This window comes from Kitasatospora sp. NPDC088264 (assembly GCF_040685715.1).
GTDB lineage: Bacteria > Actinomycetota > Actinomycetes > Streptomycetales > Streptomycetaceae > Kitasatospora.
Map to the genome: position 1 here is coordinate 1 of NZ_JBFBIR010000021.1, position 111,740 is coordinate 111,740.

Annotated in this window: 106 protein-coding genes and 1 riboswitch (1 of these 107 running past the window's edge); of the genes, 57 read left to right on the forward strand and 49 right to left on the reverse strand. The window is 73.2% G+C overall.

Features of this window, described 5'->3' with window-relative positions:
- Nucleotides 1–79: 79 nt before the first annotated feature.
- Nucleotides 80–1,027, reverse strand: a complete 948-nt coding sequence (locus tag AB0O82_RS18485; protein ID WP_363584870.1) for an ROK family protein — start codon at nt 1,025–1,027, stop codon at nt 80–82.
- 293 nt (nt 1,028–1,320) lie between these two features.
- On the opposite strand from AB0O82_RS18485, the gene AB0O82_RS18490 reads away from it, so the two are divergent.
- Nucleotides 1,321–2,601: an extracellular solute-binding protein gene (locus AB0O82_RS18490; RefSeq protein ID WP_363584872.1), complete on the forward strand. Its 1,281-nt coding sequence runs from the start codon at nt 1,321–1,323 to the stop codon at nt 2,599–2,601.
- A 49-nt stretch (nt 2,602–2,650) separates the two neighbouring features.
- Here AB0O82_RS18490 and AB0O82_RS18495 read toward each other — a convergent pair whose 3' ends face one another.
- A complete protein-coding gene (locus AB0O82_RS18495) occupies nt 2,651–3,001 on the reverse strand; it encodes a cupin domain-containing protein (protein WP_363584874.1) in 351 nt (116 codons plus the stop codon).
- Between the two features lie 67 nt (nt 3,002–3,068).
- On the opposite strand from AB0O82_RS18495, the gene AB0O82_RS18500 reads away from it, so the two are divergent.
- Nucleotides 3,069–3,329 carry a DUF3263 domain-containing protein gene (locus tag AB0O82_RS18500; protein ID WP_363584876.1) on the forward strand — a complete coding sequence of 87 codons (261 nt, stop codon included), beginning with the start codon at nt 3,069–3,071 and terminating at the stop codon, nt 3,327–3,329.
- A 30-nt stretch (nt 3,330–3,359) separates the two neighbouring features.
- Nucleotides 3,360–4,199, forward strand: a complete 840-nt coding sequence (gene otsB, locus AB0O82_RS18505) for a trehalose-phosphatase (protein WP_363584878.1) — start codon at nt 3,360–3,362, stop codon at nt 4,197–4,199.
- A gap of 86 nt (nt 4,200–4,285) precedes the next feature.
- On the opposite strand, the gene AB0O82_RS18510 is transcribed toward otsB, so the two are convergent.
- Both AB0O82_RS18510 and AB0O82_RS18515 read right to left on the reverse strand, forming a co-directional pair.
- On the reverse strand, nt 4,286–5,752 hold the full coding sequence (locus AB0O82_RS18510; RefSeq protein WP_363584880.1) for a trehalose-6-phosphate synthase: 1,467 nt from the start codon (nt 5,750–5,752) through the stop codon (nt 4,286–4,288).
- 50 nt (nt 5,753–5,802) lie between these two features.
- Complete coding sequence (locus tag AB0O82_RS18515) at nt 5,803–6,804, reverse strand: glucosyl-3-phosphoglycerate synthase (RefSeq protein WP_363584882.1); 1,002 nt, start codon at nt 6,802–6,804, stop codon at nt 5,803–5,805.
- A 147-nt stretch (nt 6,805–6,951) separates the two neighbouring features.
- Nucleotides 6,952–7,088: riboswitch (SAM riboswitch) on the forward strand.
- 17 nt (nt 7,089–7,105) lie between these two features.
- Between AB0O82_RS18515 and thrC the strand changes: the two genes are divergently transcribed.
- From thrC to AB0O82_RS18555, 8 genes are all read left to right on the forward strand, one after another.
- The gene (thrC, locus tag AB0O82_RS18520) at nt 7,106–8,386 is read left to right on the forward strand and encodes a threonine synthase (RefSeq protein WP_363584884.1); all 1,281 of its coding nucleotides are present in this window, start codon (nt 7,106–7,108) and stop codon (nt 8,384–8,386) included.
- 39 nt (nt 8,387–8,425) lie between these two features.
- Entirely contained in the window at nt 8,426–8,704 is a 279-nt protein-coding gene (locus AB0O82_RS18525) for a MoaD/ThiS family protein (RefSeq protein WP_363584886.1), read from the forward strand.
- Nucleotides 8,705–9,293: 589 nt separating this feature from the next.
- A complete protein-coding gene (locus AB0O82_RS18530) occupies nt 9,294–9,497 on the forward strand; it encodes a cold-shock protein (protein ID WP_030289665.1) in 204 nt (67 codons plus the stop codon).
- Between the two features lie 346 nt (nt 9,498–9,843).
- The gene (gene groL / locus AB0O82_RS18535) at nt 9,844–11,466 is read left to right on the forward strand and encodes a chaperonin GroEL (RefSeq protein ID WP_063348228.1); all 1,623 of its coding nucleotides are present in this window, start codon (nt 9,844–9,846) and stop codon (nt 11,464–11,466) included.
- Nucleotides 11,467–11,561: 95 nt separating this feature from the next.
- Nucleotides 11,562–11,918 (forward strand): hypothetical protein, encoded by a 357-nt coding sequence (locus tag AB0O82_RS18540; protein ID WP_363584888.1) that lies wholly within the window; start codon nt 11,562–11,564, stop codon nt 11,916–11,918.
- Nucleotides 11,919–12,039: 121 nt separating this feature from the next.
- A complete protein-coding gene (locus AB0O82_RS18545) occupies nt 12,040–12,423 on the forward strand; it encodes a PadR family transcriptional regulator (protein WP_363584890.1) in 384 nt (127 codons plus the stop codon).
- A complete protein-coding gene (locus tag AB0O82_RS18550; RefSeq protein ID WP_363584892.1) occupies nt 12,420–13,418 on the forward strand; it encodes a hypothetical protein in 999 nt (332 codons plus the stop codon). Before AB0O82_RS18545 ends, AB0O82_RS18550 begins: the two co-directional genes overlap by 4 nt.
- Nucleotides 13,419–13,476: 58 nt before the next feature.
- Complete coding sequence (locus AB0O82_RS18555; RefSeq protein WP_363584894.1) at nt 13,477–14,163, forward strand: copper homeostasis protein CutC; 687 nt, start codon at nt 13,477–13,479, stop codon at nt 14,161–14,163.
- Between the two features lie 57 nt (nt 14,164–14,220).
- On the opposite strand, the gene AB0O82_RS18560 is transcribed toward AB0O82_RS18555, so the two are convergent.
- Together AB0O82_RS18560 and AB0O82_RS18565 are read right to left on the reverse strand one after the other, a co-directional pair.
- Nucleotides 14,221–16,272: an AAA family ATPase gene (locus tag AB0O82_RS18560; protein WP_363584896.1), complete on the reverse strand. Its 2,052-nt coding sequence runs from the start codon at nt 16,270–16,272 to the stop codon at nt 14,221–14,223.
- Between the two features lie 343 nt (nt 16,273–16,615).
- Nucleotides 16,616–18,253 (reverse strand): DNA repair helicase XPB, encoded by a 1,638-nt coding sequence (locus tag AB0O82_RS18565; RefSeq protein ID WP_063348223.1) that lies wholly within the window; start codon nt 18,251–18,253, stop codon nt 16,616–16,618.
- 189 nt (nt 18,254–18,442) lie between these two features.
- Here AB0O82_RS18565 and AB0O82_RS18570 point away from each other — a divergent pair, with 189 nt between their 5' ends.
- The gene (locus tag AB0O82_RS18570) at nt 18,443–18,694 is read left to right on the forward strand and encodes a hypothetical protein (RefSeq protein WP_280678786.1); all 252 of its coding nucleotides are present in this window, start codon (nt 18,443–18,445) and stop codon (nt 18,692–18,694) included.
- Nucleotides 18,695–18,714: 20 nt separating this feature from the next.
- Here AB0O82_RS18570 and AB0O82_RS18575 read toward each other — a convergent pair whose 3' ends face one another.
- Entirely contained in the window at nt 18,715–21,216 is a 2,502-nt protein-coding gene (locus tag AB0O82_RS18575) for a helicase-associated domain-containing protein (RefSeq protein WP_363584898.1), read from the reverse strand.
- 343 nt (nt 21,217–21,559) lie between these two features.
- On the opposite strand from AB0O82_RS18575, the gene AB0O82_RS18580 reads away from it, so the two are divergent.
- On the forward strand, nt 21,560–22,399 hold the full coding sequence (locus AB0O82_RS18580) for a hypothetical protein (protein ID WP_363584900.1): 840 nt from the start codon (nt 21,560–21,562) through the stop codon (nt 22,397–22,399).
- On the opposite strand, the gene AB0O82_RS18585 is transcribed toward AB0O82_RS18580, so the two are convergent.
- Entirely contained in the window at nt 22,296–23,030 is a 735-nt protein-coding gene (locus tag AB0O82_RS18585; RefSeq protein WP_363584902.1) for a TetR/AcrR family transcriptional regulator, read from the reverse strand. The genes AB0O82_RS18580 and AB0O82_RS18585 overlap by 104 nt on opposite strands.
- Before the next feature lie 102 nt (nt 23,031–23,132).
- Between AB0O82_RS18585 and AB0O82_RS18590 the strand changes: the two genes are divergently transcribed.
- Together AB0O82_RS18590 and AB0O82_RS18595 are read left to right on the forward strand one after the other, a co-directional pair.
- A complete protein-coding gene (locus AB0O82_RS18590; protein WP_363584904.1) occupies nt 23,133–23,783 on the forward strand; it encodes a hypothetical protein in 651 nt (216 codons plus the stop codon).
- A 73-nt stretch (nt 23,784–23,856) separates the two neighbouring features.
- Entirely contained in the window at nt 23,857–24,333 is a 477-nt protein-coding gene (locus tag AB0O82_RS18595) for a hypothetical protein (RefSeq protein ID WP_363584906.1), read from the forward strand.
- Nucleotides 24,334–24,411: 78 nt separating this feature from the next.
- Here AB0O82_RS18595 and AB0O82_RS18600 read toward each other — a convergent pair whose 3' ends face one another.
- Together AB0O82_RS18600 and AB0O82_RS18605 are read right to left on the reverse strand one after the other, a co-directional pair.
- Nucleotides 24,412–24,774 (reverse strand): nuclear transport factor 2 family protein, encoded by a 363-nt coding sequence (locus tag AB0O82_RS18600; RefSeq protein WP_363584908.1) that lies wholly within the window; start codon nt 24,772–24,774, stop codon nt 24,412–24,414.
- Nucleotides 24,775–24,985: 211 nt separating this feature from the next.
- A complete protein-coding gene (locus tag AB0O82_RS18605) occupies nt 24,986–25,591 on the reverse strand; it encodes a TIGR03086 family metal-binding protein (RefSeq protein WP_363584910.1) in 606 nt (201 codons plus the stop codon).
- A 251-nt stretch (nt 25,592–25,842) separates the two neighbouring features.
- Between AB0O82_RS18605 and AB0O82_RS18610 the strand changes: the two genes are divergently transcribed.
- Together AB0O82_RS18610 and AB0O82_RS18615 are read left to right on the forward strand one after the other, a co-directional pair.
- A complete protein-coding gene (locus tag AB0O82_RS18610) occupies nt 25,843–27,258 on the forward strand; it encodes an MFS transporter (RefSeq protein ID WP_363584912.1) in 1,416 nt (471 codons plus the stop codon).
- A gap of 72 nt (nt 27,259–27,330) precedes the next feature.
- Nucleotides 27,331–27,951, forward strand: coding sequence for a cysteine hydrolase (locus AB0O82_RS18615; protein WP_363584914.1), 621 nt, complete (start codon nt 27,331–27,333; stop codon nt 27,949–27,951).
- A 32-nt stretch (nt 27,952–27,983) separates the two neighbouring features.
- Here AB0O82_RS18615 and AB0O82_RS18620 read toward each other — a convergent pair whose 3' ends face one another.
- Nucleotides 27,984–28,850 (reverse strand): LysR family transcriptional regulator, encoded by an 867-nt coding sequence (locus AB0O82_RS18620; RefSeq protein ID WP_363584916.1) that lies wholly within the window; start codon nt 28,848–28,850, stop codon nt 27,984–27,986.
- A 122-nt stretch (nt 28,851–28,972) separates the two neighbouring features.
- Between AB0O82_RS18620 and AB0O82_RS18625 the strand changes: the two genes are divergently transcribed.
- On the forward strand, nt 28,973–29,572 hold the full coding sequence (locus AB0O82_RS18625; RefSeq protein ID WP_363584918.1) for a short chain dehydrogenase: 600 nt from the start codon (nt 28,973–28,975) through the stop codon (nt 29,570–29,572).
- Between the two features lie 30 nt (nt 29,573–29,602).
- On the opposite strand, the gene AB0O82_RS18630 is transcribed toward AB0O82_RS18625, so the two are convergent.
- The 5 genes from AB0O82_RS18630 to AB0O82_RS18650 all read right to left on the reverse strand — a co-directional run bounded on the left by AB0O82_RS18630 (nt 29,603) and on the right by AB0O82_RS18650 (nt 34,135).
- On the reverse strand, nt 29,603–30,046 hold the full coding sequence (locus AB0O82_RS18630) for a MarR family transcriptional regulator (RefSeq protein ID WP_363584920.1): 444 nt from the start codon (nt 30,044–30,046) through the stop codon (nt 29,603–29,605).
- 140 nt (nt 30,047–30,186) lie between these two features.
- Nucleotides 30,187–31,158, reverse strand: coding sequence for an iron-siderophore ABC transporter substrate-binding protein (locus tag AB0O82_RS18635; RefSeq protein WP_363584922.1), 972 nt, complete (start codon nt 31,156–31,158; stop codon nt 30,187–30,189).
- A 66-nt stretch (nt 31,159–31,224) separates the two neighbouring features.
- Nucleotides 31,225–32,031 (reverse strand): ABC transporter ATP-binding protein, encoded by an 807-nt coding sequence (locus AB0O82_RS18640; protein ID WP_363584924.1) that lies wholly within the window; start codon nt 32,029–32,031, stop codon nt 31,225–31,227.
- Nucleotides 32,031–33,107 carry an iron ABC transporter permease gene (locus AB0O82_RS18645; protein ID WP_363584926.1) on the reverse strand — a complete coding sequence of 359 codons (1,077 nt, stop codon included), beginning with the start codon at nt 33,105–33,107 and terminating at the stop codon, nt 32,031–32,033. The genes AB0O82_RS18640 and AB0O82_RS18645 overlap by 1 nt, the downstream gene beginning before the upstream one ends.
- Nucleotides 33,104–34,135, reverse strand: coding sequence for an iron ABC transporter permease (locus tag AB0O82_RS18650; protein WP_363584928.1), 1,032 nt, complete (start codon nt 34,133–34,135; stop codon nt 33,104–33,106). Before AB0O82_RS18650 ends, AB0O82_RS18645 begins: the two co-directional genes overlap by 4 nt.
- Before the next feature lie 100 nt (nt 34,136–34,235).
- Between AB0O82_RS18650 and AB0O82_RS18655 the strand changes: the two genes are divergently transcribed.
- The gene (locus AB0O82_RS18655; protein WP_363584930.1) at nt 34,236–34,862 is read left to right on the forward strand and encodes an HAD family hydrolase; all 627 of its coding nucleotides are present in this window, start codon (nt 34,236–34,238) and stop codon (nt 34,860–34,862) included.
- A 46-nt stretch (nt 34,863–34,908) separates the two neighbouring features.
- On the opposite strand, the gene AB0O82_RS18660 is transcribed toward AB0O82_RS18655, so the two are convergent.
- Complete coding sequence (locus AB0O82_RS18660; protein WP_363584932.1) at nt 34,909–35,151, reverse strand: hypothetical protein; 243 nt, start codon at nt 35,149–35,151, stop codon at nt 34,909–34,911.
- A 472-nt stretch (nt 35,152–35,623) separates the two neighbouring features.
- Here AB0O82_RS18660 and AB0O82_RS18665 point away from each other — a divergent pair, with 472 nt between their 5' ends.
- Entirely contained in the window at nt 35,624–36,007 is a 384-nt protein-coding gene (locus tag AB0O82_RS18665) for a cold-shock protein (RefSeq protein WP_063348207.1), read from the forward strand.
- 9 nt (nt 36,008–36,016) lie between these two features.
- Here AB0O82_RS18665 and AB0O82_RS18670 read toward each other — a convergent pair whose 3' ends face one another.
- The 4 genes from AB0O82_RS18670 to AB0O82_RS18685 all read right to left on the reverse strand — a co-directional run bounded on the left by AB0O82_RS18670 (nt 36,017) and on the right by AB0O82_RS18685 (nt 39,576).
- Nucleotides 36,017–36,868, reverse strand: coding sequence for a 1,4-dihydroxy-6-naphthoate synthase (locus tag AB0O82_RS18670; protein ID WP_363584936.1), 852 nt, complete (start codon nt 36,866–36,868; stop codon nt 36,017–36,019).
- Nucleotides 36,861–37,625, reverse strand: coding sequence for a futalosine hydrolase (locus AB0O82_RS18675; protein WP_363584938.1), 765 nt, complete (start codon nt 37,623–37,625; stop codon nt 36,861–36,863). Before AB0O82_RS18675 ends, AB0O82_RS18670 begins: the two co-directional genes overlap by 8 nt.
- Before the next feature lie 10 nt (nt 37,626–37,635).
- Entirely contained in the window at nt 37,636–38,166 is a 531-nt protein-coding gene (locus tag AB0O82_RS18680) for a hypothetical protein (RefSeq protein WP_363584940.1), read from the reverse strand.
- Nucleotides 38,167–38,238: 72 nt separating this feature from the next.
- A complete protein-coding gene (locus tag AB0O82_RS18685; RefSeq protein WP_363585066.1) occupies nt 38,239–39,576 on the reverse strand; it encodes an MFS transporter in 1,338 nt (445 codons plus the stop codon).
- Between the two features lie 624 nt (nt 39,577–40,200).
- Here AB0O82_RS18685 and AB0O82_RS18690 point away from each other — a divergent pair.
- Nucleotides 40,201–41,082 carry a DUF3027 domain-containing protein gene (locus tag AB0O82_RS18690; RefSeq protein ID WP_363585068.1) on the forward strand — a complete coding sequence of 294 codons (882 nt, stop codon included), beginning with the start codon at nt 40,201–40,203 and terminating at the stop codon, nt 41,080–41,082.
- Nucleotides 41,083–41,251: 169 nt separating this feature from the next.
- Nucleotides 41,252–44,548, forward strand: coding sequence for a molecular chaperone Hsp90 (locus AB0O82_RS18695; RefSeq protein WP_363584942.1), 3,297 nt, complete (start codon nt 41,252–41,254; stop codon nt 44,546–44,548).
- A gap of 64 nt (nt 44,549–44,612) precedes the next feature.
- Here AB0O82_RS18695 and AB0O82_RS18700 read toward each other — a convergent pair whose 3' ends face one another.
- The 3 genes from AB0O82_RS18700 to AB0O82_RS18710 are packed head-to-tail and all read right to left on the reverse strand — an operon-like array spanning nt 44,613 to nt 47,757.
- Nucleotides 44,613–44,870 (reverse strand): hypothetical protein, encoded by a 258-nt coding sequence (locus tag AB0O82_RS18700; RefSeq protein ID WP_363584944.1) that lies wholly within the window; start codon nt 44,868–44,870, stop codon nt 44,613–44,615.
- A 57-nt stretch (nt 44,871–44,927) separates the two neighbouring features.
- Nucleotides 44,928–47,402, reverse strand: coding sequence for an HAD-IC family P-type ATPase (locus AB0O82_RS18705; protein WP_363584946.1), 2,475 nt, complete (start codon nt 47,400–47,402; stop codon nt 44,928–44,930).
- A gap of 52 nt (nt 47,403–47,454) precedes the next feature.
- Nucleotides 47,455–47,757, reverse strand: coding sequence for a DUF2530 domain-containing protein (locus AB0O82_RS18710; RefSeq protein ID WP_363584948.1), 303 nt, complete (start codon nt 47,755–47,757; stop codon nt 47,455–47,457).
- Nucleotides 47,758–47,919: 162 nt separating this feature from the next.
- Between AB0O82_RS18710 and AB0O82_RS18715 the strand changes: the two genes are divergently transcribed.
- The 3 genes from AB0O82_RS18715 to AB0O82_RS18725 all read left to right on the forward strand — a co-directional run bounded on the left by AB0O82_RS18715 (nt 47,920) and on the right by AB0O82_RS18725 (nt 52,491).
- Entirely contained in the window at nt 47,920–49,380 is a 1,461-nt protein-coding gene (locus tag AB0O82_RS18715; RefSeq protein WP_363584950.1) for an NCS2 family permease, read from the forward strand.
- A gap of 257 nt (nt 49,381–49,637) precedes the next feature.
- Nucleotides 49,638–50,561 carry a DUF4231 domain-containing protein gene (locus AB0O82_RS18720; protein ID WP_363584952.1) on the forward strand — a complete coding sequence of 308 codons (924 nt, stop codon included), beginning with the start codon at nt 49,638–49,640 and terminating at the stop codon, nt 50,559–50,561.
- A gap of 217 nt (nt 50,562–50,778) precedes the next feature.
- Nucleotides 50,779–52,491: a hydrogenase maturation protein gene (locus AB0O82_RS18725; RefSeq protein WP_363584954.1), complete on the forward strand. Its 1,713-nt coding sequence runs from the start codon at nt 50,779–50,781 to the stop codon at nt 52,489–52,491.
- Between the two features lie 120 nt (nt 52,492–52,611).
- On the opposite strand, the gene AB0O82_RS18730 is transcribed toward AB0O82_RS18725, so the two are convergent.
- Nucleotides 52,612–53,418 (reverse strand): MHYT domain-containing protein, encoded by an 807-nt coding sequence (locus AB0O82_RS18730; protein ID WP_363584956.1) that lies wholly within the window; start codon nt 53,416–53,418, stop codon nt 52,612–52,614.
- Nucleotides 53,419–53,727: 309 nt separating this feature from the next.
- Nucleotides 53,728–54,147, reverse strand: a complete 420-nt coding sequence (locus tag AB0O82_RS18735) for a VOC family protein (protein ID WP_363584958.1) — start codon at nt 54,145–54,147, stop codon at nt 53,728–53,730.
- Between the two features lie 151 nt (nt 54,148–54,298).
- On the opposite strand from AB0O82_RS18735, the gene AB0O82_RS18740 reads away from it, so the two are divergent.
- Nucleotides 54,299–54,733 carry a MarR family transcriptional regulator gene (locus AB0O82_RS18740; protein ID WP_063348195.1) on the forward strand — a complete coding sequence of 145 codons (435 nt, stop codon included), beginning with the start codon at nt 54,299–54,301 and terminating at the stop codon, nt 54,731–54,733.
- A 357-nt stretch (nt 54,734–55,090) separates the two neighbouring features.
- Entirely contained in the window at nt 55,091–56,380 is a 1,290-nt protein-coding gene (locus tag AB0O82_RS18745) for an MFS transporter (protein ID WP_350877760.1), read from the forward strand.
- Nucleotides 56,381–56,459: 79 nt separating this feature from the next.
- Here AB0O82_RS18745 and AB0O82_RS18750 read toward each other — a convergent pair whose 3' ends face one another.
- Entirely contained in the window at nt 56,460–56,978 is a 519-nt protein-coding gene (locus tag AB0O82_RS18750) for a GNAT family N-acetyltransferase (RefSeq protein WP_363584960.1), read from the reverse strand.
- A gap of 45 nt (nt 56,979–57,023) precedes the next feature.
- Between AB0O82_RS18750 and thpR the strand changes: the two genes are divergently transcribed.
- Nucleotides 57,024–57,611, forward strand: coding sequence for an RNA 2',3'-cyclic phosphodiesterase (gene thpR, locus AB0O82_RS18755; protein ID WP_363584962.1), 588 nt, complete (start codon nt 57,024–57,026; stop codon nt 57,609–57,611).
- A 311-nt stretch (nt 57,612–57,922) separates the two neighbouring features.
- Here the strand turns inward: thpR and serC are convergent, their stop codons facing one another.
- Complete coding sequence (gene serC, locus AB0O82_RS18760) at nt 57,923–59,041, reverse strand: phosphoserine transaminase (protein WP_363584964.1); 1,119 nt, start codon at nt 59,039–59,041, stop codon at nt 57,923–57,925.
- A gap of 194 nt (nt 59,042–59,235) precedes the next feature.
- The gene (locus tag AB0O82_RS18765; protein WP_350877533.1) at nt 59,236–60,336 is read right to left on the reverse strand and encodes a citrate synthase 2; all 1,101 of its coding nucleotides are present in this window, start codon (nt 60,334–60,336) and stop codon (nt 59,236–59,238) included.
- A 416-nt stretch (nt 60,337–60,752) separates the two neighbouring features.
- Between AB0O82_RS18765 and pdxH the strand changes: the two genes are divergently transcribed.
- The 6 genes from pdxH to AB0O82_RS18795 all read left to right on the forward strand — a co-directional run bounded on the left by pdxH (nt 60,753) and on the right by AB0O82_RS18795 (nt 67,585).
- Complete coding sequence (gene pdxH, locus AB0O82_RS18770) at nt 60,753–61,385, forward strand: pyridoxamine 5'-phosphate oxidase (RefSeq protein ID WP_363585069.1); 633 nt, start codon at nt 60,753–60,755, stop codon at nt 61,383–61,385.
- A gap of 504 nt (nt 61,386–61,889) precedes the next feature.
- A complete protein-coding gene (gene fxsA, locus AB0O82_RS18775; RefSeq protein WP_350877535.1) occupies nt 61,890–62,072 on the forward strand; it encodes an FxSxx-COOH cyclophane-containing RiPP peptide in 183 nt (60 codons plus the stop codon).
- 122 nt (nt 62,073–62,194) lie between these two features.
- Nucleotides 62,195–64,555: an FxsB family cyclophane-forming radical SAM/SPASM peptide maturase gene (locus tag AB0O82_RS18780; RefSeq protein WP_363584967.1), complete on the forward strand. Its 2,361-nt coding sequence runs from the start codon at nt 62,195–62,197 to the stop codon at nt 64,553–64,555.
- Between the two features lie 15 nt (nt 64,556–64,570).
- Complete coding sequence (locus AB0O82_RS18785; RefSeq protein WP_363584969.1) at nt 64,571–65,380, forward strand: AAC(3) family N-acetyltransferase; 810 nt, start codon at nt 64,571–64,573, stop codon at nt 65,378–65,380.
- A gap of 181 nt (nt 65,381–65,561) precedes the next feature.
- On the forward strand, nt 65,562–66,044 hold the full coding sequence (locus AB0O82_RS18790; protein ID WP_363584971.1) for a DUF6879 family protein: 483 nt from the start codon (nt 65,562–65,564) through the stop codon (nt 66,042–66,044).
- A 305-nt stretch (nt 66,045–66,349) separates the two neighbouring features.
- Complete coding sequence (locus AB0O82_RS18795; protein WP_363584973.1) at nt 66,350–67,585, forward strand: cytochrome P450; 1,236 nt, start codon at nt 66,350–66,352, stop codon at nt 67,583–67,585.
- Nucleotides 67,586–67,722: 137 nt separating this feature from the next.
- Here AB0O82_RS18795 and AB0O82_RS18800 read toward each other — a convergent pair whose 3' ends face one another.
- From AB0O82_RS18800 to AB0O82_RS18830, 7 genes are all read right to left on the reverse strand, one after another.
- Nucleotides 67,723–68,841 (reverse strand): hypothetical protein, encoded by a 1,119-nt coding sequence (locus AB0O82_RS18800; RefSeq protein WP_363584975.1) that lies wholly within the window; start codon nt 68,839–68,841, stop codon nt 67,723–67,725.
- Nucleotides 68,842–68,850: 9 nt separating this feature from the next.
- A complete protein-coding gene (locus tag AB0O82_RS18805) occupies nt 68,851–69,525 on the reverse strand; it encodes a histidine phosphatase family protein (RefSeq protein WP_363584977.1) in 675 nt (224 codons plus the stop codon).
- Between the two features lie 10 nt (nt 69,526–69,535).
- Nucleotides 69,536–70,531, reverse strand: a complete 996-nt coding sequence (locus AB0O82_RS18810) for a nucleotidyltransferase domain-containing protein (RefSeq protein ID WP_363584978.1) — start codon at nt 70,529–70,531, stop codon at nt 69,536–69,538.
- 34 nt (nt 70,532–70,565) lie between these two features.
- Nucleotides 70,566–71,468 (reverse strand): phosphotransferase, encoded by a 903-nt coding sequence (locus AB0O82_RS18815; protein ID WP_363584980.1) that lies wholly within the window; start codon nt 71,466–71,468, stop codon nt 70,566–70,568.
- Between the two features lie 100 nt (nt 71,469–71,568).
- Complete coding sequence (locus AB0O82_RS18820; protein WP_363584982.1) at nt 71,569–72,402, reverse strand: helix-turn-helix transcriptional regulator; 834 nt, start codon at nt 72,400–72,402, stop codon at nt 71,569–71,571.
- A complete protein-coding gene (locus AB0O82_RS18825; protein WP_363584984.1) occupies nt 72,399–72,914 on the reverse strand; it encodes a DUF6879 family protein in 516 nt (171 codons plus the stop codon). The genes AB0O82_RS18820 and AB0O82_RS18825 overlap by 4 nt, the downstream gene beginning before the upstream one ends.
- Nucleotides 72,898–73,110, reverse strand: coding sequence for a hypothetical protein (locus tag AB0O82_RS18830; RefSeq protein WP_363584986.1), 213 nt, complete (start codon nt 73,108–73,110; stop codon nt 72,898–72,900). The genes AB0O82_RS18825 and AB0O82_RS18830 overlap by 17 nt, the downstream gene beginning before the upstream one ends.
- A 352-nt stretch (nt 73,111–73,462) precedes the next feature.
- Between AB0O82_RS18830 and AB0O82_RS18835 the strand changes: the two genes are divergently transcribed.
- The gene (locus tag AB0O82_RS18835) at nt 73,463–73,882 is read left to right on the forward strand and encodes an NUDIX hydrolase (RefSeq protein ID WP_363584988.1); all 420 of its coding nucleotides are present in this window, start codon (nt 73,463–73,465) and stop codon (nt 73,880–73,882) included.
- Between the two features lie 49 nt (nt 73,883–73,931).
- Here the strand turns inward: AB0O82_RS18835 and AB0O82_RS18840 are convergent, their stop codons facing one another.
- Together AB0O82_RS18840 and AB0O82_RS18845 are read right to left on the reverse strand one after the other, a co-directional pair.
- On the reverse strand, nt 73,932–74,126 hold the full coding sequence (locus AB0O82_RS18840; protein WP_363584990.1) for a DUF397 domain-containing protein: 195 nt from the start codon (nt 74,124–74,126) through the stop codon (nt 73,932–73,934).
- A 2-nt stretch (nt 74,127–74,128) separates the two neighbouring features.
- Nucleotides 74,129–74,998: a helix-turn-helix transcriptional regulator gene (locus AB0O82_RS18845; RefSeq protein WP_363584992.1), complete on the reverse strand. Its 870-nt coding sequence runs from the start codon at nt 74,996–74,998 to the stop codon at nt 74,129–74,131.
- A gap of 146 nt (nt 74,999–75,144) precedes the next feature.
- On the opposite strand from AB0O82_RS18845, the gene AB0O82_RS18850 reads away from it, so the two are divergent.
- Nucleotides 75,145–75,513, forward strand: a complete 369-nt coding sequence (locus AB0O82_RS18850; protein ID WP_063348181.1) for an ATP-binding protein — start codon at nt 75,145–75,147, stop codon at nt 75,511–75,513.
- Entirely contained in the window at nt 75,510–75,761 is a 252-nt protein-coding gene (locus AB0O82_RS18855) for a hypothetical protein (RefSeq protein ID WP_363584994.1), read from the forward strand. Before AB0O82_RS18850 ends, AB0O82_RS18855 begins: the two co-directional genes overlap by 4 nt.
- 160 nt (nt 75,762–75,921) lie before the next feature.
- Here the strand turns inward: AB0O82_RS18855 and AB0O82_RS18860 are convergent, their stop codons facing one another.
- Nucleotides 75,922–76,116: a DUF397 domain-containing protein gene (locus AB0O82_RS18860; RefSeq protein WP_363584996.1), complete on the reverse strand. Its 195-nt coding sequence runs from the start codon at nt 76,114–76,116 to the stop codon at nt 75,922–75,924.
- Nucleotides 76,117–76,310: 194 nt separating this feature from the next.
- Between AB0O82_RS18860 and AB0O82_RS18865 the strand changes: the two genes are divergently transcribed.
- From AB0O82_RS18865 to AB0O82_RS18875, 3 genes are all read left to right on the forward strand, one after another.
- A complete protein-coding gene (locus tag AB0O82_RS18865) occupies nt 76,311–77,690 on the forward strand; it encodes a TIR-like protein FxsC (protein ID WP_363584998.1) in 1,380 nt (459 codons plus the stop codon).
- Between the two features lie 83 nt (nt 77,691–77,773).
- Nucleotides 77,774–81,694, forward strand: a complete 3,921-nt coding sequence (fxsT, locus tag AB0O82_RS18870) for an FxSxx-COOH system tetratricopeptide repeat protein (protein ID WP_363585070.1) — start codon at nt 77,774–77,776, stop codon at nt 81,692–81,694.
- A gap of 65 nt (nt 81,695–81,759) precedes the next feature.
- Nucleotides 81,760–82,728 (forward strand): D-glycerate dehydrogenase, encoded by a 969-nt coding sequence (locus AB0O82_RS18875; RefSeq protein ID WP_363585000.1) that lies wholly within the window; start codon nt 81,760–81,762, stop codon nt 82,726–82,728.
- A 4-nt stretch (nt 82,729–82,732) separates the two neighbouring features.
- On the opposite strand, the gene AB0O82_RS18880 is transcribed toward AB0O82_RS18875, so the two are convergent.
- The 3 genes from AB0O82_RS18880 to AB0O82_RS18890 all read right to left on the reverse strand — a co-directional run bounded on the left by AB0O82_RS18880 (nt 82,733) and on the right by AB0O82_RS18890 (nt 85,504).
- Nucleotides 82,733–83,587, reverse strand: coding sequence for an alpha/beta hydrolase (locus tag AB0O82_RS18880; protein ID WP_363585072.1), 855 nt, complete (start codon nt 83,585–83,587; stop codon nt 82,733–82,735).
- A 23-nt stretch (nt 83,588–83,610) separates the two neighbouring features.
- Nucleotides 83,611–84,519 carry a DUF4231 domain-containing protein gene (locus tag AB0O82_RS18885; RefSeq protein WP_363585002.1) on the reverse strand — a complete coding sequence of 303 codons (909 nt, stop codon included), beginning with the start codon at nt 84,517–84,519 and terminating at the stop codon, nt 83,611–83,613.
- A 220-nt stretch (nt 84,520–84,739) separates the two neighbouring features.
- A complete protein-coding gene (locus AB0O82_RS18890) occupies nt 84,740–85,504 on the reverse strand; it encodes a sugar isomerase domain-containing protein (RefSeq protein WP_363585004.1) in 765 nt (254 codons plus the stop codon).
- A 222-nt stretch (nt 85,505–85,726) separates the two neighbouring features.
- Between AB0O82_RS18890 and AB0O82_RS18895 the strand changes: the two genes are divergently transcribed.
- The gene (locus AB0O82_RS18895) at nt 85,727–86,419 is read left to right on the forward strand and encodes a metal-dependent transcriptional regulator (protein ID WP_350877579.1); all 693 of its coding nucleotides are present in this window, start codon (nt 85,727–85,729) and stop codon (nt 86,417–86,419) included.
- 546 nt (nt 86,420–86,965) lie between these two features.
- Here the strand turns inward: AB0O82_RS18895 and AB0O82_RS18900 are convergent.
- On the reverse strand, nt 86,966–87,679 hold the full coding sequence (locus tag AB0O82_RS18900) for a bifunctional DNA primase/polymerase (protein WP_363585006.1): 714 nt from the start codon (nt 87,677–87,679) through the stop codon (nt 86,966–86,968).
- A 306-nt stretch (nt 87,680–87,985) separates the two neighbouring features.
- Here AB0O82_RS18900 and AB0O82_RS18905 point away from each other — a divergent pair, with 306 nt between their 5' ends.
- Together AB0O82_RS18905 and AB0O82_RS18910 are read left to right on the forward strand one after the other, a co-directional pair.
- Nucleotides 87,986–89,362: a transcriptional regulator gene (locus tag AB0O82_RS18905; RefSeq protein WP_350877580.1), complete on the forward strand. Its 1,377-nt coding sequence runs from the start codon at nt 87,986–87,988 to the stop codon at nt 89,360–89,362.
- A gap of 209 nt (nt 89,363–89,571) precedes the next feature.
- Nucleotides 89,572–90,801 carry a hypothetical protein gene (locus tag AB0O82_RS18910; RefSeq protein ID WP_363585008.1) on the forward strand — a complete coding sequence of 410 codons (1,230 nt, stop codon included), beginning with the start codon at nt 89,572–89,574 and terminating at the stop codon, nt 90,799–90,801.
- A 106-nt stretch (nt 90,802–90,907) separates the two neighbouring features.
- Here the strand turns inward: AB0O82_RS18910 and AB0O82_RS18915 are convergent, their stop codons facing one another.
- Complete coding sequence (locus AB0O82_RS18915) at nt 90,908–92,206, reverse strand: ABC transporter substrate-binding protein (RefSeq protein ID WP_363585010.1); 1,299 nt, start codon at nt 92,204–92,206, stop codon at nt 90,908–90,910.
- Between the two features lie 255 nt (nt 92,207–92,461).
- On the opposite strand from AB0O82_RS18915, the gene AB0O82_RS18920 reads away from it, so the two are divergent.
- Nucleotides 92,462–92,896, forward strand: a complete 435-nt coding sequence (locus AB0O82_RS18920) for a hypothetical protein (RefSeq protein WP_107452888.1) — start codon at nt 92,462–92,464, stop codon at nt 92,894–92,896.
- Between the two features lie 166 nt (nt 92,897–93,062).
- Nucleotides 93,063–93,938, forward strand: coding sequence for a formyltetrahydrofolate deformylase (gene purU, locus AB0O82_RS18925; RefSeq protein ID WP_063348167.1), 876 nt, complete (start codon nt 93,063–93,065; stop codon nt 93,936–93,938).
- A gap of 67 nt (nt 93,939–94,005) precedes the next feature.
- Here purU and AB0O82_RS18930 read toward each other — a convergent pair whose 3' ends face one another.
- On the reverse strand, nt 94,006–95,253 hold the full coding sequence (locus tag AB0O82_RS18930) for a zf-HC2 domain-containing protein (protein ID WP_363585013.1): 1,248 nt from the start codon (nt 95,251–95,253) through the stop codon (nt 94,006–94,008).
- Nucleotides 95,250–95,909, reverse strand: a complete 660-nt coding sequence (locus AB0O82_RS18935) for a sigma-70 family RNA polymerase sigma factor (RefSeq protein WP_363585015.1) — start codon at nt 95,907–95,909, stop codon at nt 95,250–95,252. The genes AB0O82_RS18930 and AB0O82_RS18935 overlap by 4 nt, the downstream gene beginning before the upstream one ends.
- Nucleotides 95,910–96,526: 617 nt before the next feature.
- Between AB0O82_RS18935 and AB0O82_RS18940 the strand changes: the two genes are divergently transcribed.
- Nucleotides 96,527–97,000 (forward strand): ATP-binding protein, encoded by a 474-nt coding sequence (locus tag AB0O82_RS18940; RefSeq protein WP_350877591.1) that lies wholly within the window; start codon nt 96,527–96,529, stop codon nt 96,998–97,000.
- 438 nt (nt 97,001–97,438) lie between these two features.
- Here AB0O82_RS18940 and AB0O82_RS18945 read toward each other — a convergent pair whose 3' ends face one another.
- Complete coding sequence (locus tag AB0O82_RS18945) at nt 97,439–98,410, reverse strand: helix-turn-helix domain-containing protein (protein ID WP_363585017.1); 972 nt, start codon at nt 98,408–98,410, stop codon at nt 97,439–97,441.
- A gap of 282 nt (nt 98,411–98,692) precedes the next feature.
- Here AB0O82_RS18945 and AB0O82_RS18950 point away from each other — a divergent pair, with 282 nt between their 5' ends.
- From AB0O82_RS18950 to AB0O82_RS18965, 4 genes are all read left to right on the forward strand, one after another.
- Complete coding sequence (locus tag AB0O82_RS18950; protein ID WP_363585074.1) at nt 98,693–99,943, forward strand: MFS transporter; 1,251 nt, start codon at nt 98,693–98,695, stop codon at nt 99,941–99,943.
- A gap of 71 nt (nt 99,944–100,014) precedes the next feature.
- Entirely contained in the window at nt 100,015–100,542 is a 528-nt protein-coding gene (locus AB0O82_RS18955; protein ID WP_363585019.1) for a GNAT family N-acetyltransferase, read from the forward strand.
- Nucleotides 100,543–100,663: 121 nt separating this feature from the next.
- Nucleotides 100,664–101,008, forward strand: a complete 345-nt coding sequence (locus tag AB0O82_RS18960) for a DUF4229 domain-containing protein (protein WP_063348160.1) — start codon at nt 100,664–100,666, stop codon at nt 101,006–101,008.
- Between the two features lie 29 nt (nt 101,009–101,037).
- Nucleotides 101,038–102,237, forward strand: coding sequence for a LacI family DNA-binding transcriptional regulator (locus AB0O82_RS18965; RefSeq protein WP_363585021.1), 1,200 nt, complete (start codon nt 101,038–101,040; stop codon nt 102,235–102,237).
- A 73-nt stretch (nt 102,238–102,310) separates the two neighbouring features.
- On the opposite strand, the gene AB0O82_RS18970 is transcribed toward AB0O82_RS18965, so the two are convergent.
- Nucleotides 102,311–103,519, reverse strand: coding sequence for an MFS transporter (locus AB0O82_RS18970; protein ID WP_363585023.1), 1,209 nt, complete (start codon nt 103,517–103,519; stop codon nt 102,311–102,313).
- Nucleotides 103,520–103,943: 424 nt separating this feature from the next.
- On the opposite strand from AB0O82_RS18970, the gene AB0O82_RS18975 reads away from it, so the two are divergent.
- The gene (locus tag AB0O82_RS18975) at nt 103,944–105,290 is read left to right on the forward strand and encodes a dicarboxylate/amino acid:cation symporter (protein ID WP_363585025.1); all 1,347 of its coding nucleotides are present in this window, start codon (nt 103,944–103,946) and stop codon (nt 105,288–105,290) included.
- A gap of 271 nt (nt 105,291–105,561) precedes the next feature.
- Here the strand turns inward: AB0O82_RS18975 and AB0O82_RS18980 are convergent, their stop codons facing one another.
- Nucleotides 105,562–105,765 carry a cold-shock protein gene (locus AB0O82_RS18980; protein WP_052580872.1) on the reverse strand — a complete coding sequence of 68 codons (204 nt, stop codon included), beginning with the start codon at nt 105,763–105,765 and terminating at the stop codon, nt 105,562–105,564.
- A gap of 368 nt (nt 105,766–106,133) precedes the next feature.
- On the opposite strand from AB0O82_RS18980, the gene AB0O82_RS18985 reads away from it, so the two are divergent.
- The 6 genes from AB0O82_RS18985 to AB0O82_RS19010 all read left to right on the forward strand — a co-directional run.
- The gene (locus AB0O82_RS18985; protein WP_063348157.1) at nt 106,134–107,036 is read left to right on the forward strand and encodes a menaquinone biosynthesis protein; all 903 of its coding nucleotides are present in this window, start codon (nt 106,134–106,136) and stop codon (nt 107,034–107,036) included.
- A gap of 259 nt (nt 107,037–107,295) precedes the next feature.
- Nucleotides 107,296–108,516 carry a cyclic dehypoxanthinyl futalosine synthase gene (gene mqnC / locus AB0O82_RS18990; protein WP_363585027.1) on the forward strand — a complete coding sequence of 407 codons (1,221 nt, stop codon included), beginning with the start codon at nt 107,296–107,298 and terminating at the stop codon, nt 108,514–108,516.
- A gap of 16 nt (nt 108,517–108,532) precedes the next feature.
- Nucleotides 108,533–109,174: a hypothetical protein gene (locus tag AB0O82_RS18995; protein WP_363585029.1), complete on the forward strand. Its 642-nt coding sequence runs from the start codon at nt 108,533–108,535 to the stop codon at nt 109,172–109,174.
- 247 nt (nt 109,175–109,421) lie between these two features.
- Entirely contained in the window at nt 109,422–110,009 is a 588-nt protein-coding gene (locus tag AB0O82_RS19000) for a hypothetical protein (RefSeq protein WP_363585031.1), read from the forward strand.
- A 138-nt stretch (nt 110,010–110,147) separates the two neighbouring features.
- Nucleotides 110,148–110,843 carry a demethylmenaquinone methyltransferase gene (locus AB0O82_RS19005; RefSeq protein ID WP_363585033.1) on the forward strand — a complete coding sequence of 232 codons (696 nt, stop codon included), beginning with the start codon at nt 110,148–110,150 and terminating at the stop codon, nt 110,841–110,843.
- A 134-nt stretch (nt 110,844–110,977) separates the two neighbouring features.
- Nucleotides 110,978–111,740 carry the 5' portion of a geranylgeranyl reductase family protein gene (locus AB0O82_RS19010; RefSeq protein ID WP_350877772.1) on the forward strand. The gene runs 527 nt beyond the window's last position, so 763 of the gene's 1,290 nt are visible here — the first part of the coding sequence; the start codon lies at nt 110,978–110,980; the stop codon falls past the right edge of the window.

Sequence of the window (111,740 nt, forward strand, 5' to 3'; positions counted from 1 at the left end):
AGGCGGCCGCCCTCGACGACGCCGCCGGGCAGGACCAGCCGGGCGCCGGCCAGTGCGGTACGGTCACGGTCCGCGGTGGTCACGCGGTCACCTCCATGGAGAGCAGATCCCAGGCGAGCAGGCCCGCGCCCAGGGACGCGGCGGTGTCTTTGAGCATGGCGGGTACGACCTTCGGGGGCATCTGGAAGGTCAGTCGCTCGGTGACCGCCGTGCGCAGCGGGTCGAAGAGCGTGTCACCGGCCTCGGCCAGCCCGCCGCCGACGATCACCGTGGACGGGTCGAGCAGGCTCTGGGCGAGCACGATCCCGTCGGCGAGGGCGTCGACGGCGCCCTGCCAGACCGCGAGCGCGCGGTCGTCCCCGGCGTCCACCGCGGCGGCGCAGGATGCCGCGTCGGCGTCGGGGTCGCCGCTGGCCGCGGCCCAGGCACGGGACACGGCGGAGGCGGAGGCGAGCGTCTCCAGGCAGCCGCGGGCGCCGCAGCCGCACTGCGGTCCGCCCGGGCGGACCACGACGTGGCCGATCTCGCCGCCGTAGCCGTGCGCGCCGGCCTCGATCCGGCCGCCGATGCCGATGGCACCGGCGATGCCGGTGCCCAGCGCGATGAACAGGAAGCGGTCGACGCCCCGGCCGGCGCCGAGCCGGCCCTCGGCCAGGCCGCCCGAGCGCACGTCGTGGCCGAGCGCGACGGGGATGACGGCGCGGTCGGGCCCGGCCAGGCGCTCGCCCAGGAGCTTGCGCAGCGGGAGGTCCCGCCAGCCGAGGTTGGCCGAGTAGACCGCGATGCCGTTCCTCTCGTCGATCGTGCCGGGGACGGCGACGCCGGCCGCGAGCGGGGCGACGCCGAAGCGGCCCCGGCCCTCGTCCGCCAGGTCGGCGGCGAAGTCGAGGATGGCGGTGACCACGGCGTCCGTGCCGTGCTCCCGCCCGGTCGGTCGGCGTGCTTCGAACAGCACGGAGCCGTCCTGGGCGAGCAGCGCGGCCTTCATGCCGGTGCCGCCTACATCGAGTGCGATGACGTGCTTCACGGAGGACAGTTTCCCTTGGTCGGGTAGAAGAGGTCTAGTCCAGTTGTCGGATTGGTCTGGTCCAAAGTAGGTGAGCTTTGTCGCAGATGGGGGCAGTGTGAGCGGCTTTGCGCCGGGCGCCTTCCGTTCACCTTCTGTTGCGCATCGTGCAATGACGTCCGCACTTCGATAACTACTCGGCGGGCTCGGCACAGTGGTGTGGACCACTGCCCGGTGGGTTTGGCAGTGTTGCGCCTCCCCCCTCCCGGATTCCCCCGTCCGGTCGCAGTTCTCCCCTGAAGGCGGTACCCGCGTTGAACAGGCGCGCCCACGTTCCCACCCGCGTCCTCGGCACCGCGCTGGCCGGAGCACTGGTACTCACCGCCGTCAGCGCCTGCGGCGGGCAGGAGGACGGGCCGGTCACCCTCAAGCTGGTCGCCGCCGACTACGGGGAGAGCGCCGACACCAGCTCCAAGCTGTACTGGGACGAGATCGCGCGCGGCTTCGAGGCCGCCAACCCCGGCATCAAGGTCGACGTCGAGGTGGACAGCTGGACCGACATCGGCAAGAAGGTCGACGACATGATCGCGGCCGGCAAGTCCCCCGACCTGCTGCAGACCGGCGGCTTCGCCGACCAGGTCGCGGCGGACCGGCTGTACCCGGCCGCCGACGTGCTCTCGATGGACACCCAGGCCAATTTCCTGGACACCTTCGCGCACGCCGGGCAGGTGCTCGGCACCCAGTACGGCATCCCGTTCGTCTCCTCCTCCCGGGTGCTCTTCTACAACAAGGCGGTCTTCCGCCAGGCCGGCATCACCCAGCCGCCGGCCACCTGGAACGAACTGCGCCAGGACGCCGAGAAGATCAAGGCCAAGGTGCCGGGCGTGACCCCGTACGGGCTGCCGCTCGGGCCGGAGGAGGCACCGGCCGAGTCCATGCTGTGGACGCTGAGCGGCGGCGGCAGCCTCTCCGACGACGTCGGCAACTACACCATCGACAGCACCCAGAACCAGGCCACCTTCAGCTGGCTGAAGAACAACCTGGTGGCCACCGGGCTGACCTATCCGGACCCGGGCAAGATGAACCGCACCCCGGTCTTCCAGGACTTCGCGGCCGGGAAGGTCGCGATGCTGAACGGGCACCCGACGCTGCTGCGGATGGCCACCGCCGGGAAGATCGACTTCGGGACGGCGCCGATCCCCAAGAAGGACGGCGTGGGCAAGACCGGCAGCCTCGGCGTCGCGGACTGGATGATGGCGTTCAAGGCCAACGGGCACAAGAACGAGATCAAGAAGTTCCTGTCCTTCGCCTACTCCCGCGAGTTCCAGCTGAAGTTCGACGAGCAGTACAACCTGCTGCCGGTCACCCAGGACGCGTTCAACCAGATGACGTCCGACCCGAAGCACGAGGACCTCAAGCAGTTCGCGGTCGGGCTGACCAACGCCAGCTTCTACCCGTTCGGGGACCCGGCCTGGGGCGACGTCAGCAACCGGATCAAGGCCGGGATCGGGCAGGCCGTCACCGGCGACCCGAAGCAGGCGCTCGCCGGGCTGCAGGACGCGGCGGTCAAGGAGGCGGCCCGGGTCCGCAAGTGAACCCGGGCCGGGGTGCCCTCCAGGGGTGGGGGCGTCAGGGGCGGGCTCGTCAGGGGAGCGTGATGGCGTAGGCCTTGCGGAGCGTCTCGTGGACCGTCCAGGTGGTCCGGTCGCCCTCGCGCAGCACGGCGCAGTCGCCCGGGCCGACCTCCAGGGTCGGGCCGCCCTCGACCTCGATGGTGGCCCGGCCGCTGAGCACCACGAACAACTCGTCGGCCTCCACGTCGGTGACCACGCCGGGGGTGATCTGCCAGATGCCGCGCAGCTGGCGGCCGTCGGGGGACTCGGCGAGGACCAGGCCGGAGACCTCCGGGGTGCCGGAGACGATCTGGGCCGGGTCGAGCGGATCGGGTTCGAGGTCGGCGGTGGGGATGTGCACGGCGAAGCTGGGCGTGGTCATACCGCCGACGCTAGCCGGGGCGGCCGGGTGCCGGAGGGCGCACAGTGTGTCCGGCTCACGCGGGAGAATGACACTCCGTAGTGATGGCGGAGGTGTCCTGGTGGGCGAGCTGAGTGAGCGGGACGTGGCGGTGCTGGCCCTGGAGGGGCGGCAGTGGCGGACGGCCGGGGCCAAGGAACGGGCGATCCGGGAGGAACTGGGGCTCTCCTCCACCCGGTACTACCAGCTGCTGAACGCGCTGCTGGACCGGCCGGAGGCCCTGGCGCACGCCCCTGTCCTGGTGAACCGGCTGCGCCGGATCCGGGAGGCCCGGCGGGCGGCACGGTAGCGGGACGGGGCCGCGGGGTAGGGCTCGGGCATGGGCTTTGACGAGAAGTGGGCGCCGGTCACGGCTGCCGGGCGGGACGGGCTGCGGGCGATCCTGGCGGCGCCGGGCGAGGCGGTGATCGCGCTGGACTTCGACGGGACGCTGGCGCCGATCGTGGCGGATCCCGATCGGGCGCGGGCACATCCGGGGGCGGCGGCCGCGCTGCGGGCGCTGGTGCCGGCGGTGCGGGCCGTGGTGGTGGTGACGGGTCGGCCGGCCGCGCTGGCGGCGGAGTACGGCGGCCTGGACGGGCTGCCCGGGGTCGTGGTGCTGGGGCACTACGGCGCCGAGCGCTGGGAGGGCGGCGAGGTGACCGCGCCGCCGGTGCACCCCGGGGTGGCCGGGGCGCGGGCGGCGCTGCCTGGCCTGCTGGCGGCGGCGGGGGCGCCCGAGGGGACGTGGCTGGAGGACAAGGGGCGCTCGCTGGCGGTGCACACCCGGCGCACGGCGGCGCCCGAGGAGACGCTGGAGCTGCTGCGGGCGCCGGTCGGCGAGCTGGCGGCCGGGCACGGGCTGGTGGTGGAGCCCGGGCGGCTGGTGCTGGAGCTGCGGCCGCCGGGGGTGGACAAGGGCGCGGCGCTGACCGGCTTCCTGCGTGAGCGCGGGGCAGGTTCGGTGCTGTACGCGGGGGACGACCTGGGGGACGTGGCGGCCTTCGCGGCGGTGGAGAAGCTGCGCGGCGAGGGGGTGGCGGGGCTGCTGGTGTGCAGCGGCGCGGTGGGGGACGCGCCGGTGCGCGAACTCGCCGACCGGGCCGACCTGGTGGTCCCGGGCCCGGCCGGCGTGGTGGAGCTGCTCGCGGCGCTGGGCGCGGCCGTCGGCGCGGTCTGAGCCGGGCGGCGGCGCGTTGAGCGAGTTCAGAGCGCGTTGAGCCGGTTCACAGCGCGTTGAGCCGGTTCACAGCGCGTTGAGCTGGTTCACAGCGCGTTGAGCTGGTCGAGGAACCACTGCTGCGGGGGCAGCGCGGTGGCCGCCGCCGCGAGGCGCTTGGTGCGGTCGGCGCGCTCCCCCTCGGGCATGGTGAGGCCGGCGTGCAGGGCGTCGGCGGTGGCGATGATGTCGTACGGGTTGACGGTGAGCGCGTCCTCGGCGAGTTCGGCGTGCGCGCCGGCCTCGCGGGAGAGCACCAGGGCGCAGCCGTGGTCGGACACCACCGGAACCTCCTTGGCGACCAGGTTCATGCCGTCCCGGATCGGGTTGACCAGGGCCACGTCGGCGAGCCGGTAGGCGGCCAGGGAACGCGGGAAGTCGTCGTCGACGTGCAGGATCAGCGGCTGCCAGGCGGGGGTGGCGAACTCGGCGTTGATGTCCTCGGCGAGCCGTTGGACCTGCGCGGTGTAGGCGCGGTACTCGGCGAGGTCGGTGCGCGAGGGGTAGGCGAAGGCGATGTGCACCACCCGGTCGTGCCATTCGGGGCGGGTGCGCAGCAGGTGCCGGTAGGCCTGGAGGCCGCGGACGATGTTCTTGCTCAGCTCGGTGCGGTCGACCCGGACGATGGTGCGCCGCCCGCCGACGGCCTCGCGGAGGGCGGCGAGGCGTTCGTCGACGTCCGGGCGGTGGGAGCGCTCGCGCAGGAAGTCGGCGTCGGCGCCGAGCGCGTGCACGCCGAGCCGGGTGGTGCGGCCGGCGTGGGTGACGGTCATGGCGTCCCGGTCGACCTCGGCACCGAGCAGGTCGGCGCAGCAGTCGGCGAAGGCCAGCGCCCAGCGGCGGGTCAGGAAGCCGGCCCGGTCGGCGCCCAGGATGCCGGTGAGGACGGCCTCGGCGACGTCGTCGGGCAGCAGCCGGAAGTACTCGGGCGGGGCCCACGGGGTGTGCGAGAAGTGGCCGATCCGCAGGTCGGGGCGGGCGGCGCGGAGCAGGGCAGGGGTCAGCGAGAGGTGGTAGTCCTGGACCAGCACGGCGGCCCCGGGGGCGGCCTCGGCGGCCAGCGCCTCGGCGAAGGCGGCGTTGTAGGCGCGGTAGGCGGCCCACTCGGTGCGGAACCCGGCGTCGAAGGCGGGGGCGGTGGGGGTGGCGTAGAGCAGGTGGTGGACGAACCAGAGGGTGGAGTTGGCGACGCCGTTGTAGGCGCGGGCGAAGGTGTCGGGATCGATGTCCAGCATGCGGACGGCCTGGCCGCCCACGTCGTGCCCGGCGAGGTCGAGGCGGCCGTCCGGGGCCCCTCTGGCGGCCTGCCGGTCGGCCGCGCCGAGGGCGGCGCAGACCCAGACGGCGTCGGGGTCGTCGATGGCGGAGAGGCCGGAGACCAGGCCTCCGCCGCCGCGGCGGAGGGTCAGCGTGCCGTCGTCCGCGGTGCCGAACGACACCGGTCCCCGATTGGAGGCCACCAGGACGGGGGCGGTGCCGGTCGCACTCGAACGTTCGGTCGTGAGATCGCCCATGGTTGGTACGTTGCCGGGGCTCCGGAGCGGCAAACCCTTTCGGTGGGTGTTCAGTGTCGGGTCGCGTACTCGGGCACGGTGTGCATGGGCGGGCGTTCCAGGGCGGTCACCGGGTGGGTGTGGGCGGTGAACTCCCGGCTCTGCGGGTCGCGGGTGAACTGGGTCAGCAGCGGGTGGACCAGGTCGGCCGAGGCCTTCAGCCGGTGGGTGCGGTCGAGGCGTTCGAGGGCGGTGCGGTAGATGGTGGCGGCCATCCGGCCGAGGGCCTGGCCGTCCTGGTGCCGGTGGTGCCGGACGCCGACGTCCACCTGGGCCAGGGCGTCCAGCCCGACCGTCTCCAGCGCGTCGACCAGCAGGCCGAGTTCGACGCCGTAGCCGGTGGGGAAGGGGAGCCGTTCGAGCAGCGCGCGGCGGGCCGCGTACTCGCCGCCGAGCGGCTGGACGAAACCGGCGAGTTCCGGCCAGTGCAGGTTGAGCAGCGGGCGGGCGACCAGTTCGGTGACCCGGCCGCCGCCGGCCGGGACCACCGCGCCCTCGGTCTCCAGCGGCCGGTCGTACATGGCCTTGACCAGCTGGATGTCCGGTTCGGTGAGCAGCGGGCCGAGGATGCCGGAGACGAAGGCCGGGTCGAACTCGCGCAGGTCGGCGTCGACGAAGCAGACGATGTCGCCGCGGGTGACCAGCAGCGAGCGCCAGAGCACCTCGCCCTTGCCGGGGACGGCGGGCAGCCGGGGCAGGATCGCGTCGCGGTACTCCACCCGGGCGCCGGCCCGGGCGGCGGCGGCGGCGGTGGCGTCGGCCGAGCCGGAGTCGACCACGACGAGTTCGTCGACCAGCGGGAGGCGCTCCATCAGCTCGCGGCGGATGGTGCGGACGATGTCGCCGACGGTGGCCTCCTCGTCCAGCGCGGGCAGCACCACGCTGACCGTGTGGCCGGTCCGGCGCTTGGCCTCCAGCAGGGCGTGCACCGGCCGGTCGACCGCGCTCCACGAGCGGCGGCGCAGCCAGGACGCCGCCTGCGGGAGCAGCGCGGGGGTCGGTTCGGCGGGCACGGGACTCTCCTCGGCGGGGTCGGTGGGACGCGCCATCTCGCGTGGCGGACGATCCCGTTCGGGGTTGACGCCTTCGGATACAGTCTTCGTACAGCGGCCGGACCTTTGCACGCCGGGGTCGCCGTTGAGCACCACCACAATTTCACAAGCTCATCCAGAGGGACTGAGGGAACGGCCCGTTGACGTCCCGGCAACCTTCTCGCGCGGCTGTCTGTCGACAGGCCCCGGCGGGACAGGTGCCAATTCCGGCCTGTGGCGCGACCGTGCCACGGGGAAGATGAGGAGAGAGGCCTCCGCCATCATGGCTATCGACACTGTCGCACCCGCATCCGTGGACCTCGGCCCCGCCACCGCGCTGTCCTGTCGGGAGTGCGGCACCCGCTTCCCGCTCGGTCCGAGCTTCGCCTGCCTGGAGTGCTTCGGCCCGTTGGAGATCGCGTACGACTTCGGCAGCGAGGACGCCGAGGCGCTGCGCCGCCGGATCGAGGCCGGCCCGAGCTCGATCTGGCGCTACGCGCCGCTGCTGCCCGTCCCGGCCGACGTCGCCACCAAGCCCAACCTGAACCCCGGCTGGACCCCGCTGGTCAAGGCGGACAACCTGGGCCGCGAGCTGGGCTTCACCGCGCAGCTGCACATCAAGGACGACTCGGGCAACCCGACCCACTCGTTCAAGGACCGCGTGGTGGCCTGCGCCATCGAGGCCGCGCGGGCCTTCGACTTCACGACGCTCTCCTGCTCCTCCACCGGCAACCTGGCCGGCGCGGTGGGCGCGGCGGCCGCCCGGGCCGGCTTCAAGTCCTGCGTGTTCATCCCGCACGACCTGGAGCAGGGCAAGGTCGTCATGGCCGGGGTGTACGGCGGCGAGCTGGTCGGCATCGAGGGCAACTACGACGACGTGAACCGCTTCTGCTCGGAGCTGATCGGCGACCCGGCCGGCGAGGGCTGGGGCTTCGTCAACGTCAACCTGCGCCCCTACTACGGCGAGGGCTCCAAGACGCTGGCGTACGAGATCTGCGAGCAGCTCGGCTGGCGGCTGCCGGAGCAGATCGTCATCCCGATCGCCTCCGGCTCCCAGCTGACCAAGATCGACAAGGGGCTGCAGGAGCTGATCAGGCTCGGCCTGGTCGAGGACCGGCCGTACAAGGTCTTCGGCGCCCAGGCGGCGGGCTGCTCCCCGGTGTCGGCGGCGTTCAAGGCCGGCCAGGACGTGATCCGCCCGGTCAAGCCGGACACCATCGCCAAGTCGCTGGCGATCGGCAACCCGGCGGACGGCCCGTACGTGCTGGACATCGCCCGGCGCACCGGCGGCGCGGTCGAGGACGTCACCGACGCCGAGGTGGTGGACGCGATCCGGCTGCTGGCCCGGACCGAGGGCGTCTTCGCCGAGACCGCGGGCGGGGTGACCGTCGGCGTGCTGAAGAAGCTGGTGGAGACCGGCCAGCTGGACCCGGCCAAGGAGACCGTCGCGATCAACACCGGCGACGGCCTGAAGACCCTGGACGCCGTCGCCGGGGCCGGGATGACCGCCGTCATCCGCCCGACCCTGGCGTCCTTCCACGACGCCGGCCTCGCGTCCGCCTGAATCCCCCCACCCCGCTGGGCCCTGTCCGCTAGGAGAACCATGAGCGCCAACGTCCGTATCCCCACCATCCTGCGCACCTACACCGGCGGCGCCGCCGAGGTGGCCGCCGAGGGCGCCACCCTGGGCGAGGTCATCGCCGACCTGGAGAAGAACCACGCGGGGATCGCCGCCCGCATCCTGGACGACGCCGGCAAGCTGCGCCGCTTCGTCAACGTCTACGTGAACGACGACGACGTGCGCTTCGCCGAGGGCCTGGCGACCGGGATCGCGGACGGCGCCAGCGTCTCGATCATCCCGGCGGTGGCCGGCGGCTGCTGAGCCGCGCCCCGATCCGGGCACCCCGCCCGAGCCGCTCGTCCGACCGGCCGTCCGCGCGTACGGAATTCCGTTCTCCGTACGCACGGGCGGCCGGCCGCATTTCGGCGGGAATATGGCGGGGTCAAGTCGGAGTAGAGTGTGGCTCGGTTGGGAACAGGGCTTCCCCTCATCCTCACCCGCGAATCACCCGCGAATCGCCGGACGGTCGTCCGGCCGCTGAGACCGGTCGGGTGCCTGGGCCGTGAAACATGTCAGGCAGATGTCAGAATTCCCGCGGGGATTTGCAGTAATCCGTCCGCTATGTCCGGCGTGAAATGCCGAATTCCTCCCGCTTTGGCCCGTCCTGCCCCTTGGCGTGGTGCCGGAATTCCCCGCAGCTGACCCTGTTGCAGAGGGCGTCGATCCGGATACATTCAGCCGCGGTCGACGTAATCACCCGCTCACAGGGCGCCGTCAGGCACCCCCGGCGGAGGGTTGCGGCGTGCACGGCTGCGCCCAGGGGGGGTTCCCCGGGCCGGCCTTCAAACCAGACCCGGGCCCGCGACCTGCGGGCGCGTGAAGGGCCAGCACAGCACTAGGGGAGTTCGGAATGGCTCAGGGCACCGTCAAGTGGTTCAACGCGGAGAAGGGCTACGGCTTCATCGCGGTCGACGGTGGTGCGGACGTCTTCGTCCACTACAGCGCGATCCAGATGGACGGCTACCGCACCCTCGAGGAGGGCCAGCGGGTCGAGTTCGAGATCTCCCAGGGACAGAAGGGCCCGCAGGCGGACATGGTCCGCGCCGCGGTGTGACCCCCTTCCGACCCCAGGAGCTCGGCGCGGCCCACGGCTGGTGACCACTCGCTTCTCGACGGGCCCGTGCGACACGCGTCGTACGGGCCCGTCGGCGTTCCCCGGCGGGGAGTTGCGCGGGTCGGCGGGAGCGCCCCGGGCGGCTCGCGGGATCGCGATTGGGCTTGCACTCGACCACCCCGAGTGCTAATTATTGGCGTTAGCACTCACAGCGTGAGAGTGACAGCGGACCGGGTCGGTGAGGCCCCCGGGAGCGGTAGGGGAAAGGACCCCCGCACACCAGGGCCGTCCGTCGCGGGCACCCCTTGGTCCGAGCAGTCGACCGTGTCCCGGAGGACCACTTCTGATGGCCAAGATCATCGCCTTTGATGAGGAAGCTCGCCGCGGCCTTGAGCGTGGCATGAACCAGCTCGCCGACGCAGTGAAGGTCACGCTCGGCCCCAAGGGTCGCAACGTCGTGCTGGAGAAGAAGTGGGGCGCCCCCACGATCACCAACGACGGTGTCTCCATCGCCAAGGAGATCGAGCTCGAGGACCCCTACGAGAAGATCGGCGCGGAGCTCGTCAAGGAGGTCGCCAAGAAGACCGACGACGTCGCGGGTGACGGCACCACCACCGCCACCGTGCTCGCCCAGGCCCTGGTTCGCGAGGGTCTGCGCAACGTCGCCGCCGGCGCCAACCCGATGGCCCTGAAGCGCGGCATCGAGAAGGCCGTCGCCGCCGTCTCCGACCAGCTGCTGGCCCAGGCCAAGGACGTGGAGACCAAGGAGCAGATCGCCTCCACCGCCTCCATCTCGGCCGCCGACACCCAGATCGGCGAGCTCATCGCCGAGGCCATGGACAAGGTCGGCAAGGAAGGCGTCATCACCGTCGAGGAGAGCAACACCTTCGGTCTGGAGCTCGAGCTCACCGAGGGCATGCGCTTCGACAAGGGCTACATCTCCGCCTACTTCGCGACCGACCTGGAGCGCATGGAGGCGACCTTCGAGGACCCCTACATCCTCATCGCCAACTCCAAGATCGGCTCGGTCAAGGACCTGCTGCCGCTGCTGGAGAAGGTCATGCAGAGCGGCAAGCCGCTCGTCATCATCGCCGAGGACGTCGAGGGCGAGGCCCTGTCGACCCTGGTCGTGAACAAGATCCGCGGCACCTTCAAGTCCGTCGCCGTCAAGGCCCCGGGCTTCGGCGACCGCCGCAAGGCCATGCTCGGCGACATCGCCATCCTCACCGGTGGCACCGTGATCTCCGAGGAGGTCGGCCTCAAGCTGGAGAACGCCGGCATCGACCTGCTGGGCACCGCCCGCAAGGTGGTCATCACCAAGGACGAGACCACCATCGTCGACGGTGGCGGTGACAGCGAGCAGGTCGCCGGCCGCGTGAACCAGATCCGCGCCGAGATCGAGAACAGCGACTCGGACTACGACCGCGAGAAGCTCCAGGAGCGCCTCGCCAAGCTGGCCGGCGGCGTGGCCGTCATCAAGGCCGGCGCGGCCACCGAGGTGGAGCTCAAGGAGCGCAAGCACCGCATCGAGGACGCCGTCCGCAACGCGAAGGCCGCCGTCGAGGAGGGCATCGTCGCCGGTGGTGGCGTCGCGCTGCTCCAGGCCTCGGTCGCCTTCGACAAGCTGGAGCTGGAGGGCGACGAGGCCACCGGTGCCAACATCGTCAAGGTCGCGCTGGAGGCCCCGATCAAGCAGATCGCGACCAACGCCGGCCTGGAGGGTGGCGTCGTGGTGGAGAAGGTGCGCAACCTCCCCGCCGGTCACGGCCTGAACGCGGCCACCAACACCTACGTCGACCTGATCGCCGAGGGCATCATCGACCCGGCCAAGGTGACCCGCTCCGCGCTGCAGAACGCCGCCTCCATCGCGGCGCTGTTCCTCACCACCGAGGCCGTCATCGCCGACAAGCCGGAGAAGGCCGCTGCGGCCGCCGGCGGCGGCATGCCGGGCGGTGACATGGACTTCTGATCCTGATCGCACCGATCGGATCGGCTGGTTCCTGATCGTGTGGGCGGTCCCCTTCGGGGGGCCGCCCACACGGCGTTCTACCGGAGAATGGACAGATGGCTTCCGACGACATCGAGACCGCGCTGCACAACGCGCGGGCGCTGATCCTGGCCGACCTCACCTCGCGGGACGTGGCGGACGCCGCCGTCGTCTCCCTGGTGGAGCAGGCCGTGACGCACCGCCGCTGGTGGTTGGAGCAGTGGCCGGACGGCACCGGGTACGTGCTCGGGCTGGTCGCCCAGGACATCCAGGACGCGCTGCTGGAGGCGTACGGGCGCTGGCCGCTGTGCACCGCCTGCGCCGCCGACGGGGACCCGCACGCGCTCGGCGTGGAGCCGGAGCTGGGGCCGGAGCCGCACTGGGTGTGCGGCAAGCAGGGCGCGGTGGTCGCGCCGGTGGGGGAACTCTCCTAGCCCGCTCGTGGTCCGCTCCCAGCCCGCTCCTGGTCCGTTCCCAGTCCGCTCGTGGTCCGCGTCGTGGACCGGGCGGCGGGAGTACTGGACCTATAGGTAGGTTGACGATATATGTAGTCGTATGACTGAACGCTCGATGCAGGAGCCGACGCTGCTGCTGCTCACCGCTCTGGCGGACGCCCCGAGACACGGCTACGCCCTCATCCAGGAGATCGCCGCCATCTCCGAGGGCCGGGTCAAGATGCGCACCGGCACCCTGTACGGCGCCCTCGACCGCCTGCTCCAGCAGGGGCTGATCGAGGTCGCCGCGGAGGAGGTCGTGGACGGGCGGGCGCGGCGCAGCTACGCGCTGACCAGCGTCGGCCGGGAGGCGCTGGCCTCCGAGGCGGAGCGGCTGCGGGCCGTCGCCACCGAGGCGGAGCGCCGTCTCGCGAACGTCTGGTCGGCGCTCCAGGGCAAGCCGGAGCCGGAGGGGAAGTCGATGATGAGGGGGTTCTTCGCATGACCATGACCACACCGACGATGGGGGCGCCTTCGACCGCGCTGCGGGCGGCGCTGCAGTTCTACCCGCCCCGCTACCGCCGGGAGCGCGGCGAGGAACTGGCCGCGGTGTTCGCCGACACCACGGCGGAGGCGGGCCGCTCGGCCGTCGCCCGTGAGGCGTTCGACCTGGCCGCGTACGGGCTGCGGGTGCGGCTCGGGCTGACCGGCTCCTCGCTGGCCGGGCGGGTGCTCGCGCTGGCCGCGCCGATGGTCGCCGGGGCGCTGGCCGGCGCGGCGCTGGTGCCGTGGGTGAGCGATGCGGAGCGGGCCGCCCGCCGGCTGACCTGGGACCCCTCGTACACCACGTACGCGCTGACCATCGCGCCGCCGGTGATCGCGCTGCTGCTCGCGGTGGCCGTCGTGACGGGGCGCTGGACGGCGGTGCGGGTCATCTCGCTGCTCCAGGCCGTCTCCGCGCTGTTCGTGCTGGCGCAGGCCGTCGTGCTGCCGCCGGAATTCGACCTCTGGGGGGTGGGGGACAGCAGCGTGGCCACCATGCCGTTCGTGCTGGGGGCGCTGCTGCTGGCCGCGGCGCCGACGGAGTTGCTGCCCAGGGCCTCCTGGCGTTCCGGCGGGCTGGCGCTGGCCTCGGTCCTCGGGGGCGGGCTGCTGGTGGCGCTCCAGCACTGGGGCGACTCCACCTTCCCGCTGGACATGCAGTGGTTCGCGGCGCTGCTGATCGGGCCGCTGCTGCTGACCTTCACCGCGCTGCGCGGCCGGGTGCTGCCGGCGGCCGTCGGGGTCGCGGTGCTGTCGCTGACGATGTTCGCGGGCCTGTTCAACATCTGGCGCGAGGGCCGCGGGTTCTGGCACGTGCTGCCGATGGCGGCGCCGGTGCTGCTGCTCCTGGTGGCGGCCGCGGTGGCGATGCGCCGGATCGGGGCCGGCGGCGGGCCCGGCGGACGGTTCGGCGGATGGTTCGGCGGGGACTCCGGGAAGGGGCGCAGCCTGGCGTGACCCGGGGGGGCAGGGCGAAGTGCTCGCCGGGCCCGGCCGGATGTGGCAACCTACTGATATGTCTAGACCAATTTTCGAAGTCATCGCGCTGACGCCCCAGGACGCCCAGGCTGCCGAGTCGGGCGGCGCCGACCGGCTCGAACTGGTCACCGACATGGCCGCGGACGGGCTCACCCCGTCCGTCGAGGACTTCGCCCGGATCCGGGCCGCCGTCGACATCCCGCTGCGCGTCATGCTCCGGATCCGGGACGGCTTCGCGCCCGGCGACCTGGACGAACTGGCCGCCCGGGCCGCCGCGTTGCGGGCCGAGGGCGCCGAGGAGTTCGTCTTCGGCTTCCTCCACGCCGTCGGCGCCGTCGACCTGGCCGCCACCGCCGCCGTCGCCGAGGCGGTGGCCGGCTGCCGCTGGACCTTCCACCGGGCGATCGACCACAGCACCGACCGGGCCGCCCTGCGGTCCGCCGTCGGCGCGCTGCCCGGGCTGGACACCTTCCTCACCTCGGGCGCGCCTGCCGGCGTCGACGCCGGGTACGAGGTGCTGCTGGCGGAGCTGGCCCGCGCGGGCGAGCCCGGGTACGGGCAGCGGATCCTGATCGGCGGCGGCCTGCGGGCCGAACACCTGAAGGGGCTGCGGGCCGAGGGCTTCGACGGCTTCCACGTCGGCGGTGCGGTGCGGGTCGACGGCTGGCGGACGCCGGTGGACGCGGCCAAGGTCGCCGAGTGGCGGGCCCAGATCGACGCCTGAGCGCGCGAGGAGGGCGGGGGCCGGTCCCGGTGGGGCCGGCCCCCGCCGCTCGGTTCCTCAGCGCAGCTGCGCGGGCAGCGGTTCGCCGTGCAGCACCGTCAGGCCGGAGACGGCACGGGTGAGCGCCACGTACAGCCGCCGCAGGCCGGTCCGCTCGTCCGGCTCGCCCGCGATCACCGCGGCCGGCTCGTCCAGCACCACGTAGTCGTACTCCAGACCCTTGGCCAGCGAGGCCGGCACGAGCGTCAGCCGGGCCTCGGCGCTGGTCTCGGCGCCGGGGGACAGGTACGGCAGGCCGGCCGCGGTCAGCGCCTCGGCGAGCAGCGGGATCCGGGCGTCGGCGGCGATCAGTCCGGTCGAGCCCTCGTGCTCCAGCGCCTCGCGGCAGGCCGCCACGACGGCGGGCACGGCCTCCGCGTCCGGGAGGCGGCGGATCGTCAGCGAGCCGGGGGCGTCGCGGACGGAGGTCGCCGGGGCCAGGCCCGGGGCGATCGCCGGGAGCAGCCGGGAGGCGTACGCGATGACCTCCTCCGGCACCCGGAAGCCCTTGGTCAGCTCCTCGACGTGGGCGTCCGGCTTGCCCAGGTGGCGCAGCGCGTCCGGCCAGCTCGCCGTTGCCCACGGGGTGGTGCCCTGGGCGAGGTCGCCGAGGACGGTCGCCGAGCCGGTCGTGCAGCGGCGGCCGACCGCGCGGTACTGCATCGGGGAGAGGTCCTGCGCCTCGTCCAGCACCACGTGCCCGAGCGAGGGGGTGCGCTGCACCAGGTCCGTCGCCTCGTCGACCAGGACGGCGTCGGCCTGCGTCCAGCGGGCCGTCTTCACCGAGCGGCCCGGCTTGGGCCACAGCACCGCCTGCTGCTCCTCCGGGGTCAGCACGCCCTCCGCGCAGGCGGCCAGGAACTCCGGGTCGGAGAGCAGTCGCAGCACCAGCTTCGCCGGGTCGACCGCCGGCCAGCACTCCTTGGCCACCGCCTTGACCGCGGGGTTGCGGGCCACCGCGTCCTGCACCCGGTCGTCGGGGGCCTCGCCGGACTGTTCCATCTTCAGCAGCACGGTGTGCGCGATCCGCTGTGGCAGGGCGTCCCTGGCGGCGCCGTAGCGCACCTCGCGGCTCTTCAACTCCTCGATGATCGCGGTGAGTTCGTTCACCTGGACGCGCCAGCGGCGGGAGCCGCGGACCACCACGCAGGGCTCGGTGGGCAGCGTGATGCCCGCGCGCACCGCCCGGCGCAGCACCTCGGCCATCCGGGCGTCGCCCTTCAGCCGGGCCGCCCGCGGGTCGTCCTCGCCGCGCACCTCGACGTGCCCGACCAGCTGCTGCACGGTCGCCTGGTTGACGTCCAGCTCGCCCAGGGCCGGGAGCACCTGCTCGATGTAGGAGAGGAAGGCGTTGTTCGGCCCGATCACCAGCGTGCCCGTCCGGGCGAGGCGCTCGCGGTGCGCGTACAGCAGGTACGCGACGCGGTGCAGGCCCACGGCCGTCTTCCCGGTGCCGGGGGCGCCCTGGACGCAGATGGTGCCCGTCACGTCGGAGCGGACGATCTCGTCCTGCTCGGGCTGGATGGTGGCGACGATGTCGCGCATCGGGCCGACGCGGGGCTTCTCGATCTCGGCGGCGAGCAGGGCGGAGGCGGTGTCCGCCTCCGCCGGGTCGCTCAGGTGCTCGTCCTCGTAGGCGGTGAGCTCGCCGCCGGTGTAGCCGAAGCGGCGGCGGCGTTCGACGTCCAGCGGCTCGGTGCGGCTGGCCCGGTAGAACGGCTGGGAGACCGGCGCGCGCCAGTCGATCACCATCGGGTCGCCGTCGGCGTCGTGGACGTGCCGGCGCCCGATGTAGAAGCTCTCCCCGCCGCCTCCTTCGCTCAGCTCCTCGCTGATCGTGTGCAGGTAGTCCAGGCGGCCGAAGAACAGCGGGGTGTGCGAGAGGTCGGCGAGGGCGGCGATCCGGGCCTCGATCTGGTTCTGGAGGACGGCGGCGGACACCCAGGTGCCGGTCACGTCGCGCAGGTCCAGCGACTGGACGTCCTCGCGCATCGCTCGCAGCGCGGACCGGGACGCGGCCAGGTGGTCGCGTTCGCGCTGGAGGGGGTCGGTGGTGGGGGTGGCGGGCACAGCGAACCTTCCCGGCTGCGCCGGAAGCGGGCGCAGCGGATCGATGGAGCTCACGGTGGGTACGGCCGACCGGTTGCCGTGCGGTCGGCGCCTCCCCCGGCTGCCCGCGCGACTTCAGCGGGTACCACGGTTCGGGAGGGGGCAGACGGACGATCCTAGACCCGGGGGCCCCGGGGTTCCAGCCCCGCAGGTCCCAGCCCCGCAGGTCCCGGGCCCGCGGGTCCCGGCCCCCGTACGGCCCGGAGGACGTGCGCGACGGCGGCGCCGCCCCGGGCACCGCCGCGCGCGTGGTCCTCCTCGGGCGCGACGGTGTCCGGTACCGGGGCGTGTCCTACCGCACGTCCTACAGCACGTCGTCCGCGTCGATGATGCGGTACGCGTAGCCCTGCTCGGCCAGGAAGCGCTGCCGGTGGGCGGCGAAGTCCTGGTCCACGGTGTCCCGGGCGACCACCGAGTAGAAGTGCGCCGAGTGGCCGTCCGCCTTCGGACGCAGGACGCGGCCCAGGCGCTGGGCCTCCTCCTGGCGGGAGCCGAACGTCCCGGAGACCTGGATGGCCACGGTGGCCTCGGGCAGGTCGATCGAGAAGTTCGCGACCTTGGAGACCACCAGGACGCCGATCTCCTTGTTGCGGAACGCCTCGAAGAGCTTCTCGCGCTGGGCGTTGCTGGTCTCGCCCTTGATCACGGGCGCGTCCAGCACCTCGCCGAGCTCGTCCAGCTGGTCGATGTACTGGCCGATGACCAGCGTCTGGTCCTTCTCGTGCTTCTTCACCAGCGCCTCCACCACCCGCCGCTTGGTCGCCGTGGTGGCGCAGAAGCGGTAGCGCTCCTCGGGCTCGGCGGTGGCGTACGCCAGGCGCTCCGAGTCGGTCAGGGTGACCCGCACCTCGCAGCAGTCGGCGGGCGCGATGTAGCCCTGTGCCTCGATCTCCTTCCACGGCGCGTCGAAGCGCTTGGGCCCGATCAGGCTGAACACGTCGCCCTCGCGGCCGTCCTCGCGCACCAGCGTCGCGGTCAGGCCCAGGCGGCGGCGGGCCTGGAGGTCGGCGGTGAACTTGAACACCGGCGCCGGCAGCAGGTGCACCTCGTCGTAGACCACCAGGCCCCAGTTGCGGGCGTCGAACAGCTCCAGGTGCGCGTAGGCGCCCTTCCGCTTGGTGGTCATCACCTGGTAGGTGGCGATGGTGACCGGGCGGATCTCCTTGCGCGTCCCGCTGTACTCGCCGATCTCCTCCTCGGTGAGCGAGGTGCGCTTGACCAGCTCGTGCTTCCACTGGCGGGCCGAGACGGTGTTGGTGACCAGGATCAGCGTCGTCGACTTGGCGTGCGCCATCGCGGCCGCGCCGACCAGCGTCTTGCCGGCGCCGCAGGGCAGCACCACGACGCCCGAGCCGCCGTGCCAGAAGCCCTCGACGGCCTGCGCCTGGTACGGGCGCAGCCGCCAGCCGTCCTCGTCCAGCTCGATCGGGTGCGCCTCGCCGTCCACGTACCCGGCGAAGTCCTCGGCCGGCCAGCCGAGCTTGAGCAGCACCTGCTTGATCTGGCCGCGCTCGGAGGGGTGCACCACCACCGTGTCCGGGTCGACCCGGGCGCCGACCAGCGGCGCGATCTTCTTGGAGCGCAGCACCTCCTCCAGCACCGGCCGGTCGGTGGTGGCGAGCACCAGCCCGTGCGTCGGGTGCTTGAGCAGCTGGAGCCGCCCGTAGCGGCCCATGGTGTCCGCCACGTCCACCAGCAGCGCGTGCGGCACCGGGTAGCGCGAGTACGTCACCAGGGCGTCGACCACCTGCTCAGCGTCGTGCCCCGCCGCCCGCGCGTTCCACAGCCCGAGCGGAGTCACCCGGTACGTGTGCACGTGCTCGGGGGCGCGCTCCAACTCGGCGAACGGCGCGATGACGCGGCGGCACTCGGCGGCCTTGGGGTGATCGATCTCCAGGAGAAGAGTTTTGTCACTCTGGACGATGAGCGGTCCGTCGTTCACGCGGGGAAGCCCTCCACTGGCTGACAGGCTGGATTGACGCAGACCCTCCAGTGTCGCGCATTCCGCGGCGAACGTGGTCGGGCTCCTTCCGAACGGGAACGGGCTCCTTCCGTTCGTACGGGCGACCGAGCCCGCGCTCCGGGCGACGGCGCCGGGTGACCACGGTGCGCATCGCTCGTTGAGCCGGTCATGAAGAAGTCGAAGCGCGTTCTCACCGCTCTCGCCCTGATGGGCACGGCCTTCGCGGCCACCGCCTCGTCCGCCGGCTCCGCGCACGCCCTCGCGGGGATCGGGGAGGGGCCCGGCGGGCTGCTCGCCGCGCCCGGATTCCTGATCGCCGACCAGGTCGGCGGCGGCTCGCTGCCGGTCGGGCAGGGGGAGATCGGCAGCCTGGCGGACAAGGCCGTCAAGGAGAAGATGAAGGAGTCGCAGGGGCACTGAGCCCGGCCCTGTCGCCGGGGTTACTCGGCGAGCTCCGCGACGCCGGTGATGCGGTGCAGGGCGAAGGTGCGGAGCTCGTCGGCGTGGTGGTCGAAGGCGGTGACGAAGCCGCCTTCGACCTTGACCGGGTCGATGATCCGCTGGCTGGCGATGCCCTCGGCGTTGAGGTAGCCGATCCACATCCGTTCGCCGAGCAGGACGGCGGTCTGCAGGGCCGCGAGGGTCTCGGCGGCGGCGGTGCGGGGCAGCTGGCGCGGGTCGGGGGTGGAGTCCCGGCGGTTGACGGTGGCGGCGCGGTCGCCGGCCCGGATGGCCTTGATGGCGGCGGCGAGCAGGGTGTCGTCCGGGGTCGGCGGGCCGTCCGGGACGGGCGCGGGGGCGGTGCGGGGCGGGGTGCGGTGGCTGTCCTGGCGGGTGATCAGGACGTCGCCCTCGGCGGACTCGGCGGCCGGGGCGTAGCCCATCGCGCGCAGGGCGGCGAGCAGGGCGTCCGGGGCGGCCTGGGCGGCGAGGACGGTGGGGGCGAGCAGCCGCAGCCGCAGGTCGGCGGAGCGGCGGTCGGCGAGGACCTCGTTCAGCAGGGACGGGTCGTCGCAGCGCAGGTAGGAGGAGGCGGCGCCGACCCGCAGGATGCCGTGCCGGCGGGCGACGTCGTCGATCAGGTAGGCGAGCGGCTGCGGGACGGGCGTCCGGGAGTGCTGCTCCAGGAAGGCCCGCAGGTCGGCGGCGGTGCGTCCGGCGTCGAGGGCGCGGCGGACGGACACCGGGGTGAAGCGGTAGACGGTGGCGCCGCCCTTGGACTCGATGTCGGCGCACAGCGCGAGGGCCTGGGCGAGCGGGGTGAGCAGCGGGCCGGGGGCGATCGCGGTGAGGTCCGGTTGCAGGATCACATGGTCGAGCGGCTGCGGCAGCAGCGGGGCGAGCACCTCGGCCGGGTCGGATTCGGCGGTGAGCAGGGCGCGGGCGGGGGCGGCGAGGGCGCCGCGGCCGGTGACGCCGAGGAGTTCGGCCTCGGCGAGGGTCCAGGCGGTGAGGTCGTCGCGCAGCTCGTGGCCGTCCGGGCCGGTGGGGCCGCCGCGCAGCGGGCGCTGCCAGCGCAGGGTGGGCAGGAGTTCGGCGGCGGTGGCGGGGGTGCCGGGCGGGAGCTCGGCGAGCAGCGCGAGGGTGGCGCGGCGGACGGACGGGGCGAGGGTGCGGTCGAGTTCGGGCCCGAGGGCGGCGCGCGGCTTGCCCTTGCCGTCCGGGGTGCCGGTGAGGGCGGGGACGCGGGTGGCGGCGAGCCAGGCGGCGGCGAGGACGGACCAGCGTTCGGCGGTGTCCCGCTGGAGCCAGCCGTCGTAGGCGGGGGTCGGGGCCCAGCGTTCGTCGGCCTCGCCGTCGGGGGCCAGCAGTCCGGCGGCGTAGGCGAGTTCGAGCCAGAAGGCGGACTGCTGCTCGGTGGTCTCCAGGGCCTGCGCGGTGCGCTTGAGGTCGCGGACGCCGAGGCCGCCGGCGCGCAGCGTGGGCGGCGGGGTGAGGCCCCAGGTGTCGAGGAGTTCCTCGACGGTCTTGACGGCGGTGTGGGCCTGGCCGGCCGCCGCGCCGTCCACAGCCTGTGGATCGCGCGGGGCGGCGGCCGGGGCGGGCTCGGGCTGGACCGGCTCGACGGCGCGGTGGGTGCGGCCGCCGCGCAGGTGCAGGGCCAGTTCGCGCGGCAGGACGACGCTGCCCGGCCCGCTGGGCAGCAGCAGCCCGCGGGCGAGCAGCCACTCGACGGGGCTCTGCGCGTCCTCGGCGGTGACCGGGCGGGTGGCGTCCGGGACGGTGCCGGTCGGCGGCCCCCAGACCAGCCGTTCCAGCAGCCGCAGCGCCGCCTCGGGGGCGGTGTCGAGCAGCGCCGCGCAGCGGGCGCGGTCGTTCAGCAGGGAGGTGAGCGCGTCGACGGCGGTGACCGGGTCCGGGGTGGCGGGCTGCCCGGCGGAGGCGAGCAGCTGTTGCAGCCGGGCCGGGGACATGCCGACGGTCGCGTCGGAGAGGGTCGGGCCGAGGCCGGTGCGGCCGGGGTTGGCGGCCGTCGGGGCGAGTGCCTCGCGGACGGCGAGGACCAGCCGCAGGCCGTTGTCCGGGCCCCAGAGCAGCGCCCGGTCGCGCAGGGTGGCGATCGCCCGGGGGAGGGCGGCGGCGACGGCGGACCGGTCGGCGGGCGTCAGCGGGGTCGCGCCGGGGTGCGGCTTGACCTTGGCCGGGCCGGTCAGCAGGGTGCGGACGGTGGCCAGGCCGGTGCCGTCCGGGGCGGTGGCCAGGGCCTCGGCGACTTGCAGGGTGAAGCGGTCCAGGCGCTCCAGGGCGCGCAGCGCCGAGGCGCGGGAGGAGAGCCGGGCGGACAGCTGGGTGAGGTCGCCGGGGACGGGGTTGAGCAGGTCGGGGCGGGAGCGGAGCAGGGCGGCGAGCGCGTCGTCGGGGCGGGCGCGCAACTCCTCGGCGAGGGTGCGGGGGCCGGCGGCGGACCTGCCCTGGCGTTGAGGGCCCTGCTGTGTGGTCATTCGACCTAGGTTAGTCGGGCGGGCGGACGGCGGGGTGTCCGTGCGGCGGCCCGTGGTGGACCGGTCCTCAGGACTCGCGCGGGCGGGGGCGGGGTGGGTAGCGTCACGGCCGAGGGTGGTTCGGTGGGCCGGGGTTCGGGCGCGAGGCGGGGTGTCGGTGATGACGGACGGCGAGTGGTGGCGCAGGAGCGGGCCGTGGAGCGGCCGTTCGGGGGGCGGGGCGGGGGCCTCCGGCGGGTCTGCCGGGTCCGGTGCTGCCGGCGACAAGGGTGGTTCGGGCGGTTCGGGTGCATCCGGCGCCTCCGGTCCGTCCGGTCCGTCCGGTGCCTCCGACGGGGACAGCGTGTACGACACGGCGGCGCCGGGCGGCGGGACCCCGTCGGTGCCGCTGGACCCGCCCCGGACGCCGCGCACCCCGGGGGCCGGGGCGCCGCCCGTCCAGCTGGACAAGCCGCGTTTCGACGGGCCCGAGGACGATCCGGGCTCCATCCCGCCGCCCCAGGTGTACAGCTCCGGCGCGAACGGCTGGGATCTGGTGCTGCTCAACTTCTCGGACGCGCCGCAGGCTCCGCCGAAGCCGATCCCCGAGCAGCGTGCCGGGGACGGGGCGGGAGCGGCGGGTGCGCAGGCCGCCGATCCGGCGGGGGCTGTGGCTGGGGCGGCTGCGGCGGCCTCGGCGAAGGGGAAGAAGCAGCGCAAGGCCAAGGGGAGGGCGACCGCCGCGGGGAAGGCGAAGGCGCAGCCGACCGCCCCCGCCGGCCAGGCCGGTGCCGGTGCGGGCGCAACTGCCGGTGCGGGCGCGAGTGCGGGCGCGGGCGTCGGGGCCCGTCGGCCGTCCCTGCTGGTCCTGCTCTCCTGCGGGCTGCTGATCGGCGGCGCCGCCATGAGCTTCTTCCCGGCCATGCTGGTCGGCTGGGCCCTCGGCTACCTGTCCCGCCAACTCTCCGATCTGATGCGCAAGTTCGTCATCCTCGGGATCCCGCTGATCACGATGAGCGCGGCCACCCTGCACGCCATGCAGGCCAAGCCGGGCGCCCAGGGCGGCGCGGGCGTGCAGGCCGGTGCGCAGTTCAGTCAGATCAGCTGGTCGGCGGCCCCGGGCGTGCTGCGCCTGTCGGCGGTGCTGTCGGCGGTGGTGCTGCTGCTGTTGAGCCTGCGCCGTCGTCCGCCGCAGCAGGGCTGACGCCCGGGACGAGGGCGGCGAAGCCGGTGCAGAGCAGTCGGATGCTCTGGGTGAACTTCTCGTCCTGGCCGATTCGGGGGATCAACTCGCCCATGATCAGCGGAAACTCCGCGCACAGGTCGGCGTAGAGCTCGGCGCTGACGGGTGGTGGGGCCGGTGGCTGGTTCTGTTCCTGGAGGACGAAGCCGGTGACGTGGCTGAGCAGGATGTCGGCGGCGATGCCGCAGTGGACGGTGGGCAGGCCGGCGTCGAGGAGGGTGCGCAGCAGGCGTTCCATCAGGGAGAGGCCGCCGGAGCTGAGGACGCCGGGGCTCTCGGCGAGGAGCAGTGCGCCACCGGGGTGTTGCTGGATGCTGCGGCGCAGGGTGGCGGCCTGGGCCTCGACCCGGTCCCGCCAGGTGGCGTCGGGGGGGAGGGCGGCGAGGGCCGCGGTGCCGGTGTCGTAGGCCTGTCGGCAGACGCGGTCGGCCATCAGGGTGAGCAACTCGTCCTTGCCGCGCACGTGGTAGTAGAGGCTGCCGGCGTGGGCGTCGAGGCGGTCGGCGACCTGGCGCATGGACAGGTTGTGGTAGCCGACCTCCGCGAAGACGGCCATGCCCGCATCGACGATGCGCTCCTTGGTGAGCTTCATGGCTCCACCGTACAACGCTTTCCAACACTGTTCGAAAACTGTGCTAGCTTTGCCCTGCCCGGTTTTCGAACGGCGTTGGAATGTGATGGGGGAGGGGCAGTCATGGGGGCGATCCTGTTCAACGTGACCACGGCCGCGCTGATGGTCATGATGGTCAACTGCGGGCTCGGCGTGGTCGGCCGGGACACGCTGCGGGGGCGGCCGATCCCGTGGGCGGCGGTCGCCCTGACCGCGCTCGCCGTCGGTGGCGTGCTGCTCCAGCTGCTCTGGTCCGGCGCCATGGACGCGCTCGACGCCGACCCCGCCAAGTCCGGCTGGTGGCGCGAGTTCACCTCGGTCTTCATGCAGAACGGCGGCCTCGGCGGCGGACTGTGGAACCTCGCCACCCTCGCCGCCGTCGCCGCGCTCGCCCAGTGGTACTGGGGCGGCCCGCTCACCCTCGCCTTCTTCCTCGCGGGCATCCTGCTGCCCGGCCGGATCGACGGCCTGCTCGGCTTCGGCGACGGCCCCAGCACCGACCCCCGCAACTTCGCCGGGAGCTCCGGCGCCACCTACTTCCTCGGCGCCACCCTGGCCCTCGCCTTCCTCACCCGCACCCGTCTGCCCAAGGAGCGCGCCCTGGCCGTCGGCGTCCCGGTGCTGGGCCTCGCCATGTGGCTCGCCCAGGACAACGGACACGGCCTGGTGGCGGTCTACGGCTTCGCCCTCGGTGCGGTGGCCTGGGCGGTTCGCGGTCGCCTGGCGCGACGGTAGCTTGGGCCCGACCCGCTGAGCCCCGCCCGACCCGCTGAGCCCCGCCCGACCCGCCACGACCCGGAGGTGCCCGATGGCCCGCCTGTACGTACGGCCCGGCCCGAATCCCGACGAACCGGACGCGCCCGCCGCGGTCCTGGTCGTCGACCCCGACGGCACCCCCGGTGAGCGCGCCCTGGACCGGCTCGGCTCGTACTGCTACGAGGGCGACGGGGTGTTCTACCTGGTGCAGACGGACGGTTGGTTCGAGCCCTCCCTGGAGGGGGACCGGCTGGCGATCTCGGTGGCCGTCTACCCGGTGGCGCTGGAGCAGGTGGGCGTCGACCCCGCCGACTTCCCCGACCGCTCGACCGTCGACCCGCGCGCCCACCTGGTCCTGCGCGCCGGGACGACCGTCGATCCGGTGCTGCCCGCCTGGTTCGACGAGGGGCTGGCCGTCTTCACCGCCGGCCCCGGCACCCCGCTCGAAGACCTCCTCGCCTCCGAGGACGACTGGCCGATCATCCTCGCGCCGCCGCCCGAGGAGATCCAGGACGGCGACGACGAGTAGGGCATCGCCCCGCCGGGCCCGGATCGCCCGCCCTGTCGGGCCCGGATCGCTCAGCCCGGCGGCCGGTGCGACCTCCGCTCAGCGCGCGAAGCCCGCCAGCAGCCCCCGCGGGTCGAAGGTCACCCGGATCCGGGTGATCCTCCCGTTCTCCACGTGGCTCCAGTTCGCCGTCGGCGCCGGTGGCGCGATGCTCGTGTGCAGGTCGAACCAGGTGATCACGTCGTCCCCCTCGGCGACCCGGGCGTGCACCTCGATCTTCTCCAGCACCTGCCCGAGCCCCTTCAGTCCGGCCAGGGCCTCCTCCACCCCCGACACCGTGGCCAGCGGGCCCACGAAGTCGACGTCCTCCGCCAGCAGCCCCCGCAGCGTCTCGAAGTCGCCCGCCTGCCAGGCCGCGAAGTAGGTCTCGGAAATCCCACGTGCAGTCTTCGTCGTCGTCATGCCTCCATCCCCGTCGTCGACGCACCGGTCCGGGCCCGCCTCGGCCTGGTCGCCCGACCCGACCAGCACTCGCCGGCCGTGCGCCTGCTGCACGCCCGGCTCCGTGCGTCCCTGCGGGCGGCGGACTGAGCGCGGCCGGCTGAGCGCTCGGGCAGCCAGGCGGTCAGGTGGTCGGGCGGTCGGGCGCTTGGGCGCTTGGGCAGCCAGGCGCTCAGCCGTTCCAGCGCGGATCGCGCCCGGAGGCGGCCAGCGCGCGGTCCAGCGTCGGAGCGCCGTCCGGCACCGCCACCGGGGCGGCGAAGCCGCCGTACCGGCGGTACAGCTCGGCGTTCTCCTCGACGACCGCCAGCACCAGCTGCGCGAGCTCCTCGTCGATCCCGATCGGACCGCCGGTCGTCCGGGCGACGTCCCAGCCGTGCAGGACGAGCTCCGCGATCAGCATCCGGGCGATGCCCTCCGCCGGTGCCGAGGATCCGCCGAGGTCGACGTGCCCCTCCCAGACGGCCGGGTCGGCCCAGGTCGCGACGGCGCGGTCCAGCCGGGCCGCGTAGGCGGCGGGCCAGCCGGGGTCGGCGGTGAAGTCGCGGTCGACCAGTTCCTCGGGCAGTTCGGTGCGGCGGGCCCGGTGCTCCAGGCCGTGCGAGGTGTAGAGCACCCAGTGGTTGACGAGCGCACGGGCGTCGAAGTCCGTGCAGGGTGTCGGGCCGTCCAGCGGGTGGTCCGCCGGGACGCCGTCGGCGACCCGGGCGGCGGCCGCGGCGGCGCGCGCCAGCAGGGGGTGCAGCGGGTGGGTGTCCCGGGTCGGGTGATCGTTCATGCCCCGATCCTGCGCCGGTCGGGGCGCCGGGTCTTGAAGAAACGCGACGGCCGGTGCCCTGACCAGGAGCGACGCCGCGGGCCCCGGCCAGGAGCGCCGGCCCGGGGCCCGCGGTGGCCGCCCCGGCTGCGGCAACCGGTTCAGAGTAGGCAGGCAGACTGCTAATATTAAGCAGGCAGCCTGCCTATCTCTACCGGGACCTCCCCAGCAGGCCAGCTCCGTCGCAGAGGTTCCGGAGGAAGGGGGCCGACATGCCTCTCCCCGGTGACACCCACACCCCGCAGCAGACGGCCACGACCGCGACGCCCACCGGCAACCCCTTCGGCCCGCGCTTCGTGGCCCCGCTGTACCTGGGGGCCTCGCTCAACCCGGTCAACAGCTCGATCATCGCGACCGCGCTGGTGGCCATCGCGGCCGCCCTGCACCTCCCCGTCGGGGACACCGCGGTCCTGATCTCCTGCCTGTACCTCACCAGCGCGCTGGCCCAGCCCGCCGCCGGGCGGCTCGCCGAGGAGTTCGGGCCCCGGCGGATCTTCGTCGCCGGCATCGTGCTGGTGTTCGCGGCCGGGATCGTCGGCACGCTGGCCCACTCGATGGCCGCCCTGATCGCGGCCCGGGTGCTGATCGGCGCGGGCACCTCGGCCGGCTACCCGGCCGCGATGCTGCTGATCCGCCGCCGCGCCGAACAGGCCGGTTACCAGGCCCCGCCGCGCGGGGTGCTCGGTGGCCTGGCGATCACCGGCGCCGCCACCGTCGCCGTCGGCCCCGCCCTCGGCGGACTGCTGGTGGGCTGGTTCGGCTGGCAGACCGCCTTCTGGATCAACATTCCGGTCGCCGCCGTCGCCCTGGTCCTGGCCGTGGTCGGGATCGCGCCGGACCCCGACCCGGTGCGCCTCGGTTCACCCCGCGCCCTCGCCTCCCGCCTCGACCTGCCCGGCATGCTGGGCTTCGGCGGCTCGCTCACCGCCCTGATGGTCTTCCTCGCCGCCCTGCCGCGCCCGGACTGGCCCGCGCTCGCCGCCGCCCTCGTCCTCGCCGCCGTGCTGGTCGGCTGGGAACTGCGCGCCGCCCACCCGTTCCTCGACGTCCGGCTGCTCGCCTCCAACGGGGCCCTGACCCGCACCTACGTGCGCAACGGCCTGACGCTGATGGGCACGTACGTGATCCTCTACGGGCTCACCCAGTGGCTGGAGGCGGCCCGCGGGCTGTCCGCCTACCAGGCCGGCCTGGCGCTGATGCCGATGGGCGTCCTGAGCGCCGTGACCGCCCGGGCGGTGGCACGACGGACGGGCGTGCGGCTGCCGTTGATCGCCTGCGCGGTGCTGCTGCTGCTCGGCGCGGTGGCCGTGCTGTTCGTGGGCGTCGGCACCCCGATGGCGGCGGTCGTCGCCGTCAGCGCGGTGTTCGGGCTGACCTCCGGCGCCGGGACGGTCGCCAACCAGACCGTCCTCTACCAGGAGGCCCCCGCCGCGACGGTCGGCACCGCCTCCGGACTGCTGCGCACCTTCGGCTACCTCGGCTCCATCGCCTCGGCGGCGATCACCGGCGCCGCCTTCCACGACCGGGTGGGCGACGCCGGCCTGCACTCCATCGCCTGGGTGCTGGTCGCGATCTCCGCCCTCCTCCTCGTCCTGACCGTCTGCGACCGCCGACTCGCCGAGTCCTAGCCGCCGCAGGCGAACCGGCCCGGACCCACCCGGCCCGGGCCCACCTCAACCCGCAGAGAGCCGATCCACGACATGACCACCATGACCACCGTGACCGAGACCGCGCCCGCGATCGACCCCGCGCGCACCGCGCTGCTGTTGATGGACTTCCAGCCCGCCGCCCTCGGCGCCGTCCCCGACCCGGAGGGTCTGCTGGCCCGCGCGGGCGAGGCGCTGGCCTGGGCCCGCGCCCACGGCACGCACGTCGTCTTCGTCCGCGTCGCGTTCGCCGAGGCGGACCTCGCCGCCGTCCCCGCCCGCAACAAGGCCTTCGCCCGGGTCGCCGAGGCCGGCCACCTCGCCGACGGCCACCCCGCGACGGCCGTGCACGAGTCCCTGGAGATCCGCGAGGACGACGTGACCGTGCGCAAGACGCGCTTCGGCGTCTTCGCCAGTGACACCGATCTGCGCGCCGAACTGCGCGGGCGGGACGTGGACACCCTGGTCCTCGCCGGGCTCTCCACCAGCGGGGTGGTGCTGACCACCCTCCGGCAGGCGGCCGACGAGGACTACCGCCTGTTCGTCCTGGCCGACGCCACCGCCGACCCCGACCCGGAGGTGCACCGGGTGCTCATGGAGAAGGTCTTCCCGCGCCAGGCCTGGATCGTCGCCACCGCGGACCTGGCCGCCCTGAGCGTGCCCGGGAGCCGGTGAGGCGCGGCGGAGACGTGCGACGGGGTCTGGCGCTAGCCGCTCACCACTTCCCGGACCGCCGTGAGGAAGTCCGCCGTCCGGGGATGGGTGGGGTGAGCGGGGTGGGCGAGGTAGACGGTGGCGCCAGGGGCGTCCGAGACCGGGAGGAAGCGGACGCCCGGATGGCTGTGGCTCTCCGCGGTACCTGCCGCGCCGAGGCCGAACGCACCGCCGGTGGCGATGAGGTTCAGCCACTCGTCCACGTTGCCCACCTCGACCGTCCCGACCGGGCACTGCTCCGGGGGCCACAGGTCCGGTGAGGCGGTACCGACACCCGGCCACAGGGCCAGCGGGAGGTCCTGGCCGACGGTGAGTTCGGCCAGCAGCACCCCGTCCCGGTCCGCAAGGGGGTGGTCGTCGGACAGGGCCGCGACCTGGCCCTCCGTGTAGAGGGCCTCGGTGCGGATACGCGGATCGGCGGGGACGGTGCGGAGCACCGCCACGTCGGTGTCCCCGGTGGCGAGGCCCGCGGTGCTGTTGTCCCGTCGGACCACCTCGAGCGGGGCGTGCGGGTGTGTGCGGCGCCACGACCGGAGCAGCGGGACGGTCTGCTGTCCGAGCACCGCGCAGGTGTAGCCCAGCCGTAGGGGGCGGGAGATCGTCCGGGCGTCCGCGAGGGCCGCATCCAGGTGGGCGAGGATCGCCCGGGCGTGTTCGAGGAGGGTGGTGCCGGCCTGGGTGAGGGCCAGGTGCCGGGAGGAGCGGTCGACGAGCCGGACGCCGACGCGGGTCTCCATCTGGGCGAGCGTGCGGGAGAGGGCGGGCTGCGTCATGTGTAGCCGGGCCGCGGCGGCGGTGACGGTGCCCGCCTCGGCCAGCGCGTCCAGGGCCCTGAGGTGACGCAGTTCCACATCGTCCATGCCTGTGGAGCATAGTCCCTGCCCAAACGGCATTTCCGGGGACGGGGCGTGATCCGTAGCGTCACAGGTACCCGGGGCGGTTCCCGGGGTTCGGTCCCGAGACGTGATGGACGGTGTGGGTCATGAGGATTCTTCTGGTCGGTGCGAGTGGAACGCTGGGCAGCGCGGTGCGCCGGGCGCTCGCGGAGCGCGGCCACGAGGTGATCGGCGCGGGCCGCACGGGCGGGGACCTGGTGGCCGATGTCACCGACCCGGAAGCGGTGGCCAGGCTGTACGCGCAGGCAGGCCCGCTGGACGCGGTCGCGGTCGCGGCGGGCGCCGCCGTGTTCAAGCCGCTCGGCGAGCTGACCGCCGGCGATGTCGCGGCGACGTTCCGCGGCAAGGCGCTGAGCCAGTTGGAGCTGGTCCGCCAGGGCGCCTCCCATGTTGCCGGGACCGGCTCGTTCACTCTGGTCAGCGGGATCCTCACCGAGGAGCCGATCGTGGCCGGGGCGGCCGCATCCGCGGCGAACGGTGCCGTCGAGGCGTTCGTACGAGCCGCCGCGATCGAACTCCCGCCCCAGCGGATCAACGCGGTGAGCCCGACCGTGGTCGAGGAGTCCCTGCCCGCCTACGGGCCCTTCTTCCCCGGCATGGAGGCGGTACCCGCCGCCCGCGTGGCGACGGCGTACGTCCGCTCGATCGAGGGCGCGCAGACCGGCCAGATCTACCGGGTCCGCTAGAAGCAACCGAGCCGGCGCGAAGGACGGGCCCTAGCTGTCCGCCAGGCGGTTCATGATCTCCGCCGCCCGGTCGAGCGTCTTGCGCTCGCCGGCCCGGAGGGTGGATCCGATCACCTCGGCCAGCCACGCCTCCCGCGCCGCCGGGATCCGCTCGCACAGGTCGGCTCCGGCCGGGGTCGCGCTGAAGAGGGACTTGCGCCCGTCGTTCGGGTCCTTGGCGGCGCTGACCAGGCCGCCGGCCCGCAGCGCGGCCACGGTCTCCGCCATGGACTGGCGGCGCACGTGCTCGGCCTGGGCGAGTTCGGTCACGGTCGCCGGGCCTTCCTGCACGACGCGGTGCAGGGTGGTCAGGTGCGACCAGTTCCACGGCAGGTCGTCGATCGGGGCCTCGGTGCGCAGCCGCGCCCGCAGCCGCGTCATCGCGCGCATCAGCTCGACGGCGGTGTCCTCGGGCGGGGCCGGTTCGCTACTCACCGTGCCAGCTTATGGCAGGGCGCAGCCGCCCCGACCGGCGCCGGAACCCCGGCGTACGGGGGCGGGGCCGACCGTCCGGCGGATCCTCGCGCCACGCCCTGGCCTGTCCGGTACGGACTCTCCCGACGCCGCGCGGCGGGTCATGCCTCCAGGAAGCGCTGCAGCTCGGCCAGCATGAAGTTGGCGCCGGTGTACCCGATCCCCTGGAACCACAGCTGGTCGTCCACCGGGAACGCCCGGTGCGCCTTGACCGCCCCCAGCGCCTGCCAACCTGGGCTCTCCAGTGCGGCGTCGGTGCCGGCCAGGGCCGGATCGCCGGAGGTGGCGTACAGCAGCAGGTCGCCGTCCGCCTTCGCGATCTGGTCCAGCGGGATCTCGACGTCGGACTGGTCGACGTTCTGCGCGTCCGGCCGCCCCACCTGGGCGTCCGACAGCACGATCCCGGGGAAGCTCTGCTTCCCGAACAGCCGGATCCCGCCGCCCTCCACGAACCGCACCAGGCTCACCTTCCGGCCGGACGCCTTCGCCGCCGACAGGGCCTGCACCACCTGGTTGGCGTGCCGCTGGTACGAGGAGACGAAGGCCGCCGCCGCGGCCTCCCGGCTCAACGCCTGGGCGTGCACCTGGAAGTCGGCCTTCCACGGCGCGCCGGTGGTCTGGGTGAGCACGGTCGGCGCGATCTCCCGCAACTGGTCGTAGCGGTCGCCGTCGCGCGCCTGGTTGGAGAGGATCAGGTCAGGCCGCAGCGCCCGGATCGCGACCAGGTCCGGGGCGCCGGCCAGGCCGACCCGGTGGATCCCGGCGACCCGGGAGGCCGGCCAGTAGGCGGGGAACCGGATGTCGGCGGCCGGCAGCGCGGCGCCCACCGGGGTGATGCCGAGGGTCAGCGCGGAGTCCAGCACGTCCGTGTCGAGGACGACCACCCGCAGCGGCTCGCCCGGCACCAGCACCGGCCCGGTGGCCGCGTCCACCGTGACCGGCGGCACCGGGGTGGGCGAGGCGGACGCGCCCAGGCCGTCGGCGGTCGGCGGCGCCGACCGCCGGGTCGTGCAGGCCGCGAGCGCGGCCCCGCCGAGACCGGCGAGGAACGAACGGCGGGCGATCCGGTGCATCGGCGGTCCTCGGGCGTGAGGCTTCGGGGGCGCGCCGATTATGTCCGGTTTGGTGTGGAATTGCCGTCAGGCGTCCACGGCCGCCGCCCACGGGGCCCCCGGAACGACCAACGGCGTGCCCGTCACCGGGTCCGGCACCACCACTGACTCCAGCCCGAACACCTCCCGCACCAGCTCGGCCGTCACCACCTCGGTCGGCGCGCCCTGCGCCACCACCCGGCCGTCCCGCATCGCCACCAGGTGGTCCGCGTACCGGGCCGCCTGGTTGAGGTCGTGCAGCACCGCCACCACCGTCCGGCCGCGCTCGACGTTCAGCCGGCGGACCAGGTCCAGCACCTCCACCTGGTGCGCGATGTCCAGGTAGGTGGTCGGCTCGTCCAGCAGCAGGATGTCCGTGCCCTGCGCCAGCGCCATCGCGATCCACGCCCGCTGCCGCTGGCCGCCGGACAGCTCGTCCATGCTGCGCTCGGCCAGCTCCGCCGTGGACGTCCGCTCCAGCGCCTCCGTCACCGCCGCCTCGTCCTCCGGCGACCACTGCTGCCACCAGCTCTGGTGCGGCTGGCGGCCCCGCGAGACCAGATCCGCCACCGAGATGCCCTCCGGCGCCGTCGGCGACTGCGGCAGCAGGCCCAGCCGCTGGGCGATCCGCTTCGTCGGGATCCGCGCCAGCTCCTCGCCGTCCAGCAGCACCGCGCCCCGGACCGGCTTCAGCAGACGCCCCAGGGCCCGCAGCAGCGTCGACTTGCCGCAGGCGTTCGGGCCGACGATCACCGTCACCTGCCCGTCCGGGATGCCGACGTCCAGGCCCTCGACGACCGTGCGCGCCTCGTAGGCCAAGGTGAGGCCCCGGGCCTCCAGACGGTGAGCGGACATCAGGAACCTCCACGACGGGAACGAATCAGCAGCCACATCAAGTACGGCGCGCCGACCATGCCGGTCACCACGCCCACCGGCAGCTCGGTCGGCGCCATCAGCCGCCGGGCGATCAGATCGGCCAGCACGACCACCAGCGCGCCCGTCAGCGCCGAGCAGAACAGCGGGACCTGCGCGGACCGGACCAGCCGCAGCGCGATCTGCGGGGCCATCAGCGCCACGAAGTCCACCGGCCCGGCGGCGCCCGCCGCGCACGAGGCCAGCACGATGCCCAGCAGCGCCATGCCGAGGCGGATCCGGTCCAGCCGCAGGCCCAGACCGACGGCCGTCGCGTCGTCGAAGGAGATCGAGCGCTGCGCCCGCGCCGCCCACAGGACGACGGGCACGGCGGCGAGCAGCACCCAGGCCAGCCAGCCGGCCTGGTCGTAGCCGGCGCCGTTCAGGCTGCCCGTCATCCAGACCTTCGCGGCCTGCGCCTGGAAGCCGTCGCCCTTGGTGAGGAACACGGAGGTCAGCGAGGACAGGGCCACGCTGATCCCGATCCCGATCAGCACGAAGCGCTGCGCGTGCAGGCCGCGCCGCCACGCCAGCGCGTACACCAGCAGCCCGGCCACCAGCCCGCCCGCCACCGCCGCGTACGGGGCCTGACCGGTCGAGCCGACCACGCCGTACGCCATCAGCCCGACGACGGTGGCGGTCGCGCCCCAGGTCACGCCCACCACGTCGGGGCTGGCCAGCGGATTGCGGGCGACGGTCTGGATCAGTGCCCCGGCCAGCCCCAGAGCGGTGCCGACCAGCAGGCCCACGACCACCCGGGGCAGCCGGAACTCGCCGACCACCAGCTCGTGTGGGCTCGGCTGCCCGAGCACCACCTTCACCACCTCGACCGGGGACACGGCCGACTCGCCCAGGCAGAGCGAGGCGACGACCGTCCCGGCCAGCGCGACCAGCAGGCCCAGCGCCACCACCGCCGACCGGCGGTGCAGCAGCACGGACGCCCGCCCGGCCCGCAGCACGGCGTACCCGCGCGGGGAGACGGCGCCGCGCCCGACGGTTCGCACACCCTGCGCGCTCATGACGCGACCACCTTCCGGCGGCGCACCAGCGCGACCAGGACCGGGACGCCGACGAGCGCCGTCATCACGCCCGCCGGGACCTCCGACGGCGGGAAGAGGACCCGCCCCAGGGTGTCGGCGAGCAGCAGCAGGGCCGGGCCGAGGACGGCGGAGAAGGCGAGCACCCAGCGGTGGTCCGCGCCGGCGACGGCCCGCGCCGCGTGCGGGACGGCGAGGCCGACGAAGGCGATCGGCCCGGCGGCCGCGACGGCCGAGCCGGTCAGCACCGTCGCGCCGAGCGCGCCGACCGCCCGGACCAGGCCGGTCTTGGCGCCGAGGCCCTTGGCGGTGTCCTCGCCGAGCGCGAGCGCGTCCAGGCCGCGGGCCACCGCGACCACCAGCACCGTGCCGACGGCGAGGAACGGCAGCAGCTGCCAGGCCATGTCCGAGGTCCGCCCGGAGAGCGAGCCGACGTGCCAGAAGCGGAACTGGTCCATGGTGGCCGCGTCGGTCGTCAGCACCATGGTGTTGAGCGAGGCGATGAACGCGGACATCGCCGAGCCGGCCAGCGCCAGCTTGATCGGCGTGGCCCCGCCCCGGCCGCGCCCGGCCAGGCCGTACACGAGCACGGTGGCGATCACGGCGCCCGCGAAGCCGAACCAGACGTAGCCGGTGAGGGTGGAGACGCCGAAGCCGGAGATGGCGAGGACCACGCCGGCCGCCGCGCCCTGGGAGACGCCGAGGATGCCGGGGTCGGCGATCGGGTTGCGGGTGAGGCCCTGCATGACGGCTCCGGCGAGGCCGAGCGCCGCGCCGACGGCCAGCCCGACGACGGTGCGCGGCACCCGCAGCTCGCGGACGACGACGGCGTTGGCCGTGTCGCCGCCGTGCAGCAGGGCGTCGAGGGTGTCGCCGAAGGGGATGGTGCGGCTGCCGACCGCCAGGCTCAGCAGCACCGCGGCGGCCAGGACGGCCAGCGCGGCGGCGAGCCACAGTATTCGGCGGCGCGCTGTCCGTCGCGCGCCGGGTGGCGCGGTGGTGTCGGTCATGGGCCCTCTCCGCAGACAACTCAGGTAAACCTAAGTTCCCGTCGGAAGCCGGGGCAAATTGCCTCGTCCCCCCGAACCGCCCGTTGGATAGCCTGGCGGCATGCCCGAGACCCGCACCGCCCCGCTCACCGTCGGCTTCGACCTCGACATGACGCTGCTGGACACCCGGCCGGGGATCCACGCCACCTACCTGGCGCTCGCGGCCGAGACCGGCGCCCGCATCGACGCCGACCTGGTGGTCACCCGGCTCGGCCCGCCGCTGCTGGACGAGATCCGCAACTGGTTCCCGGAGGACGAGGTGGAGCGCGCCGTCACCCGCTACCGCGAGCTCTACCGCGACCTCGCCTTCGCCCCGACCGTCGCCCTCCCCGGCGCGCACGCCGCCGTCGAGGCGGTCCGCGACCACGGCGGCCGGGTCGCGGTGATCACCGGCAAGTACGAGCCGAACGCCCGCCTCCACCTGGAGCACGCCGGGCTGCACGCGGACGCGCTGGTCGGCGACCTCTGGGCGGAGACCAAGGGCGAGGCGCTGCGCGAGCACGGCGCGAGCGTCTACGTCGGCGACCACCTCGGCGACATCCGGGGTGCCCGGCACGCGGACGCCGTCGCGGTGTGCGTGGCCACCGGCCCGTACAGCGCGGACGAACTGCGCGCGGCCGGGGCGGACGTGGTGCTGGCGGACCTCACCGGCTTCCCGGCCTGGCTCGACGCCCACCTGGCCGACTGAGCCCCGGCCCCGGGGCACGCCCGGAGCCACGCCCCGGGGCCGGGTCCTAGGACGCGCCCGCGGACTCCACCCGGCGCCGTTGGGCCCGCGCGTTCAGGAGCAGCCCGGTCAGCGCGGCCAGGAAGCCCGCCGGCATCAGCATGCTCAGCCAGTACGCGGCCGTCGGCAGCGGCGTCAGGTGCAGGAACAGCGGGACGAAGGTGACCAGGGTGGCGAGCGCGCCCAGACCGAAGACGATCGTTCCGGCCTTGACGTACACGTCGCCGGGGTCGGCGCTCTGGCTGCTCACGTCTGCTCGCTCCTCGGGGCTGGTCGGGCGGTCGGTCCAGTCTGGCAGAGCGGCCGCCGGCCCCCGCCACCGGAGCGGTCCGGTCACGTTGCGCAGTTTCTCGGAAGCTGAACGTTTTGATCCCTGCTGGGCGGGGGTATGCAGGGGGTGCCGAGGGGTGCGACAGGTGCGCCCCGTTTCCTCAGACCCGGGGGTGTGAGCCGATGGACCGTGCTGAGCCGCGCCCCGGCCGTGCCAGTACCGGGTCGCCCGTGATCGCGAGACCGCCGCGCCCGTACCGCCCCCAACGGGCCTTGGAACGCGGATCTTTCGCGGAACGCGGATGAGGCAGTGACGGACCGTTAGTCTGCTCCTGACAGCGTGCTGACCATGAGCGCCCGCGGGCGCCGAGCCGAGGTCGGCTGCCTTCCCCACCACCCAGTGATCCCCGGCCAGGGCCGGGATCCCTCACACCCATTCGAGGACTGTCGAGATGCCCACCGGCCAGGTCAAGTGGTTCAACGAGACGAAGGGCTTCGGCTTCCTGTCGCGCGACGACGGCGGCGACGTCTTCGTCCACACCAAGGCGCTGCCCGCCGGTGTCACCGTGCTGAAGCCGGGCCAGCGGGTCGAGTTCGGCGTGGTCGCCGGCCACCGCGGCGACCAGGCGATGGCCGTGCAGCTGCTGGACGCACTGCCGTCGGTGGCCGCCGCCCAGCGCAAGAGCGCCGACGACATGGCGCCGATCGTCCAGGACCTGATCACCACGCTGGACGCGGTGCTGCCGGGCCTCCAGCACGGCCGCTACCCGGCCAAGGCGACCGGCCAGAAGCTGGCCGGCCTGCTGCGCGCGGTGGCCGACCAGTTCGACGTCTGACCGGGGGGATCAGAACGCCAGCGCACCCGGGTCGAGCGGCGGCACCAGCCCCTCCGCGGCGGCCCGGGTGAGCAGCGCGCGGACGGCCGCGTAGCCCTCCTCGCCGAGGTCCGCGGTGAACTCGTTCACGTACAGGGCGATGTGCTGGTCGGCGACGGCCGGGTCCATCTCCTGGGCGTGCGCCAGCACGTACTCCCGGCTGGCGCTCGGGTCCGCCCAGGCCTGCCGGACGGAGGCGCGGACGGCGTCGGCGAGCGCGCGCAGCCGTTCGGCACCGAGCGAGCGCCGGGCGACGATCGCGCCGAGCGGGATCGGCAGGCCGGTCTCCTGCTCCCAGGCCTCGCCCATGTCGGCCAGGCTGTGCAGGCCGTACTGCCGGTACGTGAACCGGGCCTCGTGGATCACCAGGCCGGCGTCCACCCGGCCGTCCCGGACGGCGGGCATGATCTCGTGGAACGGCAGGACGACGATCTCGCCGAAGCCGCCCGGCACCGCCTTCGCGGCCCAGAGCCGGAACAGCAGGTAGGCGGTGGAGCGTTCGGACGGCACCGCCACCGTCTTCCCGGTGAGGTCCGCGGGGGCGTCCGTGCCCGGCCGGGTGAGCACCAGCGGGCCGCAGCCGCGCCCGAGCGCGCCGCCGCAGGGCAGCAGGGTGTACTCGTCCAGGACCCAGGGCAGCGCGCCGTAGCTGATCTTCAGGACGTCCAGTTCGCCGCGCTCGGCCAGGCCGTTGGTGACGTCGATGTCCGCGAAGGTCACCTCGGGGGCATCCGCCCCGGGCACCAGGCCGTGCGCCCAGGCGTGGAAGACGAAGGTGTCGTTCGGGCAGGGCGAGTACGCGATGCTCAGCCGTTCAGCCACGGCCGGCCTCCTCGATCAGTTCGTGGACGGGCAGTGCGGCGAAGGCCCGCTCCAGGGCGGCCAGCGCCTCGCCGATCCGCCAGGCGGCCCGGTCGCGCGGGCCGACCGGGTTGGAGACGGTCCGCAGTTCGAGCACCGGCACGCCGTACCGGGCGGCGGCCTCGGCCACGCCGAAGCCCTCCATCGCCTCGGCCAGGGCGCCCGGGTGGCGGGCGGCCAGCGCGGCGGCCCGCTCGGCGCTGCCGGTGACGGTGGAGACGGTCAGCACCGGGCCGGTGGCGGCGCCCAGGGCCCGGGCGGCCAGTGCGACGGCGGCCGGGGGAGGGGTGTGCCGGACGGTGCCGAAGCCCAGTTCGGTGACGTCGGCGAAGCCCTCGGGGGTCTCGGCGCCGAGGTCGGCGGTGACGATCGCGTCGGCCAGCACGGTGGTGCCGACCGGGGCGTGCGGGGCGAACCCGCCGGCGATCCCGGCCGAGACGACCAGGCCGTAGCGGCCCCCCGAGGCCGCCCGCGCCCCCAGTGCGGCGGCGGCGGCGGCCGCGGCGGCGGCCGGGCCGACCCCGCCCGCCAGGACGTCCACCGGGGCGCCCGCGGCCCGGTGCAGCGCACCGCCGGGCAACGGCAGCACGGCGGCCGGGCCGGGCAGGCCGCGCAGGACGGCCTCGGCCTCGGCGGGCACCGCGACGACGACGAGCAGCCGGGCCCGGTCGGGGCCCGGCTGCTCGTCGCGCTCGTCCGTGACGGCGTGTGCGGTCATCGCGGGAGCGTCAGCTGTCCTGGGTGTTCAGCTGGAAGTACCAGACGGCGACCGGGTTGTCCGAGTTCTTGTCGCCCTCGACCACGGTGACCAGGGTCTTGCCGGAGGCGTTCAGCACCTGGCTCGCCGGCTGGGAGCCGGAGAAGGTCGGGCCCTTGGCGTAGGAGAACAGGCTGTAGCGCCCGCCCTGGCCCTGCGAGCCGCCGTTGCTGAAGGCCCACCAGCCCTTGTCGGCCACGTTCGGGGAGACGCCGACGCCGACCCGGTCGCTCACCACGACGTCGGAGGTCGGGAGGGTGCCCTCCGCGAGGGCCTGGGTGGCCTTCTGCTGGCACTCCTGCTGCAGGTCCTCCGTGATCGGGCTGCCGCCGTTGAAGCACAGCGGGTCCGCGACGATCGAGGAGTTGCCGACCGTGAGGGTCGCGCGGTGGGAGCTGTGCTCGGTCTGGCCGCTCGCGATGGCGACGGACGTGCCGACCGTGGCAGCACCGACCACGACGACGGCGCCGAGGGCGGCGATGGCACGGGTATTGAGGCTCATGCGTCAGAATCTACCGGGCTTCGCCGATCACGCTACGCGGGGGTCGGCCACCGCGTGTTGCCCGTGGCCGGTTCAGGCCACCCTGGGCGCCGTCGGGCGCCGCCGCAGGCCCACCCGGAACAGCGTGCGGACCGTCCACAGCAGCATCAGACCCACCACCCCGGCGGCCACCGACAGACCCAGCACGCCGTTCAGCGGCAGCAGGATGCCGACCGCGCCGCCGGCCACCCAGGACAGCTGGAGCAGCGTCTCCGACCGCGCGAACGCCGAGGTCCGCACCGCCTCCGGGACGTCCCGCTGGATCAGCGCGTCCAGCGCCAGCTTGCCCAGCGAGGCCGCCACCCCGGCCACGCCGGCGACCAGGACCACCGTCACCACGCCGTACCAGAGCGCGGCCGCCGCCGTCGCGCCGGTCGCCAGCAGCAGCATCGCGGTGACCGTCGCCTCCGAGCCCCGGGTGCGCAGCCAGGAGCCCAGCACCGAACCCAGCGCGTTGCCCGTCCCCGCCGCCAGCGCCACCAGGCCCAGCGCCAGCGTCGGCCGCAGGCCCCCGATCGGCTCGTCGCGGAGCAGGAACGCCATGAACATCACCAGGAAGCCGACCAGCCAGCGCAGCGCCGACATCGCCCGCAGCGCCAGGATCACCGACGGGCCGACGGTGCGCAGCGAGGCCTTCGGGGCCCGGGCGTCCTCCGGCGCCCGCGCGCCGTGCACACCGCCGTGCACACCGCCGTGCACCTCGGCGTGCATCTCGGAGTGCAGGAGGGCGCGCTGCTCGCCCTTGGCGGAGTCCACCGCGTGCGGCAGGTGGAAGGCCATCAGAGTGCCGATCACGAAGACCAGGAACGCGCCGCGCAGCGGCCAGCCCGGCCCGATCAGGTGCAGCAGGCCGCCCACCCCGGCCGCCACCCCGGTGGCCAGCAGCCCGGCCAGGGTGACCCGGGAGTTCGCCTTCACCAGCGACAGCCGACTCGGCAGCAGCCGCGGCACCACCACGCTGCGCACCACCCCGTACGCCTTGGACGCCACCAGCACGCCCAGCGCCTCCGGGTACAGCGCCAGGCCGCCGCCGGTGATCACCCCGGCCATCGTCCAGGCCAGCACCGCCCGGGCCAGCATCGACATCGCCATCGCCGCCCGGCGGCCGTGCGGCAGCCGGTCCAGCAGCGGGCCGATCACCGGGGCCAGCAGGGCGAACGGGGCCATCGTGATCAGCAGGTACAGCGACACCCGGCCGCGGGCCTCGCCGGTGGGCACGGAGAAGAAGATGGTCGAGGCCAGCGCGACGGTGATCAGCATGTCGCCGAAGGAGTTCAGCGCGTGCAGTTCGATCAGCTTCGCCAGGCCGGATTCGCCCGCGCCCTCCGCGGAGGTGGCCTTGCGGATCCGGCGGCCGGTGCCGTGCACCACCCGGCCGGTGCGGGCGCCGGCGGCGGAGGCGGTCCGGACCAGGAGGTTGCGGCTAGGCTCGGGATCCTCTTCGCCAGGGTCCCCGTCCAGGGCGGCGAGCCGCCGGGCGTGGACGGCCGGGTCTGGGCCGGTGTCGGTCAGGGTGGCGATCGCGGCGCCGGTCTTGACGAGGCTCACGGGGGCGGCGGGCGACTCGAAATCGCCCCCCGGCTGCGGTTCGCCCGCAGCGGGGGCCGGAGACTGCTGTCGCGGCACGGCGTCCGCCTGGTCGGGGCTGCCGGCCTGCGAGGCGTGCAGTGCGTGCTGCGACGGGTCCTCGTCCGCCACATGCCCATCCTGCCCCAGAATCGCCGCAGTGACGCGGGAATCCACCCCCCTCGGCGCGGCCCCGGAACGGCCGCCACCGCCCCGGACTGTGCCGGGGCGCCGACCGGCGGGTAGCCTGCCCAAGGGCCGCGCGCCGAGCGCCGGGGCGCCGGCAGGCCCGGACGAGCGGCGCGGCCGGTATCCGCGGCGGCCCCTGGTCGCGCAGAATGGACAAGGGACTATCGAGCCGCGACGGAACAGGCAACACGCCGTGGGCGACAGAAGAACTGGGAGAGAATCGACGCCGTGAGTGCTGCGATGCGAAGCCGTACCCCCGATCGGCTCTGTGCCGAGGCCGTCGAACTCGCCCGGAAGGCGGCCGAGGAGGCCGTCGGCCCGGAGACCGTCGGACCACATCTCGGCGCCCAGGCGGACGCCGACCGCGTCGTCACCCACACCTTCGAGTGCCTGGACGCCGCCTACCGTGGCTGGCACTGGGCGGTCACCGTCGCCCGTGCCCCGCGCGCCAAGAACGTCACCCTCGACGAGGTCGTCCTGCTGCCCGGTGCCGACGCCGTCCTCGCCCCCCAGTGGGTGCCGTGGAGCGAGCGGCTGCGCCCCGGCGACATGGGCCCGGGTGATTTGCTGCCCACCGGCGCCGACGACGCGCGCCTGGAACCCGGCTGGAGCGGCGAGGACGAGCCCGCCCCGAACTCCGCGGTCGCCCTCGCGGCCGAGGAGGACGTGGTCGTCACCGACCCGGGCATCCAGCCCGCCCCGGCCCGGGCCCGGATCAACGCCGTCGCCGAGGAGCTCGGCATGGGCCGCAGCCGGGTGCTCTCCCGGCTCGGCCTGCACCTGGCCGCCGACCGCTGGGAGAAGGCGCACGGCGCGCAGACGCCGATGGCGCAGGCCGCGCCCGCCGCGTGCGGCAGCTGCGGCTTCCTGATCCCGATCGGCGGCTCGCTCGGACAGGCCTTCGGCGTGTGCGGCAACGAGTTCGGGCCGGCGGACGGGCAGATCGTCTCCTTCGCGTACGGCTGCGGCGGGCACTCCGAGGCGGCCGTCATCCCGGCCCCGCCGGCGCCGTCCGAGCTGATCCTGGACGAGCTGGTGGTCGAGCCGATGCAGCTGCACCCGGACCGCACCTCCGGCTCGGTCGAGCCGGACGCCCCGGCGGAGGAGCTCGGGCACTCCTGACGATGTGTGCTCCGGCCCGCTCCACCGAACCGGTGGGGCGGGCCGCGGCGTTCGTGCGGGTGGGGGCCCTGCGGGCGCCCGGCGGCGGGGGCGCGGTCCGGAGCAGCGGCCGGGGCGGGGGAGAATGCCCCCCGTACGAAGTACAGGGCGGCGGAAGGCGGCAGGTCCAGTGGAACCTCGGATCATCGGCAGCGGCACGGACGAGCACCTCGCGGACCCCTTCGGGAGCGCCGCGCTGCGCCGGCGGGTGCTGGACGCCTGGGCCGCCTCGCCGGCCCGGTTCCGGGAGGACGCCAACGCCGAGGAGGAACTCGCGCTCGGCGGCTACCGCGACCGCCTGGTCGTCGAGTTGGCGCAGAACGCGGCCGACGCGGCGGTCCGGGCCGGGCACGGGCCCGGCCGGCTGCGGCTCACCCTCGCCGACGGCGTGCTCGCCGCAGCCAACACCGGGGCCCCGCTGGACGCGGCCGCCGTCGAGTCGCTGTCCACCCTGCGCGCCTCCTCCAAGCGCGGTGAGACGCCCGCCGTCGGCCGGTTCGGCGTCGGTTTCGCCGCCGTGCTCGCCGTCACCGACGAGCCCGCCGTGCTCGGCGCCGCCGGTGGGGTGCGCTGGTCGCTCGGCGAGGCCCGCGCGCTGGCCCAGGCGCAGCCCGCGCTGGCCGAGGAACTGCGCCGCCGGGACGGCCACGTGCCGCTGCTGCGGCTGCCGTTCGCCGCCGAGGGCCCGGCCCCCGAGGGCTACGACACGGTGGTGGTGCTGCCGCTGCGGGACGCCGCCGCCGAGGACCTGACCCGCCGTCTGCTCGCCGGCATCGACGACGCGGTGCTGCTCACCCTGCCCGGCCTCGCCGAGGTCGTGGTGGAGACCCCGGAGGGCACCCGGACGCTCACCCGCGCCGCCGCCGAGCCCCGCCCGGACGGCGTCACCGAGGTCACCGTGACCGACGACGCGGACGGCCGGCCGCGGCGGACCCGCTGGCAGACCGCCGGCGCCACCGGCACCCTGGCCGCCGAGCTGCTCGCCGACCGTCCCACCGAGGAGCGCGCCCGCCCGTACTGGACGGTCACCTGGGCCGTTCCGGTCGCCGCCGACGGGACCCCGCAGGCGCCCGGCATCGCGCCGGTGCTGCACGCGCCCACCCCCAGCGACGAGCCGATCGGCCTGCCCGCGCTGCTCATCGCCTCCTACCCGCTGGACTCCACCCGCCGGCACGTCGCCCCCGGCGCGCTCGCCGACTTCCTCACCGAGCGCGCCGCCGACAGCTACGCCGACCTGCTGCGCGCCCGCGGCGCCGACCTCGGCTCGCTCGGTCTCGTCCCCGGGCCGCTCGGCCAGGGCGCGCTCGACAACGCGCTCCGCGGGGCCGTCCTCTCCCGGCTGCCCGGCACGCCGTTCCTGCCGCACCCGGCGCCGGTCGAGGCGGGCACGCCCGCGCTGCGCCCCCGGGACGCCACCCTGCTGGAGGGTGCGGACGGCTCGGTGGTCGAGGCGTTGGCGCCGATCTTCCCCGGGCTGCTGCCGGCCGGGCTGGAGCGCCGCACCGAGCTGCGGGTGCTGAACGTGCGCCGGGTGCCGCTGGCCGACGTGGTCGACCAGCTCGGCGGTCTGGACCGCGAGCCCGCCTGGTGGCGCAACCTGTACGCGGCGCTCGGCGCCGCCGACCCGGAGGCGCTCGGCGCGCTGCCCGTCCCACTCGCCGACGGCCGGACCATCACCGGGCCCCGGCGCGTCCTGCTGCCCTCCGAGGACGCAGACTGGGCGGCCTTCCCCGGCTACCCCGAGTCGCTGGCCGACGCGCTCGCCGCCCTCGACCTGCGGCTCGCCCACCCCGAGGCCGCCCACCCGCTGCTCGCCAAGCTCGGCGCCGGCACCGCCACCCCGGCCGGGGTGCTCGACACCCCCGAGGTGCGGGCCGCCGTCGCCCGCTCCTACCAGGTGGCCGAGGACGACGTCGAGGCCGCGCTCGAACTGGCCGACGCCGTCCTGGCGCTGGTCAAGGTCGCCGGCCCGACCGCCGGCGAGCACCCCTGGCTGGCCCGGCTGGCCCTGCTCGACGACGAGGGCGAGCCCGCCCGCGCCGGTGAACTCGTCCTGCCCGGCAGCCCGTTCGCGGCCCTCGCCCGCGAGGAGGACGCCGGCTGGGTGGACGACGAGCTGCTGGAGCGCTGGGGCCCGGAGGTGCTCACCGCCGTCGGCGTGCTCGCCGACTTCGTCCTCGTCCGCGCCGAGGACGTGGTGCTCGACCCGGACGACCTGGAACGGCTCGACCCCACCGCGCCCGCCGACCGCGCGGCCGGCGGCCACCCCACCGGGCTGCTCGACGAGGCGCCCGACGGCCTCGCCGACTGGGCCGAGGACGCCCTCGAAGCCTTGCAGGCCGACGACGTCGTGGGCGTCCCGCCGGTGGCCGCCGAACTGCTGGCCGTCCGTGACCTCGACCTGGTCGACGACGACGCCTGGCCCGAGGCGCTCGCCGCGCTCTCCCGCCCGCCGTACCGGGACGCCGTGGTCAACCCCGTCCGCACCCTGCTGCCGGACGGCTCCTACACCGACCTGCCGCCGTACACCGCCTGGTGGCTGCGCGACCACCCGGTGCTGGACGGCCGGGAGCCCGCCGGGCTGCGCGCGGCCGGTGCCGACCCGCTGCTGCGCGGCCTCTACGACGAGGCCCGGACGACCCTGGACGAGCAGTTCCTGCACGCGCTCGGGGTACGCACCACGCTGGCCGCGCTGCTCGCCGAACCGCACGGCCCGGACGAGGTGCTGGACCGGCTCACCGATCAGGCCTCCGATGTCGGCCACCGCCAACTGCACGGCCTGCACAGCGCGTTGGCGCGGGTCGAGATCGAGCGGATCGAACCGGTCGACGTGGTGCGGGCGCTGCCGCCGCTCGACCCGGACACCGGCCGCCGGCCGGCCCACACGGTGATCGTCGACGCCTCCAGGGCGGTCGTCGCCGACGCGCCCGACCTCGTCCAGCTCCTGCACCCGTACCCGCTGGTGCCGGTCGCCCCGGCGCTCGCCGCCGACCTCGCCGAGCGGCTGCACGTCTCGCTCGCCAGCGAGGTGGCGGGCGGGCGGGTGCTCTCCGAGGGCGTGCTGCACCGGGTCCCCGCCGTGGTGCGGGAGCTGCTGCCCGGCTGCCCGGTCGCCTACGAGGAGCACGAGGAGCTGCTGGTGGTCGGCCCGGACGGCAACGACGCCGCCGTGGACTGGCGTTGGGACGTCGAGGCGGACGCCCCTGAGGCGCCCTACGACCCGGACGCGGCCGAGGCCGCCGACGAGGACGACGAGTTCGAGCTCCCGCCGGTGCCCGGGCTGCTGCACGCGGCCACCCCGGAGGGCCTGGCGGCCGGGCTCGCCTGGTCGGTCGGGCAGTGGCACCGGCGGTTCGAGGTGCTGGCCGCGCTCACCGATCCGGACCGGGCGTACGAGCTGTCCGCGGCGCGGGACTTCGAGGGCTAGGCACTCTCTTCCGGATCACGCCGGGCGCTGATCCGACGTGATCCGAAAGGGAGGACCTGGGCGCTCAGCGGGCCCGCCCGCGGCGCTTGAACCGCAGGTAGACGGCGGTGGTGGTGGCCAGCCAGACGGCCGCCACCAGGGCCTTCACGGCTGTCGGCACCCACGGCAGCGCCGGGGCGGTCACCTCGCCGGCGTTCGTCAGCCAGCGGCCGCCCATCAGGGCCAGGACCGTCAGTCCGGCGGCCAGCAGGCCGGCCAGGAAGGCGGCGAACGCCTCCACCTGCCCGGTCTCGCGCTCGGTTTCCCCACCTGTGCGGGCCATGTCGGCACCCCCTTCCGTGATCCATCATCCAGGCTGCGGGCTGGGGGTGCCAGGGCCTCACTCCATCCCGCGGCGCTTCATGAAGCGCCAGGCGATCTCCAGGGCCAGGCCGCAGACCACCGCGATGCCGACGCCGACCAGGGGGTCGCGGGTGCCGACCAGCGAGAGCTGGAAGAACTCCGCCAGCCAGGGCACCAGCAGGACCAGGGCGAAGGCGCCGCCCATGGTGCCGATCAGCAGCAGGCGCCACCAGCTGTAGGGGCGGGCGACGATGGCGAGCACCCAGATGGCGATCAGGAAGAGCGTCAGGGTGGCCACGCTGGTGTCGGCCTTGAGGTCGGTCACGTGGTCGGCGCGGGCCAGCGCGTAGGCGACGAAGGTGCCGGTGCCGGCGATGACGCCGCCCGGCACGGCGAGCCGCAGGACGCGCTTCACGAAGCCGGTGCGGGCCCGCTCGTTGTTGGGGGCGAGGGCGAGGAAGAAGGCCGGCACGCCGATGGTGAGGGTGGAGAGCACGGTGGAGTGCCGGGGCAGGAACGGGTACGGCGAGTGGGTGAAGATCACCAGCAGAGCCAGCAGGACCGAGTAGACCGTCTTCACCAGGAACAGGCCCGCGACCCGCTCGATGTTGCCGATCACCCGGCGGCCCTCGGCGACCACCGAGGGCAGGGTGGCGAACGAGTCGTTGAGCAGCACGATCTGGGCGACCGCCTTGGTGGCGTCGCTGCCGGTGCCCATCGCCACGCCGATGTCGGCGTCCTTGAGCGCGAGCACGTCGTTGACGCCGTCGCCGGTCATCGCCACGGTGTGTCCGCGGGACTGCAGTGCGGCGACCAGCTGGCGCTTCTGCTGCGGGGTGACCCGGCCGAAGACCGTGGTCCGTTCGGCCGTGTCGGCGAGGGCGTCCGGTTCGGCGGGCAGCGTCCGGGCGTCCAGCGGGTGGTCGGCGCCGGGCAGGCCGAGGTGGCCGGCGACCGCGCCGACCGAGACCGCGGCGTCGCCGGAGATGACCTTGGCCTGCACCTGCTGGCCCTCGAAGTAGCGCAGGGTCTCGGCGGCGTCGTGGCGCAGCCGCTGCTGGAGCACCACCAGGGCGAGCGGGGCGAGCCCGGCGGCCGGGTCGGGGGAGTCCAGCGGGGTGGGGGTGCGGCCGAGCAGCAGCACCCGCAGGCCCTTGGCGCCCAGCTCGTCGACCTCGGTGAGCGCCGGGTGCCCGGCGGGTAGCAGCACGTCGGGGGCGCCGAGCAGCCAGCTGGCCTCGCCGCCCTGCGGCTCCAGCAGCTGCACGCCGCTCCACTTGCGGGCGGAGGAGAACGGCATCGCCTCGATCACCCGCCAGCCGTCGGCGCCCCGGGCGCCGCCGGCCCCCGGGGCGCCGCCGTCGCCGCGCCCGTAGGCGTCGATGACCGCCTGCATGGAGGGGTTGGGGCGGGCGTCGGCGCCGGCCATCACGCCGAGCGCGTGCTTGATGGTGTCCGGGTCGAGGGCGCCGGGCTCGCCGTCGGAGAGGACCCGCAGGTCGACGACGTCCATGCCGCCCTCGGTGAGGGTGCCGGTCTTGTCCAGGCAGACGGTGTCGACCCGGGCCAGGCCCTCGATGGCCGGGAGCTCCTGGACCAGGCACTGCTTGCGGCCCAGCCGGATCACACCGATCGCGAAGGCGACCGAGGTCAGCAGGACCAGCCCCTCGGGGACCATCGGTACGATCCCGGCCACCATCCGGCGCACGGCCTCGCGCCAGTCGCGGCCCTCGACGGCCAGCTGGCTGATGATCAGGCCGATGGCCGTGGGGATCAGCAGGTAGGTGATGAAGCGAAGGATGCTGTTGATGCCGCTGCGCAGCTCCGACTTCACCAGGGTGAACCGGCTGGCCTCCTCGGCGAGCTGCGCCGCGTACGCCTCGCGGCCGACCCTGGTGGCGGTGAACGCGCCCGCGCCGGCCACCACGAAGCTGCCGGACATGACCTGGTCGCCGGGCTGTTTGAGGACGGGGTCGGGCTCGCCGGTGAGCAGCGACTCGTCGATCTCCAGGCCGTCCGCCTCGGTGACCTCGCCGTCGACGATCACCTTGTCGCCGATGCCGAGCAGCACCGTGTCGTCGAGCACGATCTCGGCGACGGCGATCTGTTCGACGGTGCCGTCCCGGCGGACCTCGGGGCGGGCCTCGCCGATCAGGGCCAGGCTGTCCAGGGTCTTCTTGGCGCGCAGCTCCTGGATGATGCCGATCGCCGTGTTGGCCACGATGACCAGGCCGAACAGGCCGTCCTGGATCGGACCGACGATCAGGATGATCCCGAACATCACGCCGATGATCGCGTTGAAGCGGGTGAAGACGTTGGCCCGGACGATCTCCTTGGCGGAGCGGCTGGACCGTACGGGGACGTCGTTGACCTGTCCGCGCGCGACGCGTTCGGCCACCTCGGCGGAGGTCAGTCCGCCGCGCCGGCCGGGCAGCAGCCCGAGGGGGTGCGCACCGTCGGGGCGGTCGGCGTCGCCGGGCTGCTCTTCCGCGGGGTGGGCAGGCTGCGTCATGGCACCGACTCTACGGGTGCCTTATGTCCGGTGCGTGCTACTAAAGGACTATTCAGTCCGACCGGGTGGCCGGGTCCTGGCCGTCGTTTCCGGCCGCCCGGTTCGCGGCCTCGGCGGCGCGGTCGCGGGCGATGGCGTCCCGTCGGGCGCGGCAGTACCAGAGGCCGATCAGGCCGAGCAGGCCGCCGGAGAGGCAGATCCACGGCCAGGTGCCGTGGCCGTGGTCGGAGAGGGTGCCCTGGAAGGGGAGCAGCGCCAGGAAGGCGACGAACCACAGCACCGTGCCGCCGCCGACGATGGCGACGTCGTTGGCCTCCAGCGGAGGGGGCGAGGGGTGCAGCGGCTTCTTGGGCATGGGGCCTAGCGTACGGTGCGGCGGCCGGCCCTCAGGGGCCCTCGGGCTTCTACGCGCGAAGATAGCGCGTGTGCGATCGGGAAACCATACTGAAAACTCCCCGCCCGGCCACCGTCGCCCCGGGCGTCCCCCCTCCTCAGCTCCCCCACAGAGGACGCACGCATGCCTGTGGTCCAGCCGACCACCGAGTCGCCCGAACCCGCCTCCAGCGCCCCCAAGCCCCCCGCCGGCGCCCTGGACCGCTACTTCCGGATCAGCGAGCGCGGCTCCACCCTGCCGCGCGAGATCCGCGGCGGCGTCGCCACCTTCTTCACCATGGCGTACATCCTGGTGCTCAACCCGATCATCCTGGCCAGCGCCACGGACATGACCGGGGCCCACCTGGACAGCGCCCAACTGGTCACCGCCACCGCCCTCACCGCGGGTCTCACCACCCTGCTGATGGGCGTGATCGGCAACGTCCCGATCGGCCTGGCCGCCGGCCTCGGCGTCAACACCATCGTGGCGCTCCAGCTCGCCCCCAAGATGACCTGGCCGGACGCCATGGGCATGGTCGTGCTGGCCGGCTTCGCGATCATGCTGCTGGTCGCCACCGGCCTGCGCGAGCGGGTCATGAACGCCGTGCCGCTCGGGCTGCGCAAGGCCATCGCGATCGGTATCGGCCTGTTCATCAGCCTCGTCGGCCTGGTCGACTCCGGCTTCGTCAGCCGCATGCCGGACGCCGCGCACACCACCGTCCCGCTGCAACTCGGCGGCAGCGGGCACCTGCTCGGCTGGCCGGTGCTGATCTTCGTGTTCGGCCTGCTGCTCACCCTCGTCCTGCTGATCCGCAAGGTGCCCGGCGCCATCCTGATCAGCATCGTGGTCAGCACCGCGCTCGCCGTGGTGATCGACAAGCTCGTCGACGTCCCGGCGCTCAAGTGGGGCCTGACCGTCCCGGCCTGGCCGGGCAACCCGGTCGCCGCCCCCGACTTCGGCCTGGTCGGCAAGGTCAGCCTGTTCGGAGGCTTCGAGAAGGTCGGCGTGCTGACCGGCGTGCTGTTCGTCTTCACCGTGCTGATGTCCTGCTTCTTCGACGCGATGGGCACCATCCTCGGCGTCGCCGACGAGGCCCACCTGCTCGACGAGAACGGCGACCTGCCGGGCATCAACAAGATCCTGATGGTCGACGGCATCGCCACCGCGGCCGGCGGCGCCACCTCCGCCTCCGCGAACACCTGCTTCGTGGAGTCCACCGCCGGTGTCGGCGAGGGCGCCCGGACCGGCTTCGCCTCGATCGTCACCGGCCTGCTCTTCGTGGTCGCGCTCTTCCTCACGCCGCTCGCCACCATGGTCCCGGCCCAGGCCGCGACCCCGGCCCTGGTCACCGTCGGCTTCCTGATCCTGGCGGGCTCGATCAAGGAGATCGACTGGTCGGACCACACCATCGCGATCCCGGCCTTCCTGACGATCGTGATGATGCCGTTCACCTACAGCATCACCAACGGCATCGGCTTCGGCTTCATCGCCTTCTGCGTCCTGCGCCTGGCCGCCGGGCGCGGACGCAGCGTGCCCGTCCCGCTGTACGCGGTGGCGGCGGTGTTCGCCTTCTACTACCTGATGCCGGCCCTCGGCCTGCTCTGACGCCGTACCGCTCCACCGGCGGCCCCGTCCTCTCCCCCTGGGGGAAGGGTGGGGCCGCTGCCGTTCCCGGGGGCGCCTTCGATCCCGGGGCCGGTGGCCCTGGGGTCGGCCGTCGGTGGACGCAGAGCTGCAACCGGTCGTACCGGTTTCGAGGGGGCGGAGCGATCGCCGCCGGGAAGAATGTCAAAAAGGGGCCTGTGTAGCGAAGTTGACGGAGGGAATACTGCCTGGACGGACACGGGGAGGGGGCTCGACCGATGGTGCAACAGGATCCGCCCGGGGGAGACGAGGCGAAGCTGCTGCCGGAGCTGTTCTGGACGGCGGACAAGGCCTCGCTGGACGGCCAGCGCGAGACGCTGCGCTGGTACCGCGGACTGATCGCCATGCTGGTGATCGCCGCCGTGATCGGCTCGTTCCCCGGGCCGAAGGACCGCGGCTCCTTCGACAGTGTGCCGCTGTACTCGGTGGGCGCCTTCCTGATCGCCGGCTACTTCTGGTCCCGGCTGCGCCGCAGCAACCCGCAGGGCCGCTGGTACGAGGCCCGGGCGGCGGCCGAGTCGGTCAAGACGCTGGCCTGGAAGTACACCGTCCGGGCCCGGCCGTTCGACGGTGAGGCGGAGTCCGCGGACGTGGACCGCGGCTACCTGCTCCAGGTCGAGGACGTGCTGCGGGCCTTCGAGGACCCGGAGATCGTGCCGCCCGGCACCGTCCCCGAGATCACCCCGGAGATGCGGCGGATGCGGGCCGACAGCCTGACCGCCCGCCGCATGCTCTACCTGCGCACCCGGGTCGAGGGCCAGCGCACCTGGTACCGCGCCCGGGCCGAGGCCTGCGAGACGCAGGCGGTGTCCTGGGGGCTCGGCATCGCGGCGCTGATCATCATCGGCGCGGCGGCGGCCGTCGCCCAGGCCACCGGCGCCCTCCAGGTGCACGTCTTCGGCGCCAGCTCGGCCGCGGCCGCCGCCGTCATCGCCTGGACCCAGCTCAAGCAGCTGCGCCCGCTGGCCGCCGCCTACCAGCTGGCCGCGCGCGAACTGGAGAACGTCGGCAACCAGCTCTCCGACCTCGACCTCAAGACGCCGGACGCCGAGGCGCGCTGGGCCCGGATGGCCGCCGAGGCGGAGGACGCGGTGTCCCGCGAGCACACCACCTGGCGGGCCCGCCGGGCGTTTCCGAGGTAGCGGCCGGGGCCGTCGACGCCGGGGATCGGCCGGGTCTGTCGCTGCCGTCAACTCAGGGGAGGGGCTGGGGAGATCCGGCGAAGCGGACGCCACGCCGAGGGCACAGGTGTGCGGAGTGCGTGAGGGTCGGGCGGGAAGGCGTAGAACGTAATCATTACGTGTCCATGCCCTGGTTTCATCGCCTGCGCGCGACCCCAGTCCCTGTCCGGAGGCCCTCTTGCGCATTCTCCTGATCGCCAGCGCGTTCAACAGCCTGACCCAGCGCGTCCACACCGAGCTGCGCGGGCGCGGCCACCAGGTCGCCGTCCAACTCGCCCTCGGCGACGAGGCGATGAGGGCGGCGGTGGACCGTGCCGACCCCGAGCTGATCATCTGTCCGATGCTCACCAAGGCCGTCCCGCAGGACATCTGGTCCACCCGGACCGTCCTGATCGTGCACCCCGGGCCCCAGGGCGACCGCGGCCCCTCCTCGCTCGACTGGGCGATCACCGAGGGGGCGGACCGCTGGGGCGTGACCGTCCTCCAGGCCGTCGAGGAGATGGACGCCGGTGACATCTGGGCGTCCGTCGAGTTCCCCGTCACCGACTGCGGCAAGAGCGAGCTGTACCGGGGCGAGGTCGCCGACGCCGCCGTCGAGGCCGTCCTGCTCGCCGTCCAGCGCTTCGAGGGCGGGCTGTTCACCCCCGAACCGCTCGACTACGACCGGCCGGACGTCCACGGCAGGCTGCGGCCCCTGCTGCGGCAGGACGCGCGCCGGATCGACTGGGCCGCCGACGACACCGCCACCGTGCTGCGCAAGCTCCGCGCCGCCGACTCCCAACCCGGCGTGCTCGACGAGCTGTTCGGACGCGAGTACTTCCTGCACGGCGGCCACCCCGAGGACGAGCTGCGCGGCCCGGTGCCCGGCGCCGTGCTCGCCACCCGCGACGGCGCGATCTGCCGTGCCACCGTGGACGGCGCGGTCTGGATCCCCCAGCTGCGCCCGCGCCGCACCCCGGGCGGGCCCGCCACCTTCAAGCAGCCGGCCGCGACGGTGCTCGCCGGCCGCCTGCACCGGGTCCGCGAAGTCCCGGTGACGCCGACCTCGGCGGCCCACCGGGACACCTGGTCGGAGCTGCGCTACCGCGAGGAGGGCGACGTCGGCTACCTCGAATTCGCCTACGCGGGCGGGGCGATGAGCACCGGGCAGTGCCGCCGGCTGCTCGCCGCCTACCGCGAGGCCGCCGGCCGGCCCACCTCGGTGCTGGTGCTCGGGGCGCCCCGGGACTTCTACTCCAACGGGATCCACCTCAACGTCATCGAGGGTGCGGCGTTCCCGGCACTGGAGTCCTGGGAGAACATCAACGCGATGGACGACCTGGTCCACGCGGTCCTCACCACGACCGACAAGCTCACCGTCGCCGCCCTGGCCGGGAACGCGGCGGCCGGCGGCCTGATGGCGGCCCTCGCCGCCGACGAGGTGTGGTGCCGGGAGTCGGCGGTGCTCAACCCGCACTACCGGCTGATGGGCCTCTACGGCTCCGAGTACTGGACGTACACCCTGCCGCGCCGGGTCGGCGACGAGCAGGCCGCGCGGCTGACCACCGAGGCGCTGCCGGTCGGCGCCGAACACGCCCGCCGGATCGGCCTGGTGGACCGCACCTGCGGCGGGGACGCGGCGGCCTTCCGGCGCTGGGTGGTCCGGGAGGCCGCCGCGCTCGGAGCCTCGCCCGAACTCACCGGGCGGCTGGTCGACAAGAAGCGCCGCCGGTCCGCCGACGAGGAGGCGAAGCCGCTGGCCGAGTACCGGGCGGAGGAACTGCGGCGGATGCACGCCAACTTCTACCGGGCGGGCGAGCCCTACCACGCGCTGCGGCGGGACTTCGTGCACAAGGTCTGCCCGGTGGCCACGCCCGCGCACCTGACCGGGCTGCTGGGGCGGCCGGAGTGAGGCAGGGGTGGTCGCGGGAGCGAGGCGGGGGCGGTCGCCGAAAGTGAGCCGAGGGCGCCCGGCCGGGGTGGGGGACCCGGTCGGACGCCCTCGGGGCTTGGGGGGTGGGGCCCGCCCGGCTCAGCGCCTGACGCCGGCCTCGTCCCGCCGCCGCGGCTGGCGCGGGACCAACGGGGCCGCCGGGCCGAGCAGGAGCGGCTGCGTGGTGCCGCGGCTCGGCGAGACCGCGAAGGCCAGCGAGCCGAAGAAGACGTAGCAGCCGAGCCCGACCCCGAGCGGGAAGATGAACTGCAGCGCCATCACGCCGCCCTGGGTGGAGTGCGAGAAGTCGAGCCGCACCGAGAGCGCCGCCATGCCGGTGTAGTGCATCGCGCACACCGCCACGCCCATGACCGGCGCGGCCGCCAGGACGGCGAGCGTGCCGCGGATGTTCAGGGTGGCCCACAGTGCGGCCGTGGCCGCGAACACGGCGATGGCGACGGACAGTCCGACCGTGAGCCGGTCGTAGCCGAGGTGGCCGGGCAGGACCATCGCGGCCATTCCGAGGTAGTGCATCGCCGCGACCCCGAGGCCGGTGGTCAGCCCGCCGGCCAGCAGGGACAGGACGGGCCGGCGGCTGTACCCGACGGTGAACAGGCCGATGCCGACGACGGCGATGGCGACCAGCAGGCTGAGCACGGTCAGTCCGGGCCGGTAGCTGATGTCGACCCCGGTGACGGAGAAGCCGAGCATCGCGATGAAGTGCATGGACCAGATCCCGGCGCCGAGCGAGGTCGAGGCGAAGAGCAGCCAGAGCACCCGGGTGCGGCCCTGCGAGACGAGTGCCCAGCGGGCGCTGCGCAGGGCGACGAAGGCGCCGAGGCAGGCGACGAAGTACGAGACCGCCGGTGTCACCCAGCCGTGGTCGGCATGATGGATCTCACCCAAGAGAGCTCCCAGGACGGATGCGGGGGAGGAAGGGCGCCAGGCCTCGGGCGGACACGGGTGGTCGGGAGGGAACGCGGCAACGGGCGCGGGAACGGCGCCGCCGAAGGGAGACCTGGCGTGTGGTGCCCCTGACAACGGGGGACAGTAACCACTACCGGACGGTCGCACAAGGTTCGCGCTTTTCGTGAAGTCCCTGGTCAGGATGGACCTTTACGCGGTCTGCATGATCTTGGCACCAACTCCTGACACCGCCTGCGCACGGCCGCCGGGCGGTTCGTCCGTTACTCCGGGTTCGTTACTCCGGGTTGGTCACTCCAGCGGGGCTAGCCCGAACGGGTGGCCGGCCGGGTCGATCAGCACCTTGAGCGTCCGGCCGTGCTGGTACGTCGGCTCGGTCGCGCCGAGCGCGAGCGCCTTCGCGATCGCCTCGTCCAGGTCGTCCACGTAGAAGTCCAGGTGGAAGTGCTTGCCGCCGTCCGGCTCCGTCCACGGCTCCGGCCGGTAGCCCGAGACCCGGCCGAAGCCCAGCGGGCTGCCGCCCTCCGGGTTGTCCAGGATCGCGAACTGCTCGTCCAGGTGGCGGCTCTCCCAGCCCAGCAGCTCGCCGTAGAACCCGGCCAGTGCGATCGGGTCGGCGCAGTCGATGGTGACCATGGCGAGGCGGGCGAAGCCGGTGTCGTCCGGCTCGGCGGCGAGGCCGGAGGCGGGGTCGGCGGCGAGGTCGGACATGTCTGGTCGGCCCTTCCAGTCGAGATCATTCGAGACCCAGCACCAGCATCGCACCGGGCCGATCTTCCGGCGCGCGGTGAACGGACGGGGCCGGCGGGGTGGAATGGGAACGCATTTTCCTTAGCGAGAGTAATGACGTAAGCTAAAGAACATGCCCGAGATGTCCGAGCAGGACCTCGCAGCGATCAATCAGCTGCGATCGTCCACGATGCGCCTCTCCCGTCGACTCAAACACCAGCGGGTCGAGGAGTCGCTGAGCCCCACCGAGATGGGGGTGCTCGGCACCCTCGCCAGATGCGGAAAGGCGACACCGGGTGAGCTCGCCCGGAAGGAGCACGTGCAGCCGCCCTCCATGACCAGGATCGTCGCGATGCTGGAGGAGAAGGGGCTGGTGCGGCGCGAGCCGCACCCCGAGGACCGCCGCCAGGTCGTCGTCAGCAGCACCGAGCAGGCCGAGGCGATCCTCGCCGAGAGCCGCCGTCGCCGCAACGTCTGGCTCGCCGAGCTCGCCGAGGGGCTCGACGAGGAGGAGTGGGCCGTCCTCCGGGAGGCCGCGCCCGTGCTCTACAAGCTCGCACACCTCTAGGCACACCGACCCCGGCCCGCCGGCCGGGAGAAGAAGGAGCACCGCATCACCGCAGGACCGACCACCGAAACCAGGAGCACGACGGCCGCAGTTCGGGCCGCCGCGCCGCGAGGGGAGACCACCGTGACACCGCCGGCCGCAGCCAGCGCCGCCGCCATCCGCACCGACGACCAGACCACCGACCCCGCCGCGGCAGGCGCCGCGGCCGCCGACCTCCAGGCGCCCGCCCCCACGGGGCTGCCCGGCAGCGGCGACGACGACCCCGACGAACGCACCGCGGCGGACGACCCCGCCGCTCCCGGACGCACCCACGCGTCCACGTCTCCCGCAGGTGCCCGCTTCACGAGGCCCGGGGGGATGTTCTCCTCCCTTCGCGTTCGCAACTACCGCTACTACTTCGCCGGCCAGGTGGTGTCCAACACCGGTACCTGGATGCAGCGGATCGCCCAGGACTGGCTGGTCCTCAGCCTCACCGGCAGCCCCCTCGCGGTCGGCATCACCACCGCCATGCAGTTCCTGCCGATGCTGCTGCTCGGCCTGTTCGGCGGCGTGCTCGCCGACCGGATGCCCAAGCGCCGGCTGCTGATCTACACCCAGGGCGCCATGGGCCTGCTGGCCGCCGGCCTGGCCGTCCTGACCATCGGCGGCGTCGTGACGCCGTACTACGTGTACGCCTTCGCGCTGCTGCTCGGCCTGGTCACCGTGGTCGACAACCCGACCCGGCAGGCCTTCGTGTCCGAGATGGTCGGGCCCAAGGACCTCGCCAACGCGGTCAGCCTGAACGCCGCCAACTTCCAGACCGCCCGGCTGGTCGGCCCCGCCGTCGCGGGCCTGCTGATCGCCGTGGTCGGCAGTGGCTGGGCGTTCGCCGTCAACGCGCTGTCCTTCGCCGCCGTGATCGGCGGGTTGCTCGCCATGCGGGAGAGCGAACTGCGCCCGACCGAGCCGATCGCCCGCGAGAAGGGCCAGCTGCGGGAGGGCCTGCGCTACGTCAAGGAGCGGCCCGAACTGCTCTGGCCGATGGTCCTGGCCGGGTTCATCGGCACCTTCGGCTTCAACTTCCCGACGCTGCTCTCCGGCTTCGCCTACGACACCTTCAAGGTCGGCGCCGGCCAGTACGGCCTGCTGAACACCGCGATGGCGGTCGGCTCGCTGGCCGGCGCGCTGCTCGCCGCCCGCCGGGGCGTGCCCAGGCTGCGCCGGCTGGTGGCGGCGGCGCTGGCCTTCGGCTCGCTGGAGGTGGTGGCCGCGTTCGCGCCCGACTACTGGACCTTCGCGGTGCTGCTGACGCTGATCGGGGTGTTCGGACTCAGCTTCAACACCTCCGTCAACTCCACGCTGCAGCTGGCCACCGACCCCGCGATGCGCGGTCGCGTGATGGGCCTGCTGGTGCTGGTCTTCACCGGCGGCACGCCGATCGGCGCCCCGATCGTCGGCTGGGTGACCGCCTCGTACGGGCCCCGGCTCGGCCTGCTGGCCTGCGGACTGGTGTCCGCGCTGGCGGCCGGCGTGGTGGGCCTGGTGCTGGCCCGCAGCGCGGACCTGCGGGTGCGGTTCGACCTGCACCCCGGCCGTGGCGGCCGGGTGGTGGCCTTCGTGCCGCGGACCGTCACCGCCAACAAGTCGGAGCTGGCGCCCGCCTGCTGACGAGGCGTCATGCCCCGGGGCGGTGGTCCGCCCCGGGGCTTCGGTGCAGGGTCGAGGGGCTTCGGTGCAGGGTCGAGGGTCAGAGCCGGATCGCGAGGACCTGACCGGGCCAGACGCCGTCCGGCTGCTCGACCTCGAAGGACTCGGTCTCGGTGAACCCGAGTGCCCGGTACTGGCCGACCAGCCTGCGGTCGGCGCCCGCGTAGCAGTCCACCCGCAGCAGGCCGAGGCCGCGCCGGCGGGTCTCCTCGACCGCGTCGGCGATCAGCGCGGCGCCGATCCCCGAGCCCTTGCGGCTGCGGTCGGTGACCAGGATGCGGACGAACAGCTCGGGCTCGTCCACCGGGGGGATGTACTTCCCCCGCTGCTCGGACAGCACGCAGCAGCCGATGGCGCGGCCCTCGGCGTCCTCGGCGAGGCGGATCAGGAACGGTTCGGCGGCGTACCCGGCGACCTGCTCGACCCGGGCCGGGATGGTGCTGAAGGGCTGGTCCCCCCACTGGCCGGTGCGGCCCTGGCCGGCCAGCCAGCCCACGGCGCCGTCGAGCAGGGCGAGGATGTCGGGAATGTCGTCCGGTCCCCCGGTGCGGATCTTCATACGAAAGGTTCTAGCCCAAACGGCCTCGCGCGGGAAGATGTCCCCATGAGGCTCTTCGTGGCGGTCCTGCCGCCGGTCAACGCGCTCCAGGGGCTGTCGGACGCGGTGGCGCCGGTGCGCGGGCTGCCCGGGGCGGACCGGCTGCGCTGGACCACCGTCGAGGGCTGGCACCTGACCCTGGCCTTCCTCGGCGAGGTGCCGGCCGAGGAACTGCCGGAGCTGGAGGCGGGCCTGGCCGCCGTCGCCGAGGTGCATCCGGTGCACCGGCTGCGGCTGTCCGGCGCCGGGCGGTTCGGCGACCGGGTGCTCTGGGCCGGGGTGGAGGGGCAGACCTGGGCGCTGCGCAGGCTCGCCGAGGCCGTGTCCGAGGCCGCCGCCGGGGTGACCGGGGAGGTCGACGCCTTCACCTTCCACCCGCACCTCACCCTCGCCCGGGCCGGCTCCTCGCGCGGCCACCGGCGGGCCGTCCAGCGGCTCGCGGCGGCCGAGCTGGACACCCTGGCGGCCGCGCTGGCCGACTACCGGGGGCCCGAGTGGGAGGCCGCCGAGCTGCACCTGATGCAGAGCGACCTGGACGGCGGCTTCGCCCACTACTCCTCGCTGCGCGCCTGGCCGCTCGCCGACTGGAGCTGAGCCGGGGCGCGCCCGGGTCCGGGGCGGGGGGGGCCGGGATGGCCGTTGGGCCCGGGGTGGCCGTTGGGCCCGGGGCTCCGATCCGTCGGCGGATGGTCCGGAGGTACGCTCGTTGACCGTGGATCCCAAGACTCGTATGCGTATCGTGACCGGCACCCTGGTGCTGCTGCTGGTCGTCGTGCTGATCAGCTCGATGGTCGGCGGGTAGCCGGGCCGGCGGGCACGCCTACCCGGCCCGGTGGGTCGACCCCGCCGCAACGGCTGAGGGCCACCGCCCGGAGGCGGTGGCCCTCAGCCGTGCACGGGATCGCTCAGAGCTGCTCGACCACGTAGTCGATGCAGTGGGTGAGCGCCTCGACGTCCGCCGGGTCGATCGCCGGGAACATCGCGACGCGCAGCTGGTTGCGGCCCAGCTTGCGGTACGGCTCGGTGTCCACGATGCCGTTGGCACGCAGTGCCTTGGCGACGGCGGCGGCGTCCACCGACTCGTCGAAGTCGATGGTGCCGACCACCTGGGAGCGCTCGGCCGGGTTCGCCACGAACGGGCTGGCGTAGGAGGACTTCTCGGCCCACGCGTACAGCCGGGACGAGGAATCAGCCGTACGGGCGACGGCCCAGTCGAGCCCGCCGTTGCCGTTCAGCCATTCCAGCTGGTCGGCCAGCAGGAACAGGGTGGAGATCGCCGGGGTGTTGTACGTCTGGTCCTTCGACGAGTTGTCGATGGCCGTCGGCAGGTCGAAGAACGGCGGGATGTACCGGCCGGAGCCGGCGATCTCGGTGGCGCGCTCCAGGGCGGCCGGGGAGAACGCGGCCAGCCACAGGCCGCCCTCGGAGGCGAAGGACTTCTGCGGGGCGAAGTAGTAGACGTCGGTCTCGGTGATGTCCACCGGCAGGCCGCCGGCGCCCGAGGTGGCGTCCACCAGGACCAGCGAACCCTCGTCCGCGCCCACCGGGCGCTTGATCGGCATCGCGACGCCGGTCGAGGTCTCGTTGTGGGTGAGCCCGTAGACGTCGACGCCGGCCTCGGCGACCGGCAGCGGGTGGGTGCCCGGGGCGGTCTTGATGACGCTCGGCTCGGCGAGCCACGGCGCGGCCTTGACCGAGGAGGCGAACTTGGAGGAGAACTCGCCGAAGTCCAGGTGCTGGGACTTCTCCCGCACCAGGCCGAACGCGGCGATGTCCCAGAAGGCGGTGGAGCCGCCGTTGCCGAGGACGACCTGGTAGCCCTCGGGGAGCGAGAAGAGGCTGCTCACGCCCTCGCGTACGCGCTTGACCAGGTTCTTGACCGGGGCCTGGCGGTGTGAGGTGCCGAGCAGGGAGGTCTGGGTGGCGGCGAGGGCACTCAGGGCCTCGGGGCGCACCTTGGACGGTCCGCAGCCGAAACGGCCGTCTGCGGGCTTGATGTCAGCGGGGATCTGGATCTGAGCCACGCGCGCAGCCTACCGGCCGGGGAGCCGCCCGGGGTACGGTCGTCCGCCCGCTGAGACTGTGATCTTCACGGCTCCCAGCTGCGGAAACAGCGGGCCCGACGGAGGTCGGACCCGCTGCTCAGGGGTGGTGCGGACGAGGGGCGCCCGGGGCGCTCGGGGGGCGTTCGGCGGGCGCTCGGGGGCGCTCGGCGGGCTCAGTGGCCGATGGCGTCCCAGCCCTCGATCTCCTCGGGGCGGCGCGGGCCGGGGCCGATGTAGCGCGCGGCGGGGCGCACGAGCCGGCCGGTGCGCTTCTGCTCCAGGATGTGCGCCGACCAGCCCGCGGTGCGCGCACAGGTGAACATCGAGGTGAACATGTGCGCCGGCACCTCGGCGAAGTCCAGCATGATCGCGGCCCAGAACTCGACGTTGGTGGCCAGCACGCGGTCGGGGCGGCGGTTGTGCAACTCCTCCAGCGCGGCCTTCTCCAGCGCCTCGGCGACCTCGAAGCGCGGGGCGCCGAGCTCCTTGGCGGTGCGGCGCAGCACGCGGGCGCGCGGGTCCTCGGCGCGGTAGACGCGGTGGCCGAAGCCCATCAGGCGCTCGCCGCGGTCCAGCGCGTTCTTGACCCAGGTGGTGGCGTCGCCGGTGCGCTCGATCTCCTCGATCATGCCGAGCACGCGGGACGGCGCACCGCCGTGCAGCGGGCCGGACATCGCGCCGACCGCGCCGGAGAGCGCGGCCGCCACGTCGGCGCCGGTGGAGGCGATGACGCGGGCGGTGAAGGTGGAGGCGTTCATGCCGTGCTCGGCGGCGGAGGTCCAGTAGGCGTCGATGGCCTTGACGTGCTTCGGGTCCGGCTCGCCGCGCCAGCGGATCATGAACCGCTCGACGACCGTCTCGGCCTTGTCGATCTCGCTCTGCGGGACCATCGGCAGGCCCTGGCCGCGGGCCGACTGGGCCACGTAGGACAGCGCCATCACGGCGGCGCGGGCGAGGTCGTCGCGGGCCTGCTCGGCGGAGATGTCGAGCAGCGGCTTGAGGCCCCAGACCGGGGCGAGCATGGCGAGCGCGGACTGCACGTCGACCCGGATGTCACCGGAGTGCACCGGGATCGGGAACGGCTCGGCGGCCGGCAGGCCGGGGTTGAACTTGCCGTCCACCAGCAGGCCCCAGACGTGGCCGAAGGAGACGTGGCCCACCAGGTCGTCGATGTCGACACCGCGGTACCGCAGCGCGCCGCCTTCACGGTCGGGTTCGGCGATCTCGCTCTCGAACGCGACGACTCCCTCAAGCCCGGGTACGAAGTCGGACATACGACGGCTCCTTCAGTTCTGCGATCGGCGCTGCGCCGTGGTGGGGCGGCGCGCCAGTGACCGAATGGTGGTTGGCACTCGGTGCCAGAGTGACAGGCACCGGGTGCATTGCGCCATACACCACCATGGTGATGTTGCGCTTGGGCCCGCTTGACTTTTCCGCCGAGGGTCGGTCGTGCCCGGGAATCTCCGGAACCAAACGCCTGGTTCGGGACAATTCACCGTACGGGGGGCGGTCGAGCGGTGGCGGGACACCTTATCTCCCACCGGGGTTTGTCCGGAGGTAGCGGTGCCGGTTGCTTGTCGTACGGGATGATGTTGACGTGCAGACCCCGGAACGCGCCCAGTCGACGCCCCTGAGCCCCGCCACCCGGATCCTGGCCGACGATGCCCGGCCCGGACCGGACCTCACCGTGATGCGCAAGCACTACACCCACGAGGGCCTGGTCGAGGAACAGCTCGCGCCCGAGCCGATCGCCCAGTTCACCCGCTGGTTCCACGAGGCGGACGACGCCGGGGTGGTCGAGCCCAACGCGATGGTGCTCTCCACCGCCGACGCCCAGGGGCGGCCCAGCTCGCGCACCGTCCTGCTCAAGGGCTACGACGCGCGCGGCTTCGTCTTCTTCACCAACTACGGCTCCCGCAAGGGCTCCGAGCTCGCCGCCAACCCGTACGCCGCGCTGCTGTTCCCGTGGATCGCGCTGGCCCGCCAGGTGATCGTCCAGGGGCGGGTGGAGAAGGTCGGCCGGGACGAGACCGCCGCCTACTTCCGCACCCGGCCGCACGGTTCGCAGCTCGGCGCCTGGGCCAGCGAGCAGTCCAGTCCGGTCGGCGGGCGCGACGTCCTCGAACAGCGCTACGCCGAACTGGAGCGCCGCTACCCGGAGGGCGAGGGCGTGCCCGTGCCGCCGTTCTGGGGCGGGTACCGGGTGATCCCGGAGAGCGTGGAGTTCTGGCAGGGGCGGGAGAACCGGCTGCACGACCGGCTGCGCTACTTCGCCGATCCGGCCGGAGCGGGCGGGTGGCGGGTGGAGCGGCTCTGCCCGTAGCGGGCGGGTCTGCGAGGCGTTCGAATACCGGCGCGTCCGTCGGTGGGTTCGCCGTCGGGCTCGTCGGGCTCGTCGGGTCCGCCATCGGGCTCGTCGGGCTGGCTGTCGTGCGGTGGCGGGGGAGTGCGGGGCGCTGTCGAATCGCGCCAACTGGCCTTCGCCGACCGGTGGTTCGGATGGGGCGCGAGCGCCGGGGGAGCGGGCTCCGGCCGCGCCGGGGGAGCGGGTCGGGCCGGGGCGGCGGCCGTACGTCGGCGGAGGGGCGCCGCCAGGGTGGGTTCGGCGGCGCGACGCCGGTCCCCTGTGCGCCGGTCAGGTGCCTTCACGCGACCGCCGAGTGGGTGAACTTTTGGCGAGACTTCGCTGCGTGAAGGGGGTAGTGGGCTGTTAGGGGCGCGCAAGAGCACGGCGCAGCCCACGTGCTGGCAGTACCCTGGTCGACTAGGCCGACCTATATACCCGGCCCTGCTTCTCTCTAACCCCCATCGTGGAAGAGAATCGAACATGACACCCGCACTGGACACCATGCCCCGCACTGAACTGACGGAGCCTCAGGGCGAAACCCGGCCTTCACTGGCCGACCTCGCCCAGCTCGGCGCCGAGGAGCTCTCCACCAGGATCCGACGAGCCCTGCCCGACACCGGTGCGGGTGCGGTGCCGGTCGCGGCCTTCAACTCCTCCATCTGATCGGCCGACTGACCATCGGCTCCGGCTGAATCCGATCGACCATGACGCCAACTCCGCTGCCTTTCACCCAGTTCGTCGTGAAAGTGCACAGCCGGTGTGATCTCGCCTGCGATCACTGCTACGTGTACGAGCACGCCGACACCAGTTGGCGTCGACGCCCCAAGGTCATCGGTGACGAAGTCCTGAATAGGATCGCCGAGCGGATCGGCGACCACGCGGCCGCACACCGGCTGCCCGCCGTCCGGGTCGTCCTGCACGGGGGAGAGCCCCTGCTCGCCGGCCCGGACCGGTTACGCCACGCGGCCAAGGCGCTCCGGGCGGCCCTGCCGCCCGGCTGCGCACTCGACCTGCGCATCCACACCAACGGCGTCCAACTCGACGACGCCTACTGCGAACTCTTCGCCGAGGTCGGCATGAGGGTCGGCGTCTCGCTCGACGGCGACCGCGCCGCCAACGACCGCCACCGCCGCTTCGCCGACGGCCGCAGCAGCCACCCGCACGTCCTGCGGGCGGTCGAGCGGCTGCGCCGGCCCGCCTACCGGCACCTCTACGCCGGGCTGCTCTGCACCGTCGACATCGAGAACGACCCGGACGCCGTCTACCGCGCCCTGGCCGAACTCGACCCCCCCGCCGTCGACTTCCTGCTGCCGCACGCCACCTGGGAGGACCGGCCGAAACCGGCCGTCGACGGTGCGCGAACGCCGTACGCGGACTGGCTGTTGGCCGTGTACCGGAGATGGGACGCCGACGGCCGCCCGTTCGCCGTCCGCACCTTCGAATCCGTCCACCGGACGTTGCACGGGCTCTCCAGCCTCACCGAATCGCTCGGCCTGGAACCGTCCGACCTCGTCGTCCTGGAGACGGACGGCAGCTTCGAACAGGCCGACAGCCTCAAGACCGCCTACGACGGCGCGCCGGAGACGGGGTACGACGTCTTCACGCACAGCCTCGACCAGGTCGCGCTGCACCCCGGCATGACCGCCCGCCAGTCGGGGCTGGCCGGGCTGAGCGCCGCCTGCCGGGCCTGCCCGGTCGTCCGCAGCTGCGGCGGCGGCCTGTACGCCCACCGGTACCGGGCCGACACGGGCTTCGACAATCCCTCCGTCTACTGCGGTGACCTCATGAAGCTCATCAACGAACTCGCCGGCGACGCCGCCGGTTCCGCCTCTGGTTCCGCTGTCGGTTCCGCCGCCGCTTCCGCTGTCGCGGCGGGTCCTTCTGTCCCCGCCCAGGCCGGGGAGCCGGTGGTGCCGGCCACCCTCACCGAGCGGCAGCTCGACCAGCTCGCCCGCGGGTACGGGGACCAGGACACCGTACGGGCCCTGTCCCGCGCCCAACTCGCCCTCACCCGGGCCATGCTGGCCGCCGCCTGGGACGCCTCCGGGCAGCCCGGATCGGCGGCCTGGGCCCTGCTGTCCGAACTCGACGCGAGCGCACCCGCCGCCGTCGACACCGTCCTCGCCCACCCGTACGCCCGCGCCTGGGCCGCCCGCCGGCTCGCCGGGGACCTCACCGTCGGGCTCGGCCCGCTGGCCGCCCTGGCCGCCGCCGCCGCCGTCCGTGCCGGGCGGGGGGACGCGGTCGCGGTGCCGGTGCGCGGCGGGTGGCTGCACCTGCCGACCCTCGGGCGGACCGCCGCCCCGGACGGGGAGGCGGTCGTCACCGGCCTGGCCGACGGGTTCAGCGTGCGGGCGTCCGACGGATCGGTGTCCGCCGCCCTGGACGAGCCGCTGCGGCGGGTCCGGCTGGCCGGAGGGTGGACGGTCACCCTGGAGGACGTCGACCCGCTGCGCGACAGCCACGACCACGCCGTGGCCGGCCGGCTCTCCGACGGCGAACTGCTCGACTGGACGGGCGCGTTGCGCGAAGCCTGGGAACTGCTCGGGCACGACCTGCCCGCGTACGCGGAAGGCCTCCGGGCCGGCCTCACCACCATCACCCCGCTACGGCCGGGCCCCGCCGGGCGGGACGTCAGCTCGGCCGCCCGGCAGGCCCACGGCGCGGTCGGCATCGCCCGGCCCGCGACCGCGCCGACGCTCGCACTGCTGCTCGCGCACGAGTTCCAGCACGTCAAACTCGGCGCCGTACTCGACCTGTTCGACCTCCACGACCCGGCCGACGACCAGCTGTACCTCGCGCCCTGGCGGCCCGACCCGCGCCCGCTCGAAGGCCTGCTCCAGGGCACCTACGCGCACCTCGCCGTCACCGAGTATTGGGGCACCCGTGCGTTCGCCTACGACGGGCTGCCGGGCGAGGCCGCCGACCGGGCGCGCACCCAGTTCGCGCTCTGGCGCCGGTACACCGCCGAAGCCGTCGACCGGCTGGCCGGATCCGGCGCCCTCACGGCGCTCGGCTTGCGCTTCGCCGACGGCATGCGTGAGAGCGTCGCTCCGTGGCTCGCCGTGCCGTTGCCCGCCGCCGCCGAACGGGCCGCCGAACGGGCCCGCCACGAGCGCGGCCACGCCCGCCCCGCCGAGGTCTGACCCAGAGGAGCGGCCATGCGCACCGTCACTGCTCTCACCGGCACCGCCCTCACCGATACCGCCCTCACCGCTGGGGGTTTGGCCGCCGGGTTCGCCCAACTCGGCGTCCGCCCGGGCATGGTGGTGCACGTCGAGGCCTCCCTGCGCGCCCTCGGCCCGGTGGACGGCGGCGCCGCCACCGTCGCCGACGCGCTGCTCCACGTCCTCGGCCCCGGCGGCACCCTGGTCGCCTACACCGCCACCCCCGAGAACTCCGCCACCTCGCGCATCCACCAGACCGCCACCGCCGGCCTCACCCCGGCCGAGACCGCCGCCTACCGGGCCCGGATGCCGCGGTTCGACCCGGCGAACACCCCCTGCTCGCCGACCATGGGCGCCCTCTCCGAGGAGATCCGCACCCGCCCCGGCGCCCTGCGCAGCCGCCACCCCCAGACCTCCTGGACGGCCCTCGGCCGGCACGCCCGCGAGATCACCGCCCACCACCCCCTCACCTCCCACCTCGGCCCCGAGTCCCCGCTCGGGCGCCTCTACGACCTCGACGCCAGGGTGCTGATGCTCGGCGTCCCGATGGCCCGGTTCACCGCCTTCCACCTCGCCGACCAGCGCATGCCCGACGTCCCCCTGCGTGAGTACCGCTGCGTCGGCCCCGACGGCTGGCTCACCTTCCGGGCCCCCGAGCTCGACGACCTCCACTTCGCCGACCTCGGCACCCAGGTCCTCGCCGTCGCCACCGGCATCACCACCATCCACCTCGGCACCACCGACTGCCGCCTCGTCCCCGTCCGCGAAGCCGTCGACCTCGCCGAACACCTCCTCCGCCCCTGAGCCCCCGCGCGTCCCCCACCCCTCCTCCAGTTCGGTTGCTCCCGTCGCCGCTTCGGCCCCCCCGGTGGGGCGGCCCCGGCGGCGCCGGCCCCCCCCCCCCCCCCCCGACGGTCCTGTCCAGGTCTCTTGTGCGTAGGAAGTCGGCCTCACCGACTTCCTACGCACAAGGACGCGCCTACCTGTGGAGAGGGCTGGGCCTGCGCTCTCCGCACAGGCCCGGCCCGGTCATGACGTCGGCCCGCGTCCCAGGACACCTGGGACGCGGGCCGACGGATGCGGTGTTGCGCAAGAAGTCGGTGGGGCCGACTTCTTGTGCGACCCTCGCAGCAGGTTCGGTGGCGACGGAGCTGTTCGGCGCGATCACGTGATCACCCGGCCCCTGACGGACTACCTCCGTTTCGAGTTCGCGCACTATGTCCACAACGTCGCGGCCGGCGAGGACATCCGGATTCTCGACCTGACCGGCCGCGAGAATCCGGGCTTACCGGATCAGGATTTCTGGATGTTCGACGAGTCCAGGGTGGTCCCGATGAACTACCGCCCGGACGGGACGCAGATCAGTCGCGAGGTGTTCGACGGCGACCCGATCCGATTCGTCGAGTGGAAGCGCTTGGCCGTATCCGAGTCGGTTCCTTTCTCGGAGTACGTGAGAGCAAGCGGCTGAGTGTCTCTGGATCCGGAACGGCTCGGACAGTCCAAGTCCGAGCTGGGGAAGAAGCTGCGAGAGCTGCGCAAGCGAGCCGGCCTGGTGGTGGGGGAGGAGGGGAGGCCGGACCTGGGCCGGTTCGGCGTGACCGTCGGTGTAGACGGTGCACAGTCCGTCTGACTGGATGATCCTGGTAACACCGTCCCGGCCCGTTGACGACCGCTCCGCGCCGCTCTAGAACGGAGCACAGGCCCCGGACACGGCAGGACGTGTCGCGGCACGGACTGCCGGGGCACCCCCGAGAGATCCTGAGGAGCAATGCCATGGCTCCAGACGACAACGGCTGCCCGGTGCTGGACATGACCGCCCGGGCCCTGCACCAGCAGAACGCGGAGCTCCGCGCCGCCGGGCCCGCCGTGCGGGTCGAACTCCCCGGCGGCATCATCGCCTGGTCCGTGACCCGCAGCTCGGTGATCCGCGCTCTGACCGGCGATCCGCGGGTCTCCCGCGACCCGCGCAAGCACTGGCCCGGCCTGGCCGCGGTGCCCGAGGGGTGGCCGATGGGCCCGATCGCGTTCCAGCAGAACTTCTTCAACCGCTACGGCGACGAACACCGCTCGGCACGACGACGGATGGCGCCCTCGTTCTCGCCCCGCCGGGTGTCCGCGCTGCGGCCCGGGATCGAGGCGACGACCACCGCCCTGGTCGGCGCGTTCCGTGACCTCGCCCCCGGCGAGGCCGTGGACATCCGCCGGGCCCTCTCGCTCCCGCTCACCATGACGGTGATCTGCGACCTCTTCGGCGTACCCGCCGACATGCGGCCGCAGATCGGCCGGTCGATGGACACCCTGCTGACGACGACGGCGACGACCGAGCAGATGACGCTCGCGCGGGCGGAGATCAACGTGGTGCTGGTCGAACTGCTGGAGCTCAAACGGCGCGACCCCGGGCCCGACCTCGCCAGCGACGTGGCCGCCGTCAGCACCGGCGGCGACACGGGCCGCGCCGAGGAGGAGTCCCGCGACGAGCTCTTCCTGATGCTCGGCGCCGGGTACGAGACGGCGGTCAACCTCATCACCAGCGCCGTCCAGGCGCTCCTCACCCACCCCCGCTACCTGGCCCAGGTCCGCGAGGGCGCCCTCGCGTGGGAGGACGTCATCGAGGAGACCCTGCGCCACGAGAGCCCGGTGATGCACATCCCGCTTCGCTACCCGCTGGAGGACATCGACCTCGGCGAGGGCGTGGTCATCCGGCAGGGCGAGCCGATCCTGCTCGGATTCGGCGCGGCCGGCCGGGACCCGGAGGTCCACCCGGACCGGCCGGACGACTTCGACCCGACCCGCCCCGACAAGGAGCACCTGTCCTTCGGCTACGGCCCGCACTTCTGCCTCGGCGCACCCCTGGCCCGGCTGGAGGCCGAAGTGGCCCTGGGCGGCCTCTTCGGCGCCTACCCCGGCAGTGTCCTGGACCCGGCCAGCCCGACGCCGGCCCGCCTGGAGTCCGTCATCATCAGCGGCCCGGCCGAGCTCTGGATCGTCCCGAGGCCCACCGCAGAGTGACGGCGGCACCTGGGGGAAGGGCGGCTCCCGCGAGTTCGCGGGAGCCGCCCTTCCGTCGAAGGCGGCGACGTTCCTGTCGAGCCTCCCTGTGCATAGGAAGTCGGTGGGCCCGACTTCCTATGCAGGGCCGGATGCTTCTACACAGTGGCCTCACAAGCTGTCATCGCGGCGGCCAGCACGCGTTTCCGAGTGATCCATTCCGTATTGCCGGCTTCGACTGAGCACCGTAGGGCCTCGATCATCTCTTCGTCGGCTGCAGCCGGTCTGGCCAGGTGCGCCCGCATGTAGTGCCTGAAGATTGCCGGCAACTGCTCGGGCCGGGTTGCGGCCTTGGCCTGCAGGGAGAAGAGGGGGAGGAACCAGGCTTCGAAGCTCTCCTTGATCGCCGGGGTGGCTCGGTATGCGTCGTGGAGCGGTTGAAGATCTGCCGTGTGGTTGTAGGGCAGGTGTCCGTGGAGGGCATAGCGGAGGCGGATGCCGTCGTGTTCGCGGAAGTGCAGGCCGTGGGCGGCGATGTGGTTGGCGGCATTCTGGGTGGTGGCCATGACGGCCACCTCCGCCCGGTGCCTTCGGGCTGCGGCGAGGACGGTGGCATGGATGCCGGCGCGCGGGTCGAGCACGAGGCGGTCGAGACCGACTGGCGACAGGTCGATGCCGTGGTCGCGGGTACGGGAGAGGATCAGGCGCCCTGGAACCTTGCCGACGGTGCCCTGAAGGTGTCTGGGCTGCTGTCGGTGACTGGCGTGGATGTCCGAGCGGTCGAGGATGGGGCGGTCCTTGGCGAGTTCGGCGACAAGGTGAAGGCTTGTGCGGTCCCGGGTGTCGGTGCTGCCGCAGGCGTTGCAGGGGCGGCCACCGGTACCGGTCATGTGGCCGCAGGCCCGGCAGGTGGGAACGGTCTCACGGCTGATGGTCAGGGTGCCGGCGCGGAGGTTGTTCTCGATCATCTCCAGGGCGAGGCTTGCGACCTCAGTGTCGGTGTCGGTCATGATGCCGCCTGCCGGAGACTGCCCCGGCGCGTACTTGCTCGCGATGAGGTCGGCCTCAAAGCGCTGACGGGGGATCTTCGGCCCCTCAGCCTCGCGGTGGCGGAGGTCTCCGGCGAGGGTGGCGGTGTTCCACAGGTGGGGTGCGGGCGGTGAGCCGAGGATGGCGTTGAGGGCGGCGGCGAGGCGGATGCCGACGGCCTTGCCGGGGCGGGTGCCGAAGATGAAGGTCCCGTTCTGGACAGGGCCGTTGAGGAACAGGTGTCGCACGGACTCCTCCTAGATCGGCGGGGTCGTGGTTCGCGTCTGGGTGAACCGGCCGTCTCGCAGTTCGTAGTGGAGGATCGCGGCGTTGGGCATCTTGCCCTTCCGCTCCTCGGCGAGGATCTCGGGCAGGGTGCAGGCTTCGAGTAGGGAGCGGAGTGCCACTGCGGCGGTCTGGTGGGTGAAGGCGACGATGGTGCTCGATTCCTGGAGTTCGGCCTGGGCGAGGGCGGCGAACTCGGTGGCCCGGTTGAGTACGCCTTCGGCGAGCGACTCGCCGCCACCCGGTGCGGTCCAGAGGTGCTTGCGCAGGCGGCGGTCCTCGGCGAGTTCGGGGTAGCTGTCGTTCAGCTCACGCTTGGTCATGTAGGTGGCGTCGCCGTAGTGCTGCTCGTCGAGGAGCGTGGTCTGCTGGGGCCAGCCGTCGGGGATGTCGGGCAGGGCGATCGCGGCGGTGTCGATCGTCCTGCGGTAGGTCGACGTGTAGACGCGTGGCGTGGGGCCGGCGAGCTTCGGCAGGATGCCGGCGAGCCACTGGGCCTGCCGGAAACCGTGCGGGGTGAGGCCGACGATCGTGCGGGAGATGGTGTGGGCGACGGCTCCGATGCAAGGGCGCGGGTCCTGGTAGAAGCCGTGGTACTTGTCGGCGTTCTCGACGGACTCGGCGTGCCGGATGACGAGCAGGGCCACCGCGCGGCGCCTACGCGGCGAGGTTGGCGACGTAGGAGCCGCTGACGGTCCAGGGGGTGAGCTCGATGCCGAAGCTGCTGCGGTCGCCGTCCTGGGAGTGGACGAGTTTGCCGGACAGGTGCACGGTGTCTCCGGATCGGAACGCGCCGGTGTAGGCGCCGAGGTAGGAACGCATGTGGGTGATCCGGCGGGCGAAGGAGTCGGGCTCGTCGATGGTCGAGCTCAGGATGGTCCTGACCTTGATCCCATAGAGCGCCGGGGTGGTGAGGCCTTCGGCGTGGTCGGTGATTCTCGCGAGGAGGGAGATCTCTCCGATCTCCTTGGAGGAGATGCGGGAGAAGGGTCTGTCGCGGTCGGAGCGGATGGGTTCGCAGTTGATGTGCGCGCCGGAGCTGGAGGTGAGCCCCTGGAGCTTTCGGCGTTCCTGCTTGATGAGGGCCTCGAAGGAGCTGCCCTCCATGTACTTGGCCCGGCGGATGTACAGCCGGGTCAGGTCGTCTCCGTCGTAGGGCTTGATCAGAGCGGTCTGCTGGAACAGGTCCTGGGCGGCCTCGTAGCCCTCCGGCCCGTAGCAGACGAGGTCGATGTCCGAGCGTTCGTTGAAACAGCCGACGAGAAAGGACCCGGTGACACCCAGGAGATCCCGGGCGCCGTTCGTGGCGACCCACTCGGTGATCGCCAGGAGGTCCTTGCCTGCCGGATTGTCGGCGACCGATCCGGGTTCCTCATGGATGGCAGAGAGGGCCTGGCGGCACGAGTAGTGGACGGCGACGTCCTCGCGCGGAATGCCCGTGATGACGCAGCCGAGGGCGTCGGAGTAGACGTAGCACTCCGGTCGGTCGGCAAGGATGCCGAAGGATTTCGACACGACACTGTTCTGCCGGTAGGTCCGGCCGAACACCCGCCGGTCCCCCTTCTCGTCCGGGTGGTACTTGACGTAGCCCAGGTAGTGGCTGCCGGGGTGGCTGTCCCCGATGACCTTGAAGACGACGCCGTGGTGATCCATCAGGTAGTCACGGTCGCGGACGATGGGGACCGGCCTACCGGTGTTCAGCGGCGAACTGCTCCAGAGCGGGGAAGGCTCCGGTGTCGATCGTGGTGGACGACTCATACTGCTCAAGTCCCATCGAGAAGAGGGCGCGGCGGTACTGCCACTTGATGTGCTTGTCATGCCCTGCGGGGTGAGTGGGCCGCATGAGGGCGAGGAAGAAGAAGCACTTGACGAGCAGGAAGTCGCCCAGGTGATCGCTCACCCGCCGGCCGATCAGGGACGTGCTGGTCCGGTCGAGTGCGACGGTGTACGTGGCGCGCTGCTCCGAGGTGATGGTGTAGCCCTTGCCTCCACCTTTGAAGGCCACGATGTCGAGCGCCGGGTACACGTCGTAGCCGAACGGGATCGGTCCGTGGTGCTGCCAGTCGATGATCCCGGCCGTGAGGATGTTGGGCAGACCGTAGTCCAAGTGCCCGTGCACGATGGGGAGTCGGGACAGCCGGTCGAGGGCGTGCTCGACGGCCTGGTGGACCCGCGGCGTGTCGAAGTCCGGGTTCTCCTCGAAGACGGCCGCTGCGAAGGCCGCCTTCTCGAACCACGGGGTCGAGGGCAGAGGGTGCCTCGCCTGGGCCTGTAGGAGCTTCGAGGCGACGGCGGCCGCGGTGCTGATCACGTGGTCGCCGACCTGTCCGGCCCGCTGAGTGTCGGCCAGGGCGTCCTCGTGCAGTGAGCTGTTGCCGACGGTGCGTTCGATGGCGAAGTAACTTCCGCCTTCGAATCCGCTGTCGACAATCGCAGGTACGGGGTATCCAAGTCCGGCGGCCAGCTGCTGGAACTCGACTTCCGCCCGCAAGTCCTCTCCGCCGGTCCGCTTGTAGAGCGAGCCGTCAGCCGATCTCCAGACCGCACCCCGGGTGGCGGTCCGGTCCTTCACGAACTCCCAGGTGTTCATCGGCCCGTCCTTCTGCCGTACCGAGTCGCCGTAGCGCAGGCGTCCAGACTAGGAGGGTTCGAGCAGGCCGGACAACGATATTCCCGTCAGTGAATAAATATCACCCACGGTAAATCATCGACCATTCGCTGAGCCGCCCCCTGGCCTCGTCGCCGAAGAGGGCGGATTCTTCGAATATCGAGAAAATTTCACGATAGCGCTGGATGTCCCGGTGATCGCGAAATGCGAGACGGCCGGTGAACGACTCCACAGTGGCGAGGCGGTCGTCGTACACCGTGAACGTGTTCATTGGTCCGCGAGTAATAAGTGTCCCATATGGAATCACGCCGATTCGAACGGACGGCAGATGGGTGAGCGATGCAAGGCGGTCAATCTGGACGGCCATTGCCTGAGGAGGAAGCAGTGCCCACTTCACCGCCTGCTCCGTGAGCAGGAACGTGAATGACTTTGATTCGTCGTAGAGAGCCACCTGGCGTTCCAGCTTGCGGCCCACGATGATCGCCCTGTCGCCGGGGGAGTGGCTCAAGCTGGCCCGAATGTACTCGGGCGTGGCCAGGAGGCCTGTGATCATTGCCGGCAGGAAATATCGCAGCTCTGTCGCGTCCGACTCCAGCGACGCCAGCTCCGCCTGTCGCTTTTCGATGCCCCGGCGCCATGAGGTTCGCTTGTCCTGCCACTCGGTATTGGCCGTACGAGCCAGCGAGGATACTTCCCGGACGAGGGCGGCCGGAGCCCCAAGAGCCCTGAGGATGCGCTCCACATCGACGAGGGTCGGGGTCAGTTTTCCGGTCTCGATCTTACTGATCTTGCTCTGGGAGATGCCACAACGCACCGAAAGCCGGTCTCCTGTGAGACCGGCTTCCAGGCGGAGCCTTCTGAGCGTTTTGGCCAGATCGGACTTCGACCGGCCGAGCTGATCTGGATCGAGCGTCACCCGAGCTCTTTCAGATATTCGGAAAACGGCACGGAGTGAGCCAGGGCGATTCTTTTCCACTCGCGGTGGCGGCGCATGTCGCCGCTGACCAGCTCCCGGTTGATCTGGGTGCCGTCAGGTCGGAAGTTCAGGTGGACCGCCGAGGTGTCATCGAACAGCCACCAGTCCTGGTCGGGGATACCGAAGTTCCCTTCAGTGGCGTCCAGGATTCGAATGTCTTCCCCGGCGGCGATGTTGCCGGGGATGCCCCAGGCGAACTGGTACCGCTGGTAGTCCGTGAGGGGGCGGCGCACCACCCGGACGCGGCCGATCGTCCGCCCCGAGGAGACGAAGCCGTGCACCCTCCGGTGCCACGCCGCGTTGTGATCGACCGGCGTCGGCTCGCCGCGCAGAAAGCGGGCCAGGCTCTCTGCTTCCCTGGGCATGGTGTAGGCGGGCTGCGCCTCGAACCGGAACGCTTCGTGCTGGTAGCTGTCGAAGTGAGCGCGCCACTGGTCACCATCCAAGAGCACGGATGGCCTCCTCCAGGACGTGTCGGGGAATCTCGACGGCGGACTCCCCGGTGGGCACCTTCAGGGCCGTGAAGTGGTCGCCCTGGACCACGAACGTCCCTCGGTCGGTGGCGTACACGTTCGGGCAGTCGTCATCGTCGCAGTTCGGGCCGTTGAACTTGCCGGTAAGACGCAGCAGTTGCGGGTACTCAGCCATGCTGACCCCTTCCAGGTCGAGTGCCTCCCAACCCATCAACGACGCTAAGGCCGGCTGCGGCGCCTGTCCAAGCCGTATCGGGCATATTCCTGATCTGGAATAAGAATCTTGCCGGGGGTCTCCCGCTCTGACGCTCCGGGGAGCTGTTGACCGGCGGCTCCTTGCGAGGGGCAACCGCTGGTCCGGCTGAAGTCCGTCATCATCAGAGGCCCGGCCGAGCCCTGGAGCTGATGTGCTCCAGAAAGCGCTTGGAGAAGATCGTCTCGGCACTGGTGTCGGCGAGAGAAGGTGACCCGCTTCATCGCGCCGATACGATCTTTCCACCCGTCCTGGCCGCGCTGGAGGAGCAGACGTGACACAGCAGACTGCCGAGGAACGCCCGGGAATCGCCGCCGCGATCGTGGCCCACGAAGGCCGCGTCCTGATGGTCCGGCGGTGGGTCAGCGAGGGCCAGCTCTCGTGGCAGTTCCCGGCTGGTGAGATCGAGTCCGGCGAGTCGCCCGAGCTGGCGGCTGTCCGAGAGACGGCGGAGGAGACCGGGCTCGGTGTGGCCGCGATCAAGCTCCTGGGTGAGCGCGTGCACCCGAAGACCGGCCGACTGATGTCGTACACGGCCTGTGACGTCGTCAGCGGCACCGCCGAGGTGGTCGACACGGAGGAGCTGGACCAGCTCGCGTGGGTGGCTCTCGCCGAGATCCCCGAGTACGTGCCGTACGGGCTGTTCGAGCCGGTGCAGGAGTATCTCGATACCGCGCTCAGCGCCGATCGGTAGGCGGCGGCTCCCGCGAGTTCGCGGGAGCCGCCCTTCTGCGCTGTGTGGGTCAGGCGGTGAAGTGGTCGAACTCGCCGGCCTTGGCGCCGAGGAGCCAGGCGTTGAGCTTGGTGCGGGTGGTGGTGACGATGTGGGCGGGGTCGTCGGACTCGCGGATGTAGACCAGCTCACCCTCGGAAGCGACCTCGATGCAGTTGGTCTGCTCCCCACTGAAGCTCGACTTCTGCCAGTTGAGCTGTTCCATGCTTACCTTCCCTGTACTGCGTACCGAATGTGCTGGAGCAAGCCCCATGAGTCGCGATATGAGGGCGATAGCTCGGATGCGCTGGCCGTCAGAGGCGGGAGTGCCAGGCCTTTGAGTCGTTCGAACTGTCGCCGGAACGAGGCTACTGCTTCGGGCTCGCCAAGGAATGGTGAGCCCTGGGGCTGTTCCATCAAGACGGTGTCGAGCTTGGAGTGTCGGCCGTGAAGCAGCATGAACGGGGTGTCGGCCGAGGCGAACACGGTGCAGTCGAACGGCAGGATCTGGATGGTGACGTGAGGCAGCTTGCCGACCTCGGCCAGGTGGTTCAGCTGGTCACGCATGACGGTAGGTCCGCCGTACATCGTTCGTAGCGCAGCCTCGTGGATCACGGCATGAAATGGCGTCCCGTTCTCGACGCTCAGGATGCGTTGCCGCGACTGTCGGAACTCGACCGTCTTCTGCGCGTATTCGAGGATGACCTCGCTGTAGCCCTTGGTCTGGAGCAGGCCAGGGATCAGTAGTGTCTCGTATGTGTCCAGGCGGGTAGCGCCGTGTTCGAACTCGGCGAGATCGAGGGCTGACGTTGGAACGTAGGGCCGGTAGTCGGTCCACCAGCCCTTGCCGTTGCTCTGGCCCATGGCGAGAAGGCCTGCTCGATACTCGGGATCGTTGGCATGGCAGGCGTCGAGCCAGAGGGCCAATCGCTCAGGATTGATACCAAGCCTGCCCGACTCGGTGTGGCTGACGGCTGGTCCCTTCATGCCGACCAGCTCGCCGAGTTCTGGAAGGGACATGCCTGCGCTGGTGCGGAGACGCCGCAGCTCATCGCCAAGTCGACGCTGTCGTTCGCTGATTGCGGTCCTGAATCCCATGCACGTGCCCTTCTCGTGCAGTAGTTCGGCCAACGAGTAGGCCGCCTACTGAAAGTGTAGATCTAGATGCGGAGAGTGTTGCAGGATTGTGGTGATTGGCCCTACAGTCCACTCACCAATCACTTTGCACCGCTGGGAGATTCCCCATGTGTGACCCCAACCTCAACTCCCCCTCCCTCACCGTCTCTCGCGAGGCGTTGCGCGACACCATGGCGCGCGCCGGGTACCCCAATTCCTCCATCGGGGATGCCGAACTCGCTCTCGTGGAGCTGGTGGTGAACGCCTGGCGGCACGGGTTGACCGCCGCGCCCGTCGTCCTGGTCGCCGTCGTCCACGGGACGCTCCGCGTCACCGTCGCGGACCGCAGTCCCGTGCTGCCCGAGCAGCGGAAGCCCGACCCGTTCGCCCAGTCCGGGCGGGGGTTGATGCTGGTGGAGGGGCTCATGCACCGCTGGGGTGCGGAGCCGCAGAAGCTCGGCAAGCGCGTTTGGTTCGAGCTGGACGGCGCCGCGTGATCGCCCACCACCCGATCCACCCCGCCGACCCGGCCCTGCGGCAGCTTACCGGGCGGCAGATCACCGAACTGATCATCGATCTCCGTACAGAGGGGCGGGAGTTCGGCCTCCTCTGGCCGTCCGCCCAGTCCGGCGAGACCGATCTGAACGGCCGCGCCCTGGTCTCCATCGGCAACATCCCGGCCAGCACCTTGATCAACCTGCTGGCTCTGCTGCGCGAGTTCAAGCGCCGGCGGGGCCGGGCGTGACGGGCATGCTGGTCCTGATCCTGCTGGCCGCCGCCGTCGGCGGTGTGTGCCAGGCCCGGTCCGAGCGGCTTCGGGATCGACGGGATCGGACGTAGGTGCCATGCATGGCACGCGGGCCCGCCTTCTCCAGGCGGGCCCGCGCCATGCCCGGCCGTGGAGGTCAGGCGATGAAGTGGTCGAACTCGCCGGCCTTGGCGCCGAGGAGCCAGGCGTTGAGCTTGGTGCGGGTGGTGGTGACGATGTGGGTGGGGTTGTCGGACTCGCGGAGGTAGACGAGGTCGCCGTCGGACGCGATTTCGAGGCAGTTCGCCTGATCGCTGCTGAAGCTCGGCTGCTGCCAGTTGAGGTGCTCCATGGCTACCTTCCTTGTACTCCGTGGCGGACGTGCTGGAGCCACGATAAGCGGGCGCACAGCCGCGTCGTTTCGGTCATGTCAATTCGTACGACTCGTTGTGCTATTCCCTTGGGTCCTCAGTCGTTCCTACACTGAGACCCCGCCGCACGGGGGCTGCGGGAACCAGGTTGCCGACGGGCCCGGGGGAGGCGCGTGTGAACGACCGTGGCTGGGACGAGGACGATGCCCGGCCGTACTTCTTCCTCTCCTACGCGCACACCCCGAAGGCCGGCACGCGCGGCGCCGGTGATCCGAACCACTGGGTGCGCCAGCTGTACCGGGACCTGTGCGAGGCGGTGCTGCAACTGACCACGGTCCCGGCCGGGGTGCCGGTCGGCTTCATGGACGAGTCCATGCACCAGGGGGAGTTGTGGGCGGAGCGGCTGTCGGAGGAGCTGGCGACCTGCCGGGTGTTCGTACCGCTGTACTCGCCCCGGTACTTCAACAGCGTCCCGTGCGGGCAGGAGTGGCACGCCTTCACCCGCCGCCCGGTGTACCCGGCGACGATCGACGCGGAGCGCACCAGTGGCATCGTGCCGGTGCTGTGGGCGCCGATGAGTCGCTACCGGCTGCCCAAGGTGGCCAGTGAACTCCAGTTCAACCACGCCAGTTTCGGGCCGGACTACGCCACCGAGGGCCTGTACGCGCTGATGAAGCTCACCTACTTCCGCTCCGCCTACGAGCTGGCCGTGCACCGGCTGGCGGCGCGGATCGTGCAGGTGGCGGAGGAGACGGTGATCCCGGTCGGGCGGCGGCTGGACTTCAACGGCCTGCCCAGTGCCTTCGACGTGAGCGCGCCGACCAAGCAGCTGCGGATCTCCGTACTCTCCTACCATCAGGGCGAGTTGCCGCCCGACCGCAATCCCGACTTCTACGGCACCCGGCGCACCGACTGGCACCCCTATCGCCCGGCCGGCTCGCCGATCGCCCAGCACGCGGTGCGGCTGGCCCGGCAGTTGGGGTTCCAGCCGACCGTGCACGAGTTCGACGACGAGGTCGAGTCCATCATCGAGGGGGAGGCGGCAGCCCCCGGCCTGCTCCTGCTCGACCGGTGGGCGCTGCGCGACCCGGACCGCCGGGAGCTCGTCCGCCGCTTCGACCGCTCGGACGCCACCTGGGTGAGCGTCCTGGAGCCGTGGAACACCGAGGACCCCGAGTGCGAGGAACGCGGCGGCGACCTCGGAGAGTTGAGCGACCAGGCGCTGCGCATCACCCGGCGGGCGAGCCGCCCCAGCTTCCTCGGCGTGACCGGCCCGACCGGGCTGAACACCCTGGAGGACTTCGACGACGCGCTGCCCCGGGCCGCCATGAAGGCCAAGTACGCCTTCGAGGGCCGCACCAGGGCCGAGCCGGAGGATCCGCCGCCGCCCCGCCCGAACCTGCGGGACGCCTTCCGGCGCGGCCCGGGCGCGGCCCCGTTCGGCCGCGACGCCCCCTTCGGGCAGGACGGCTCCGGACCCGACGACCACCCAGACCGTGACGACGGCGATGACCCCGATGACGGGATGGCGCCCTTGGGAGGACGACCCAGATGAGCGAGAACCCCACCAGGAACTTCCGCGTCGGGGGCCTCACCGTGGCCGAACTGGCCGCCCAGCGGGAGGCCGAGCGACGGTCCGTGGAGCAGGACCGCAACGGCCGGATCATCACCTTCTACTCCTACAAGGGCGGCACCGGGCGCACCATGGCGCTCGCCAACACGGCCTGGATCCTGGCCGCCAACGGCTACCGGGTGCTCACCGTGGACTGGGACCTGGAGGCGCCGGGCCTGGCCAAGTTCTTCCACCCCTTCCTCGACCCGGCCTCGCTGGCCGGCACGACCGGGATGATGGACCTGATCGCCGAGTACCGCGAGGAGGCCCTGCGCCCGGTCGAGCACGCCGAGGGCTGGCACCTGGACTTCGCCAGGGTGCACCCGCACGCGCTGTCGCTGTCCTGGCCGCTGTTCCCGACCGGGGGCAGCCTGGACTTCCTGTCCGCCGGCCAGTTCAACCGGGACTACTCCGAGGCCGTCACCCACCTGGACTGGGACATCTTCTACGACCGCTTCGACGGCGGGCAGTTCTTCGACGCCCTCAAGGCCGACATGAGCAAGCGGTACGACTACGTGCTCATCGACTCGCGCACCGGACTGTCCGACATCGCCGAGATCTGCACCGTCCAGATGCCCGACGACCTGGTGGTCTGCTTCACCCTGAGCGACCAGTCCATCGACGGTGCCTCCCGGATCGCCCAGCACATCCACGACCGCTACCGCGAGCGCGGCATCCGCATCCTGCCCGTCCCGATGCGCATCGACGAGGGCGAGAAGGAGAAGGCCGACGCCGGCCGCTCCCTCGCCCGGGTCCGCTTCGACGGGCTGCCGGCCGGCCTCAACGGCGAGGAACTCGCCTCCTACTGGGGCTCGGTGGAGATCCCGTACCGGCCGTTCTACGCCTACGAGGAGATCCTCGCCACCTTCGGCGACCAGACCGGCACCCCCACCTCGATGCTCGCCGCCTGCGAGCGGCTCACCGCGATGATCACCCGGCGCAAGGTCACCTCCCTGCCGGTCATGGACGAGGAACTACGGCTGCGCTACGTGGACGCGTTCACCCGCCGCCGCCCGTCCGTCCCCGCCGACCTCTACCTCTCCTACGTCCCCGAGGACCGGATGTGGGCGGACTGGATCGAGTCCGTGCTCACCCGGGCCGGCTTCCGGGTGCTGCCCCGCGACCTCAGCGCCGGCACCGACACGCGCGAGGAGACCGAACGCGGCATCGACGCCGCCTACCGGACCGTCGCCGTGCTCTCGCCCGCCTACCAGCGCTCCCCGCAGGCCCGGGCGCTGTGGGAGTCCGTGGTCAACTCCGACCCCGCCGGCACCCGGCGCCAGCTCGTCCCCGTCCGCGTCGGCGACGTCAGGCTCACCGCACCCTTCAGCAACCGCAACCCCGTCGACCTCGTCGGCCGCGACGAGACGCAGTCCGTCCAGACCCTGCTGCGTGCCCTCGGCCGCGGCGACGTCGTCCTGACCGAGCCCAACGGCGGCGGGCCGCGCTTCCCCGGCAGCAAGCCGACCGTGTGGGACGTCCCGCCGCGCAACCCCTCCTTCACCGGCCGCGCCGCCGTCCTGGAGCAACTGCGCAACCAGCTGCGCGGCGGCATGGCGGCCGTCCTGCCCACCCCCCAGACGCTGTACGGGCTCGGCGGCGTCGGCAAGACCCAGGTCGCGCTGGAGTACGCGCACCGGTTCATGTCCGACTACGACCTGGTCTGGTGGATCGACGCCGAACAGACCGAACTCGTCGCCCCCGCCCTCGCCGACCTCGCCCGCCGGCTCGGCCTGCGCGTCGGCGACTCCGTCACCGAAGCCGCCGAGGCCGCCCGGGAGGCGCTGCGCCGCGGCGTGCCCACCTCGCGCTGGCTGCTGATCTTCGACAACGCCGACGAACCGGCCGAGATCCGCCGCTTCTTCCCCGGCGGCTCCGGCCACATCCTGGTCACCTCCCGGAACCAGGCCTGGACCGGGCACGCCGAGGCGCTGGAGGTGGACGTCTTCACCCGCGGCGAGAGCGTCGAGCACCTGTGCCGGCGAGCCCGCGGCCTGTCCCGCCCGGACGCCGACCGGGTCGCCGAGGCGGTCGGCGACCTGCCGCTCGCCGTCGAGGTCGCGGCCGCCTGGCTGGACACCACCGGCACCCCGGTGGAGACCTACGTCGCCCAACTGCACGCCGAGGCGGCCCGCGCGCTGGCCGTCGCCCGCCCCGCCGACTACCCGACCCCGGTCGGCGCGACCTGGAACGTCTCCATCGGCCGGCTGCGCCAGCAGTCCCCGGCCGCCGTCCGGCTCCTCCAGCTCTGCGCGTTCTTCGCGCCCGAGCCGATCTCGATGAACCTCTTCTACAGCGACCAGATGATCCGGGCGCTGGTGAAGTACGACGCCGACCTCAGCGACAAGTTCATGCTGGGCAAGGTGATCCAGGCGATCGGCCGGTACGCGCTGGCCAAGGTCGACGCCGGCAGCAACAGCTTCCAGGTGCACCGGCTCGTCCAGGCGGTGATCCGGGCCGAGATGACCGACGACGAACAGGAGATCGCCGTCCACGAGGTGCATCGCATCCTGACCGGCGCCCGGCCGGTCCTCGGCGACACCGACGACCCCGCCAACTGGCCCGCCTTCGACGAGATCTGGCCGCACCTGTCGCCCTCCAAGGCGCACAACTGCGACGAGGCGGACACCCGCCAGCTGCTCATCGACCGCGTCCGCTACCTCTGGAAGCGCGGCGAACTCGACCGCGCCCGCGACCTCGGCCACGCCCTGGACACCGAGTGGACCAACAAGCTCGGCGAGAACGACCGGCAGACCCTGCTGCTGCGCTTCCAACTCGCCAACGTGCTGCGCTCCCAGGGCAACTACGCGGAAGCCCTGGCCCTGGACGAGGACACCCTGGAACGCCAGCGGGCCCTGCTCGGCGAGCACCACCCGTACACCCTGATGACGGCCGGCTCCCTCGGCGCCGACCGCCGGGCACTCGGACGGTTCCAGGCCGCACTCGACCTCGACCGCGAAATCCTCGACCAGTTCCGCGAGTTGTTCGGCGACGACAACCCGCGCACGCTCTCGATGGCCAACAACCTGGCCATCGACTACCGGCTCGTCGGCAACAGCGAGGCCGCCCGCGAACTCGACCAGGAGACCCTCGACCGGCGCACGGCCGTCCTCGGCCCCCGGCACCCCTACACCCTCTCCACCAAGTCCAACCTCGCCCGCGACCTGCGCGAACTCGGCGACTACCGCGGCTCGGTGGACCTGCTCCAGGAAGTCACCTCCGACCTCGGCGACGTCCTCGACCCCGACCTGCCGGAGAACCTGCGCAACGCCAAGTCCCTGGCCGTCTCACTGCGCCGCATCGGCGCGCTCGCCGAAGCCCGCCGGATCACCAAGGAGACCTACGAGCGCTACCTGGAGCGCTACGGCGCCGACGCCCCCGACGCGCTCGCCTGCGCGCTCAACCTGGCCGCCGACCACAGCGCCTCCGGCGACAAGGAGGCCGCCCGCGACCTCTGCTCCACCGTCTTCGAAGGCCACCGCCGCCTGTTCGGCGACGAACACCCCTTCACCCTGGCCTGCGCCAACAACCTCGGCATCTACCTGCGCGGCAGCGGTGACGTCCAGGGCGCCATCGAACGCGGCCGGCTCACCGTCGAGGGGCTGACCGACTCCGTCGGAGCGGACCACCCGTACACCCTCAACGCGGTGATCAACCTGGCCAACGCCTACGGCGACGACGGCCAGATCGGCCTCGCCGAGGAACTCGGCCGGGCCGCCTACCAGGGCCTGTGCGAGCGCTACACGCCCCGGCACCCGGACGCCGTCGCCTGCGAGGCCAACCTGTCGATCACCCTGCGCTCGGCCGGTCGGCACACCCAGGCCGCCGAACTGCGGGCCCGCGCGATCGGCGAGCTGATCCGGCAGTTCGGCGAGGAGCACCCCAACACGGTCGCGGCGCGCGGCTGGAAGCGGATCAACCGGGACCTGGAGCCGCAGCCGGTGTAAGCGGCGGTGCAGGCGCCGGTGAGAGCACGGCCTCCGGCCGGGGGCGGCGGGTACGCTGCGGGACCATGAGCAAGCAGACGCCGCCCCCGGTCCTGGTCACCCGGCGCCTCGCGCCCGGGGTGATCGAACGGCTCACCGCGCGCCACACCGTCACCTGCCACGACTCCGACCAGGCGATGGCCCGGGCCGACCTGCTGGCCGCCGTTCGCGATCGCCGTGCCGTGCTCACCACCCTGGACGACCGGGTCGACGGCGAGTTCCTGGACGCGGCCGGGCCGTCCCTGGAGATCGTCGCCAACCACGCCGTGGGGCACCACAACATCGACCTGGCCGCCTGCGCCGAACGCGGCGTGCTGGTCTCCAACACCCCCGGCGTGCTCACCACCGCCACCGCCGACATGGCCTGGGCGCTGCTGCTGGCCGCCACCCGCCGCCTCGGCGAGGGCGAGCGCCTGCTGCGCTCCGGCAGCCCCTGGACCTGGGCGCCGAACTTCCTGCTCGGCATGGAGCTGGCCGGCACCCCGCTGGGCGTGCTCGGCATGGGCCGGATCGGGCAGGCGGTGGCCCGCCGGGCCCGCGCCTTCGACATGCCGGTCAGCTACCACAACCGCCGCGAGCTGCCGCCCGAGCAGGCCGACGGCGCCACCTGGCGGCCGCTGGAGGACCTGCTCGCCCACTCCACGGTGCTGGTCGTCACCGCCCCGCTCAGCGCCGCCACCCGGCACCTGCTGGACGCCCGCCGCCTCGCCCTGCTGCCGCGCGGGGCGGTGGTGGTCAGCATGACCGCCGGAGTGGTGGACGAGGAGGCGCTGGCCGCCGCGCTGGAGTCCGGCGCGCTGTTCGCCGCCGCCGTGGACAACTTCGAGCACGAGCCGGCCGTCCCGTCCGCGCTGCTCGCCCAGGAACGCGCCGTCCTGGCCCCGCACCTGGGCAGTGCCACCGTCGCCACCCGGCAGGCGATGGGCGGCCTGGCCGTGGACAACGTCCTGGCCGTGCTGGGCGGGGGAGCGCCGGTCACCCCGGTGACGGCCTGAGGCCTCAGCCCGCCGCCCAGGCCAGGGCGGTGGTCAGCACCCGGAAAGCGCCGAAGTGCGCGGCGCCGGGCTCCAGGAAGAGCTCGGCGCCGGGGATGTGGTCGCCCAGCCAGCGGGAGTGCTCGACCGGGGAGAACTGGTCGTCGGTGCCGTGCCACAGCCAGCTCGGCACCGCGATGTCCTCGACCTTGAACCCCCAGTCGGCGGTGAACGCCAGCACGTCGTCGATCCAGCCGTCCGCGCCGTGCCGGAACGCCTCCCGGTAGTTGCTCTGCAGCATCCGCCGCAGCCCGCTGTCGGCCACCACCTCCCGGTCGGCGGGCGACAGTTCGGGCCGCAGCCCGTTCAGCAGCCGGACCGGGTCGTCCTTGATCTGCCGGGAGCGGAACTCCATCGCGTCGGCGATCCGGCCGTGCCCGCGCTCCGCCTCCTGGTAGGCGTGCACGTTCGACGGGGTCATCCCGGCGTACCAGTCCAGGCCGGCCGCGTTGCGCGGCGCCAGGCCGACCAGCACCGCCACCCGGCTGACCCGCTCCGGCAGCAGCGCCGCGCAGGCCAGCGCGTGCGGGCCGCCGCCGGAGCGGCCGAGCACCGCGAAGCCGTCCAGCTTGAGGTCGTCCGCGATGGCCCGCACGTCGGCGGCCGCCGCGCTCACCCGGCGGCCGAACTGGCGGGTCGAGTCGCCGTAGCCGGGCCGGTCGTAGGAGATCAGCCGCACCCCCAGCCGGTACAGCACGGTGCTGCGCGGGTGCGGGCCCACCCGGCTGCCGGGCATGCCGTGAAGCAGGAACACCGGGCGGCCGCGCGGGTCGCCCAGGGATTCGACGGCGAGGGCGCGACCGTCCGGGGCCTTGACCATCCGTAACGACACCTGCGGCCTCCTCAGTGGTCCCGGTCGGTGGTGGTGCGGATCTCCCGGCGGGCCTGCCAGGTGGTGTGCTCGCGGGAGACCGCGTCCTCGGCGTCCCGGGCCAGCCGGGCCCAGAGCTCCTCGGCGTCCGCCGACTCCACGTCCAGCCGGGCCAGTTGGCGCCGGATGAGCTCCAGCTCGTCGGCGGCCAGCCCGTACGCGGCGGCCAGCGGGCGGTACTGGCGCAGCTGCGCCCACGCGGTGATCGAGGCGGCCACCGCCGAGACGGTGCCCAACGCGTCGTAGGTGAACGCGCCGAGCGCCCGCAGCACCGCGAGCACCAGCCCGAGCGCCGGGAGCACCACGCCCAGCACCCCCGCCAGGGCTCCGGCCCGGGCGCAGTACCGGGACTTGGCGCGGTACCAGTCGTGCTGCACCTGGATCCGCTCCCGCAGGTACACCTCGCGCCGCACCGCGAGCGGCTGCTCGCGCAGGTCGCGCATCGCCGCCGTGATCCCGGCGAGCTCCGCCCCGGCGCCCGGCGTGACCACCCGGCTGTCCCGGAAGGCGCCCAGCACCCCGCCGAGCTGGACGCGGTACAGGCCCTCCGCGTCCGGCAGGGTGTGCGGCGGCGGCTGGTAGGCGTCCGCCCGGACGGCGAACTTCCAGGCCAGCGTCTTGACCGACTCGGCGGCGGCCCGGCCCTCGTACCAGAGCCCCTGCGGGTTCTGCCGGCTGATCACCACCGCGAGGACGATCGCGCCGAGGTAGGCGGCGGCCGCCGGCCAGGCCCACGGCTCGCCGTCGGCCGAGCCGGTCGCGGCGGCGGCCACCAGCAGGAGCAGCTCCCAGGCGGAGAGCAGCACCGAACGCCGCTGGCCGCGCAGCGAGGCCGCGTCGGCGGCCCAGAAGAACCCGGGCAGCAGTTCCCGCTCGCGCACCCACCCCGTCCGTCCCGCCCCAGACGCCATGTCCGGCCCCCACCCGTCGCTCCGGTCGCACCGCCCTCCTGCCCCGGGCGGCTTCCCGGTACGCCTGGCCCGCCCCCGGGCCGCCCGCAATGGCCGGGATGCCCCGGTGGATTGTCCGGCCCGGGTACGTTCGGTGGGCGGGCGGACACCCTGCGTGGCCCGGCGTGCCCGTGGGCGCGACCGGTGGGCGTCAGTAGGTGTAGAGGATCCGGTCGGCGTTGTCGGCCATCTGCTTGGCGTTCCACTCGGTGCCGCCGGGGACGTTGCCGGAGCGGAACAGCGGCGGGGCCGCGGCGGTGCCCTCGGCCGCCGCGTCGGCCAGCCGGCCGACCGCCGAGGCGACCACGGCCTGCATGAGCGCGCTGGTCACGATGGTGGAGACCGGGCCGAAGGCGGTCTCGGCGGCCGGGTGGGTCAGCTCGCCGTCCCCGACCGCGATCTTGCTGTCCAGCACCACGTCGCAGTTGTCCTTCAGGTACGTGCCGGACGGGTGCGCCGGGGGCACCTCGCCCGGGTACGCCAGCGAGGTCACGCCGATCACCTTCAGGCCGCGGTCCCGGGCGTACCGGGCCAGCTCGACCGGCATCACCTGGCGGCCGGACAGCGAGATCACGAACAGCAGGTCGCCGGAGGCGGCCGGGGTCAGGTCCAGGGTGGTGGTGGCCAGGCCGGACACCCGCTCCAGCGCGCTGGCCAGCGGCGCGGGCATCACCGTCACCCCCGCCATCCCGGGGACGTTCAACAGGTTCATCGGGACCAGCCCGCCGGCCCGGTAGACCACGTCCTGGGCCGGCAGCGCGGAGTGCCCGGCGCCGAAGGTGAACACCCGGCGGCCCTCGGTGATCGCCTCGGCGAGCAGCGCCGCGGCGGCCTCGATGGCGTCGGCCTCCTCCTCCCGGACCCGCTGGAGATGGGCGATCGCGGCGTCGAAGTACCGGCCGACCAGGTCGTTCATCTGTTGCCTTCGCTCTCTGCCGGTGGGGGAGCCGGCCGGGTGGGGCGGGCCGGTCGGGTCCGGGCCGCCAGTGGAGAAAGCTACGGCGAGCACCGTGGCGCCCAGGCGGCACCGCTGTCAACAGGAACGAAAACCGGGACCCGGGGCCCTTGCGCGGGCCCGGTTGTCGGTGCAGTACGTCAGAATTGGCGGTGAGGACACCGAAGAACGGAGCCAGCGGCGATGTCTGGGCTGATCGACACCACTGAGATGTACCTTCGCACCATCCTGGAGCTGGAGGAGGAAGGCATCGTCCCGATGCGCGCCCGGATCGCCGAGCGACTGGAGCAGAGCGGCCCGACGGTCAGCCAGACGGTCGGCCGGATGGAGCGCGACGGGTTGTTGCAGGTGGCGGGGGACCGCCACCTCGAACTGACCGACGACGGGCGCCGGCTCGCCGTGCGCGTCATGCGCAAGCACCGCATCGCCGAGTGCCTGCTCGTCGACGTGATCGGACTGGAGTGGGAGCAGGTCCACGAGGAGGCCTGCCGCTGGGAGCACGTGATGAGCGAGACGGTCGAGCGCAAGGTGCTCGCCATGCTCGGCCACCCGACCCAGTCCCCGTACGGCAACCCGATCCCGGGCCTGGACGAGCTGGGCGACGCCAAGGCCGAGGGCGAGGGCTTCGACGCCGCGCTCGTCCCGCTGGACACCGTCAAGCCGGGTGACGGCGGCGCCAGCGTGGTGGTCCGCCGGATCGGCGAGCCGATCCAGACCGACGGCGAACTGATGCGCACGCTGCGCCGGGCCGGGATCCGGCCGGGCTCCACCGTGCGGGTCAGCGCCGGCGTCGGCGGCGTGCTGGTCGGCACCGGGGAGAACGCGGCGGAGCTGGGCAAGGACATCGCCCAGCACGTCTTCGTCGCCCAGGCCTGAGGAACGCGCCCCCCGGGCCCGGAGGAACGCTTCCGGGCCCGGGGAACGTGCTTCCCGGAACGACGCGAAGGGCCCGCTGCTCCCCGTGCAGCGGGCCCTTTCGCCTCCCCGTTCCCTCCCTGTCCCCTCCGTCCCTCCCATCCCCTCCGTTCCCTCCCGGCCCCTCCACCGCCTCGCCCGGCTTCCCCGTCCGAGCGCTCCCTCCGGCGTCCCCTCGCACCGCAATTCCTCCCCTCGGCCGATCATGGCAATCCTTGAGCGTTGTCACTCGTCCGGGGGGCTTTCGCCCATGGTCAGCGGGTACACGGAGGCCTTATCCGCACATGCGTGTGACGGGCCTCGCCTCCGGTGGGAGACAAGGCCCGTCAGCCGGGCGCGGGGTGTCGCGCGCTGCGCGCCCTCACCCGATAGGCGGAGGGCGGCCGTTCACGGGGTGGTGAATCGGGGCAGTGAATCGGGGCGGTTCACGAGGCCGTTCACGAGACGGTGAACCAGGGTGGTGAACCAGGATGGTGAACCGCGGCGGTGAACCGTTGCCGCGCCCGTTCAGCGCACCGCTGCCGCCGGCTGGGCGGGCTGGGGGTGGGCGGCCGCGGGCGCCTCGCGTCCGCAGGCGTACGCGAGCGGGCTGATCAGCTCGGCGGCGTCGGGCAGCCAGCGGTTGAGCGCCGAGGGGGAGCGGGCCCACTGGGCGTAGCCGGTGCCGCCGATCCGGGAGGGCGGGGCGACCGTCCAGTCCCCTTCGCCGCGGGCCACCAGGTCCAGCCGACCGGGCGGCCAGCCGAGCTTGCGGAGCATCTCCGGCAGCTTGGCCGCGACCCCGGGCAGCACCAGGAAGTGCAGCCGCCGGCCGATCCGGCCGGGCGAGGCGGGCAGCACCGCGACCGGGCCCAGCTGGAGGTCCATCCGCTCCATCCGCGCCAGCGCCAGGCAGCCGGCCGTCTCCGGGACGTCCAGGACGTCGAAGGACCGGCCGGTGGGCAGCAGGATCGAGGCCTGCGGCCGCTCGGTCCACCAGCGCCGCACCGCCCCCGGCCCGGCGCTCGCCTTGCGGGCCCAGTCCGCGTCGAGCGGGTGGGCCCCCGGCAGCAGGCAGCGCCGGTCGCCGCAGGAGCAGCGGGCGGGCCCGTCGCCGTCGATCAGCCAGGCGCCGGGAGCGACCTCCCAGTGGCGGTTCTCGGCGTAGCCGACGGCTTCGATGAGCAGCGGGGGCAGTGCGGCGGTCTTGCCCTGGTCGGGGGAGTCGGGGATGTCTTCCACACGCTGCTCAACTACCGTGTGTGAGGCTGGTTACGGCCCGGCGCAAGCCGGTTGGGCGTATACCGGCAATGTCACCCGAACCGGTTACTCGACCGAGTTGAGGCGGGCGGAGGCAGGCGCAGTGGGGGCGCACAGGAGCATTTCCCAGGGCGCGTGGGGGGTGCGGATCGTCACCGTGGGTATCCCGCTGGCGTTGCTGATCGCTAACCTGGTGTCAGATTCCTTGGACGGTCGGACAGTCGGCAACAGATCAGCAGAATCGTCGCCCGCCGGCCGGGACCGGAGGGTGTGGGGAGGCGAAACCCAATGGCCGCAAGACCACTCGTCGCACGACAGCCCAACGAGCGTCTGCAGCAACTGATCCAGGAGGCCAGCTGCTCCAACGCCGGCCTGGCCCGGAGGGTCAACCTCTGCGGCGCCGAGCACGGTCTGGACCTGCGGTACGACAAGACCTCCGTCGCCCGCTGGCTGCGCGGGCAGCAACCGCGCGGGCAGGCGCCGGCGGTGATCGCCGAGGCCCTCGGCCGCAAGCTCGGCCGCAGCGTGTCGGTCGAGGAGATCGGCATGGCCGACGGCAAGAACCTCAGCTCCGGTATCGGGCTCCAGTTCGCGCCGACCCTGAACGCCGCCCTGGAGCAGGTCTGCGAGCTCTGGCGCAGCGACGTCGGACGGCGGGACTTCCTGACCGGGGCCACGGTCGCGGCCTCCGCGCTGGTGGAGCCCAGCCGGGACTGGCTGATCACCCCGCCCGACCCGGTGGTGGCCCGCACCGGCGGCCCCCGGGTCGGCCCGACCGACGTGGCCGCGATCAAGGCCACCACCACGATGCTGGTCGACCTGGACCACCGCTTCGGCAGCGGTCACGTGCGCCCGGTGGTCGTGCACTACCTCAACTCGGTGGTCTCCAGCCTGCTCGGCGGGGCGTACCGGGACGAGACCGGGCGCCAACTCTTCGCCGCGGTGGCCCGGTTGACCGAACTGGCCGGATACATGGCGGTGGACACCGGCCAGCCCGGCCTGGCCCAGCGCTACTACATCCAGGCGCTCCGGCTCGCCCAGGCGGCCGACGACCGCGGCTACGGCGGCTACGTGCTGGCGGCGTCGATGAGCCACCTGGCGGCGACGCTCGGCAACCCGCGGGAGATCGCCCAGCTCGCCCGCGCCGCGCAGGAGGGCGCCCGGACGGTCGCCACCCCGACGGCGATGGCGATGTTCTACGCCGCCGAGGCCCGCGGCCACGCCCTGCTGGGGGACGCCCGCTCCTGCGAGGCGGTGTCGGCCAAGGCGCTGGAGATGATGGAGAAGCGCCGCCCGGAGGACGACCCGGACTGGATCGTCCACTTCGACGACGCCTACCTGTCGGACGAACTGGCTCACTGCCACCGGGACTTGGAGCAGGCCGGCCAGGCCGAGCACTACGCCCGCCGGGCGCTCGACCTGCACCCGCCGACCCGGGTCCGCCGCCGCGCGGTGGACCTCGTCCTGCTCGCCACCGCCCAGTTGCAGCAGCGGGACCTCGAACGCGCCTGTGAGACGGGCGCGCAGGCGGTCCGGCTGCTGAGCGGGCTGCGGTCCAACCGGGGCGTGGAGTACCTGGACGAGTTCCGGCGCAGGCTGGAGCCCTACCGGGAGCAGCGGGTGGTCCGCGAGTTCCACGCCCGGGCGGATGCGGAGGCCGCCTAGTGTCGCGCCCGGGGCGCCAGGGCGGGTCCAAGGCCCCGGGCCCCGGCGGGGCGGGGTGAGGGGAGCGTGAGGGATGTCCCGCCCGCGTGGTCACCCGGTTCGGCGAACCGGTAGCGTGGGCGCGACGTCCAAGGAACTGTGATGCCCCCAAGAACCGACGAGATGTGGTCCGCCGTCAGCGCGCGGTCGTGCACAGGTGAGGAATCGCGTTGAGCCAGCGCCGCTCGTACCCCAACTCGGGTGACTTCAACCTGGACGACCTGTTCCGCCCCGAGCCCGGCCAGACCCAGGGCGGCGCGCCGGGCCAGCCGCAGGGTCACCCCCAGGGCCACCCGCAGGGGCAGACGGGCGTGCCGCCGGTGGGGCAGCCGTCCGGGCAGCCGGAGTACCTCGGCGAGGGCGGGCACGCGCGGCCGACCCAGGCCATGCCGGCCCAGCCCGCCCCGTGGGCCGGCGCTCCGCAGCCCGGTTACGGCGTCCCGCAGCACGAGCCGGCGCCGGAGACGCAGCACCTCCCGCCGTACCCGGGCGCGGACCCGTACGCGGGCGGGTACCCCACGGGCCAGTCCCAGGCCGGCTACCCGCAGCAGCCCGGCCCGGGCGGCTACCAGGGCTACTCGCAGGCCGGGCAGCCGCCGCCGGCGCCGGCCTACCCCGGTCAGGACTACGGGCAGAACTACGGCCAGGGCTACGGGCAGGACCACGGGCACGGGCAGGGCTACGCCCAGGACCACGGGCAGGGCTTCGACACCACCCAGGCGGGCGCGCAGGCTCCGGCCGCCCGGGGCGGCCGCCCGTCCAACAAGCTGATCATCGGTGGGGTGGTGGCCGGTTTCGCGGTGGCCGGCATCCTGGTCGCCGTCCTGGTGAACGGGGACGACACCACCCCCGCCGCCGACGCCAAGAAGACCCTCCCGGTGGCCGCCACCGGCAGCGCCACCCCCGGCACGGCGAGCGCGAGCAGCTCGGGCACCACCGTCGACCCGGCGGTCAAGGCCCAGGCGCAGCCGCTGTCGGACCTGCTCGGCACCGCGAGCGACAGCCGCTCGGCGGTGGTCGGCGCGGTCGCCGCGGTGCAGAAGTGCGACAAGCTGCCCGAGTCGCAGCAGGCGCTCACCGGCGCGGCCGGCAAGCGGCGCGAACTCCAGACCAAGCTCGGCCAGCTGAAGGCCGACAAGCTGCCCGGCGGCCAGCAGCTGGTCGAGCAGCTCAATGCGGCGTGGACCGCCTCCGCGCAGGCCGACGACGAGTACGCGGCCTGGGCCGGGGACTCACAGGCGCCCGGCGCCTGTGACCCCAAGAAGCTGGACAACCAGCACTACAAGAACGCCGTCCAGGCCAGCGGCACGGCGACCACCGCGAAGAAGCAGGCCTCGACCCTGTGGAACGCGATCGCCACCCAGACCGGCCTGCCCAGCCGCAGCGACGGCGACCTGTAGGACGGACGGGGGAACGGGCCCGCCGGCCCGCCCCTTCGTCGTCCGTCCCCCTGTCGTCCGTGCTGCGTCGGCTGTCCTTCACCGGCCGTCCTGCGCCGCCCGGGCGTCACGCCGGCGGGCGGCCCCCGGTGAGCACCCAGCGGATGTCCACGAAGCCCGGCTGCTGGAGGGTCATCCGGCCGCCCTTGACCACCTGGTAGGTGACCCAGGTGTTCACCAGCCGCGGGGACTCGGTGCTGGGCAGCATGTTGGGGGTGCCCCAGTTCAGTGGCGGGGTGAGGCCGACGTCGATGCCCTCGCCGCTGTCCAGCAGCCCGGTGACGGTCTTCTCGGTGACCTGCCGGCCGGACGCCGCGACCTTCTCGGCGACCAGCCGGAACACCTCGTACGCGACCCAGGTGGTCTGCACGCCGGGATCGGAGACGTCGATGGTGTGGCTGCCGGTGGTGTCGGCGCGCACCACCGCGCGCAGCCCGTCCCAGACCTTCGCCGACTCCGGCGGGTACCAGCTGGTGACGTAGGTGCCGGCCAGTGGGCCGGAGTCGCCGCCGGTGGAGTCGACCACCGACTGCTGCACGCTGCCGATCACCGAGGCGAACCGGGTGTTCCTCGGGTTCAGCCGACGGTAGGAGTCCAGCAGGTTGCCGGTCGGCTCGGCGGCGAGGGCGCTGGTGACGCAGTTCGCCGCTTCGTCCCTGCCGATCGCCTTGCGGGCCACCGCCGTGTAGTCGGTGGACTGCTCGGGCGCCTTGACGTCGAGCAGCTTGATGCCGGCCGGCTTGAGCGCGTTGGCCAGGTAGCCGAGCAGGTTGTCGCCGGACGGGGTGTCCGGGCGGACGAGTGCGACGGCCTTGCAGCCGGCTTCGACCAGCTGACGGCCGCTGCCGCCGATCAGTGCAGGCATGCCGCCGTCCACCGGGTACGAGAGCGGGCTGCTGAACTCGGGCTGGGAGAGCCCGTAGCCGCCGATCAGGGGGATGCCGGCGCGCTCCAGGACGGGCATGAAGTCGAAGCCGTACTGGCTGTAGGAGCCGATCACGGCGACCGCCTTGGCGTCCACCGCCCGCTGGGCGCAGGCCTTGGCGCCTTCGGAGGTGTTGTGCTCGTTGCAGGTGAGCACCTGAAGCCGGCGGCCGTTCAGTCCGCCCTTGAGGTTGACGTCCCGGCCGATCGCCTCGGCGAGCGCGGTCATGCCGGGCCGGTCGGCGGAGCCGGTGCCGGACGGGGACCAGGTCATCACGGTGAGGTCGCCGCCGTTGGTGGAGGCATCGGCCGGTCCGCCGCACGCGGAGGCCGAGAAGAGGGTGGGGAACAGGGCCGCGGCGGTGGCGGCCGCGGCGATCGGGCGGCGGCGGCGCCGCGCGAACTGGTGCCGGGGCTGGAACGGGTCCCTTCGGCTGGTCATCGGTCTTCCCTCTCTGGGGCGCCATCCGGCGCACCGGAGCAAGCCAAGCCCCGGCGCCACACGCCGAGAGGGCCGAAGTACGAACGGCCGGGTAACGGGAGCTGAAATCAGGCGGGGTACGCGTGTAGATCGGGAGTGGAGTACGAACGGACAGGGAACGTACGATCGTTCTCCATGTCCGCCAGCACAGATTCTTCGCATCGGTCTGCCCGAAACACTTCTCGTCCGGGCCACCGCTCCAGCACGATGAACGGCATGCCGCTCAACGACCTGCCCTGGTGGCGCTGGCGAGCCCGACTGCGCTCGGCGCTGCACATGTTGTCCGACCCCGGTTTCCAGCAGGAGACCTGGCTGAACGGCCGGGAGGGGTACGGCGACGTGACCGACGCCGTCTACCGGCTGGTCGAGGACACCTGGCTGGACCACTGGTCGGCCGAGAAGTACGTGGGCACGATCTTCCGCGACTCCGCCGAGGCCGCCCTGGTCGACGTCGCGGTGCTGCGGGTGGTCCAGCTGCTGCACGAGGTCGGCGCGGACGCCCACGCCTCCGCCTACTTCGGCCACCCCGGCTGGCCGGAGGCGGTCCGGGCCGCGCGCGAGGCGCACGTCGCGCTGGCGGTGAACGACGGGGACGACCCGGACGCGGCGCCCAAGTCGCTGGACGTGCTGCGCATCCTCACCCGAGTCTGAGCCCGGGTCTGAGCCCGGGTCTGAGCCCGGGCCGACGGCGGGGCCGCCGGCCGGGTGTCCGGTCGGGCCGCTGAGCAGTGCCGTCCCGCAGTACGGGCAGCGGGGCGGCGGCTGTCCAGGATGTGACACGCTGGACCACCCACGAACGCCACGACCTCAGGACGGGATACCCCCAGTGGACCAGCAGCCGGCCAGCGCCCAGTACGTCCTCACGCTGTCCTGCCCCGACAAGCAGGGCATCGTCCACGCCGTCTCCAGCTACCTCTTCATGACCGGCTGCAACATCATCGACAGCCAGCAGTTCGGCGACGGGGACAGCGGGCTGTTCTTCATGCGGGTGCACTTCTCCGCCGCCGAGCCGGTCACCGCCGACAAGCTGCGGGCCAGCTTCGCGGCGATCGGGGCCTCGTTCGGGATGGACTGGCAGATCCACCCGACCGAGCAGCGGATGCGGATCGTCCTCATGGTCAGCAAGTTCGGGCACTGCCTGAACGACCTGCTCTACCGCACCCGGATCGGTGCCCTGCCGGTGGAGATCGCCGCGGTGGTGTCCAACCACACCGACCTGCGCGACCTGACCGAGAGCTACGGCGTCCCGTTCCACCACATCCCGGTCACCCGGGACACCAAGGCCGACGCCGAGCAGCAGCTGCTGGACCTGGTCGCCAAGGAGGACGTCGAGCTGGTCGTGCTGGCCCGCTACATGCAGGTGCTCTCGGACCAGCTGTGCACCGCGCTGTCCGGCCGGGTGATCAACATCCACCACTCCTTCCTGCCGAGCTTCAAGGGCGCCAAGCCCTACCACCAGGCGCACGCCCGGGGCGTGAAGCTGATCGGCGCCACCGCGCACTACGTCACCGCCGACCTCGACGAGGGCCCGATCATCGAGCAGGAGGTGGCCCGGGTGACCCACGACGTCACCCCGGACCAGCTGGTCGCGCTCGGCCGGGACGTCGAGTGCCAGGCGCTGGCCCGTGCGGTGAAGTGGCACAGCGAGCACCGGGTGCTGCTGAACGGCACCCGCACGGTGGTCTTCGCGTAGCGAGGCCGGGGCGGTCGGCAGTCGGTGTGGTTGCCGCCGTTGCCGCCGTTGCGGCGGCTGTGGCCGCTTACGGCCGCGACAGCAGCGGCAGGGCGTGCAGCACCTCGCGGATCGCGGCCCGGTCGCCGTGCTCGCCGACCGGCAGCCGGTCCGGATCGCGGTGCGCGGCGGCCAAGTGGCAGAGCTCCAGGCCGTCCAGCACCATCGAGGCCACCGGTTCGCCGCCGGACGGCCCCGACTCCGGTCCGTCCAGCGGTATCAGCCACTCGCCGGCCGCCGGGCCGTCGATCACCAGCCGCAGCCGCCGGCCCCGGCCCTGACCCTGGTCCGCCACGGGCGGGAGGGTCGGCGCCCCGGCGGGCTCGGGACGGGTGGCGCGGGCGGCACGCAGGTCGGCCAGTGCCCGCGGGACCATCCGGACCGCCAGGTCCACCATCTGCCGCAGGTGCTGGGGCGCCGGCGGGTCGTACGGGTAGGCGACCGCGCGGGCCACGTCCTCGCCGTGCACGTAGCACTCGAAGGCGCGGTCCACGAAGGCGTCGCGCAGCGGCAGCACGGCGAAGCCGTAGTCGACGGGGGTGTTGCCCTGCGGGGCGAGCGCGGCGGTGCGCACCAGGTCGTGAGTCTGCCGCCGCCACCGCTCCCGCACCGACTGCGGCGGGAGGCCGGCCTGGTCGGCGACCAGCCGGGCGGTGCGTTCGGCGATCCCGGCGTACGGCCCGCCCTGCGGCGGGACCCGGGGCGGGAGCAGGGGCGGGATCCGGAGCGCCGGCGGCCGCGCGGCCGGCTCCTGCGGCGGCACCCGCCGGGCGGCCGGGGCCGGTGCGGCGCCCGGGCCGGCCGGCACCGGGTCGGGCAGGCCGAGGGCGAGCGCCAGATAGCCGTCCACGGCGGCGAGGTGGCACAGCACCTCGGCAGGGCGCAGCCGCCCGGTGCCGCCGTGCCACGGCAGGTCGGCCACCTCCTGCCACTCCTCCGGGCCGAGGTCGCGCAGCAGCGCGTCGAGCTTGGCCGTCTCCGCGGTGTACGGCATGCCCCAGGCGGGGACGGGCAGTTCGGCCGGGCGGCGGGCCAGGCACCAGTCGAGCACCTGCTGGCGCAGCGAGTTGGGCTGGTCGAGCGGCTCGTCCAGGGCGAGCCAGCCCGCCGCCTCGCGCAGCCGGGCGGCCTCCTCGGCGCACTCCGGGCAGGTGCGCAGGTGCCGCTCCAGCTCGGCGGCGTCATGGCTCGGGCAGGCGCCGAGGGCCCAGGCGCCGAGCAGCGAGCGCAGGGCGTCGTGCTGCTCCTCGGTGGTGGGCTCGCTCCGCTCGCTCATGCGCCCCTGTCCCCGTCGTCCCCGTCGCCCGCGTCGTCCGTGTCTTCCTGGTCGTCCTCGCGGCCGTGCCGTTCGTCGTGGCGGGCGCGCTCCTCGGCCAGTTCGGTGGCCAGCAGTTCCAGGCCGAGCCGCATCCGCTGCTTGGCGGCCTGCTCGCTGATGCCGAGCAGCCGGGCCGTCTCCTGGTAGGTGCGGCCGTCGTAGTACGTCACCGCGATGGTCTCACGCAGGGGTTGGGGCAGGGAGTCCACCACGTACTGCATGCGCGCGGCGGTGGCCACGGCGCGGATCTCCGCCTCGGCCGCGCGCTCGCTGCCTCCCGGTCCGTCAAGCCCGCTGCCCGGGCCGCCCGGTACCCGCTCGGCGGCCCGCCGCGCCCGCAGCCGGTCGACCGCGCGGCGGTGGGTGAGCGCGCCGAGCCAGGAGCGCAGCGAGCCCTGGGCGGGGTCGAAGTCCTCGGGGTGCTCCCAGACCTGGGCGAATATCTCCCGGGTGAGCTGGGCGGCGGCGGCCTGGTCGGCGAGTATCCGCCCGGCCAGTCCGTGCACCATCGGCGCGAGCTGGTCGTAGATCTCGCCGAGCGCGGTCTCCTCGCCGCGGGCGAGGCGGTGTTGGAGCTGCACGTCCCAGCGCGGCGCGCGGTCGGGGGTGGCCATCGGGAACCAACCCTCCTGCCCGGGTTTCGCTGGCGTACCCAACGGTATCTTGCGGCCGGTCGGCGGCGGGAGCATTCCCCGAAGAACGGAACCCGGGCCTGCGGATCGTCGCCCGGGTCGCCAGCCGGGTTGTCGCCCGGCCGTCGCCCGGTTGTCGCTCGGATCGGCGGCCCGTGCGCGGGGCGGTCCTTGGAGGCCACTGTTCGAAGGCCGTTGGACATATGTCGCACGGGTGGTTCGCGAGTGGCGGGCCGGGTGCGCGGGGCGTCCGGAGGTAGGTTCGCCACTGCGGGACCGGCGGGTCGGCCCGGGCCGGACGAGTGCCGGTACGAGGCTCGCGAGAGTGAACGGGACAGTATGCACTGCGCTGTCCCCCGATCGCTGGAATATGCCCGAAGCGCTTGCCGAGGTCCGTCCGCCCACTCATCCTGAGGCGTAATCGAGTCGCGGCCAGTGCGCGACGGACGAGTTGGCCCGGACGGGACAGGTCGGGTGAGCGCCGGGCGGGAGCCCGGCCGAGGGCCCGGGTGGCACCGGGCGATGTGCGAGGGTTCGCCGGCTGGACGATCCGGCCCGATCGGGACGATGGCCGAACTGCGAGTGCGGGTGGTGGAGCGGTGCAGGTTCTTCAGGTACAGCTGGCGGTGCGGGCGGACCCCGCCGAGGTCGGCCGGGCCCGTCGGTGGGTGCGCTCGCGGTTGCTGAACCACGGGGTGGACCCGGACGCGCCGGTCGCCGAGACGGTGGTGCTGGTGGTCTCCGAGCTGGTGACCAACGCCGTGGTGCACACCGGGTGTCCGGCGGTGCTGCGGCTCTGTCTGCCGGTGGAGGAGGACCAGGCGGGCGGCGAGCCGGCCGGCCCGCTGCGGGTGGAGGTCGCCGACGCGAGCCGGACGGCCCCCGCCCCGCGGCACGCCGGGGCGGACGAGAACGCCACCAACGGGCGCGGTCTGGAGCTGGTCGAGCTGCTCTGCGAGCGCTGGGGCTGGTTCCCGGACGGCTCGGGCAAGCGGGTGTGGTGCGAGATCGGTGCGGATGCCCGGCCGGCGGACCCGCTGGCGGGCGTGGACTGGGCGGCGCTGGCGCAGTAGCGGCAGCGGCAGCCCCGGGGCCCGCTCGGTTCGCTGCCGATCCCGCCGGTGATCGCCGGCGGAGATCACCGGCCGAAAGTTGACGCAACCATTCCGAATTTCGGACTACCCATTGACGTGACGTATCCGACTGATCACGCTTGGGTGCGGCTCTCCGTCAGTGAGGGGACGCCGAGGGGACGCCCGAACGCCGCCGCGGTGCTGTTGTCCAGGGGGACCACGCCAGCAGGGGGGCCGTGGATCGCCGGTCGCGGGCGCTCCTTGGCGAGTGCGGAGGGCGCGGCGCGGGTTCAGGGCCCGTGCGTCGCGATTGGATGGCGGCCGGCCGCGCCGTGCTCGGGGTGCACGCGGCCGGCTGCCATCCGACCCGCCGTCATCCGGCGGCGCTTTCCGGCCACTCGGCCGAGAGCCGCCCAGGGCACCTGAAGCCGCCCGGGGTCACCCGGGGACGGTGCGGAAGGTACGCCGGTAGGCGCTCGGGGCGACGTCCAGCCGGTCGCGCAGTTGCAGCCGGAGCGAGGCGGCGGTGCCGAAACCGGACTCCCGGGCGACTTGGTCGATCGTCAGGTCGGTGCGCTCCAGCAGCTGCCGGGCCCGCTCGGTGCGCTGCACGGTGAGCCACTTCCCGGGGCTGGCGCCGGTCTCCTCGCGGAAGCGCCGGGTGAAGGTCCGCACGCTCATGCCCGCCCGGTCGGCGAGTCGGCGCAGCGCCAGCGGCTGGTCCAGGTGTTCCAGTGCCCACGCGCGGACGGCGGCGGTGCCGTGGCCGGTGGAGTCCACCGGGCTCGGGGCCTCGACGTACTGCTTCTGGCCGCCCTCGCGCCACGGCGGCACCAGGCAGCTGCGGGCCACCGCGTTGGCCACCGCGCTGCCGTGGTCGCGGCGGACCACGTGCAGGCACAGGTCCACCCCGGCGGCCACCCCGCCGGAGGTGAGGAGGTCGCCGTCGTCGGTGTAGAGCACGTCCGGGTCCAGCCGCACCTTCGGGTACAGCTCGGCGAAGCGCCGGGTGTAGCGCCAGTGGGTGGTGGCCGGGCGGCCGTCCAGCAGTCCGGCGGCGGCCAGCAGGAAGGAGCCGGTGCAGATCGACATCAGCCGGGTGCCGGGCCGGATCCGGCGCAGTGCGGCGGCCAGTTCGGGGGTGAAGGCGGTGTCGACGGTGGCCGCGCTCGCGTCGGCGGAGGCCGGGATCACCACCGTGTCGGCCCGCTCCAGCAGTTCCGGCCCGTGGTCGACGCTGATCCGGAAGTCCGCGCTGGTGGCGACCGGCCGGCCGTCCAGCGTGCAGGTGGCGATCTCGTAGAGCGGCCGTCCGGCCGGGTCCTCGGCGCCGCCGAAGATGCGGGCGGGGATGCCGAGTTCGAAGGCGATCACGCCGTCGAGGGCGAGTACCGCGACCAGGTGGGCCATGCCGTTCCCCTTCGGTGGTGCGGCCGCCCGGGCCGGTCGGGTCGGGGCGGCGGGTTGAGTCGGTTCGGTCGGCCGGTTCGGGCCAGTCCGGCCGGTTCGGGCCAGGGTACGCCGGGACCGTGGCCCGATTCTTGCGAAAGCTGTCATTCAGGCCACTCGTCGCGGCCGCGCCGCTTCGGGACACTCGTCCGCGTGACCGAACGCAACGCCTTCGCCCCCGCCCCCGCCCCCGCGCCCGCCCCCGAAGGACCTGTCCGCCCGGCCCGCCCGGCCCGCTTCCGGGTGCACTACGCCTGGGTGGTGGCCGGTGTCTCGCTGCTGGTCCTGCTCGGCTCGGCCGGCTTCCGGTCCACGCCCAGCCTGATGATGGACGCCCTGCACAACGAGTTCGGCTGGTCGCTCGGGACGATATCCAGCGCCACCTCCGTCAACCTGACCCTCTACGGCCTCACCGCCCCCTTCGCCGCCGCCCTGATGGACCGTTTCGGCGTGCGCCTGGTGGTGGTCTGCGCGCTGCTGACCATCTCGGTCGGTTCCGGGCTCACCATGCTGATGCGCGAGCCCTGGCAACTGGTGCTCTGCTGGGGCGTGCTGGTGGGCCTGGGCAGCGGCTCGATGGCCGGCGCCTTCGCCACCACCATCACCGGCCGCTGGTTCCAGGCGCGCCAGGGCCTGGTCACCGGCGTGCTGACGGCCGCCGGGGCAGCGGGAAACCTGGTCTTCCTGCCGGTCGGCGCCTGGCTGGTCGAGCACCACGGCTGGCGCTCGGCGGTGATCGTGGTCTCGCTCGCGGCCAGCGCGGTCGCCGTCCCCGTCCTGCTGCTGATGCGCGAGCGGCCCGCCGACCTCGGCCTGCTCCCGTACGGAGCGACCGAGGAGCCCCCGGCGCCCGCCGCCGACGGCCGCGCCCTGACCCGCTCGCTGCGGGTGCTGCGGGACGCCGCCCGGAGCCGGGCGTTCTGGCTGCTGTCCGGCTCCTTCGCGATCTGCGGCGCCACCACCGCCGGCCTGGTCGGCACCCACTTCATCCCGGCCGCCCACGACCACGGCATGCCGGTGACCACCGCGGCCGGCCTGCTCGCCCTGATCGGCGTCTTCGACGTGATCGGCACCATCTTCAGCGGCTGGCTCACCGACCGGGTCGACTCCCGGATCCTGCTGGTCACCTACTACGGGCTGCGCGGGATCTCGCTGCTCCTGCTGCCGCAGCTGCTCGCAGGCTCGCTGGAACCGCCGATCCTGGCCTTCGTCATCTTCTACGGCCTGGACTGGGTGGCCACCGTGCCGCCGACCGTCGCGCTGTGCCGCCGGCACTTCGGCGGGGACGCCCCGATCGTCTTCGGCTGGGTGCTGGCCAGCCACCAGATCGGTGCGGCCGTCGTCGCCGGGCTGGCGGGCCTGGCCCGCGACGCGCTCGGGAACTACGACCTCACCTGGTACGGCGCCGGCGCCCTGTGCGTGGTCGCCGTCGGGCTCTGCCTGGCGCTGCGCACCAGCCGGCCGGACCGCCCCGTCGTCCCGGCCCTCCCGTAGGGCGGGCTCCCAAGGCGGGCTCCCAAGGCGGGTCGGGGGCCTGTCGGACCGGAGAGCTAGGCTCCGCAGCCATGGCGCTCATCTTCACCCTGGACCCGAAGCTCGACCCGGACCTGCGCACCGCCGTCGTCCGGCTGTGGGCCGACGTCACCAACGCCGGCGGCGCGGTCGGCTTCGTGGCGCCGGTGACGGAGGACGAGGTCTGGGACACCGCCGACCACCAGTTCGCCGGGGTCGCGCCGGACGGCCCGGACCGGCTGCTGGTCGCCCACGAGAGTGACACCGGCCAGCTCGTCGGTGTCCTCTTCTTCGAGTCGATGCGGTTCGGCCTGATGGAGCACTGGCGGATGCTCAAGCGGGTCATGGTGCACCCCGACTGCCAGGGCCGCGGCTACGGCGTCCGGCTGCTCGCCGAGGCCGAGCGGATAGCCCGGGAGTGGGGCCTGGAGAGCCTGCGGCTGACCGCGCGCGGCGGCCAGGGCCTGGAGCGTTTCTACACCCGCTGCGGCTACCGGGAGGTCGGCCGGGTGCCGGCCGCGGTCCGGGTCGCCCTAGGGGACGACCGCGACGAGATCACCATGTGGCTCGACCTGCGCTGATCCGCAGGACGGCCGGGAGGCGGCGGGCGGGGGGACGGGCGCCCCCTTCCCCGCGCCGCCCGTCAGGCATGCTTCACTGGGAGACCGGCCCCCGCCCAGACCAGTGAAAAGGATGTGTCCCGTGAGCAGCACCGGCCAGGAGAAGTCGCACGCCACGCTCCGCTACACCTCCCTGCGGGTCAGCATCTTCCTCGGCTGCCTGCTGGTCGCCCTGCTGCTCGGGCACTTCAAGATCATCCCGGTCAGCGGCCAGGCCGGAGTGATCTTCCTGTTCCTGCTGGCCGCGATCGCGTCCGCGCCGCTCAGCTACGTGCTGCTGAGCCGTCAGCGCGACGACATGTCCGCCCAGATCACCACCAAGGTCTCCGGCCTGCGCAGCCGTACCGCCGAGCGGATCGCCGCGCAGAACGCCGAGGAGGACGCCGTCGACGAGGCGGCCCGGACGGCCGCCGTCCGGCAGAGCTGACCCCGGCCGGACCCGTAGCCGCAGCCGCCGTGCCCGAATCCGCCGCCTCGGACGCCTCCGCTTCCGACCCCGACCCCGACCCCGCTTCCGCTTCTGCGGCTTCCGAGCCCGGACCGGCCGACCCGCCGTCCGGGCCGTCCGCGTCGCTCGGGCCGTCCGCGTCGCTCGGGCCGTCCGTCGAGGGGGAGGCCGGGACCTGGCCGGCCCCGGTGCGCCGGCCCACCGGCCGGGACGTGGCCAGGCTCGCCGGGGTCTCCCAGGCCACCGTCTCGCTGGTCTTCTCCGGTGCCGAGGCCGGCCGCCGGGTCTCCGACGCCACCCGGGAGCGGGTCAGGGAGGCCGCCCGCAGCCTCGGCTACCGCCCGCAGGCGGCCGGCCGGCAGCTGCGGCTCGGCCGTAGCGGGATGATCCTCCTGGCGGTGCCGAACATCCTCGGCCCGTTCTTCGGCCGGGTGCTGGAGGGCGTCCACGAGGAGGCCGGCCGGCACGGCCTGGCGGTCGTGGTCAGCTCCGGCTGGGGGAGCGCCACCCTCGCGGAGGCCGCCACCACCAGCCGCTTCGACGGCCTGCTGATCTGCTCCCCGGACGACAGCCAGCTCGGCGAGCTGCCCGCCGACACCCCCGTCGTCTTCCTCGACGCCGACCCGGGCACCGACCGGGCCCGGCCGACCGTCGAACTCGACGTGGCGGGCGGGATGCGCGCCGCCGTCGAGCACCTGGCCGGGCTCGGCCACCGCCGGATCGGGCGGCTGCGCTCCACCCACTCCGCGTACACGTTCCGGGTGCGGCAGGCCGCGTTCGAGCAGGTCGCCGCCGAACTCGACCTGGAGGTCGTGGAGTTGGGCGTGAGCCTGAACGAGGGCCAGCCGGCCGCGCGGAGCGTGGCGCACCGCCTGCTGGAGCGCCCGGACCGTCCGCGCGCGGTGATCTGCGACGACGACGTGGTCGCCTCCGGGGTGTACCAGGCCGCCGCCGAGCTGGGGCTGAGGGTGCCGGCCGACCTGTCGGTGGTCGGCATGGACAACGTCGCGGTGGCCGCGCTGCTGGCCCCGCCGCTGACCACCGTCGACCTGCCCGGCGAGGAGCTGGGCCGGGTCGGCGCGGCGGCGCTGGCGGGCCTGCTGCGCGGCGAGCGGGCGGCGCCCGTCCCGCCGCTGGCCACCTCGCTGGTGCTGCGCTCCTCCACCGCGCCGGCGGTCGGCGCGCCGGGGCGGGGCGCGAAGCCGTAGGCAGGAGCAGGGGAGAACGAAAGACCGCGCCCGCCGGCCAGACCCCGGTGGGCGCGGTCGTCTGTGGGGGGCCTCAGCCCACCGGCACCGGCCGCACCGACGGCGCCGGCGGCACCGGGTGGAACCAGCGGCGGGCGCCGAACAGCAGCAGGGCGCCGAGCGCGATCCCGCCCGCCGCGCACAGCGCCACCGGCCGCAGCGAGTCCTCGGCCAGGTTGCCGGACACCGCGTAGCCGAGCGAGTTGCCCGTCGCGAACAGCGTCACCAGCCAGGCGAACGCCTCGGTCACCGTCCCGGTCGGCGCCAGCTCGGCGACCAGCACGAACGCCGCCGCCAGCAGCGGCGCCAGCCCGATCCCGGAGAGGAAGGCCAGCGCGGCCATCGGGTACGGCCCGGGCAGCAGCACCAGCGGCAGGTAGGACGCGGCCATCGCGAGCGCCATGACCCAGGTGCGGGTGGCCGTGCTGCTGCGCCACTTCACCGCGCCGTAGGCGAGCGCGCCGAGCAGGCCGCCGAGCGCCGCCAGCGCCAGCAGGGTGCCCGCGCCGCCGGGCAGGGCGTCGGCGTGGTGCTCGGCGTAGGCGATGAACAGCACGTTCTGCGCGCCGACCGCCCAGCCGGCCCCGGCCAGTCCGACCAGCAGCAGCACCAGGCCGGGGGAGCGCAGCGGGCCGAGCAGTCCGGCGGAGTGCGCGCGGGCCGGGGCGCGCCAGGCCCGGGCCGGGGCGGTGGTGGCCACGATCAGCGCGCCGGCCAGCCCCAGTCCGGCGGCCATCCAGAGCGCGGCGACCGGGCTGAACAGGCCGGCGATCCCGGCGACGGCCAGCGGGCCGGCCACGTAGAGGATCTGCTGGGAGGCGGAGTCGAAGGCGTAGGCGGTGTCGAGTTGCTCCTCCTCCACCACGTCCGGCCAGAGCGAGCGCAGGCAGGGTTCGAGCGGGGGCATGGCGAGCCCGGCGATCGCGGCGCCGAGCGGAGCGGCGATCTCGGAGCCGGGGGCGAGGGCGAGCAGCGCGTACCCGCCGCCAGCGAGCACGGCGGAGGCGAGCAGGACGCGGGGCTGCCCGGTGCGGTCCACGATCCGTCCGAGCACCGGCCCGCCGACGGCGGCGGAGATCGCGTAGGCGGCGGTGGCCAGTCCGATCCGCCCGTACGGCGCGCCGGCCTCGCGCAGGGCGAGGGCGATCACCAGGGCGGTCATGCCGGCGGGCAGGCGGCCGAGCAGGGTGCCGAGGAGCAGGCGGCTGACATGGGGGGCGCGGAGCAGGGCGAGGTAGCCCATCGGGCGTCTTCTCCGGTCTGGGCAGGCGGGGGCGGGGACGCCGTCAAAGTTATACGTATAACCGCTCAGCGGTCAATCGGGCCGGTGGGGATGATCTGATGGTGCGTCAGCTTCGTTCGTGTCCGGATCTCACCCCAACCTCAAACAACTACTTTGAACATCTCAAACCTTTACTGCTAATGTGTCGCCCATGACCACCTCAGACGCATCGCGGAAGCACGGCCGGGGCTCGCTGCCCGGTGCCGCCCGCCCGTGCGCTCTGACCGGTGCTGTGGACAGCCCGCGCCGTTGTCGCGCCATGAGCTGTATCCCGGCGGCACGCCCCTGACCGGGGGCCGGGACCTCCCCGCCCGGCCCGCGCGCCGTGCCGCCTCCTCCGCCACACCCCACCGTCAGCAACGCCCTCCCCCGGAGCCGCACCGTCATGTCCACAGCGCCCGAGGCGACCTCGTCGCCGTCCGTGCTCGCGAGAATCCGCAAGACCCCGTTCTGGGTCCAGATCGTCGGCGGCCTGCTGCTCGGCGTCGGCCTGGGCTACCTGGCCCGCGCCGCCGACATCTCCTGGCTGGCCACCACCCTGGAGACCATCGGCAAGATCTTCGTCCAGCTGCTCAAGCTGGCCGTCCCGCCGCTGGTGTTCACCGCGATCGTGGTGAGCGTCGCCAACCTGCGCAACGTCACCAACGCGGCCCGCCTGGCCACCCGCACGCTGCTCTGGTTCATGATCACCTCGCTGATCGCGGTGGCCGTCGGCCTGGGCCTGGGCCTGCTGACCAACCCCGGCCAGGGCACCAACCTCAAGACCGACGGCCTCAAGGCGCTCGACTCCAAGGGCACCTGGATCGACTTCCTGACCGGGATCTTCCCGACCAACATCGTCGACGCCTTCGCCAAGGTGAACGTGCTGCAGATCGTCTTCATGGCGGTCGTGGTCGGCGCGGCGATCATCAAGCTCGGCAGCAAGGCCGAGCCGGTCCTCAAGCTCAGCGAGTCCGTCCTGGAGCTGACCCAGACCGCCCTGTGGTGGGTCATCCGGCTCTCCCCGCTCGGCACCCTCGGCCTGATCGGCAAGTCCGTCGCCAAGTACGGCTGGGACCTGCTCAAGCCCTTCGCCACGCTGACCCTCGACATCTACGTCGGCTGCGCGCTGGTGCTCTTTGTCGTCTACTCGCTGCTGCTGAAGTTCGCCGCCGGCCTGAACCCGGTCAACTTCTTCAAGGGCGCCTGGCCCGCCATCCAGCTGGCCTTCGTCTCGCGCTCCTCGGTCGGCACCCTGCCGGTCACCCGCCGCGTCACCGAGCGCCTCGGCGTCCCCAGCGAGTACGCGTCCTTCTCCGTGCCGTTCGGCGCCACCACCAAGATGGACGGCTGCGCCTCGATCTACCCGGCGATCGCCGCGATCTTCGTCGCCCAGGTCTACAACATCGACCTCGGCATCCGGGACTACCTGCTGATCGCCTTCGTCTCGGTCGTCGGCTCGGCCGCCACCGCGGGCCTCACCGGTGCGATCATCATGCTGACGCTCACCCTCTCCACCCTGGGCCTGCCCCTGGAGGGCGTCGGCCTGCTGCTCGCCATCGACCCGATCCTCGACATGATGCGCACCGCGACCAACGTCGCGGGCCAGGTGCTGGTGCCGGTCCTGGTGGCCTCGCGGGAGAAGATCCTCGACGTCGCCGCCTACAACCGCCCCTCCGGCGACCTGTACGAGGACGCGCCGTCGGCCGTCGTCCCGGCGCAGACGGACAAGGCGGCCCCGGTGGCTGCCTGATCCCGGCCGGCTCGGCGACAAGGGCCCGCCTCCGCACCGTTCCCCGGTGCGGAGGCGGGCCCTTGTGCGTGCCGCGGGGGCGCGGGTGCGTGCGCTGCTTCCCGGGGCGGTGGCCGGGAGGAGGGGCCGGGGAAAGGCCAGGCGGAAAAGGCAGGGGGCCCGCCGGTCGGGCGGGCCCCCTTGGGTGTTGCTCTTATGCTCATGGTGACGGCTGTCGGGAGCCGCCGACGGACCCGCTGGGGTCCCGAGCGATCAGAACATCAGAAGATGGTCAGATGGGGGTGACGTTCTCCGCCTGCGGGCCCTTCGGGCCCTGGGTGACGTCAAAGTTCACCGCCTGGTTCTCCTCCAGCGAGCGGAAGCCGCTCGCGTTGATGGCGGAGTAGTGGACGAAGACGTCGGGGCCGCCGCCCTCCTGGGCGATGAAGCCGAAGCCCTTCTCAGCGTTGAACCACTTGACGGTTCCCGTGGCCATGCCGTTCTCCTTGCGAGGGACGTGTCGGGGCCACACCGTGTGGCACCCGGTCCGCTGCGCTGATCGCCCTGCCTCCGGACGAGTCCGAAGTTTTTCGATATTGCTGAAAAACTACAAAAAGCCCGCGGTTACATGCTCCGCAGGCTTCAAGTACTGCAAGGGGAATCAAACTGCAACTGAGGGCAACGCTAGCATGCGGTCGCTGTGACGACCAGGGGTGAACTGCGGCCCCCACGGCGCGTGTCGTAGGGCCCCGCAGGGGCGTCCAGCAGGCCTCGCGAGCGCGTGTCGGGTGCCCGGTGCAAGCCTCTGTGAACAGCAGGCATACGCTGCGGGAAAGCGCACGAACAGTACAAGGGAGCGGCGCAGTGGCAGCACCGGACGGACAATCGCGGGAGCCCCAGGAACACACCCCGGTCAGGCCTCGCGTCGGCCACATCCAGTTCCTGAACTGCGTCCCCCTCTACTGGGGCCTCGCCAGGACCGGCAACCTGCTGGACCTCGACCTCACCAAGGACACCCCGGAGAAGCTGAGCGATCAGCTCGTCGACGGCTCGCTGGACATCGGTCCGATCACCTGCGTGGAGTACCTGCGCAACGCCGACGACCTCCTGGTCCTGCCCGACATCGCGGTCGGCAGCGACGGCCCGGTGATGTCCTGCCTCATCGTCAGCAAGGTGCCGCTCGCCGACCTGGACGGCCGCCGCGTCGCCCTCGGCTCCACCAGCCGCACCTCCGTCCGGCTCGCCCGGCTGCTGCTGGAGGAACGCGAGGGCGTCCGCCCCGACTACTTCAGCTGCCCGCCCGACCTCAGCTCGATGCTCGCCGAGGCCGACGCCGCCGTCCTGATCGGCGACCCGGCGCTGCGCGCCTACCTCGGCCAGGCCGCCGACCTCGGACTGACCGTCCACGACCTCGGCGAGATGTGGAAGGAGTGGACCGGCCTGCCGTTCGTCTTCGCCGTCTGGGCCGTGCGCCGCGAGTTCGCCGAGCGCCGTCCGGAACTGACCGCTGCCGTGCACCGGGCCTTCCTGGAGTCCCGCGACCTCTCACTGGTCGAGGCCGCCAAGGTCGCCGAACAGGCCGCCCGCTGGGAGGCCTTCGGCGCGGACGTGCTGGAGCGGTACTTCAGCGAGGCCCTCGACTTCTCGCTCGGCGAGCGGCAGCTGGCCGGCGTCGCCGAGTTCGCCCGCCGGGTCGCGCACGACAGCGGCTTCGCGTCGGACGTCGCGGTGCGGCTGCTGGAGCCGGCGGCGCTGCCGGTCGGTTGAGCACGGTGGTCGGTTGGGCACGGTGGTCGGTTGGGCACGGTGGTCGGTTGGGCACGGTGGTCGGTTGGGCACGGTGGTCGGTTGAGCGCGGTGGTCGGTTGGGCACGGTGGTCGGTTGAGCGCGGTGGTCGACGGGCAGCGGGCTGACGCGGACGCTCGAAAGGCCTGGCGTAGGCTGGTTCGGCCGTACCCGGACGCCCGCCGTCCGGGGGGCGGCAGCGCCGAGAACTGCAGTATCCGAGAGAGAGAAGGCGGCCAGGTGACCGAGCTCGCAGCGACCACCCTCGATGCGCCCAGCACCGATTTGCAGGCCGTGCTCGACCGGGCCGCCGGCGGTGGCCGGATCACCCCGGAGGAGGCGCTGGAGCTGTACCGCTCGGCGCCGCTGCACGCGCTCGGCTCCGCCGCCGACGCGGTGCGCCGCCGCCGCTACGCCGGTACCGAGCACATCGCGACGTACATCATCGAGCGCAACATCAACTACACCAACGTCTGCGTGACGGCGTGCAAGTTCTGCGCGTTCTACGTGCCGCCGAAGAGCGACAAGGGCTGGTCCCGCGAGCTCGACGAGATCCTGCGCCGCTGCGCCGAGACCGTCGAACTGGGCGGCACCCAGATCATGTTCCAGGGCGGCCACCACCCGGACTACGGCGTGGAGTACTACGAGCGCGCGTTCTCGGCCATCAAGGCCGACTTCCCGCAGCTGGTGATCCACTCCCTGGGCGCCTCCGAGGTCGACCACATGGCCCGGATCTCGGGCGTCTCGATCGAGGAGGCCATCACCCGGATCCACCGGGCCGGTCTGGACTCCTTCGCCGGCGCCGGCGCCGAGCTGCTGCCCGCGCGGCCGCGCAAGGCGATCGCCCCGCTCAAGGAGTCCGGCGAGCGCTGGCTGGAGATCATGGAGGCCGCGCACGGCCTCGGCGTGGAGTCCACCTCCACCATGCTGATGGGCACCGGCGAGACCAACGCCGAGCGGATCGAACACCTGCGGATGATCCGCGACGTGCAGGACCGCACCGGCGGCTTCCGGGCCTTCATCCCCTACACCTACCAGCCGCAGAACAACCACCTGAAGGGCTCGACGCAGGCCACCGTCTTCGAGTACCTGCGGATGATCGCGATCGCCCGCCTGTTCCTCGACAACGTCGCCCACATCCAGGGCTCCTGGCTCACCACCGGCAAGGAGGCCGGCCAGCTGTCGCTGCACTACGGTGCGGACGACCTCGGCTCGGTCATGCTGGAGGAGAACGTCGTCTCGGCGGCCGGTGCCAAGCACCGCTCCAACCTCACCGAGCTGATCCACCTCATCCGGGCCGCCGACCGCGTCCCGGCGCAGCGCGCGACCACGTACGAGCACCTGCGGGTGCTGGACGACCCGGCCAACGACCCGGTGGACCCGCGGGTCGCCTCGCACATCGCCTCCACGGCGATCGAGGGCGGCACCGCGCACCCCGAGCTGAAGATCCTGGACAACTGAGGCCCGGGGCACCGCCGTGCTGACCCTGCACCGGGCGGCCCTGGTGCTGCCCGACCCGGCCGACCCCACCGCCCCGTCCCTCCCGGACGGGGCGGTGCTGGTGCGCGGTGACCGCGTCGAGGCCGTCGGACCGTACCGGGAACTGGCCGCCGCGCACCCGGGGGCGCGACTGCGGGACTGGGGCGCCGCGGTGCTCACGCCGGGGCTGCGCAACCCGTACGGGCACCGGCTGCTGGAACACGCCTACCACCCGGACCCGCGCGAGGAGATCGGCGTCGAGCCGGTCGCGGACGGGCTGACGGGCTCCGTGGACGAGGGGCGCTGCGGCGCGAGCGCCCGGCGCGGGCTGCAACGGATGCTCGGGTTCGGGGTGACGGCGGTGGCCGGGCCGTTCGAGCGGGCCGCGGTGCGCACGGCCGTGGCGCGCTCCGGGCTGGTCGCGCTGCCGGGCGCCCCGGACGCGACGGCCCCGGCGGACGGCCCGCTGGACCCGCTGTCGGTGCTGCCGCTCGCGGCGGCCGTGCACGGCCGGGTGGCGGCGGGCGGCCGGGCCGACTTCGCGGTGTTCCCGGCCGTTGGGGAGGGCTTCGCCCAGCCATCGCCGGGCGGTTGCCTGGCCGCCGTGCTGGGCGGGCGGTTGGTGTACCGGCGGCGCTGAACGGGGCCGGGAACCGGACGACGTACTCGCCGGTAGTCGGACTTCCTTGCGGCGTACGGCACTTCCTTCGTGTGCCGCCGAACTCCACTGTCCACCCTGTGGGGTGATTCCCCCTTCGCCGTGACCTGAGGGCCCGCCAGCGGATACGATCCCGGACAGCTCACTCCGTACCCTCACCACCTACCGCCCGTGCCCGCGGGTGGCGGGGCCGTGTCCCAGGCCCCGAAGGCAAGCCAGGACAGGAACCATGCGATCCGCGACCGTCCCCCCGCCGCGATCCCCGCGGTTGGGCCGTGGTTGGTACCTCGCCGCCGTGCTCAGCGCCGTGCTGGCCGTCGGCATGTGCCTGCTCGGCTGGCGTCAGGCCGACCAGGCCGACCGGATCGGCGCCCACCCCGTGAGAGTCGAAGGCGTCGTCACCCAGCTCCCCACCGGCGGCGGCTCCTACAGTGCCGTCAGCTACCGGGCGTCCGGCCAGTCGCACACCGCGGCCGCGCTGCCGCTCGCCGACGGCGCCAGGATCGGCGACCCGATCTGCCTGGAGCACGCCGCCGACGACCCGGGCGCGGTGCGGATCTGCGGCGACACCTACCCGCAGCCGGTCGGCGTCGGCCTGGCCCGGTTCAGCGTGCCGGTCGCGGTCGGGATGTTCGTGATCTGCGTGCTGCGCATCCGGCGGCACCGGCGGGCGCTCGCGGTCCGCGCCGGGCAGGGCCGGCTGGCCACCACCGTCGCACTGGCGACCGGGGCGCTGGCCGACGGGATGCCCGCGATAACCCACGGCAAGCGCTCCCGGCGCCGGCGGCGCGCGAGCGGGCGGCGCGCGCAGCACTGACGGGGCGCGCGGCACCGGTGGGGCCGGGCGGGGGCGCTGGACGGCGGGGGCGTGCGGCGGGGCCCGTGCGGCGGGTGCGGACGCCCCGCGGCGTGCCCCGTTGGTCGGGGTGTCGGCGCCAGGGTGAACAATGGGGGCGTGACCCGAGCCTCTCTGGACAAGCAGCCGCACGAAGTCGCCGCCATGTTCGACGACGTCGCGGCCAAGTACGACCGCACCAACGACGTGCTGTCCCTCGGCCAGGCCCGCGCCTGGCGCCGGGCGGTGGCCGAGGCGGTGGACGCCGGACCGGGGGACCTCGTGCTCGACCTCGGAGCCGGCACCGGCACCTCCTCGCTGCCCTTCGCCGAGGCCGGCGCGCAGGTCGTCCCGTGCGACTTCTCCGTCGGCATGCTCGTCGAGGGCAAGCGCCGCCACCCCGAGCTGCCGCTCACCGCCGGCGACGCCACCCGGCTGCCGTTCGCGGACGGCACCTTCGACTCGGTGACGATCTCCTTCGCGCTGCGCAACGTCCAGGACACCGACGCGGCGCTGCGCGAGATGCAGCGCGTCACCAAGCCCGGCGGCAAGCTGGTGATCTGCGAGTTCTCCACCCCGACCTGGACGCCGTTCCGGACGGTCTACACCGAGTACCTGATGCGCGCCCTGCCGCCGGTCGCCACCGCGGTCAGCAGCAACCCGGACGCGTACGTGTACCTCGCCGAGTCCATCCGCTCCTGGCCCGACCAGCCCGAGCTGGCGGCCCGGCTGCAGGAGAGCGGCTGGTCCAAGGTCGCCTGGCGCAACCTCACCGGCGGCATCGTCGCGCTGCACCGGGCGTACAAGCTCGGGTAGCCGTTGCACCGGCGGTGTGGGGGCGTGGTCGTTTCCGGCGGCGGGGACGGAACTAGACTGCCGGAGACAGAAGCCGCCGTCCCCACAGCCGCAGCTCCAGGAGAGTGTCCACCGTGTCCGAGACCGCAGCCGATCTGACGAAACCGGACAGCCCGGTCGAGAGCACGGCCGACGTCATCGTGGTCGGCGCGGGTCCGGCCGGGTCCACCACCGCGTACTACCTCGCCCAGGCCGGGCTGGACGTGCTGCTGCTGGAGAAGACCGCGTTCCCGCGCGAGAAGGTCTGCGGCGACGGCCTCACCCCCCGCGCCACCAAGCAGCTGGTGGACATGGGCATCGACGTCTCCACCGAGAACGGCTGGCTGCACAACAAGGGCCTGCGCATCATCGGCGGCGGCGTCCGGCTGGAGCTGGACTGGCCCGAGCTGTCCGCCTTCCCCGACTACGGCCTGGTCCGCAAGCGCGCCGACTTCGACGAGCTGCTGGTCCGTCAGGCCGAGAAGGCCGGCGCCCGGCTCTACGAGCGCTGCAACGTCAGCGGGCCCGTCCTGGACGAGCGCACCGGCCGGATCGTCGGCGTCACCGCCAAGCTCGGCGACGAGAAGCGGCCGGTCACCTTCCGCGCCCCGCTGGTGGTCGCCGCCGACGGCAACTCCACCCGGCTCTCGCTCGCCATGGGCCTGCACCGCCGCGAGGACCGCCCGATGGGCGTCGCCTACCGGACGTACTTCACCTCGCCGCGCCACGACGACGACTACCTGGAGTCCTGGCTGGAGCTGTGGGACACCCGCGGCGGCCAGCGCAAGCAGCTGCCCGGGTACGGCTGGGTCTTCGGCATGGGCGACGGCACCTCCAACGTCGGCCTCGGCATCCTCAACTCCTCGCCCGCGTTCGGCG

What these genes read in the sequence shown, in the direction of transcription:
- AB0O82_RS18735 (WP_363584958.1), bottom strand. Translation starts at nt 54,147, where the DNA reads ATGTCCGACCTCGCCGCCGACCCCGCCTCCGGCCTCGCCGCCGAGCCG.
- AB0O82_RS18640 (WP_363584924.1), bottom strand. Translation starts at nt 32,031, where the DNA reads ATGTCCGCTCACCGTCTGGAGGCCCGGGGCCTCACCTTGGCCTACGAG.
- AB0O82_RS18655 (WP_363584930.1), top strand. Translation starts at nt 34,236, where the DNA reads ATGCCCGAGACCCGCACCGCCCCGCTCACCGTCGGCTTCGACCTCGAC.
- AB0O82_RS18880 (WP_363585072.1), bottom strand. Translation starts at nt 83,587, where the DNA reads ATGGTCAAGGCCCCGGACGGTCGCGCCCTCGCCGTCGAATCCCTGGGC.
- AB0O82_RS18850 (WP_063348181.1), top strand. Translation starts at nt 75,145, where the DNA reads ATGTGTGACCCCAACCTCAACTCCCCCTCCCTCACCGTCTCTCGCGAG.
- AB0O82_RS18665 (WP_063348207.1), top strand. Translation starts at nt 35,624, where the DNA reads ATGCCCACCGGCCAGGTCAAGTGGTTCAACGAGACGAAGGGCTTCGGC.
- AB0O82_RS18525 (WP_363584886.1), top strand. Translation starts at nt 8,426, where the DNA reads ATGAGCGCCAACGTCCGTATCCCCACCATCCTGCGCACCTACACCGGC.
- AB0O82_RS18675 (WP_363584938.1), bottom strand. Translation starts at nt 37,625, where the DNA reads ATGACCGCACACGCCGTCACGGACGAGCGCGACGAGCAGCCGGGCCCC.
- AB0O82_RS18615 (WP_363584914.1), top strand. Translation starts at nt 27,331, where the DNA reads ATGACCACCATGACCACCGTGACCGAGACCGCGCCCGCGATCGACCCC.
- otsB (WP_363584878.1), top strand. Translation starts at nt 3,360, where the DNA reads ATGGGCTTTGACGAGAAGTGGGCGCCGGTCACGGCTGCCGGGCGGGAC.
- AB0O82_RS18545 (WP_363584890.1), top strand. Translation starts at nt 12,040, where the DNA reads ATGACTGAACGCTCGATGCAGGAGCCGACGCTGCTGCTGCTCACCGCT.
- AB0O82_RS18600 (WP_363584908.1), bottom strand. Translation starts at nt 24,774, where the DNA reads ATGACGACGACGAAGACTGCACGTGGGATTTCCGAGACCTACTTCGCG.
- AB0O82_RS18935 (WP_363585015.1), bottom strand. Translation starts at nt 95,909, where the DNA reads ATGGCCACCCCCGACCGCGCGCCGCGCTGGGACGTGCAGCTCCAACAC.
- AB0O82_RS18710 (WP_363584948.1), bottom strand. Translation starts at nt 47,757, where the DNA reads ATGCCCAAGAAGCCGCTGCACCCCTCGCCCCCTCCGCTGGAGGCCAAC.
- groL (WP_063348228.1), top strand. Translation starts at nt 9,844, where the DNA reads ATGGCCAAGATCATCGCCTTTGATGAGGAAGCTCGCCGCGGCCTTGAG.
- AB0O82_RS18555 (WP_363584894.1), top strand. Translation starts at nt 13,477, where the DNA reads ATGTCTAGACCAATTTTCGAAGTCATCGCGCTGACGCCCCAGGACGCC.
- AB0O82_RS18915 (WP_363585010.1), bottom strand. Translation starts at nt 92,206, where the DNA reads ATGACCAGCCGAAGGGACCCGTTCCAGCCCCGGCACCAGTTCGCGCGG.
- AB0O82_RS18860 (WP_363584996.1), bottom strand. Translation starts at nt 76,116, where the DNA reads ATGGAGCACCTCAACTGGCAGCAGCCGAGCTTCAGCAGCGATCAGGCG.
- AB0O82_RS18955 (WP_363585019.1), top strand. Translation starts at nt 100,015, where the DNA reads ATGGCGCTCATCTTCACCCTGGACCCGAAGCTCGACCCGGACCTGCGC.
- AB0O82_RS18750 (WP_363584960.1), bottom strand. Translation starts at nt 56,978, where the DNA reads ATGAAGATCCGCACCGGGGGACCGGACGACATTCCCGACATCCTCGCC.
- fxsA (WP_350877535.1), top strand. Translation starts at nt 61,890, where the DNA reads ATGACACCCGCACTGGACACCATGCCCCGCACTGAACTGACGGAGCCT.
- AB0O82_RS18975 (WP_363585025.1), top strand. Translation starts at nt 103,944, where the DNA reads ATGTCCACAGCGCCCGAGGCGACCTCGTCGCCGTCCGTGCTCGCGAGA.
- AB0O82_RS18920 (WP_107452888.1), top strand. Translation starts at nt 92,462, where the DNA reads ATGCCGCTCAACGACCTGCCCTGGTGGCGCTGGCGAGCCCGACTGCGC.
- AB0O82_RS18875 (WP_363585000.1), top strand. Translation starts at nt 81,760, where the DNA reads ATGAGCAAGCAGACGCCGCCCCCGGTCCTGGTCACCCGGCGCCTCGCG.
- AB0O82_RS18970 (WP_363585023.1), bottom strand. Translation starts at nt 103,519, where the DNA reads ATGGGCTACCTCGCCCTGCTCCGCGCCCCCCATGTCAGCCGCCTGCTC.
- pdxH (WP_363585069.1), top strand. Translation starts at nt 60,753, where the DNA reads ATGCGCAAGCACTACACCCACGAGGGCCTGGTCGAGGAACAGCTCGCG.
- AB0O82_RS18740 (WP_063348195.1), top strand. Translation starts at nt 54,299, where the DNA reads ATGCCCGAGATGTCCGAGCAGGACCTCGCAGCGATCAATCAGCTGCGA.
- thpR (WP_363584962.1), top strand. Translation starts at nt 57,024, where the DNA reads ATGAGGCTCTTCGTGGCGGTCCTGCCGCCGGTCAACGCGCTCCAGGGG.
- AB0O82_RS18815 (WP_363584980.1), bottom strand. Translation starts at nt 71,468, where the DNA reads ATGAACACCTGGGAGTTCGTGAAGGACCGGACCGCCACCCGGGGTGCG.
- AB0O82_RS18795 (WP_363584973.1), top strand. Translation starts at nt 66,350, where the DNA reads ATGGCTCCAGACGACAACGGCTGCCCGGTGCTGGACATGACCGCCCGG.
- AB0O82_RS18570 (WP_280678786.1), top strand. Translation starts at nt 18,443, where the DNA reads ATGAAGAAGTCGAAGCGCGTTCTCACCGCTCTCGCCCTGATGGGCACG.
- AB0O82_RS18645 (WP_363584926.1), bottom strand. Translation starts at nt 33,107, where the DNA reads ATGAGCGCGCAGGGTGTGCGAACCGTCGGGCGCGGCGCCGTCTCCCCG.
- AB0O82_RS18830 (WP_363584986.1), bottom strand. Translation starts at nt 73,110, where the DNA reads ATGGCTGAGTACCCGCAACTGCTGCGTCTTACCGGCAAGTTCAACGGC.
- AB0O82_RS18700 (WP_363584944.1), bottom strand. Translation starts at nt 44,870, where the DNA reads ATGGCCCGCACAGGTGGGGAAACCGAGCGCGAGACCGGGCAGGTGGAG.
- AB0O82_RS18705 (WP_363584946.1), bottom strand. Translation starts at nt 47,402, where the DNA reads ATGACGCAGCCTGCCCACCCCGCGGAAGAGCAGCCCGGCGACGCCGAC.
- AB0O82_RS18680 (WP_363584940.1), bottom strand. Translation starts at nt 38,166, where the DNA reads ATGAGCCTCAATACCCGTGCCATCGCCGCCCTCGGCGCCGTCGTCGTG.
- AB0O82_RS18635 (WP_363584922.1), bottom strand. Translation starts at nt 31,158, where the DNA reads ATGCACCGGATCGCCCGCCGTTCGTTCCTCGCCGGTCTCGGCGGGGCC.
- AB0O82_RS18590 (WP_363584904.1), top strand. Translation starts at nt 23,133, where the DNA reads ATGGGGGCGATCCTGTTCAACGTGACCACGGCCGCGCTGATGGTCATG.
- AB0O82_RS18595 (WP_363584906.1), top strand. Translation starts at nt 23,857, where the DNA reads ATGGCCCGCCTGTACGTACGGCCCGGCCCGAATCCCGACGAACCGGAC.
- thrC (WP_363584884.1), top strand. Translation starts at nt 7,106, where the DNA reads ATGGCTATCGACACTGTCGCACCCGCATCCGTGGACCTCGGCCCCGCC.
- AB0O82_RS18550 (WP_363584892.1), top strand. Translation starts at nt 12,420, where the DNA reads ATGACCATGACCACACCGACGATGGGGGCGCCTTCGACCGCGCTGCGG.
- AB0O82_RS18715 (WP_363584950.1), top strand. Translation starts at nt 47,920, where the DNA reads ATGCCTGTGGTCCAGCCGACCACCGAGTCGCCCGAACCCGCCTCCAGC.
- AB0O82_RS18720 (WP_363584952.1), top strand. Translation starts at nt 49,638, where the DNA reads ATGGTGCAACAGGATCCGCCCGGGGGAGACGAGGCGAAGCTGCTGCCG.
- AB0O82_RS18605 (WP_363584910.1), bottom strand. Translation starts at nt 25,591, where the DNA reads ATGAACGATCACCCGACCCGGGACACCCACCCGCTGCACCCCCTGCTG.
- AB0O82_RS18620 (WP_363584916.1), bottom strand. Translation starts at nt 28,850, where the DNA reads ATGGACGATGTGGAACTGCGTCACCTCAGGGCCCTGGACGCGCTGGCC.
- AB0O82_RS18540 (WP_363584888.1), top strand. Translation starts at nt 11,562, where the DNA reads ATGGCTTCCGACGACATCGAGACCGCGCTGCACAACGCGCGGGCGCTG.
- AB0O82_RS18690 (WP_363585068.1), top strand. Translation starts at nt 40,201, where the DNA reads ATGCGAAGCCGTACCCCCGATCGGCTCTGTGCCGAGGCCGTCGAACTC.
- AB0O82_RS18845 (WP_363584992.1), bottom strand. Translation starts at nt 74,998, where the DNA reads ATGGGATTCAGGACCGCAATCAGCGAACGACAGCGTCGACTTGGCGAT.
- AB0O82_RS18945 (WP_363585017.1), bottom strand. Translation starts at nt 98,410, where the DNA reads ATGGCCCACCTGGTCGCGGTACTCGCCCTCGACGGCGTGATCGCCTTC.
- AB0O82_RS18650 (WP_363584928.1), bottom strand. Translation starts at nt 34,135, where the DNA reads ATGACCGACACCACCGCGCCACCCGGCGCGCGACGGACAGCGCGCCGC.
- AB0O82_RS18980 (WP_052580872.1), bottom strand. Translation starts at nt 105,765, where the DNA reads ATGGCCACGGGAACCGTCAAGTGGTTCAACGCTGAGAAGGGCTTCGGC.
- AB0O82_RS18585 (WP_363584902.1), bottom strand. Translation starts at nt 23,030, where the DNA reads ATGAAGCTCACCAAGGAGCGCATCGTCGATGCGGGCATGGCCGTCTTC.
- AB0O82_RS18785 (WP_363584969.1), top strand. Translation starts at nt 64,571, where the DNA reads ATGCGCACCGTCACTGCTCTCACCGGCACCGCCCTCACCGATACCGCC.
- AB0O82_RS18810 (WP_363584978.1), bottom strand. Translation starts at nt 70,531, where the DNA reads ATGGATCACCACGGCGTCGTCTTCAAGGTCATCGGGGACAGCCACCCC.
- AB0O82_RS18895 (WP_350877579.1), top strand. Translation starts at nt 85,727, where the DNA reads ATGTCTGGGCTGATCGACACCACTGAGATGTACCTTCGCACCATCCTG.
- AB0O82_RS18745 (WP_350877760.1), top strand. Translation starts at nt 55,091, where the DNA reads ATGTTCTCCTCCCTTCGCGTTCGCAACTACCGCTACTACTTCGCCGGC.
- AB0O82_RS18500 (WP_363584876.1), top strand. Translation starts at nt 3,069, where the DNA reads ATGACACTCCGTAGTGATGGCGGAGGTGTCCTGGTGGGCGAGCTGAGT.
- AB0O82_RS18495 (WP_363584874.1), bottom strand. Translation starts at nt 3,001, where the DNA reads ATGACCACGCCCAGCTTCGCCGTGCACATCCCCACCGCCGACCTCGAA.
- AB0O82_RS18625 (WP_363584918.1), top strand. Translation starts at nt 28,973, where the DNA reads ATGAGGATTCTTCTGGTCGGTGCGAGTGGAACGCTGGGCAGCGCGGTG.
- AB0O82_RS18930 (WP_363585013.1), bottom strand. Translation starts at nt 95,253, where the DNA reads ATGAGCGAGCGGAGCGAGCCCACCACCGAGGAGCAGCACGACGCCCTG.
- AB0O82_RS18905 (WP_350877580.1), top strand. Translation starts at nt 87,986, where the DNA reads ATGGCCGCAAGACCACTCGTCGCACGACAGCCCAACGAGCGTCTGCAG.
- AB0O82_RS18610 (WP_363584912.1), top strand. Translation starts at nt 25,843, where the DNA reads ATGCCTCTCCCCGGTGACACCCACACCCCGCAGCAGACGGCCACGACC.
- AB0O82_RS19000 (WP_363585031.1), top strand. Translation starts at nt 109,422, where the DNA reads ATGCGATCCGCGACCGTCCCCCCGCCGCGATCCCCGCGGTTGGGCCGT.
- AB0O82_RS18765 (WP_350877533.1), bottom strand. Translation starts at nt 60,336, where the DNA reads ATGTCCGACTTCGTACCCGGGCTTGAGGGAGTCGTCGCGTTCGAGAGC.
- AB0O82_RS18530 (WP_030289665.1), top strand. Translation starts at nt 9,294, where the DNA reads ATGGCTCAGGGCACCGTCAAGTGGTTCAACGCGGAGAAGGGCTACGGC.
- AB0O82_RS18840 (WP_363584990.1), bottom strand. Translation starts at nt 74,126, where the DNA reads ATGGAACAGCTCAACTGGCAGAAGTCGAGCTTCAGTGGGGAGCAGACC.
- AB0O82_RS18510 (WP_363584880.1), bottom strand. Translation starts at nt 5,752, where the DNA reads ATGGGCGATCTCACGACCGAACGTTCGAGTGCGACCGGCACCGCCCCC.
- AB0O82_RS18890 (WP_363585004.1), bottom strand. Translation starts at nt 85,504, where the DNA reads ATGAACGACCTGGTCGGCCGGTACTTCGACGCCGCGATCGCCCATCTC.
- AB0O82_RS18575 (WP_363584898.1), bottom strand. Translation starts at nt 21,216, where the DNA reads ATGACCACACAGCAGGGCCCTCAACGCCAGGGCAGGTCCGCCGCCGGC.